The organism is Blautia caccae (assembly GCF_040095955.1).
Classification (GTDB): domain Bacteria; phylum Bacillota; class Clostridia; order Lachnospirales; family Lachnospiraceae; genus Blautia; species Blautia celeris.
In genome coordinates this window covers 1-115343 of record NZ_JBBMFP010000015.1, presented here as the reverse complement: position 1 = coordinate 115343, position 115343 = coordinate 1, and the positions used below count along the sequence as shown (strand labels likewise).

General features: G+C 46.8%; 99 protein-coding genes, 6 tRNA genes and 1 riboswitch (1 of these 106 running past the window's edge). Of the genes, 26 read left to right on the top strand and 79 right to left on the bottom strand.

Annotation, left to right across the window (positions count from 1 at the left end; genetic code table 11):
• The 8 genes from WMO65_RS16650 to WMO65_RS16615 all read right to left on the bottom strand — a co-directional run.
• Positions 1-453, bottom strand: partial view of a TRAP transporter large permease gene (locus WMO65_RS16650; RefSeq protein ID WP_225305228.1) — the 5' portion only. The gene continues 831 nt to the left of window position 1, outside the view; only the first 453 of its 1284 coding nucleotides appear in the window; its start codon is at positions 451-453; its stop codon lies beyond the left edge, outside the window.
• Between the two features lie 6 nt (positions 454-459).
• Entirely contained in the window at positions 460-999 is a 540-nt protein-coding gene (locus tag WMO65_RS16645; protein WP_033144058.1) for a TRAP transporter small permease, read from the bottom strand.
• Between the two features lie 21 nt (positions 1000-1020).
• Entirely contained in the window at positions 1021-2064 is a 1044-nt protein-coding gene (locus WMO65_RS16640) for a DctP family TRAP transporter solute-binding subunit (RefSeq protein ID WP_033144057.1), read from the bottom strand.
• Positions 2065-2082: 18 nt separating this feature from the next.
• Positions 2083-3621 (bottom strand): xylulokinase, encoded by a 1539-nt coding sequence (locus WMO65_RS16635; RefSeq protein ID WP_033144056.1) that lies wholly within the window; start codon positions 3619-3621, stop codon positions 2083-2085.
• A gap of 34 nt (positions 3622-3655) precedes the next feature.
• Positions 3656-4498, bottom strand: a complete 843-nt coding sequence (locus tag WMO65_RS16630; RefSeq protein WP_033144055.1) for a class I fructose-bisphosphate aldolase — start codon at positions 4496-4498, stop codon at positions 3656-3658.
• 71 nt (positions 4499-4569) lie between these two features.
• A complete protein-coding gene (locus WMO65_RS16625) occupies positions 4570-5607 on the bottom strand; it encodes a zinc-dependent dehydrogenase (protein WP_033144054.1) in 1038 nt (345 codons plus the stop codon).
• 376 nt (positions 5608-5983) lie between these two features.
• On the bottom strand, positions 5984-6832 hold the full coding sequence (locus tag WMO65_RS16620; RefSeq protein ID WP_033144053.1) for a MurR/RpiR family transcriptional regulator: 849 nt from the start codon (positions 6830-6832) through the stop codon (positions 5984-5986).
• Positions 6833-6954: 122 nt separating this feature from the next.
• Complete coding sequence (locus WMO65_RS16615) at positions 6955-9321, bottom strand: PAS domain-containing hybrid sensor histidine kinase/response regulator (RefSeq protein WP_148391810.1); 2367 nt, start codon at positions 9319-9321, stop codon at positions 6955-6957.
• Positions 9322-9478: 157 nt separating this feature from the next.
• Between WMO65_RS16615 and WMO65_RS16610 the strand changes: the two genes are divergently transcribed.
• Together WMO65_RS16610 and WMO65_RS16605 are read left to right on the top strand one after the other, a co-directional pair.
• Positions 9479-10033 carry a M15 family metallopeptidase gene (locus WMO65_RS16610; RefSeq protein ID WP_148391809.1) on the top strand — a complete coding sequence of 185 codons (555 nt, stop codon included), beginning with the start codon at positions 9479-9481 and terminating at the stop codon, positions 10031-10033.
• Positions 10034-10345: 312 nt separating this feature from the next.
• Positions 10346-11809, top strand: coding sequence for a nicotinate phosphoribosyltransferase (locus WMO65_RS16605; protein ID WP_033144060.1), 1464 nt, complete (start codon positions 10346-10348; stop codon positions 11807-11809).
• Positions 11810-11887: 78 nt separating this feature from the next.
• On the opposite strand, the gene spoVT is transcribed toward WMO65_RS16605, so the two are convergent.
• The 5 genes from spoVT to WMO65_RS16580 form a co-directional block, all read right to left on the bottom strand.
• Complete coding sequence (gene spoVT, locus WMO65_RS16600; RefSeq protein WP_033144051.1) at positions 11888-12430, bottom strand: stage V sporulation protein T; 543 nt, start codon at positions 12428-12430, stop codon at positions 11888-11890.
• Positions 12431-12566: 136 nt separating this feature from the next.
• A complete protein-coding gene (locus tag WMO65_RS16595) occupies positions 12567-13508 on the bottom strand; it encodes a DMT family transporter (RefSeq protein ID WP_148391808.1) in 942 nt (313 codons plus the stop codon).
• A gap of 56 nt (positions 13509-13564) precedes the next feature.
• On the bottom strand, positions 13565-14461 hold the full coding sequence (locus WMO65_RS16590) for an NTP transferase domain-containing protein (protein WP_148391807.1): 897 nt from the start codon (positions 14459-14461) through the stop codon (positions 13565-13567).
• Position 14462: 1 nt separating this feature from the next.
• Positions 14463-16223, bottom strand: coding sequence for a phosphotransferase (locus WMO65_RS16585; RefSeq protein ID WP_148391806.1), 1761 nt, complete (start codon positions 16221-16223; stop codon positions 14463-14465).
• A 208-nt stretch (positions 16224-16431) separates the two neighbouring features.
• Positions 16432-17277, bottom strand: coding sequence for an HAD family hydrolase (locus tag WMO65_RS16580; RefSeq protein WP_103732252.1), 846 nt, complete (start codon positions 17275-17277; stop codon positions 16432-16434).
• A 206-nt stretch (positions 17278-17483) separates the two neighbouring features.
• On the opposite strand from WMO65_RS16580, the gene WMO65_RS16575 reads away from it, so the two are divergent.
• Positions 17484-18674: a MalY/PatB family protein gene (locus tag WMO65_RS16575; protein WP_148391805.1), complete on the top strand. Its 1191-nt coding sequence runs from the start codon at positions 17484-17486 to the stop codon at positions 18672-18674.
• Positions 18675-18737: 63 nt separating this feature from the next.
• Here the strand turns inward: WMO65_RS16575 and WMO65_RS16570 are convergent, their stop codons facing one another.
• On the bottom strand, positions 18738-18995 hold the full coding sequence (locus tag WMO65_RS16570) for a hypothetical protein (RefSeq protein ID WP_033144189.1): 258 nt from the start codon (positions 18993-18995) through the stop codon (positions 18738-18740).
• Between the two features lie 303 nt (positions 18996-19298).
• Positions 19299-20621 (bottom strand): alpha-glucosidase/alpha-galactosidase, encoded by a 1323-nt coding sequence (locus WMO65_RS16565; RefSeq protein ID WP_033144188.1) that lies wholly within the window; start codon positions 20619-20621, stop codon positions 19299-19301.
• A 139-nt stretch (positions 20622-20760) separates the two neighbouring features.
• Here WMO65_RS16565 and WMO65_RS16560 point away from each other — a divergent pair, with 139 nt between their 5' ends.
• Positions 20761-21582, top strand: coding sequence for an AraC family transcriptional regulator (locus WMO65_RS16560; RefSeq protein WP_103732500.1), 822 nt, complete (start codon positions 20761-20763; stop codon positions 21580-21582).
• A gap of 7 nt (positions 21583-21589) precedes the next feature.
• On the opposite strand, the gene WMO65_RS16555 is transcribed toward WMO65_RS16560, so the two are convergent.
• The 7 genes from WMO65_RS16555 to WMO65_RS16525 form a co-directional block, all read right to left on the bottom strand.
• Positions 21590-22408 carry an AraC family transcriptional regulator gene (locus WMO65_RS16555; RefSeq protein WP_130179757.1) on the bottom strand — a complete coding sequence of 273 codons (819 nt, stop codon included), beginning with the start codon at positions 22406-22408 and terminating at the stop codon, positions 21590-21592.
• Between the two features lie 83 nt (positions 22409-22491).
• Complete coding sequence (locus WMO65_RS16550) at positions 22492-23532, bottom strand: zinc-dependent alcohol dehydrogenase (RefSeq protein ID WP_148391803.1); 1041 nt, start codon at positions 23530-23532, stop codon at positions 22492-22494.
• Positions 23533-23547: 15 nt separating this feature from the next.
• Positions 23548-24546 carry a Gfo/Idh/MocA family protein gene (locus WMO65_RS16545; protein WP_148391802.1) on the bottom strand — a complete coding sequence of 333 codons (999 nt, stop codon included), beginning with the start codon at positions 24544-24546 and terminating at the stop codon, positions 23548-23550.
• Positions 24547-24605: 59 nt separating this feature from the next.
• Positions 24606-25448, bottom strand: a complete 843-nt coding sequence (locus tag WMO65_RS16540) for a carbohydrate ABC transporter permease (protein ID WP_052099779.1) — start codon at positions 25446-25448, stop codon at positions 24606-24608.
• Between the two features lie 13 nt (positions 25449-25461).
• Positions 25462-26352, bottom strand: a complete 891-nt coding sequence (locus WMO65_RS16535) for a carbohydrate ABC transporter permease (RefSeq protein ID WP_148391801.1) — start codon at positions 26350-26352, stop codon at positions 25462-25464.
• Positions 26353-26452: 100 nt separating this feature from the next.
• The gene (locus tag WMO65_RS16530) at positions 26453-27811 is read right to left on the bottom strand and encodes an ABC transporter substrate-binding protein (RefSeq protein ID WP_033144182.1); all 1359 of its coding nucleotides are present in this window, start codon (positions 27809-27811) and stop codon (positions 26453-26455) included.
• Between the two features lie 466 nt (positions 27812-28277).
• Positions 28278-29066: an HAD family hydrolase gene (locus tag WMO65_RS16525; RefSeq protein ID WP_130179760.1), complete on the bottom strand. Its 789-nt coding sequence runs from the start codon at positions 29064-29066 to the stop codon at positions 28278-28280.
• 690 nt (positions 29067-29756) lie between these two features.
• Here WMO65_RS16525 and WMO65_RS16520 point away from each other — a divergent pair.
• The 3 genes from WMO65_RS16520 (at position 29757) to pdaA (ending at position 31955) form a co-directional block, all read left to right on the top strand.
• Positions 29757-30698: a 3-isopropylmalate dehydrogenase gene (locus WMO65_RS16520; RefSeq protein ID WP_148391800.1), complete on the top strand. Its 942-nt coding sequence runs from the start codon at positions 29757-29759 to the stop codon at positions 30696-30698.
• 60 nt (positions 30699-30758) lie between these two features.
• Positions 30759-31004, top strand: a complete 246-nt coding sequence (locus WMO65_RS16515) for a hypothetical protein (protein WP_148391799.1) — start codon at positions 30759-30761, stop codon at positions 31002-31004.
• Positions 31005-31106: 102 nt separating this feature from the next.
• Positions 31107-31955, top strand: coding sequence for a delta-lactam-biosynthetic de-N-acetylase (gene pdaA / locus WMO65_RS16510; RefSeq protein WP_033144178.1), 849 nt, complete (start codon positions 31107-31109; stop codon positions 31953-31955).
• A gap of 177 nt (positions 31956-32132) precedes the next feature.
• Here the strand turns inward: pdaA and WMO65_RS16505 are convergent, their stop codons facing one another.
• Positions 32133-33599, bottom strand: coding sequence for an alpha-glucosidase/alpha-galactosidase (locus WMO65_RS16505; protein ID WP_148391798.1), 1467 nt, complete (start codon positions 33597-33599; stop codon positions 32133-32135).
• Between the two features lie 269 nt (positions 33600-33868).
• Here WMO65_RS16505 and WMO65_RS16500 point away from each other — a divergent pair, with 269 nt between their 5' ends.
• Entirely contained in the window at positions 33869-34819 is a 951-nt protein-coding gene (locus tag WMO65_RS16500; RefSeq protein ID WP_033141710.1) for an AraC family transcriptional regulator, read from the top strand.
• A gap of 122 nt (positions 34820-34941) precedes the next feature.
• Here WMO65_RS16500 and WMO65_RS16495 read toward each other — a convergent pair whose 3' ends face one another.
• Complete coding sequence (locus WMO65_RS16495; RefSeq protein WP_130179764.1) at positions 34942-36198, bottom strand: galactokinase; 1257 nt, start codon at positions 36196-36198, stop codon at positions 34942-34944.
• 136 nt (positions 36199-36334) lie between these two features.
• Here WMO65_RS16495 and WMO65_RS16490 point away from each other — a divergent pair, with 136 nt between their 5' ends.
• On the top strand, positions 36335-37222 hold the full coding sequence (locus WMO65_RS16490) for a helix-turn-helix transcriptional regulator (RefSeq protein WP_187370536.1): 888 nt from the start codon (positions 36335-36337) through the stop codon (positions 37220-37222).
• A 481-nt stretch (positions 37223-37703) separates the two neighbouring features.
• On the opposite strand, the gene WMO65_RS16485 is transcribed toward WMO65_RS16490, so the two are convergent.
• The 6 genes from WMO65_RS16485 to WMO65_RS16460 form a co-directional block, all read right to left on the bottom strand.
• A complete protein-coding gene (locus WMO65_RS16485) occupies positions 37704-38183 on the bottom strand; it encodes a hypothetical protein (protein ID WP_148391796.1) in 480 nt (159 codons plus the stop codon).
• Between the two features lie 25 nt (positions 38184-38208).
• A complete protein-coding gene (locus tag WMO65_RS16480; protein ID WP_148391795.1) occupies positions 38209-39498 on the bottom strand; it encodes a hypothetical protein in 1290 nt (429 codons plus the stop codon).
• 12 nt (positions 39499-39510) lie between these two features.
• A complete protein-coding gene (locus tag WMO65_RS16475; RefSeq protein ID WP_033141705.1) occupies positions 39511-40095 on the bottom strand; it encodes a hypothetical protein in 585 nt (194 codons plus the stop codon).
• 384 nt (positions 40096-40479) lie between these two features.
• Positions 40480-40570: riboswitch (cyclic di-GMP riboswitch) on the bottom strand.
• Positions 40571-40788: 218 nt separating this feature from the next.
• Positions 40789-41589, bottom strand: a complete 801-nt coding sequence (locus tag WMO65_RS16470; protein WP_033141704.1) for an ABC transporter permease — start codon at positions 41587-41589, stop codon at positions 40789-40791.
• Between the two features lie 3 nt (positions 41590-41592).
• Positions 41593-42381 carry an ABC transporter permease gene (locus WMO65_RS16465; protein WP_148391794.1) on the bottom strand — a complete coding sequence of 263 codons (789 nt, stop codon included), beginning with the start codon at positions 42379-42381 and terminating at the stop codon, positions 41593-41595.
• Complete coding sequence (locus WMO65_RS16460) at positions 42378-43175, bottom strand: ABC transporter ATP-binding protein (RefSeq protein ID WP_227210902.1); 798 nt, start codon at positions 43173-43175, stop codon at positions 42378-42380. Before WMO65_RS16460 ends, WMO65_RS16465 begins: the two co-directional genes overlap by 4 nt.
• A 240-nt stretch (positions 43176-43415) precedes the next feature.
• Between WMO65_RS16460 and WMO65_RS16455 the strand changes: the two genes are divergently transcribed.
• Complete coding sequence (locus WMO65_RS16455) at positions 43416-44303, top strand: AraC family transcriptional regulator (RefSeq protein ID WP_033141701.1); 888 nt, start codon at positions 43416-43418, stop codon at positions 44301-44303.
• A gap of 50 nt (positions 44304-44353) precedes the next feature.
• Here the strand turns inward: WMO65_RS16455 and WMO65_RS16450 are convergent, their stop codons facing one another.
• From WMO65_RS16450 to WMO65_RS16430, 5 genes are all read right to left on the bottom strand, one after another.
• Complete coding sequence (locus WMO65_RS16450) at positions 44354-45265, bottom strand: AraC family transcriptional regulator (protein WP_033141700.1); 912 nt, start codon at positions 45263-45265, stop codon at positions 44354-44356.
• Positions 45266-45377: 112 nt separating this feature from the next.
• Entirely contained in the window at positions 45378-47669 is a 2292-nt protein-coding gene (locus WMO65_RS16445; protein WP_033141699.1) for an alpha-galactosidase, read from the bottom strand.
• A gap of 107 nt (positions 47670-47776) precedes the next feature.
• Positions 47777-48616 carry a carbohydrate ABC transporter permease gene (locus tag WMO65_RS16440; protein WP_033141698.1) on the bottom strand — a complete coding sequence of 280 codons (840 nt, stop codon included), beginning with the start codon at positions 48614-48616 and terminating at the stop codon, positions 47777-47779.
• A 15-nt stretch (positions 48617-48631) separates the two neighbouring features.
• On the bottom strand, positions 48632-49510 hold the full coding sequence (locus tag WMO65_RS16435) for a carbohydrate ABC transporter permease (protein ID WP_054351581.1): 879 nt from the start codon (positions 49508-49510) through the stop codon (positions 48632-48634).
• 114 nt (positions 49511-49624) lie between these two features.
• Positions 49625-50965, bottom strand: a complete 1341-nt coding sequence (locus tag WMO65_RS16430; RefSeq protein WP_033141696.1) for an ABC transporter substrate-binding protein — start codon at positions 50963-50965, stop codon at positions 49625-49627.
• Positions 50966-51405: 440 nt separating this feature from the next.
• Between WMO65_RS16430 and WMO65_RS16425 the strand changes: the two genes are divergently transcribed.
• Positions 51406-52071, top strand: coding sequence for a YesL family protein (locus WMO65_RS16425; RefSeq protein WP_148391792.1), 666 nt, complete (start codon positions 51406-51408; stop codon positions 52069-52071).
• Positions 52072-52164: 93 nt separating this feature from the next.
• On the opposite strand, the gene WMO65_RS16420 is transcribed toward WMO65_RS16425, so the two are convergent.
• The 5 genes from WMO65_RS16420 to WMO65_RS16400 all read right to left on the bottom strand — a co-directional run bounded on the left by WMO65_RS16420 (position 52165) and on the right by WMO65_RS16400 (position 57201).
• Positions 52165-52998 carry a sugar phosphate isomerase/epimerase family protein gene (locus WMO65_RS16420; protein ID WP_148391791.1) on the bottom strand — a complete coding sequence of 278 codons (834 nt, stop codon included), beginning with the start codon at positions 52996-52998 and terminating at the stop codon, positions 52165-52167.
• A gap of 24 nt (positions 52999-53022) precedes the next feature.
• Positions 53023-53850 carry a carbohydrate ABC transporter permease gene (locus WMO65_RS16415; RefSeq protein ID WP_054351579.1) on the bottom strand — a complete coding sequence of 276 codons (828 nt, stop codon included), beginning with the start codon at positions 53848-53850 and terminating at the stop codon, positions 53023-53025.
• Positions 53850-54740, bottom strand: a complete 891-nt coding sequence (locus WMO65_RS16410) for a carbohydrate ABC transporter permease (protein WP_033141693.1) — start codon at positions 54738-54740, stop codon at positions 53850-53852. The genes WMO65_RS16415 and WMO65_RS16410 overlap by 1 nt, the downstream gene beginning before the upstream one ends.
• 119 nt (positions 54741-54859) lie before the next feature.
• Positions 54860-56143: an ABC transporter substrate-binding protein gene (locus tag WMO65_RS16405; RefSeq protein ID WP_186971088.1), complete on the bottom strand. Its 1284-nt coding sequence runs from the start codon at positions 56141-56143 to the stop codon at positions 54860-54862.
• Between the two features lie 32 nt (positions 56144-56175).
• A complete protein-coding gene (locus WMO65_RS16400) occupies positions 56176-57201 on the bottom strand; it encodes a Gfo/Idh/MocA family protein (protein WP_033141692.1) in 1026 nt (341 codons plus the stop codon).
• Positions 57202-57710: 509 nt separating this feature from the next.
• Between WMO65_RS16400 and WMO65_RS16395 the strand changes: the two genes are divergently transcribed.
• From WMO65_RS16395 to WMO65_RS16385, 3 genes are all read left to right on the top strand, one after another.
• Positions 57711-58877, top strand: coding sequence for an ROK family transcriptional regulator (locus WMO65_RS16395; RefSeq protein ID WP_052099514.1), 1167 nt, complete (start codon positions 57711-57713; stop codon positions 58875-58877).
• 215 nt (positions 58878-59092) lie between these two features.
• Entirely contained in the window at positions 59093-60289 is a 1197-nt protein-coding gene (locus tag WMO65_RS16390; protein ID WP_148391789.1) for an ROK family transcriptional regulator, read from the top strand.
• Positions 60290-60326: 37 nt separating this feature from the next.
• A complete protein-coding gene (locus WMO65_RS16385) occupies positions 60327-61382 on the top strand; it encodes a Gfo/Idh/MocA family protein (protein ID WP_148391788.1) in 1056 nt (351 codons plus the stop codon).
• A gap of 55 nt (positions 61383-61437) precedes the next feature.
• Here WMO65_RS16385 and WMO65_RS16380 read toward each other — a convergent pair whose 3' ends face one another.
• The 5 genes from WMO65_RS16380 to WMO65_RS16360 all read right to left on the bottom strand — a co-directional run bounded on the left by WMO65_RS16380 (position 61438) and on the right by WMO65_RS16360 (position 67856).
• Positions 61438-62271 carry an Rpn family recombination-promoting nuclease/putative transposase gene (locus WMO65_RS16380; RefSeq protein WP_148391787.1) on the bottom strand — a complete coding sequence of 278 codons (834 nt, stop codon included), beginning with the start codon at positions 62269-62271 and terminating at the stop codon, positions 61438-61440.
• A 342-nt stretch (positions 62272-62613) separates the two neighbouring features.
• Positions 62614-64272, bottom strand: a complete 1659-nt coding sequence (locus WMO65_RS16375; protein ID WP_148391786.1) for a glycoside hydrolase family 13 protein — start codon at positions 64270-64272, stop codon at positions 62614-62616.
• A 23-nt stretch (positions 64273-64295) separates the two neighbouring features.
• Complete coding sequence (locus tag WMO65_RS16370) at positions 64296-65126, bottom strand: carbohydrate ABC transporter permease (RefSeq protein WP_033141687.1); 831 nt, start codon at positions 65124-65126, stop codon at positions 64296-64298.
• 15 nt (positions 65127-65141) lie between these two features.
• The gene (locus WMO65_RS16365) at positions 65142-66371 is read right to left on the bottom strand and encodes a carbohydrate ABC transporter permease (RefSeq protein ID WP_148391785.1); all 1230 of its coding nucleotides are present in this window, start codon (positions 66369-66371) and stop codon (positions 65142-65144) included.
• A gap of 150 nt (positions 66372-66521) precedes the next feature.
• Positions 66522-67856 carry an extracellular solute-binding protein gene (locus WMO65_RS16360; RefSeq protein ID WP_033141686.1) on the bottom strand — a complete coding sequence of 445 codons (1335 nt, stop codon included), beginning with the start codon at positions 67854-67856 and terminating at the stop codon, positions 66522-66524.
• Positions 67857-68252: 396 nt separating this feature from the next.
• Here WMO65_RS16360 and WMO65_RS16355 point away from each other — a divergent pair, with 396 nt between their 5' ends.
• The 8 genes from WMO65_RS16355 to WMO65_RS16320 all read left to right on the top strand — a co-directional run bounded on the left by WMO65_RS16355 (position 68253) and on the right by WMO65_RS16320 (position 78065).
• Positions 68253-69278 (top strand): LacI family DNA-binding transcriptional regulator, encoded by a 1026-nt coding sequence (locus WMO65_RS16355; protein ID WP_148391784.1) that lies wholly within the window; start codon positions 68253-68255, stop codon positions 69276-69278.
• 187 nt (positions 69279-69465) lie between these two features.
• Entirely contained in the window at positions 69466-70284 is an 819-nt protein-coding gene (locus tag WMO65_RS16350) for a methyltetrahydrofolate cobalamin methyltransferase (protein WP_033141685.1), read from the top strand.
• 92 nt (positions 70285-70376) lie between these two features.
• Entirely contained in the window at positions 70377-71009 is a 633-nt protein-coding gene (locus WMO65_RS16345) for a corrinoid protein (RefSeq protein ID WP_033141684.1), read from the top strand.
• A 187-nt stretch (positions 71010-71196) separates the two neighbouring features.
• Positions 71197-73389, top strand: a complete 2193-nt coding sequence (locus WMO65_RS16340; protein WP_148391783.1) for an alpha-galactosidase — start codon at positions 71197-71199, stop codon at positions 73387-73389.
• 110 nt (positions 73390-73499) lie between these two features.
• Positions 73500-75236: an ASKHA domain-containing protein gene (locus WMO65_RS16335; protein ID WP_148391782.1), complete on the top strand. Its 1737-nt coding sequence runs from the start codon at positions 73500-73502 to the stop codon at positions 75234-75236.
• A gap of 38 nt (positions 75237-75274) precedes the next feature.
• Positions 75275-75814, top strand: coding sequence for a DUF2284 domain-containing protein (locus WMO65_RS16330; RefSeq protein ID WP_317430471.1), 540 nt, complete (start codon positions 75275-75277; stop codon positions 75812-75814).
• Between the two features lie 69 nt (positions 75815-75883).
• Positions 75884-76519 (top strand): cobalamin-dependent protein, encoded by a 636-nt coding sequence (locus WMO65_RS16325; protein WP_103731852.1) that lies wholly within the window; start codon positions 75884-75886, stop codon positions 76517-76519.
• Between the two features lie 13 nt (positions 76520-76532).
• On the top strand, positions 76533-78065 hold the full coding sequence (locus tag WMO65_RS16320; RefSeq protein WP_052099504.1) for a PucR family transcriptional regulator: 1533 nt from the start codon (positions 76533-76535) through the stop codon (positions 78063-78065).
• 1 nt (position 78066) lies between these two features.
• Here WMO65_RS16320 and WMO65_RS16315 read toward each other — a convergent pair whose 3' ends face one another.
• The gene (locus tag WMO65_RS16315) at positions 78067-79593 is read right to left on the bottom strand and encodes a PucR family transcriptional regulator (RefSeq protein ID WP_148391780.1); all 1527 of its coding nucleotides are present in this window, start codon (positions 79591-79593) and stop codon (positions 78067-78069) included.
• A gap of 230 nt (positions 79594-79823) precedes the next feature.
• Between WMO65_RS16315 and WMO65_RS16310 the strand changes: the two genes are divergently transcribed.
• Positions 79824-80816, top strand: a complete 993-nt coding sequence (locus WMO65_RS16310; RefSeq protein ID WP_033141671.1) for a uroporphyrinogen decarboxylase family protein — start codon at positions 79824-79826, stop codon at positions 80814-80816.
• 56 nt (positions 80817-80872) lie between these two features.
• Here the strand turns inward: WMO65_RS16310 and WMO65_RS16305 are convergent, their stop codons facing one another.
• The 4 genes from WMO65_RS16305 to WMO65_RS16290 all read right to left on the bottom strand — a co-directional run bounded on the left by WMO65_RS16305 (position 80873) and on the right by WMO65_RS16290 (position 84899).
• Positions 80873-81190, bottom strand: a complete 318-nt coding sequence (locus WMO65_RS16305) for a putative signal transducing protein (protein ID WP_148391779.1) — start codon at positions 81188-81190, stop codon at positions 80873-80875.
• A gap of 16 nt (positions 81191-81206) precedes the next feature.
• Positions 81207-81848, bottom strand: a complete 642-nt coding sequence (locus tag WMO65_RS16300; RefSeq protein WP_033141670.1) for a sugar O-acetyltransferase — start codon at positions 81846-81848, stop codon at positions 81207-81209.
• A gap of 115 nt (positions 81849-81963) precedes the next feature.
• Positions 81964-82602, bottom strand: coding sequence for a beta-phosphoglucomutase (gene pgmB, locus WMO65_RS16295; protein ID WP_033141669.1), 639 nt, complete (start codon positions 82600-82602; stop codon positions 81964-81966).
• An 11-nt stretch (positions 82603-82613) separates the two neighbouring features.
• Positions 82614-84899, bottom strand: coding sequence for a glycoside hydrolase family 65 protein (locus WMO65_RS16290; protein WP_148391778.1), 2286 nt, complete (start codon positions 84897-84899; stop codon positions 82614-82616).
• Between the two features lie 324 nt (positions 84900-85223).
• Between WMO65_RS16290 and WMO65_RS16285 the strand changes: the two genes are divergently transcribed.
• On the top strand, positions 85224-88067 hold the full coding sequence (locus WMO65_RS16285; protein ID WP_148391777.1) for an ATP-binding protein: 2844 nt from the start codon (positions 85224-85226) through the stop codon (positions 88065-88067).
• A 44-nt stretch (positions 88068-88111) separates the two neighbouring features.
• On the opposite strand, the gene trhA is transcribed toward WMO65_RS16285, so the two are convergent.
• The 12 genes from trhA to WMO65_RS16225 all read right to left on the bottom strand — a co-directional run bounded on the left by trhA (position 88112) and on the right by WMO65_RS16225 (position 100884).
• Positions 88112-88774: a PAQR family membrane homeostasis protein TrhA gene (gene trhA, locus WMO65_RS16280; RefSeq protein WP_033141666.1), complete on the bottom strand. Its 663-nt coding sequence runs from the start codon at positions 88772-88774 to the stop codon at positions 88112-88114.
• 202 nt (positions 88775-88976) lie between these two features.
• Positions 88977-90782 (bottom strand): amylosucrase, encoded by a 1806-nt coding sequence (locus tag WMO65_RS16275; RefSeq protein WP_148391776.1) that lies wholly within the window; start codon positions 90780-90782, stop codon positions 88977-88979.
• 46 nt (positions 90783-90828) lie between these two features.
• A complete protein-coding gene (locus WMO65_RS16270; RefSeq protein ID WP_349064496.1) occupies positions 90829-92805 on the bottom strand; it encodes an oxidoreductase in 1977 nt (658 codons plus the stop codon).
• A gap of 170 nt (positions 92806-92975) precedes the next feature.
• Positions 92976-93512, bottom strand: coding sequence for a rubrerythrin (rbr, locus tag WMO65_RS16265; protein ID WP_148391774.1), 537 nt, complete (start codon positions 93510-93512; stop codon positions 92976-92978).
• A gap of 92 nt (positions 93513-93604) precedes the next feature.
• Positions 93605-94147, bottom strand: a complete 543-nt coding sequence (locus WMO65_RS16260; RefSeq protein WP_033141649.1) for an NADH peroxidase — start codon at positions 94145-94147, stop codon at positions 93605-93607.
• A 105-nt stretch (positions 94148-94252) separates the two neighbouring features.
• Complete coding sequence (locus WMO65_RS16255; protein ID WP_148391773.1) at positions 94253-94660, bottom strand: Fur family transcriptional regulator; 408 nt, start codon at positions 94658-94660, stop codon at positions 94253-94255.
• 534 nt (positions 94661-95194) lie between these two features.
• Positions 95195-96010 (bottom strand): MurR/RpiR family transcriptional regulator, encoded by an 816-nt coding sequence (locus WMO65_RS16250; protein ID WP_033141647.1) that lies wholly within the window; start codon positions 96008-96010, stop codon positions 95195-95197.
• 44 nt (positions 96011-96054) lie between these two features.
• Entirely contained in the window at positions 96055-96942 is an 888-nt protein-coding gene (locus WMO65_RS16245; protein WP_033141646.1) for an ROK family protein, read from the bottom strand.
• A 150-nt stretch (positions 96943-97092) separates the two neighbouring features.
• Positions 97093-97545, bottom strand: a complete 453-nt coding sequence (locus tag WMO65_RS16240; protein WP_033141645.1) for a NanQ anomerase/TabA/YiaL family protein — start codon at positions 97543-97545, stop codon at positions 97093-97095.
• A 94-nt stretch (positions 97546-97639) separates the two neighbouring features.
• Positions 97640-99163, bottom strand: a complete 1524-nt coding sequence (locus tag WMO65_RS16235; RefSeq protein WP_033141644.1) for a sodium:solute symporter family protein — start codon at positions 99161-99163, stop codon at positions 97640-97642.
• 61 nt (positions 99164-99224) lie between these two features.
• Entirely contained in the window at positions 99225-100154 is a 930-nt protein-coding gene (locus WMO65_RS16230) for a dihydrodipicolinate synthase family protein (RefSeq protein ID WP_033141643.1), read from the bottom strand.
• Positions 100155-100185: 31 nt separating this feature from the next.
• Positions 100186-100884, bottom strand: coding sequence for an N-acetylmannosamine-6-phosphate 2-epimerase (locus tag WMO65_RS16225; protein ID WP_148391772.1), 699 nt, complete (start codon positions 100882-100884; stop codon positions 100186-100188).
• A 351-nt stretch (positions 100885-101235) separates the two neighbouring features.
• Here WMO65_RS16225 and nagA point away from each other — a divergent pair, with 351 nt between their 5' ends.
• On the top strand, positions 101236-102339 hold the full coding sequence (gene nagA / locus WMO65_RS16220) for an N-acetylglucosamine-6-phosphate deacetylase (RefSeq protein WP_148391771.1): 1104 nt from the start codon (positions 101236-101238) through the stop codon (positions 102337-102339).
• Between the two features lie 47 nt (positions 102340-102386).
• Here the strand turns inward: nagA and WMO65_RS16215 are convergent, their stop codons facing one another.
• The 9 genes from WMO65_RS16215 to WMO65_RS16175 all read right to left on the bottom strand — a co-directional run bounded on the left by WMO65_RS16215 (position 102387) and on the right by WMO65_RS16175 (position 111627).
• Entirely contained in the window at positions 102387-102947 is a 561-nt protein-coding gene (locus tag WMO65_RS16215; RefSeq protein ID WP_148391770.1) for a hypothetical protein, read from the bottom strand.
• A gap of 32 nt (positions 102948-102979) precedes the next feature.
• Positions 102980-103216: a GIY-YIG nuclease family protein gene (locus WMO65_RS16210; protein WP_033141634.1), complete on the bottom strand. Its 237-nt coding sequence runs from the start codon at positions 103214-103216 to the stop codon at positions 102980-102982.
• A gap of 323 nt (positions 103217-103539) precedes the next feature.
• A complete protein-coding gene (locus tag WMO65_RS16205) occupies positions 103540-105684 on the bottom strand; it encodes a C40 family peptidase (protein WP_187370535.1) in 2145 nt (714 codons plus the stop codon).
• A gap of 362 nt (positions 105685-106046) precedes the next feature.
• Positions 106047-106853, bottom strand: coding sequence for a M23 family metallopeptidase (locus WMO65_RS16200; RefSeq protein ID WP_148391769.1), 807 nt, complete (start codon positions 106851-106853; stop codon positions 106047-106049).
• A 109-nt stretch (positions 106854-106962) separates the two neighbouring features.
• Complete coding sequence (locus WMO65_RS16195; protein WP_148391768.1) at positions 106963-107832, bottom strand: SpoIID/LytB domain-containing protein; 870 nt, start codon at positions 107830-107832, stop codon at positions 106963-106965.
• 73 nt (positions 107833-107905) lie between these two features.
• Positions 107906-108469 carry a tRNA 5-(aminomethyl)-2-thiouridylate-methyltransferase MnmM gene (gene mnmM / locus WMO65_RS16190; protein WP_033141630.1) on the bottom strand — a complete coding sequence of 188 codons (564 nt, stop codon included), beginning with the start codon at positions 108467-108469 and terminating at the stop codon, positions 107906-107908.
• 5 nt (positions 108470-108474) lie between these two features.
• Positions 108475-109764, bottom strand: a complete 1290-nt coding sequence (locus tag WMO65_RS16185) for an O-acetylhomoserine aminocarboxypropyltransferase/cysteine synthase family protein (protein WP_033141629.1) — start codon at positions 109762-109764, stop codon at positions 108475-108477.
• Positions 109765-109938: 174 nt separating this feature from the next.
• Positions 109939-110250, bottom strand: coding sequence for a hypothetical protein (locus WMO65_RS16180; protein WP_054351530.1), 312 nt, complete (start codon positions 110248-110250; stop codon positions 109939-109941).
• Between the two features lie 15 nt (positions 110251-110265).
• Positions 110266-111627 carry an MATE family efflux transporter gene (locus WMO65_RS16175; RefSeq protein ID WP_148391767.1) on the bottom strand — a complete coding sequence of 454 codons (1362 nt, stop codon included), beginning with the start codon at positions 111625-111627 and terminating at the stop codon, positions 110266-110268.
• Between the two features lie 306 nt (positions 111628-111933).
• Between WMO65_RS16175 and WMO65_RS16170 the strand changes: the two genes are divergently transcribed.
• Entirely contained in the window at positions 111934-112707 is a 774-nt protein-coding gene (locus tag WMO65_RS16170; protein WP_033141626.1) for a DUF6062 family protein, read from the top strand.
• Positions 112708-112758: 51 nt separating this feature from the next.
• Here the strand turns inward: WMO65_RS16170 and WMO65_RS16165 are convergent, their stop codons facing one another.
• The 8 genes from WMO65_RS16165 to WMO65_RS16130 form a co-directional block, all read right to left on the bottom strand.
• Entirely contained in the window at positions 112759-113787 is a 1029-nt protein-coding gene (locus WMO65_RS16165; RefSeq protein ID WP_033141625.1) for a DUF4179 domain-containing protein, read from the bottom strand.
• Positions 113777-114343 carry a sigma-70 family RNA polymerase sigma factor gene (locus WMO65_RS16160; RefSeq protein WP_148391766.1) on the bottom strand — a complete coding sequence of 189 codons (567 nt, stop codon included), beginning with the start codon at positions 114341-114343 and terminating at the stop codon, positions 113777-113779. The genes WMO65_RS16165 and WMO65_RS16160 overlap by 11 nt, the downstream gene beginning before the upstream one ends.
• 427 nt (positions 114344-114770) lie before the next feature.
• Positions 114771-114843 (bottom strand) — tRNA-Lys (locus tag WMO65_RS16155).
• Positions 114844-114876: 33 nt separating this feature from the next.
• Positions 114877-114949: transfer RNA gene (locus WMO65_RS16150), tRNA-Phe, on the bottom strand.
• Between the two features lie 12 nt (positions 114950-114961).
• Positions 114962-115035 (bottom strand) — tRNA-Met (locus WMO65_RS16145).
• A gap of 38 nt (positions 115036-115073) precedes the next feature.
• Positions 115074-115146, bottom strand: a tRNA-Thr gene (locus WMO65_RS16140).
• Between the two features lie 35 nt (positions 115147-115181).
• A tRNA-Tyr gene (locus WMO65_RS16135) sits at positions 115182-115263 on the bottom strand.
• 5 nt (positions 115264-115268) lie between these two features.
• Positions 115269-115341, bottom strand: a tRNA-Val gene (locus WMO65_RS16130).
• Between the last annotated feature and the right edge of the window lie 2 nt (positions 115342-115343).

Below are 115343 nucleotides of genomic sequence, written 5' to 3'. Positions count from 1 at the left end.
AATCACTGACGCCAGCATGGAACCCGACAGGTTGATGGCTGTGGCATAATCCTTGGGGTAGCCTTTCTTCTCCAAGGCATTGATACTCATCTTACCGATGGATGCGATGGCCGCTACAGAGGAACCGGACATACCCGCAAAAAGCATATTTACCACAACAGATACATGGCCCAGGCCTCCGAAAATCCAGCCAACCATGGACTCAGCCAGATCATAGATCTTATCCGCAACTCCGCCTTCATCCATAAGGGAACCGCACAGAATAAACAGCGGGACCGCAACCATAATAAAGCTGTTCATAGATGTAAACATGGACTGTGCCGCCATGGAAAGAGGCAGAGAAGACATTGTCACAATTGTAAACACAGATGCCGCACCAAGGGAAATCGCAATGGGAACTCCCAGGAACATCAGCAGCATGAAAACCACCAATAACGTAATACTCATTACCATCTGCTGTCACCCCTCCTTCTCTTCTGTTTCTTTATCTTTTTTGCTTTTTCCTGCAATCTCCACATTTCCGTGATATTCCATAAAGCTCTGCAGGACACCGATGATACCCAGTACACCGGCGATCGGCTGGCAAATGCCGATCAGATACATGGGAATCATAAGCGCTGTTCCCATTTCCTTCATCATGATCTGCTGCTGCACGACTTCCCATCCGTAAATGATCATGAAGCCGAAAAACAGAGTCACTATCACCGCATATAATATTTCGCTGAATTTTCTAAGCCATTTGGGTCCCTTTGCCACAAACAGGGTGACACGGGAAGATTCCGCCTGGTTAAAGCCTGCCGCCAGTGCCACGAACATCATCCACAGGAAGAGATACCTGCTGGTCTCCTCTGTCCAGGGAAAAGGATGTCCGATGACACGCCCAATGATCTGCACCAGGATCGTGAATATCATGCCCACCACCATAACGGCAAGGACTGCATTCTCCACTCCGTCGATCACATCAAAGAATCTGGACAGGGCTGTTTTCTTTCGTTCCATAAGAACACCTCCACCATTTTCTTAGTTTTTACCGCAGAATTTTGCCGTAGCGTCGAACAGCTCATCGTCATCGATCAGTTCTTTGAACTTATCGTAGCAGGACTGGGATACTTTAACGAATTCCTCACGACCTTCGTCGGAAATGTCATTGTACTCCATGCCGTTGTCAAGCAGGGTCTGCAGGGCAGTCTCATCTTCTTTTTCCATAAAATCAACATTCCACTGCTGTACTTCCTCACCGGCCTTTGTGATGGCATCCTGCTGTTTCTCGGATAAACCTTTGAAAACTTCGCTGTTGATTCCTACAAGCCATGCGTCTGCCATATGGTCTGTTCCGGAGATGTATTTCTGTACTTCATAGAACTTGTTGGAGAAGGGAACATCCACCGGATTTTCCTGTCCGTCCAGAGTATTTAACTGAAGCGCATTATAAACCTCACTGAAGTTCATGGGTGTTGTCACCGCACCGCAGGCACCAAAGAATTCCACATACAGTGCATTATTGGGTACTCTGAGGACCATACCCTTTAAATCCTCCGGTTTGCTCACAGGGTTTTTGGAATTGGTGATCTTACGGAAGGATCTGGTCCAGCTTCCCACCGTAGTGATTCCCATATCGGAAACACGGTTCATCAGTTCTTTTCCTGTGTCGCTGTTCAAATAATCCAGAAGCTGCTGCTGGTCATCAAACATATAAGGTACGGATATCACATTATAACCCGGTTCAAAGCTGGCATATACGCTGCTTGCCAGGATCAGCATCTGCAGGGAACCTGCTGAGAGCTGTTTGATACCTGCAGCGGTATCGCCGCCGTAGAGGGAACCGTTTCCGGAAACCGTGAATTCCAAAGTTCCGTCAGAATACTCACTGGCCCGGTCTGCGAATTCCTGCGCTGCCTGATATATGTAAGAGGATTCCGGGTCCGGAACAGCGATGGTGATTTTTGTCTTCTTTTCCGCTTTGCCTGAAGCATCTGTGCTTCCGGAAGCGTTTCCTCCGCATCCTGCCAGACCGGTACAGATCATTGCTGCTGTCATTATTGCTGCTAATACTCTTTTCTTCATTTTTCTTCTCCTTTTTTACTAATGTAAATTACTCCCAATCTTATATAATTCCTTAATCTGTGGATATAACTGTATATATACCTGATACCTTTTGTTGTAGATATCATCATGTGCCCGGCTGCTTCGGATAACTTTATATACTTTCTTCTCCACCTTATCAGCAGCTTCATAGACATCTTTGAAAATTCCGGCTCCCACTCCGGCAAGCAGTGCTGCGCCGATGGGGGCCATATCATTCATATCCAGAATCTTGATATCTTTTCCTGTGATATCCGCTTTGATCTGTGCCCAGGTCTCGCTCTTGGCTCCTCCTCCGATGGAGGTGAATTCCTTGATTTCCCGGCCTGTAACACGTTCGGCGATCTCTGAGAGCTGTCTCAGTCCGTATCCGCAGCCCTCCATGACCGCCCGGTTCATTTCTTTTCTGGTGGTCTGCAGGGATATGCCGAAGAAGACGCCCCTGGCGTAAGGGTCCCAGATGGGGCTTCTCTCACCAAGCATGTAGGGAAGGAATACAAGGCCGCCGCTTCCCGGCTCTGCCATGTCGGCTTCCTCATTCATGAACTGAAAGGCTGTCTTATCTGTACCTACTGCCCTGTCCACCAGGTCCTGGCAGAAATTGTCCCGGAACCATTGGTAGGAAGCGCCTGTGTGGGACAGTGCGCCCTGATAGATCCAGGTTCCCTCCACCACATGGCACCTGTTGATAAATCCCTTGTCGAATTTCGGCTGGTCCACGCAGATAGTAAGGACATTGGTGGTACCCACGGACTCACACACCTGCCCGGCTTTGGTCACGCCCGCAGCCAGAGTCGCGCAGGCTGTGTCACCGCCGCCGATAATAACCGGGGTATCTCTGGGAATTCCCATCCGGATCAGGTCGGGATGGATAAGCCCTCCCACAACGTCAGTGGAAGCGTGAAGCGGAGGCAGCTTCTCCATATCGATCCCAATCTTTTCACAGAGAACTTCGGACCACTGAAAGCCGCCTGTTGTCTCGAACAGATCCGTATAGGACGCATTGGAATAATCAATAGCAAAATTACCCGACATCCTCTGGGCCAGCAGTGTGTTTACATGACCGAAATATTTTGTTTTCTCATAAACTTCCGGCAGGTTCCGCTTGATCCACAGCATAGAGGTTCCTGACATGGCACCTGCCATGGCTGTGTTCGCCGTGATCTCAAAAAGTTTTTCGCGGCCCACGGCTTCCAGGATCATCTCCGCCTCCTCGGTGCTGCGCCTGTCTGAATATATGATGGGGTCTGTAAGCACCTCTCCGTTTTCCCCCAGGGCAGCCAGTCCGGGACACAGGCTGGAAATGCTGATTCCTGCCACCCGGGACATGTCAATGTTCTTTCCCTCCTGAAGCAGACGGATACATTTTAAATATGCTCTCCACATATCCTCTGTGTCGATCTGCGCATAATCCTGATTTGGCGTGATCAGCCGGTATGAGCTGCTGCTCATGCCCAAAACCCTGGCCTGTTCGTCTATAATCGCTACTTTGATGCTGGTGGTTCCCACATCCACCCCCAATAAGTATCTATTTCCCATTTCATACACCCGTTTCGTTCTTTATTGGTTTTTCTTAGAATTCGCTGTAGTTTTTGTCGTTTTCAAGCTGAGCTAAAAGCTCTTTTGCTTCTTTTACGCTGTATCCCTCGTGGATAATGTAACGAAGAGCAATCACAAGTGCTGTCACATCTTTGTAATCCCATACGAATCTTCCCATGGTCACGCCGCCGACACCACAGTCCATAGCGTCTCTTGTCATCTGCAGATAGTCATCCAGTGTCTTGCAGGCATCGCCGCCCTGGATAACGATACGGAAGGTGGAAGGTACGGTTGCCACTACTTTTGCCATGCTTTCCGGGTCACCTGTATAGGTTGTCTTGATGATATCCATACCCAGCTCACAGGCACTTCTCACACAGTATGCAATGTTTTCCCAGGCTGTTCTGTCTTCCGGTTTTACGCTCTCTCCCTTGGGATATACATGTCCAATCAGCGGCATTCCTTTTCTCATACATTCCTCTGAAACCCTGCCGATGGCCTCAAACTGCTCGCCCTGGAAATCTCCCAGTGTCATGCATCCCATAGATACAGCGTCAGCGCCCATGCGGATGGCTTCATCTACAGTGCCGAAGATGGTGTCTTTGGTGGGGGCTACCGGGGAATAGTTGGAGATCTTCATGAGCATTGCCACTTCGCCTGCGTGGTTCCACATGCAGTGTTCTGCGATTCCCTTTGTCAGTGTCATGGCATCCGGTCTTCCCAGAATGATCTTATCAATAGTATCCTGTACATGATGCAGTCCTGTCAGAGGTGCGATTCCCCTGGAAGTTGCATGGTCAACTGTGATTGCCATCATTTTGTTGCTCTTCGGGTTAACCAGTCTGCTCATTCTTACTTCTTTACCTAACATTGCCATAATTTTAATCTCCTTTTTTATCATAAAATATTGTAATTTTTCTGCTGCTGTTCACACACTGCTGTGTGATCCTATGGTTCAATGATCACTTTCAGGCCCTGGCCGCTTTTGCACATCTCGTAAGCCTGCTGGAAATCATCAATTTTATATGTATGTGTTGCGATCTTATCCAGATTGATCTTGCCTGACATAACCATATCCGCCGCTTCCAGATAATCAGCACGCTTATAAGCTGTACTGCCGTTGACCGTTATTTCATTATAATGGATGGTATTTACCTCTATGGTGCACTCGCCTGTTCCGGCAAAGCCTGCGAAGAGGTTTACAGTACCGCCTTTTTTACAGAGCTTCAAAGTGGAATTCACAAGTGCCGGTACGCCTATGGCCATAACGATCACATCTGCTCCCATGCCGCCGGTGGCTTCCTTGATGATCTGTTCCAGGTTCTCACTGGTGGGGTCTACCACTCTGTCTGCGCCCAGTTCAAGGGCAACCTGGCGTCTCATCTCGTTGGGTTCGCTGACGATCACCTGCTTTGCTCCGGCAATCCTGGAAAGCTGCATGTGCATCAGTCCGATCGGTCCGGCTCCTACTATCAGCACGGTATCATTGAATCCGGTACCGGCATTTTTAAGACCGCGGATACAGCAGGCCAGAGGTTCTATCAAAGCGCCTGCGGTGAAGGATACATGATCCGGAAGTTTGATGACATTGCCGCTCTTGATGGCGATCTCCGGGATCAGCACATATTCTTCAAAGCCTCCGTCAAACTCATATCCCACTGCCTTACGGTTCATACAGGCGTTTTCCCTTCCCGCCAGACAGGCCGGACAGGAGCCGCAGGGGATCACATTGGCGATGGAAACCTTGTCTCCCGCCTGGAATCCTGAAACATTCTTTCCCACCTCACTGATGACACCGCACATCTCATGGCCGATCACGGACGGATAACGGACACCTTTTGTCTTGGTTCCTGCAAGAATCCGCATATCTGTTCCGCAGATCGCGGCTTTCTTCATCTCCAGAAGTATGTCATTATCTCCGATTTGAGGCTTCGGCAGATCTGTTGGTGCGAAATCATTCGGACCGTTCAAAACAACTGCTCTCATACTTTCTCACTCCTTTTTTTATCTTGATGACATCATAGCATGTTTAAAAATAATTTTCAATAGTAATTTTATTTTTTGTAAATTATTTTCAATTTAGGACTCTATTTTTGTCTATATTGCTGTATTTTCATTGTTTTTCATCTTTGCAAAGGATTAAATAAAAATATTTTTCAAAAAGTATTCCGCTTTATTTTCACATTATTTTTGTCTTTTCTGTAATTTTTTTTCAGTTACAGCCATAAAATCCCCATCTGGCTGACCACCTGACAGCGTGCAGACCTGCGCAGTCATCCTGCTGTCCGGACCGGAGAGCCTGAACAAAAAAACCGCTGCAGATCACAACGACCTGCAGCGGCATTCGATTTGTATTACCTGTTTACAATTTATTTTCTGAAGTGGCTTTTCTGGTTTTCTGGATAGCCATGTAGGAGTTTTCATAATCTTCAAAGGCTACGATTGCTACCAATGTATCTATCATGGCCAATTGTGCGATCCTTGTACTGACAGACTCTGACTGGAATATAGTCTCCTCTGCCGAGGAATACAGAACCGTATCCGCAATTTTGGACAGAGGCGTCTTTCCCTGACTCACCAGAGCCACCGTATCCGCTCCATTCTCTCTGGCGTTCCGCAGACAATTCATTACATTGTAGTTGCTTCCGCTGTGGGAAATGCCGAAGGCAAGCTCACCCTCCTCCATAAGAGACGATACCATAAGCTGCATATCCGCATCATCATAGACAAAAGCCCTGATGCCTATCTTCATAAACTTATGCTGGGCATCCCTTCCCACCAGAAGGCTGCCGCCGCTGCCGAAGAAGATCAGCCGCTTTGCACTGCGTATCTGGTCTGCCACCTTTGTCAGCAAAGGCAGGTCAATACCCGCAAGGGTCCTGTTTAATACATTTACCTCTGAGGCAAAGATTTTCCTGCAGATGGTCTCCGGATCATCTCCCTGCTCCAGGCTGGGATTAAAGTGCTTGTCCCTGGGCAGCACATCTCTGGCTGCATTCACCTTGAAGTCCTGGTACCCTTTATATCCCACACTTTTACAGAACCTCACCACAGACGCATCACTCACGCCTGCCTCTTCCGCAAGCTCTGTTATATTATAGTTCAGCACTTCCTCATAATGCTCCAGTATATAAGATGCCAGTTTCATTTCTGTATTGGTAAGCAAGTGCATTCTCCCCAAAATTTTTTCCTTGCAGCTTCCTCCTACCACAATCCACGCTCCTCTTTGAACTATTTTTACAATTTACAAAAAAATCATATCATATTTGAAAAAAATTTTCAACACCAATTTCTTTTTACACATACGCAGATCAAAACCCTGTGTTCTTTTCTCTATGATTCCCATCCCGTAAGATCCCGTAACGTATTGATGATCTTCTCCATATCGATTGGTTTGGCAATATGGGCGTTCATGCCGGAATCCAGGGACTTCTTCACATCCTCTGAAAAGGCGTTGGCTGTCATGGCAATGATCGGGAGCCGGTCTGTATCCTCTCTCCCCAGGGTACGGATGCGGCGGGCCGCCTCGCATCCGTTCATGACCGGCATGCGGATATCCATAAGGACCGCGTGATATCTCTCCGGATTCTCCCGCACCATATCCACTGCCTCTCTTCCATTCACGGCCTGTTCCACCTGCGCTCCGGCCATACCAAGCAGCTCCCGGGCGATTTCCCGGTTCAGCTCATTGTCCTCGACCAACAGGACCTTCATATCCCTGAGGGGCGTTTTATCCAGGATATCTGTGACCTTTCTGTCTGTATCCGGCTTCTGGGAAACTGCATTCCTGTCCTGTAACTCCAGATACAGCGTCACTGTAAAACGAGTCCCTTTTCCCGGACTGCTGTGAACCTGCACATCACCCTGCATCATGCTGACAAGCCCTTTTACAATGGACATGCCAAGGCCGGTCCCCTGGATGTTCTTCACGCGCTCATCGTCGGCGCGCTCAAAGGGATCATAGACATGCTCCAGAAATCCCTCATCCATTCCGATGCCGTTATCCTCCACAATGAACTCAAATTTACCATAACCGCATATGTCAGACGCCTTCTCTCTGACGGCAATACCGATACATCCGCCGTCCGGGGTATATTTCACCGCATTTGTTATGAGATTCAGCAGAATCTGCCGGATACGGCCGGTGTCCCCCTGCACATTCCCGTGTATGATCTCATCTGTACATACGGTAAGCCTATGGCTCTTTTCCTCTGTCTCATGCCCGATTATAGTGCCGATATCACGCATCAGTTCCTGCAGGCAAATAGATTCCCGGGCAAGGATTATTTTGCCCGTCTCAATCCTGGTCATATCCAGAACTTCATTGAGAAGCTTCAGAAGATGCTCACTGGAAACACTGATCTTATCCAGGCAGTCCTGTATCTTCTCCGAATCCCCCGCATTTGCCTGGGCTATGGCGGTCATCCCCACAATGGCATTCATAGGAGTCCGGATGTCATGGGACATTCTGGCAAGGAAACTGGTTTTGGCCTCATTGGCAGTCCTGGCTGATTCGTAGGCTGTTAAAAGGGCCTGGCGGTTCTTCTCATCCTCCGCACGTCTGGCATCCACGTTCCGCATCAGCAGCAAAAAACCGCCGCCGGTATCCTGCTCTATGAGCGCTGAATAATACGAATAGTAGTGAAGCTGGTGTCTCTTATCCCACATGCGCAGTTCGCCTTCCAGCCACCTTCTGTCCCGGTAGCTCTCCTCCCGGTAGAGGCTTTCCAGGACTTCCCTGTCCTCCTCATAGACACACTTCCTAAGCTGCGCCGTATAGTCCGCAAAACTGCCGTTCCGCCTGAACTCCATACTCTTCTCCGCATAGTGGACACAGTGGTATTCCGTTCTTCCCACATCCACACTGACAGCCAGCGTGTACATTCTGGACACTGCCACCTGGGCGATCATCTGGTCATAATGCTGCTCCATCTCCGCATTCTGGTCGTCAAAGGCCATGATGACAATAGGGCTTTCCACACCGGATACGGCAAAGGGCAGAAGGAGTATCTGCCTCCAGTCACCGGATGCCACACGGTAGGTATATTCCACACGGCTCCCCTGGCCGTTCAGCCGCTCCGGCAGCCTGTTTCCTGATGCCAGCTCCAGAAAATATTTTCTGTACTCCGGAAGCACACTCCCTGAGGCATAGACGCACAGGAACTCCCGAAGGCTGGAACAGCCGCTCACGTATCTGCCGATTTCCTGGTAATCCTTTATGGTCTTGATCTTCTCTGTCTCTATATTGCACAGATAAATCCCTTTGTACCGTTCACTTAACGTCCTGATGACCGCATCGGATTCCTGCTCGGCCCTGATGGTGTCTGTGATATTCTGGTGATAACCCCGCAGCCGGATTCCCTCTTTATAGCTGTCATCCTGTACACCGCCGCAGCGGACATAGATCCTTCCCCATTTCGGATGTCTCCAGGGGTATTGTACCTCCGCACGCCTGTGGCTTATCATCTGCTCCACCACTTCCTGGACCTGCGGATAATATTCCGGCACGATCCTGTCATACCAGGCCCTGTAGCAGACCTCCGGTTCCGGCTCCTCATCCAGACCCAGCAGCCCCAGCATGGCTCTGTCTGCGTACATCCTGGGTTCTTTCCCTTCTTCTATCTCTATGATCCAGAGTCCTGTCTGCGCCTGCTGAAGGACCTCCTGAATCATTGTTATATCCCCGAAATGTTCCAGCATAACTCTATCCCCTTTTCTGAATGCTGCCCGTTCACGCGCTAAAACCTATGTACAGTATACTACAAAATATTTCCCAATACTATCCTGGAGCAGTGTTTTTTTCTCCTCCCTCTGCATAGAATACTGGTTGAATACGAATAATAAGGCTGGTCAATCCATGTCGAAATTTTCCATACTGGTCAATCGGGAGCGCCCCCTGCCAAAAGGCTGCATTCCGCAAAATCTGACTGAACCCGCGATTCCCTTTCAAGCACCTCCCGGTGACGCCAAACGGCTCCTGGTCAGGGAGGCAGCCGCAGCCGCTGAAAAACTGTTTGCCCGTGCCCGGGAGGAGGGCCTCTGTCTGTGCGGTATCTCAGGCTACCGTCCCTACACCCGCCAAAGTGAACTGTACCGGGCAGCTCTTGCGAAAAACACCTCCATGACCGCTGTAGCGCCTCCGGGATGCAGTGAACACCAGACAGGCCTTGCCCTGGATGTATCCTGTCCCTCTGAAAACTACGAGCTGGAGGAGACCTTCGCCCTGACGCCGGAGGGCAAATGGCTCAATACCTATGCCTCCCACTTCGGTTTTATCCTCCGCTACCCAAAAGGAAAGGAGTCGGTCACCGGATTTCCCTATGAGCCCTGGCATATCCGCTATGTAGGGGACCCCCTTGCCCTTTACCTGTCCCTCACCGGTTTGACCCTGGAAGAATACTACTTGTTATAATTAGACGAAAATATGTTACTGTTCACTGCGTGCCCAGCAACACGCTTCGCGATGCACAGATATGGAGCATTTTGCTCCACATCGCGCTGGCTGCCTCGGGATTTTCATGCCTTCGGCCTGAAAACACCTCGCGGGACAGTGGTATGTGAACAGTAACGAAAATACACCAAACAATCCGGCAAAATGCCAGTGTATCCTTGCATTTTGCACAAAAAGTGCTATAATATCACCAAGGCTGACGCAATCCCGGAGAACAGACTGATTTTCAAGGGAAGGCAGACAGATAAAGCTATTGCAAAGGAGCACTATAGTATGAGAGCTTTGAATTTAACATTACTGACCGATTTATATGAGCTGACCATGATGCAGGGCTATTTTAAGAACCCTACTGACCAGGTAGTCGTTTTCGATGCCTTTTACCGAAAAAATCCGTGTGACGGAGGATACGCCATTGCTGCCGGACTTGAACAGATTATCGAATATATTCGCGACCTCCACTTCACCCCGGATGACATCGACTACCTGAAATCTCTGAAGATCTTCGACGCAGATTTCCTGGAATACCTGCGGGGCTTCCATTTTACAGGTGATATCTACGCCATTCCGGAGGGGACCGTAATCTTCCCAAGGGAACCTCTTGTGAAGGTCATTGCCCCTGTTATGGAGGCCCAGCTTATTGAGACAGCTCTGCTGAACATTCTGAACCACCAGAGCCTGATCGCCACAAAGGCCTCACGGGTGGTATATGCTGCCAAAGGGGACGGAATCATGGAATTCGGCCTGCGCCGCGCTCAGGGCCCGGACGCGGGAATCTACGGCGCCAGAGCCGCTATGATCGGCGGCTGTATCGGAACTTCCAATGTGCTGACCGGTCAGATGTTCGACGTGCCCGTAAAAGGAACCCATGCCCATAGCTGGATCATGAGTTTCCCTGACGAGTACACCGCGTTTAAGGCATACGCAAAACAGTACCCCAATGCCTGCATTCTGCTGGTGGATACCTATGACGTGCTGGATTCCGGCGTGCCCAATGCCATCCGTGTATTTAAGGAAATGCAGGAGGAGGGCATAGAGCTGAAAGGCTACGGTATCCGCATTGACAGCGGTGACCTTGCCTACCTCTCCAAACAAGCCTACAAGATGCTGGCTGACGCCGGTTTTGAGGACGCCATTATCTCCGCCTCCAGCGATCTGGACGAGTACCTGATCGACAGCCTGAAGGCCCAGGGAGCCAAGATCAATTCCTGGGGCGTGGGCACCAATCTGATCACCTCCAACGGCCATCCGGCTTTCGGCGGTGTGTACAAGCTGGCTGCCATAAAGGAAAAGGATGACGAGGACTTTGTTCCCAAGATCAAGCTTTCCGAAAATGTAGAAAAGGTGACAAACCCGGGAAACAAGACCGTTTACCGGATATATGACAAGGCCACCGGTAAAATCCGGGCGGACCTGATCTGCCTGGCGGACGAGACCTTTGACACGGAAAAAGACATGATCATTTTTGACCCCATGGCTACCTGGAAGAAGACCAAGATTGCCGGCGGCACCTATACACTGCGCGAACTTCTGGTTCCTGTATTCCTGAAGGGTGAATGTGTCTACACCTCCCCCTCCGTCATGGAGATCCGCGATATATGCGCCAAAGAAAAAGAAACTCTCTGGAGTGAGACCATGCGTCTCGTCAATCCCCAGGAAGTCTACGTGGACTTATCTGACAAGCTGTACGCGATCAAATCCAGACTTCTGGAGGAGATGGGCGAAGCTGCCATCGAATAAAGATTTGTACATGAAAAATGCACCTGTCCCCGAATCCCTCTTACCGATTCCGGGCAGGTGCACTGTTTTTTCTTTTCCCTACTGTTCCATCTGACGTCCCAGAAATCCGGAAGCCGCCTGGGCAAGCTTCAGCTCTGTCTCCGTAAATGCCCTGCCGCCCTCTCTTCCAAGCAGGATCACAATGCCGATGCTGTCCCCGGCGCATGTGATGGTGCTGTATGCCTGTGAACTGTAATCATACCGGTCATCCTCCACCACTTTCAGGAACCCCTTGTCTGTGACAACATCATTTCCCCTGTCAGCGATCACATCCTCCAGCTCAGAATGTATCCTTTTTCCCAAATATTCCTTGGAACCGCTTCCTGCAGCGGCGATCACCTGGTCATGGTCACAGATGCATACCATACATCCGGCTACCTGGGCCAGGCTCTCTGCATACTCCTTTGCAAAATTCCCAAGCTCTCCAATGGGTGAATATTTTTTCAGGATGATCTCCCCTTCCCGGTCCGTAAAAATCTCCAGGGGGTCACTCTCTCTTATACGCAGTGTTCTTCTGATTTCTTTCGGAATTACCACACGCCCCAAATCGTCGATTCTTCTGACTATACCTGTAGCTTTCATAAAAAAATTTCCTCCATTTTACACTATGACATTTATCTTCTTTAACTTCACCTTCGCCTGAACGAATGGTAACTTTGGCAGTTAAATGTAGTATTTGTAAAATAGAGGAAACTATACATTTTTTGTTATTTTTAATCTATGCTGTTTTCGTCTTCATCCCAAAGACTTCCTTTAAATCAGCCGCTGCCGTAAGTGAACCCAGCAGGATCACGATCCCGCAGATGACGCTCTTCACATCCGGCATCTGGCCCAGGAACACAAGTGCCAGCACGATGGACCAGGCAGAGTATGTAATATCCAGAGCCATGCCTCTGGCGGCTCCCAGTGTGTTGATGGCTTTATAGTAGCACAGGTAAGAAGCTGTGCCGAAAAATGCGGATATGAGAATGATCGCCGTAGTTTTTGTAAACGCAATATCCGCGGTGAATCCCCATCCCTTAATGACCGTGAGGATCACAGCCCCATAGAAAACAGCGCTGGTCATCTGACGGATCATCAGGGCATGTTCGTTGTTCACATTCGGGTCCTTCATGCCGTAAGCACAGATCACCACCTCAACAGCCCAGCCCACCACACAGAGTAGCGCGCACGCAAATCCCAGTCCGAAATTGCTGATCTGACTGCCGCCCGGTGTATATCCAAGGGCCACCATACCGCCGATACTCACAATAAATCCCGCGATCTGAACAGGCTTCATCCGCTCTTTCAGGAAAATATAGGATAATACCGCGCCCAATGCCGGAAACATGGCGGAGATCATGGCTGTGTAGGTCGCACCCAGGTACTTGATGGCAAATACATACCCGGTCATACCAATCGGCCCGCCGAACAGAGCACCCAGTATAATGAATTTGCCGCTCCTGGTCTTCAGTGCCCGCACCACGTTTTTCATCTGTTTTCTGACTCCCATATAGAAAAGCATCCATACTGCAGAGCAGAAATCATGCAGAAAGGTACTCACAAAAGGTGCCAGAAAAATTGCCTGTTCCGTGCTCACAAAAGGTGTCATAGCAAGGGCGATTCCCAAAATAATGGTATCTGCCGCCCAGAAGATACCTGCTGCCAAACCTGTAATCATCTTATACTCTCCATTCTTTCAAAACCACACACCGGACTGCCCTGCTGCTTTCAGGCCTATGACCTGCCGCTTCCCTGCATTGCATATCTGGCGATATTTCCTGCTTCGTAATCGTACTGGTAGGCACCGCCCGGTGCCAGAAACTGTATGCCTGATACGGAACCGTCCGCGCGCTTTGCCGGATTGATACTGTGTATCTCACTTTCCCTGCATCCCAGCGTCTCTGCTATGTATTCCATGATGCGGGAACCGGAATGATCCCTGTAGACACTGTCAAATTCCCGCAGCTCCTCCAGGGAATCGAACTCGTAGATATTCCTCTCATCACATTTTTTCAGTTTCATGGGAAGCTTCTCTATGTTCTCCAGATAGATATTCTCCCACAATTTTTCCGCAGTCTCCGGCTTCCCGTACGCCTCATCCAGAATCTCCAGAAACTGCCGGGTGTACTCCTCTGTCCAGAAGGCAGGGCCGTTCATGTACCAGGAATCCCTGCCTCCGATCACCACTGAGGTGATGATTCCCTCCTCATTTTCCTGCATACACCACTCATTCGTCTCGCCCTCCGCGTAAAGAGCGGAGTAAAAGCTGCCGTCCGCCATCTTCTCAAAAGGGTTCTCATTAAAGTAATTATCTGCGCAGCATATATAGGTATTGTGCAGATATTCCCTCACCGCGTAGATGGAGCTGTGGTTGTTCTTCCTGTCATACTCCGGGTTGTGGACCAGAGTGACACCCAGCTTTTCCTTCAGATACTCAAACATTTCTGCCTTGTAGCCCGTCACCACGATCACTTCATCAATACCCGCCTCGCGGAGCTGGCAGATCTGACGTTCGATCAACACTTCACCTCTGACGGGAATCAGAGCTTTGGGCATCTCATATGAGATCGGGGCAAATCTGCTGGACAGACCCGCTGCCAGAATCACTGCATTTTCTGCCTGATAAGACATATCACTGTTCTCCTTCCAATCCCTGCTTTACATACCTGTAATATTCTTTTGCATATCCGTACTGTCTCAGAGAGTATTCCCCGAACTCCACGCCTTCATGCCTCTTGAACTCACACCAGTTGCTCCACAAAAAGCCGCAGACCGCAATGTAGGCGTATATCTTAAGCCTTACCTCTTCCCTGCACCCTTCCGTATAGTAGGCATCTATCAGCTCGTCCACCTTATCCTTCTCGTACAGGGCATAAATGGCGAACATGGCAATATCCACATCCTCATCCTGCATGCCGGCATACTCCCAGTCGATCAGGGATATTTTCTCATTCTCCCCCTCACCCTGCATCAGGAAATTATCCGGAACTGAGTCTATATGGCACAGAATCCAGTTCTTGGGCTGTTCGTCAATATATTTCTTTAATTCATATACCTTTTCCTTGGTCCTGTCGTAGTCGCGGTAACAGGATGGCTCTCCTTTCCACAGACTCTCGTAGAACTCAATCCTCTCAAAGATATCAAAGGTATGTCCCGCCTTAAGGCCGCTGCTGTGGAATTTCCTCAGCACCTTCATGCACTTCTTCACATCCTCAGGGTTTTCCGAGTCGCAGCACCTGGCGCCTTCCAGGTACTCCGTCAGCTTGCAGCCGCTGTCCGGGTCAAAGTAACGGATGGTATCGCTGAGCTTTAAATCCTTTATGACCTGATACACCTCATATTCCTGCCTGCGGTTGATGAGCTGTTCGGTTCCCTCCCCCGGGATTCTCATAATATAGCTCCTGCCCCTGCAGGAAAACCGGAAGGAACGGTTTGTCATGCCCTTCTTCAAAACCTCTATCTGTTCAATCTCTTTCAATTCACAGTCCAGTGCCCCTGCGATCTCCTGCAGAATTCCGGAGTTGAGCTGCTTTGACTCCTCGTCCAGCTCTCTGAGCTGCTCATATGTATTGATCTCATACACTTCCCTGGCCGGAACCACTCTGGCGGAGACTGTCATCTTCTCCCTGTCCATAAGGGCCGCCTCCCAGAACGCATTGTTGAAGGATTTTCTCCCGGTCAACTCCCGGATCCTGGTTCTGAGCCGCTCCGCGTCCCGTTCCAGAATATAGGCAATCCCTATCATGCCGTTTCCGCTCTTCTCCGCATCCACTGCCACCAGCTCCAGCTTCCGGTTCACCCGCACATCGCTCTCGTCATCCACCAGATCGGTGACCATATACCAGGAATACAGTTCTCTGTCGGAAAAAGGATTAAAGCTGCACCACACATCACAGGGAATGATATATGTATTGGAAATCCTGTCTGCCGCCAGCTTCAGGGAGTGGAGATTGTTCTTATCCCCATATTCCCGGTTGACGATCAGATTGACGCCGTACTGGTCAATCAGGTATTCATACTGCTCCTTCATAAATCCCACAACGATATCAATCTTATGTATGCCCGCCTCATGAAGCTGCCGGATCAGGCGCTCTATAAGCGGTTCTCCGCCTACCTCTATGAGTCCCTTGGGAATCTCACGGTTGATGGGGACCATGCGCACCCCGTATCCAGCCGCCAGGATAATGGCGTTCTTTGGCTTCTTCTGCTGTATTTCCTCCACTGCCCTGTCTGTCAGAGTATACTCCTTATTCAGATACCCGTCCTTCACCAGAGCGGCCAGCGACTGATTGACTTTTCCCAGGGAATATCCTGTGCTCTCTGACAGGGTTCTCTGGTTGTGGTAGCCTTTATCTATAATTGCGTTCATTACGTCGTATTCTTGTATATTCATGTAATTATATTTTCTCCTTTTCATGAACATTGTGGTTTTATAATAGCACTCCCTCTGCCCTATTGTCAAGATTTTTCTACCCACAAAGTGCCGCTCTCCCGGCACATATTCTTTTTCCAAGAGCTTTCCACGCAAAAAAAGACCCGCCAGACGGAAAATTTCATCCGAATCTGACAGGTACTTTCTCCATTATTTATCTTCCGGACGGTTATATGTCCAGATTGGCGTAAAATTCTTTTATTTTTGCCTCCTGGTAGGTTCCGGCAAAGGTGCCCTCCAGGAAATGCTGCAGCCCTTTCTCCGCAAATTCCTCCCAGGACTCCGTCTCCTGGTATGCCAGAACAGGGTAAAACAGGACACCTGTGCTCTCTGCCGCCATTTTGTCTGCAGGGGCATCCCCGATCATGAGCACATGGTCTTTCTCATAGCCCCGCTCTGTCAGGGACTGAAGGCATGCCTCCTTTGTGCCGGACTCCTGGGACAGAAGCAGATCTGCGTATTCCATAAGACCGCTGTCCTCCCATTCCCTGCGGATCTCTTTGCCGTTGGAGGCTGTGACGATCACCACATCAGCTTTGCCTTTCATGAGCTTCAGGGCATCCTCCACACCGTCAAAGGGTGACTTTCTGCTGTTGGAGAGCATCACAATGGAATCATTGACCAGTCTTGACCACTCCAATGCTTTCTTCATGCAGATACTGTCTGTTCTCTCATATGCCTCCCTGAGGCTTTCATCTGACAGCTCATCTGTTGTCTGGACCCAGTAGATCAGCTCATCCAGACCGTCCACCCTGGCGTAATTCTCGTTAATCTCCACCAGAATCTTAGCCAGCCCCTTAAACCGGTTGATTCCCCGGCTTCTGCTCAGCAGGTTGATCTTCCTCCAAAGCCGTACAATATCCTCCCTGTAATCCCCCAGATCCCATTCATGCACAAGGCACGGCGCAAAGCAGCGCATATGTTTTACATCCATAGTGTCCATGGCACAGCCATCAGAGTCAATACATATCAAAAAGTCCCTGGATTTTTCAAAATCCTTTGCTACATTTTTCATTCTCCTGCCCTCCATTTACAACATAATAATTATATCTATTATACTATCTTCTTATTCATGCCGCAATAAACATACTTCCGGCACTTTGCAGAAATATTGAAGTTATCTTTGTATAACTTGCAGAATCATGTTTTTCCGGTAGGAATTTTTCAAAAAAAATGTTATACTGTTGCAAGCAAATACCGTTACGCAAAGGAGAACAAGATATGCCAGAATACAATTTCGACGAATATATTGACCGGACCGGGTCCAATTCCATAAAACACGCATTTAAAAAGGAATATCATGTGCCGGAGGACGTTATCCCCCTGTGGGTAGCCGACATGGATTTCCGCTCACCCAAAGAAGTCTGTGACGTGATCGCGGAGGCCGGAAAATTCGGTATCTTCGGCTATGCCGGTGTGCACGATGATTATTTTGAAGCCATCCACGCCTGGATGCTGAAACGCCACGGCTGGGATGTGAAAGAGGAGTGGATGGTCCGCATCCCCGGTGTTGTCTGCGCCATTGCCACGGCTGTGCGCGCTTTGACGAAGGAGGGGGACGGCGTCATGATCATGCAGCCGGTCTATCATCCCTTTAAGAATGTACTTGTGGCCAACAACAGAAAGGTAGTGAAGCACTGCCTGAAAACCGGAGAGGACGGCCGTTTCCATATTGATTTTCAGGAAATGGAGCACCAAATCGCTGAGGAGGACGTCAAAATGCTGGTCCTCTGCACGCCCCACAACCCGGGCGGCCGTATCTGGGATAAGGAAGAGCTTGAGAAGATCGCGGATATCTGTCTGCGCCATCAGGTCTATGTGGTCGCCGATGAAATCCACCACGATTTCATCCTGCCGGGCCACACCTTCACAGAGTGGGCATCTGTAAGTGAGGAGATGAACCAGCACAGCCTTATCTGCACTGCTCCCAGCAAAACCTTCAATATTGCGGGCCTGGGCCTGTCCAACATCTTCATTCCGAATGAAGAGATCCGCAAAGCCTTTGAAAAAGAGATCTCACGCGCCAGCATAGAGGCCGGCAATGTCATCGCCCTGGATGCCTGCAAGGCAGCCTATACTTACGGCGAGAACTGGCTGGATGAGCTGCTGGAATACCTGGAAGGAAATGTTTCACTTGTCCGCAGCTTCCTGAAAGAGAATCTGCCCCAGATCAAACTCATGGAGCCGGACGGCACCTATCTGATCTGGCTGGATTTCTCCGCCCTCGGAATGGACAGTGACGCCCTGGATGAATTTCTTATCCACAAAGCCAAAGTATGGCTGAACAAAGGCTCCATGTTCGGTGACGGGGGCGAGCGCTGCTTCCGGATGAACCTGGGAAGCCCACGCCATGTGATCTTAAAGGCACTGGAACAGATCAAAGAGGCAGTTGATACACTGGAAATCCAATAAAATAATTACGGGCAGTTCCGCCGGAAGCTGTATCTTCCCGGCGGGACTGCCCTTTTTGATTTATCATAGCTCTCTCTCCTGCTGCCGGCCCCGGCTTATGCGCCTGGCATCCTGAAACAGCTCGATATCTTCCCTTGTGACTTTAATATTCGTGATATAATTCTTTCCCTGGGGCGTTGTCACGCTGACTTCCACCACGGTCCCCTCCTGAAGTGCATCCGCGGATACGGATTCCAGAAATCCCCGGACTTTTGGATGGCGTTTTTCAAACTGTGCCATGGCCGATCTGGCCTGCATCATTTTTATCGGATTGAATCCCATACTGTTTTTCTCCTTTATCCGCCTTACACAAGTCTCCCAGACCTGCCCGCCGGCTTTTGCCGTCTGCCGTTTATTCTTCCGGGCATCATGCATTCTGTGTACTTTTGGCATAGTCATTGTTTGATAAAGTATTATATCATGAATTTTCTGCATTAATATGCCATTTCCCTAATTTATTGAAATTTAATATTTACCGGGGAAGAATCCGGCCTGAAAACACCTCGGGGGACAGTGGCATATGAACAGTAACAAAAGGGTACCGCAAATCTGCAGTACCCTTGAATATCCGTATATTTTGATTTTTTATTTGTACATTTTCATGTAGTCGCCGTGTGCGTCAATAAGCTCGTCACACATTTTCACAATATCATCAATGCTCAGCTCTGCACCTGTATGCGGGTCCATCATGGCAGCCTGGTAGATGTATTCTTTCTTCTTGGTCGCTGCTGCTTCAATGGTAAGTAACTGTACATTGATATTGCTCATGTTCATGGCTGCAAGCTGTACCGGCAGTCTTCCGACTCTGCAGGGGTTCACACCTGTTCCGTCAACCAGGCAGGGAACTTCCACACAGGCGTCTGCCGGAAGGTTCTCAATGGAACCGTTGTTGATCACATTGCCGCCGATCTTGTACGGTTGGTTGGTCACAACTGCCTCCATAATATAGGAAGCATATTCCTTGCTTCTGTCATGGGTGATCTTACCGTCCTTGAGGATGCTGTTTCTCTCCTCTTCCCATCCCTTGATCTGCTCAATACATCTTCTCGGATACTCATCCAGCGGAATATTGAATTTCTCGATCAGTTCCGGATATTTGGATTTGATGAAGAACGGATTGTACTCTGCATTGTGCTCACTGGACTCTGTGCAGTAATATCCAAGGTGTTTGATATATTCAAAACGAACCATATCGTCATGTTTCTGTGCTGCATTCATCTCTGCTGCTCTTCTGCGGATCTCCGGATACAGATCATTGCCGTCCTTATCCTTGATGTCCAGCAGCCATGCCATATGGTTGATACCCGCAATGGTCTCCACACGGCCTTCCAGCTTGTCCTTCATATCCAGCTTTTCAAGCAGCTTCTCTGAACATACCTGAACGCTGTGGCACAGACCTACGGTCTTCACGCCTGTGTAACGCTGCATATATCCGGACAGAATGCCCATGGGGTTTGTGTAGTTTAAGAAAAGTGCGTCCGGGCAGACCTCTTCCATATCTCTTGCAAAACCTTCCAGTACCGGAATGGTACGGAGCCCTCTCATGATACCGCCGATTCCCAGTGTATCCGCAATGGTCTGACGAAGGCCGAATTTCTTCGGGATCTCAAAATCTGTGATGGTGCAGGGATCATATCCGCCCACCTGGATAGCATCTACAACAAATGTTGCATCCCGAAGCGCTTCTTTTCTGTTCTCCACGCCCAGATAAGTTTTGATGTGTGCACGTCCCTCGTTTACATTTTTGTTGATTGCATTGAGGATGATCTCGGAATCCTCCAGACGTTTTCTGTCAATATCATATAATGCGATCTCACTGTCACACAGTGCCGGGCTGCACATACAGTCGCCAAGTACATTTCTTGCAAATACGGTGCTTCCTGCACCCATAAAAGTAATCTTAGCCATTTTATTATTTCCTCCGTTTCTGTTGTTTTCTGATGGTTCTTATTATATAATCAGAGCAGAAAAGTTTCTATCTTATTTGTTTCTTATAATTGTAAAAATGTTGCATGTAGGTAATTATTCGGATAAAGGAGTGAGCAAAATGAACCCAGAACCATCCGGTACCCTGTCCATCTATTTCTGCGGCACCGAGCCATGCGCCCCCGGACATGCCTTTGGCCCGGCTGTCCGTCCCCACTATCTCATCCACGTGGTGCTGGACGGAAAGGGGATCTATAAGCGAAACGGGGAGACCTATCATCTGAAAGCAGGGGATGCTTTCCTCATCTCCCCCATGGAGTCCACCTATTACCAGGCTGACGAAAAGGAACCGTGGCGGTACGCCTGGGTGGGATTTGACGGCATGAGTGCGAAAGACCTGCTGGAGAGAACATGTTTCCGGAACTCCTGTGTGTACTTCTGTCCCGATGACGAAAAAAAGAGAGAGGCTGTCATTGCCCATGTTCTGGAACTTCTGGATTCCTTTCTCTCCCGGGGGCAGAACAGCCTGACTCTGTTAGGACATTTTTTCCAGCTCCTGGGCACCATGCAGAGCCCGGAGCCGGCCGGACGGGAAGAATATCCCCGCCAGTATCTGGCAAAAGCCATGGAATATATGAACAACAACTACAGCTACAATATACGAATCTCTGATATTGCATCCTATATCGGTGTGGACCGCTCTTATCTGTACCGCATTTTTATGGAGGAGGAACACATCTCACCCAAACAGTACCTGATGCGTCTGCGGCTTCGCACCGCTGCCAGTATGCTGCGCTCACCCCGGTATACCATCACGGAGATTGCCTACTCCTGCGGGTTTCGGGATGCGGCTGCCTTCTGCAGCCAGTTCCGCAGGGCCATGGGATTTACACCCAGCCAGTTTCGGGAATACCTGAAAGAGGAGACAAAATATACCCAGTAGCTGAGGTTTAAAACCCTGTATTTCTGAACTCCTTTGGGGAGATTCCGGCCTTTTCCGTGAAAAACCTGGTGAACACCGCATGTTCGGAAAATCCCAGCTCCTCGGAAATCTCATTTATATTCATGGCAGAGGACAGCAGATAGTCCTTCGCCTTCTCAAACAACATATTTCTCTGCAGAAAAATAGGGGATATTCCGAAATACTCCTTGAATTTGTTGGAGATATAGGTGGGATTCATGTGGTATTTCTCTGCCAGTGTCTTCAGATTCATGCCTGCTGTGGGTCTCTGGGAGATATCGTCAAAAATATCCATAAACACCGCCGGAATATCCGGTGCAAGCTGGGTTTTTTCTGATTTCAGAAAGCTGTCAAAGATGCATGCCAGGACTTCAAGCGCTTTTGCATTTTTATATATCATATCGGCAATCGTCTCTTCATTCTGTATAGCTTCCATATAGTCAAAGAATTTCTGTTCAAACTCGCTGCTGTTTTCCATATGGACTTTGCAGGGCAGTTTGAGCAGACTCAGCACATCTATGTTGTAAGCTGTCCTGAAGTTAAAATGCCACCACAAAAATTCCGACTCCTCCCTGGACATCTTTACATGGTCATGGATCACATTCGGAGGCACGAAAATGGCATCTCCGTCCCTGCAGCAGTACTCTCTGTCCTGGATGCGCAGAAGGGCCTCTCCTCTTTTCAGATAGGACATTACACAAAACGGCATCTGCCGGTTAAGCTGCACCATTTCTGTTCTGGTCTGGTAATCATACTCCACGATGTCCAGTACTGCACGCTGTATCAAAGGTCTTAAACGTTCACTCATGCTGTCTCCTCTCTCTGCGTCCCGGACCGTGCCCCTGCGGTCACAGTCCCTCCCGGCAGGCCGTTTGAATCTTGCCCCGGAGATTACTGATTTTTAAAAGCAACCCCCATCTTCACACTCTCCTGCGGGTTTTCCACAATATAGTGCAGATAGCTCTCATCACAGGTCTCAAAATCCACCACGGGATCAACGATATTTTCACAGGAGAACATGCCCTTACAGAGCATATCCCATGCCTCTCTGCATATTCTGTCAAAGCTCCATCTCGGGTAATCATTGTTCGGCTCACTGCATGCCCGTGAAAAGTAAAAATGACACTGGTTAAAATGTCCCTCATATCCCAGATTGATGGGAATATGGCATTCTCCCAGCCAGCCCACCATGGCAAAATTTCCTCCATAGGCAAGAGCCCGGATTCCCTGCTCCACTGCCTTATAATTTCCGCTTGTCTCGATCACAACATCCATACCGATTCCGTTTGTCTTATCCCTTAAGATCAGCCCGAAATCCTCCTTCGTCGGGTCAAACGCCATATCCGCGCCATTATCCAGCGCAGCCTGCCGCCTTTTCTCTATGGGGTCTGTTACCACAACAAGGGAAGCCCCCGCCGCTTTTGCAGCCTGGGCAGCCATAAGTCCAATAGCCCCAAGACCGGAGATCAGCACTTTATCGCCCAGACGTACATGGCCGTCCCGCATTCCCCCCAGGGCAAACTGAAGGGGATCATAGCAGACTGCCTCTTTCCAGGTCATACTTTCCGGCATGACCAGGACATCCTCTGCCTTTACTGTGTGGGTGTTTTTCAGATTGCCGTATCCGGCAACCCTCTGCCCTGTCTCCAGGCCCTCTACGCCCTGGCCGATCTCGGTGATTCTGCCCACCCACATATTTCCCAGGCCGGACGTTCCGTCATACACAAGCTCCTTTTCTCTCGGTCTGAAAATGTGTGTATTCTCATCGTAGTAAACCTTTGCAAAGGGGTCTTTCTCATATCCGTGCAGTTCTGTGCCGTGTTTCGGTGCACCGTAATCCGATACCACCCTTACATAACCTGCCTGAAGAGGCATTTCCTGATATTCTTCCAAAACAGGCTTTCCGTTTCGTCCTAAGAGTAATTGTTTCATAATGTGTGTCCTCCTTTATTTATGTAAACCTACTTTTATGCCGTCCATGCCTGCGGATTCCACCACGGTCTCCACATAACAGAGGCTTTTATAACCTTCTTTGATGTCGCATGTTGTCTGTTTCTTTTCTCTGACACATTCCAGGAACTCCCTGACCTCATCCAGATATGCGTCCTCTTCAGAATCTACCGTCTCTGTCCTTAACCCGCCTTCACCCGTGTAAGTAAAGACCGCATGGTTAAAGTCACGAAAATCAGCGGTGACTTTCTCGTATACCACCTTGAATCTGCCGATCCATTCTCCCGGAACCTCACAGTTATTGGCAGTGATAGCGGCCACAGCACCGTTGGTAAATCCGGCAAAGGAGGCACTTACATCCTCTACTGTGTAGTTATGGATATGGTTGTGGCATACATTTCCCATGACACCTGCGGCGTATTTTGGTTCTCCCATCAGGTAACGGCATAAGTCATAGACATGAATTGCCTGCTCATAGATCTGTCCGCCGCACAGATCAACATTGATCCACCAGGGTGTGTGAAGGGAATTGCAGGAATAATGTCCGTGAAACAGCACCGGCCTTCCCGCCTCACCGGACGCGATCAGCTCTTTCATTTTTTTAACCGCAGCCCCCTGTCTCATGTGAAATCCGACTCTGGTGATAATCCCGCTTTTCGCGGCGCTCTCCACCATTCTTTTCCCTGTCTCTGTATTCAGAGCAATCGGTTTCTCTATGAAAATGTGCTTTCCTCTCTCTGCGGCACGCTCAAACTGATGGTCCTGGGCAAAGGGCGGAAGACAGATGAACAATACATCAAAATCACCTTCATCCAGCATTTTGTCAAAGTCATCGTATTCCTGTATATTTTCCTGCGGTATTTCCTCACAGAAAGCCTCTCTGGCTGCCCTGCTCTTGTCGCATACGCAGGATATCTGTGCACCTGATTCCAGGAGCCTTTTGGCATGGCCTTTTCCCATATTTCCGGCCCCCAGTATTGCTGCTTTTACACTCATTAAATTTTTCCTCCTCTATTTTAAATCGTTCTTTGCTCCGGCTGCTGCCTTTTCTGCTGCTATCCCTTCACGGCTCCGGCAGTGATACCGTCAACGAAACTTCTCTGGAATATGGAATATACAATGATGATCGGCACCGTACAAATGGTCACTCCCGCCGCTATCAGCGATGTATTCATGGTATATTCCCCCTGGAAATACATAAGCCCCAGAGGCAGCGTCCTGTATTTATCGTCATACACCATCAGCATGGGCAGAAGATAATCATTCCAGGACCACATAAATTCAAAAATCAGCAGGGAAGTCAGAGCAGGTTTTGTCAGCGGAAGCATAACATACAGCCACGCCTTCCACTTTCCGGCCCCGTCAATGGTGGCCGACTCTATCAGTTCATCCGGCAGTTCCCGGAAAAATGACCGCATCATAAAGCAGGCAAACGGCATGGACAGCCCAAAGTACGGCAATATCATAGCCTGCAGTGTGTTGATCATGCCAAGCTGCTGTACATTATAGTAAAGCGGTATGATCATGGCATTGATCGGTATCATCATACCTATGAGAATAAAATAAAAAATCTGGTTTCTCCCTTTCCATTTCAGTTTGCCAAAGGCATACCCTGCCATGGACGAAAGCAGCAGCACCACAAAAACCCTGGGTACAGCCACTAAAATGCTGTTTTTCATATAGCCGCCCATGCGCCCGGTTGTCCATGCTTCTTTTATGTATTCAAAGGTCACTGAAGTGGGAAATGCAAACGGATCGTTTACGGAAGGGTCAAAGGGCTTTATTGCTGCCATCCACATCCAGAAGATGGGAAGAACGGAGACCAGCACAAATAAGATCAATATGGCATGTGTCAGAATACTGACCAGGTGCCGCCTGGCCGCTGTGTGTTCACTCATATTTTCCCCTCCTCTACTCTTTGTCTGTCAGTTTCATGAAAATTCCGGAGCATACCGCAATGATCACAGCCAGAACCACAGCAAGTGCCGAACCATATCCGTAATCATTCATATTAAAAGCTGAATTATACATGTAGGTGGAAATAACCTCTGACGAGTGATAAGGCCCACCCTTCGTCATAATATAGATCAAGTCAAATACTTTAAACGAACCGATCAGTGAATTGGATACCAAAAGTACGATCGTCCCCTTAATAAGCGGAACAATGACATAGATAAACTTCTGAAAGGCATTGGCCCCCTCCAGTTTTGCCACTTCCAGATAGCTGGTATCAATCCCCTGCAGCGCCGCAAGAAATACCACCATATTAAATCCGTAACAGGTCCAGCTTCCCGCAAGCACCAGGAACCATATGACCATTTTCCCATCCCCGAGAAAATCGATTCCCGCGGCCCCATGCATTCCCAGAGCATTCAGCATCCTTCCCAGGATTCCGAATTCCGGATTGTAGATCCATCCCCATACGATGCCGACTGCAACAAGCGAAACCACATTCGGCATGAAATAGGTAAGCCGGTACAAAAATTTTCCTTTTACATACTTCTGTGTCAGCATCACCGCAAAGATCAGCCCCAGAAGTACAGGAACAAAAATGGTAAACAGTATCCAGATGACATTGTTCCCCAATGCTTTATAAAAAATGGGGTCCTTCAGTACCCTTGCATAATTATCCAGACCCACAAACTTCATGAAAGGAGCCGCGCCGTTCCATTCATGAAAACTGATCCTCACAGTTGAAAAAATAGGTATCACCAGAAACAGGCAGTAGAACAGCAGTGCCGGAAGTGCAAAAGCAAAGCATCCCATCCAGTTTTTCAGCAACATCCTTTTTCTTTTATCCATAAAAACACCCTTCCCGCTGCACGTGACAGGGCTGCAGCAGAATCCTGCAGCCCCTCACAGATTTATAACAATAGAATGTTCACAGGTATGCTTCTGCCGCCTATTCTACTGAGTAGTTTCCTGCCTCGATCTCTTCCTCAAATGCCTTCTGCTTCTGTTCCATACAGGCAGCTCCGTCAATCTTGCCCGCAATAAGCTGCTGCACGTAGTTCTGTGTCACATCATTTACCTTAGGCGGCATAAGCACGTCTATATTCTCGCCAAGGTTCTCGGACGCGTTGATCTCATCCACCACATCTTTGAACAGCTCACTGACTTCGTAGGCGCTGTAATCCACATCTTTTACAGAGGGGATCAGACCTGCTTCATACCAGAGTTCCATGTTGTCAGGCTGGAACATATAGTCCAGAAATTTTACTGTCTCTTCCGGATATTTCGTCTTAGAATTTACAACTACAGCTTCACCAAGTCCCCCCGGAGGGCAGTTGTCCAGATCATCCGATGCTACCGGTACGAAGAAAAATCCCACATTGTCCTTCATATTCTCCACACACGCGGATACCAGCCAGGTACCGGTCACACGCATGGCACCTTCCCCTGCGTAGAATGCTTTATTTGCATCTTCGGATGCCAGGCTCAGAGGCTTCTCTGTGGCATATCCCTTTTCAAACACACTGTAAAGTTCATCAAGAGCTGCCCCGAATCCTTCGCTTGTCCAGGGTATTTTTCCCGCTACCGCTTCTTTTACTCTGTCCGCTCCCACAAAACTGTTCAGCCAGATTGACTCATAGTGAAATCCCGGCCACTGCTCTTTGTCATCCATGATAAGCGGCGTGATGCCTTTGTCTTTGAATTTCTGGCATATCTGCATAAACTCTTCGTAAGTCTCCGGTACTTCAATGCCTTCCTCCTCGAACATTTTCTTGTTGTAATATACGCCCAGCATTTCCAGCTCATTGGCTACACCGTACAGTTTGCCGTCGTATACGGTTTTCTCCAGAGCCCAGTCATGGAACCTGTCATCCCATTTATACTGTTCCCTGTAGTCGCTCAGATCCATTGCCAGACCGGCATTTGCCAGAACGCCCAGATAACCGGCACCGGCGTCATAACTGAAGATATCCGGGCCTTCTCCGCTGTTGATGGCAGGCTTGATGGTATTTCTCAGGTCTGCAACCTTGAAAGCGGTACGCTTGATGGTGACATTGGGATTTTCCTTCTCAAAATTCTCGATGATGGTGTCTATCATTTTCGCTCCGGCACCCTCTGTCCTTAAATCCCACATGTTCAGTTCAATTTTTTCTGTGGAAGCAGCATCATCCCCCGAGTCACCTGCATCCGTTTTTGTCTCTGTCTTGCTTTCAGCCGTATCGCCCTCTTTTGCCGTTCCGGGCGTACATCCTGCCAACATTGTCCCCACAAGCACCAAACCGGTCAATACCTTCCATTTTCTTCCCATAAATACATCTCCTTTGCATAATATTTAATATTTTTGGTATGTTTAATATAGCATTTCTTGTAGAAAATGTACTTACCACTCTTTTTCCTGTTCTTTGCAGTTTTACATATTTCGGTAATATCTTTGCAGATTTACATATTTTTCTTCGATTTCGGCTGTTTGCATGGTGTATTTTTCTGCGTAAATACTGTAGAATTGCAAAGGAATTTGTTATTGATTAATTTTTCTGATAAATACGATTATTTAATTATCAGATACTTTTTCTAAATTAAATACTTTTTGCGCTGAATAGCCAAATAATCATCAAAGGGATTTCCTCTCGGAAAAAGAAATGCAAAAAATAACTGTCCGGCAGTTTTATGCCGGGCAGTTGCTTTTTTGGGTGGGACTCTATTATTATTGATTGTTTAAGAGCGTGTCTTGTGTCTGATAATTGATTTTGATAAGCTGTGCATGACAATGCGCATCATATTATTCCGTAATGTTTCAGCGCATAATGGATACCATCTTCCTCGATTCCCTTTGTCACATAACTGCAGTACGGGAGGATCTCTTCTTTGGCATTTCCCATTGCTATGCTGTTCTTTACTGCTTTCAGCATATCCAGATCATTCTCACTGTCGCCTACAGCAAAGCAGTTCTCCATATCTGCATCCAGATGGCTGCACATAAACCGGATTCCTGTAGCCTTTGTGTAATCTTTCTGCGTCACCTCCCAGACATTGCCGCCCCGGGGGATGCAGTAAAAATGTTCATCCAGAAATACTTTTATCTCCCCGGCCGCTTCTGTGTCCGGAAGGAATATAAGGCATTTATCATAGGTCTGGTTTTCATCGCGAAATAACTCTTCGATATTTCTCCCTTTCGCCGCAAATATCTGTATTGCCTCCTGAAGCCATGGATTGGGGTAACTGAAATCAAAATATATAGCCTTGTCAGCCTCATAAAATACAGGGATCTTGGCATCCCTCAGCATTTTTGCAACTTTCACACACATGTCATGGGGAATTGCGGATTCCAGCAGCTTTTTGCCTCTGTAATAAATGTGGGTGCCGCAGCCACAGACATATCCGTCAAAATCCATGGAACGGATTTCCTCACTGATACTGTAATACGTCCTTCCGGTATTGACAAACACCTGGTGCCCGTTTCTCTTTGCCCCGGCAATGGCGGTCCTGGTACTGTCGGGTATGATCCCGGAGGGCTCCATTGCAAGTGTGCCGTCAATGTCAAAAAATATTAGTTTACTGTCCATAATCTCTCCTTAATGTTAAAGTCCGCTTTTTTAAGTGTCTTACTGCATATAAAAACCACCCTTAAACCTTGGCATGTCAGGGTGGTATCCTTTACTTTCAGAGGTCAGCCGCGCTTGGCTGTTGTGTTCTTTTCCGTCTTCAATTTATCATATTTCTGTTAAGAATTCAAGCGATTATTGCCGGTCGTTATTGACGCTATTATTGCTGCGTTGCTGTCCACACGCCACTGTGCCGCGAGGTGTTTTCAGGCCGAGGGCATGAAAATCCCGAGGCAGCCAGCGCGATATGGAGCATTCTGCTCCATATCTGTGCATCGCGAAGCGTGTTGCCGGGCACGCAGTGAAGAGCAGCATTGCTGCGCCGGCAAGTGGTTACTGACTGCGCTGCGCCCGGCAGTTGCCAATCCATTCTCCTGCTAAACTACACTAAGTTTTACATGTAAACCGGAAATACCTGTTGCCGGCAGAAAAGGCCTGTGCTAAAATTAAAAAAAGCATATTTTCTGGATTATCTTTCTATTTTTGAATCAGTCTTGGGATTCAAAATATCTTATATCATTTCATAATAACGGGTCGACGTATGTCCGGCCTGTCCTTTCAGAAAATTCGTGCTTTTCACCACATTTTTTGCAGGAGTTTTCGGAAAGGTTAGAAACCTCCTGCGTCTATAACTAAAAAAGGAGGTTTTATATGGAAGAACGGAAACAGCAGCCGCATGCCCTGCAGTGGCATCCTGCTTTTTACGCCGGAATTCAAATTGAACTGGAAGCAGAGGCAGATCCGCTGCTCTTTGAAAACGAACATCAATTGGGTACAAAACCAAAGGAAATCGATGTGCTGATCGTAAAAAAAGAAAGAGATATTTCTATCCGAAAAAATATCGGAAGGATTTTCAGAGCACACAACATTGTAGAATATAAAAGTCCTAAGGATTATCTGAGTGTGGATGATTTTTATAAGGTTTATGGTTATACTTGTTTTTATAAGGCAGATACCGCGCAGGCTGACAGCATCGCCATCCATGATATTACCATAACCTTTGTATGCCACCGGTATCCGCGCAGTCTCATGCGGCACTTGACAGAGGAACGGGGCTATGAAATCCACAGAGAAGAGGATGGCATTTATTATATCACCGGAGATAATATCCCAATTCAGCTGATCCTGACAAAGGAACTGTCTAAGGAACAGAATCTATGGCTGAAAAGCCTGACAGATGAACTGGAAGAAACAGAGACGGCAAAACATTTGATTGAGCAGTATGGAAAGCATAAAGGTAATAACCTGTATAAATCCGTTATGGATCTTATTGTCCGTGCAAACAAAGATAAATTCAAGGAGGCGAAGATTATGTGTGAAGCATTAGAAGAATTAATGGAGGATGAACTGGAAGCTAAAAGGACTCAGGGACTGGCAGAAGGATTGGCTTTGGGAGAGGCAAAAGGACTGGCCTTGGGAGAGGCTTTGGGAAAGGCAGAGAGTATTGTGGTTCTGCTGAAGGATCTGGGTGATGTATCTGAGAAACTGCAGCGAAATATTATGGAACAAAATGACACTGAAATTCTGAACCAGTGGCTCAAATACGCGGCCAGGGCCAAGACAATCCGGGACTTTGAACAGAAAATCCAATAAACCCTGACCATAGCCAAAGAAAACTGAAAACACAAAAATAAATTTAAGGGGACGAAGACTATGTGTGAGGCATTGAAAGAATTGATGAAGGATGAACTGGACGCCAAGTGGGCGGAAGGATTTGCAGAGGGACGGGCCTTGGGAAGGGCTTTGGTTATTCTGGATCTGCTGAAGGATTTGGGCGAAGTATCTGAAGAGCTGCAAAGAAAGATTATGGAACAGAGTGACACTGAAGTTCTAAACCAGTGGCTCAGATACGCGGCCAGGGCCGATACAATTCAGGAATTTGAGCAAAAAATTCAATAACGGCTAACCGGAAGCATGCTCCGCATCCGCAAACTTTAAGTCCTGTCATAAAACCTCTGCAAAGGAAATATGATAGAATAAACAACCCTTCCAGGACTTATTATGCTACATAACATTCCAATTAAAAAATTTCTGGCAATCGCTCTTCTCTTTGCCGCAGCCTACTTTGCCGGCTGTTTTATCGCTGAGGCGGTAAACGGCAGGCAGGCAGAATCCGTCTCCACCTCCGCTGACGGCAACTGGGGCCTTAGTTTTCAGGAGGAGGGCAAACCGCCTGTGGCAAACGCCACCTTCGATGAATTGAAACAGTACGATGCCTATTATGCCGAAAATACAGAAGAGAAAGTCATTTACCTCACCTTTGACTGCGGCTATGAAAACGGAAATACAGCCACCATCCTGGACGCACTGAAAAAACACAATGCCCCTGCCACCTTCTTTGTGGTTGGAAATTTCATCTCCACCAGCCCTGATCTGGTAAAACGGATGGTCAAGGAAGGCCACACCGTGGGCAATCATTCCTTCCATCACCCGGATATGTCCAAAATATCCACCATAGATTCCTTCTCCAAGGAACTTCAGGAGTTGGAAGACCTCTACACAGAGACTACCGGTAAGCCCATGACCAAGTTCTATCGCCCGCCCCAGGGCAAATACAGTGAAAGCAACCTGAAAATGGCACAGGAACTGGGCTATAAGACTTTCTTCTGGAGTCTTGCCTATGTAGACTGGTATCAGGATAAGCAGCCTTCAAAAGAGGAGGCCTTCAGTAAACTTATCGGAAGGATCCACCCCGGCGCCGTCGTACTCCTGCACAGCACCTCCAGCACAAATGCCCAGATTCTCGATGAACTGCTGAGCAAATGGGAAGAGATGGGGTATACTTTCCAGTCATTGGATCAGTTGGTGGAAAAGAGCGGGACGGTAAAAAAGACATCTAATATTGTCTGATACAGATTATCTGACATCTCCGGCCAGGATAAACGTATGAAATAAGAATAGCAGACAAACGTCAATAAGCCTGCCCTGTACTTAACCGTCAGGCAGGCTTATTGCTTACTTAAGGTCAGCCGCTTTATGTGCGCCTGTTCCTTTTCTAACTATAATATAGCATTATGGAGGCAATATTTATACCGTAATTTTCCTCTTTTCATGCTCCGCAGCAACTTCCTCAACAGATTTCTCCTGAAGTCTCACTGCTCCTTTATATCCTTCTTTCGTAGGAATCAAATCGCCCTTTGCCAGGTTCTCTTTTGCCTGTGCAATGGCTTCTTTATACTGCGGCAGCCATTGTTCCTGCGCAACCAGCATTTCGTCGATCATCTGCCATACTTCCGGCGGGTTGCAGACTGCACCTGTGAGCGGATCCATTAATGCAGCCTGTTTCAGCAGTTTTGCATCTCCATGCACGGCTGCCTCTACTGCCAATTTCTGAACCCAGATGGACTGTGAACACACTGCTGCGCATCCCAGAGGAAGGTCTCCCACCTTAGGAACACTGATGCCGTTTCCATCTACATAACAGGGAACTTCCACTACGCTTTCATAAGGAAGGTTCGTGATGCAGCCCTCATTCATCATATTGAAATGTCCTCTGTATTTTTTACCCGTTTCAAGTGATTCAATGATGTAAGAACAGTGCTCTTTTCCTCTCTCGGAACCGTCCAGTTTCTTCGGCTCCTCAGCCAGGATCTTCGGATAATCGGTATCAAACCAGTTTCTCTCCTCTCTGGTCACACGCAGATATCCGCCTGTCTCTCCGTTGATCCAGTTGTCCAGATTGATCCAGTCTTTGATCTCATCCGGACGTTTGCGGTACCAGGAAACGTACTCGGAAAGGTGTCCGTTGGATTCTGTGGAATAATAGCCAAAACGCTTCAGCATATCAATACGCACTTTTTCTTCTTCGCTGAATTTTTCATGCGCTTCAAATCCCGGCAGGATTTCCGGCAGCATATCTTCTCCGTGATGTTTCACGGAAATATACCATGTCTGGTGGTTGATACCTGCACAGATAATATCCAGCTCTTCTCTGGGGATTCCAAGAACTTCCGCAATCTGCAGTTCGCCGTGTATCTCACCGTGGCAAAGGCCGATGGTCTTCACGCCGCCGTATTTATTGCAGGCCCAGGTAGCCATTGCATTGGGGTTTGAGTAGTTGAGCATGATTGCTCCCTCCTCAGCCACCTCACGGATATCCTTACAGAAATCCAGCATGGCAGCAATCACTCTCTGTCCGTACATGATTCCGCCTGTGCAGAGTGTATCACCTACACACTGGTCAACACCGTATTTCAGCGGAATCTCAATATCTGTCTCAAAGCCCTCCAGACCGCCGACACGTACACAGTTAATGATGTAGCGGGCATTTCTGAATGCCTCTCTTCTGTCTGTGGTTGCCTGAATCTTCACAGGGATTCCATTGGCATCCAGGTCTCTCTGGCATAATGCTCTTGTTCTCTCCAGGTTCTCCCCATTGATATCTGTAAATGCGATCTCCACATCGCGAAGCTCCGGCACTGACATGATATCTGTGAATAATGTCCTTGCAAATACAAGGCTTCCCGCTCCGATAAATGCTATTTTAAAACTCATAACATAACCTCCCGTTTTTCTTTTGGTTTTTATGATGTTTATTATAAACGGTGGTTTTTATTGATGTGGAAAGTATTGTTGTGCAAATTTGAAAATGCAAGATATTGCCGTATATATTTTTCTTGACAACCGACGGGCCAGCTCTCACAATAAAAGTAACCGAAATGATCCTACCCAAAATGCATAAGCGCCGGAAACCATGTCACCTTATCATCCTCATAGATATTCTGAATACGGATGACCGCGCGATCGCTGAAAGGAGAACTGCCATGAGCATTTTTAATCCCACACATCATTTCATTTCCATAACTGCTTTTTACGCCCTTTCCCTGACAGAATATGATATGCACGCTCATGCCCATGCCAGTTGTGAAATCATGTATGTCACAAAAGGAAATTGTCATATTTATGTAAACCATGAAGCGCACTGTCTGGAAGAAAGACAGTTTATATTTCTGGACGCTGAAGTGCCTCACCGTTTATGGATTCCCAAGGGTTCTCCCTGCTCCCTGCTGAATCTGGAGTTTCGCTGCCAGGAGGAGAAGACTACACTGGACATCTTAGAACCAAGGAGGGAAAGTGCGTCTTTTGACCGTTTCTGCCGTTCCAAAAAGGCTATCTGGATTTCCAATGACACAGGAAATCTGGGGTATTCCCTGAAAGACCTGATTTCTCAGTTAGAGCAGAAGATTCCGTATTCCAAAGATGTACATATGTCCCGCAAATTCACTGCCCCGGACACGGATTACCTTATCCGGCTGCTGTTTTTCCGCACCATGCTGGAGCTGTCCCAGTGTCTTCTGGAAAATAACAAGGCAACAGGTGCCGTATACCTGAAAAAAGCCTTACTGTATATCTCTGCGCATCTGACAGAAGATATACGGATTCCGGAACTGGCTGCTTACGCCGGAATTAACAAATCTTATCTCCAATCCCTGTTTTCCAGACATATGCACTGCACGATTACAGATTATGTCAACCGAAAAAGATTGGAACAGGCTGCTTTTCTGCTGACAAACAGTTCTCTGTCCGTGACAGATATTGCGTTCCATGCAGGATACAACAGCCGCCAGCATTTTGGCAGCACTTTTGAAAAATATTATGGAACAAGCCCCAGGGCTTACCGTCAGCTTCATGAAAAGAAGATAGATACTTCTACCGGACATGGACAGTATACGATTCGGGAGGATGGGACCTGGGATACGGAACCGCTGGAATAAAAAAACAGGGGAGTGAAGTAACCGTTATGGTTATTCGGCAACAGCTCAGCTGTCTGAATTTTGCTGAGCTGTTACGTTATCTTCACTCCCCTGGCTTATTTATGATTCTGCCTTCAGAAATTTTAGAAATCCATATGTACTGCGCCTGTCTGGCGAATCTGCATTACATAAATATTTTCTTTACCCATGTATGGTGTCATGTATTCTACATAATCTGCTGTCATATCTTTAGGAAGCACTGCTGCGATCACACCGGCAAATCCGCCGCCATGTACTCTGCAGTAACCTCTTCCGGCCTCTTCGATGAACATTTCTGTCAGAGCCAGGGCTACCGGAACCGCCTGTTCTGTCTCATCCTTAGTTGCAAAACAGTTCTGCAGCCATTTCCAGGAAGAATTACCGGATTTGGTGATACACTGTAAAAAGGTATCGTAATCCTCTTCTTTGATTGCTTTCACTGCAGCATCCACACGGTTCTGCTCCGCGAAGAAATGCAGTGCGCGCATAACAGCTCTGTCTCCGGCTTCTTTTCTGACTTTGTTCAGATTCTGCATAAACTCTTTTTCATCCACATCGGCGAGCACTTCTTTGCCCATAACCTGTGCTGCTTTTTTCATTTCGATGGGGACAGAAGAATACTCTGCACTTAAATCCGCATGGCCTTTTCCTGTATTTACAATGATCAGGTCATATCCAAGCTGGTCATATCCGAAATCCAGCTTCTCTACTTTCGGCATTTCCTCTTTGAAATCAATGGTGATCACACCGCCCACTGCACACGCCATCTGATCCAGCAGACCGGACTGTTTTTCCCAATATTCATGCTCTGCGTACTGGCCGATCTTAGCGTATTCAACATAATCTATTTTTCCGTCATTGCTGAAATAATCAACGATAGCACAGATAAGCATTTCAAATGATGCGGATGAGCTTACCCCTGCTGCGCCGATAACATCTGTGGACACATATGCGTCAAAGCCTTCCACTTTATATCCCTTTTTCACAAATCCCTCAAACATACCGATTAGCAGGGAAAGTGTTCCCTGGCATTTGCAGGTTGTGTCCATATTGTCTAAATCAACAGTAATGCTCTGGTTATAATTCTCGCTGATCACGTGAACCAGTGAGGTGCCGTTCTTCCTTGCCGCAGCAATCGTATCCATAGCAATACTTCCGGTCAGCACCTTACCATGGTTGTGGTCCGTATGGTTGCCCAGGATCTCTGTTCTTCCTGGTGATGTGAAGAAGTCAGCTTCACCTTCGCCAAATGCTTTCACAAATTCCCGGTACAGATGATTGTAGCGCTCCTGCTCCATCTGCAATTTCTCTTCACCGTAAACTGTTTTCAGAGTTGCAACTGCTTTTTCATTTTCAAACATTGTAAAATACCTCCCGTTTTTCTTGACTCATACTTTACTTGTATTATAATGTAGATATTGGGTGAATTTCTAGGAATATCTTGAAGAATATATGGATGATATTGAGATTTTGGCGTTTTACCGGGGAGGAAAAAGGATGCAGATACAGACAAACAGGAATCAGAGGGAAATTAAGGCGCATGGGGACTTTACATTTCCTGTACTGGTGAGTAAAGAGTGTATTACGGACTATGAATTCGGAACATTTTCCTGGCATTGGCATTCGGAGATTGAGATGACACTGGTGGAGGACGGGGAGATGATCTACCAGGTGAACGGAGCGGATTTTCATCTGCAGGAGGGGGACGTGATGTTCGGCAATGCCAATACACTGCACAGCGGGCATATGGTTGAGGGGAAGGACTGCCATTACTGGAGTATTACCTTTGACCCCAAGATTGTGTATGGGTTCGAGAAGAGTCTGATACAGACAAAATACGTGGACCTGGTGGTAAATGGACATGAGTTCTCGGCGCTTTGGTTTGACGGGAGTGAGGAGTGGCATGGGGATATCAGGGAGAAAATGAAGAAGGTCATAGAGCTGGATTTGGAGAGGCCGGATTTTTATGAGATGGAGGTGCAGATGCTGTTGTCGGAGATTTGGCTGGTTTTGCTGCGCCATCAGGGGGCTTTTAATCAGGAGGCGGAATCGCTGAATCCTAAGGAGCTGGCAAGGCTTAAGACTATATTGGGGTTTATTCATGAGAATTATGATAAGAAAATCACCCTTACAGATATTGCAGATTCCGTGCATATCTGTAAGAGTGAGTGCTGTCGTTTTTTTAAGAAACATATGAATGAGTCTTTGTTTGATTATCTGCTGCGCTATCGGGTGGAACAGAGCATCCCTTATCTGCGGGATGAGGAGTATAGTATCACGGATGCGGCGTTTAGCGCGGGGTTTACGGACGCGGGGTATTATTCTCGGGTGTTTCGGAAATGTACCGGGGTTTCGCCGCGGAAATTCCGGAAGGATACTATATAATACCAAATGCTCTGAGTTTTCTGTAAAATGTAGTACGACAGTTGTATCATGTACACGATATATTATAGAAGGATTGAACCGTCAATACCGGAAAATAACTAAATCAAAAAACAATTAAAATGTTATAAAAAAATGAAGCCAAAGATATCGAATCCGGAAAGACACTACTACCTCATAACAAATGCTCTGGATAACAATCTTTGACTATCGAAAGATTTTTATTTATGATATTTTTACACTCAAGAACTGTTCCAATACCGCTTCCATAATCTCCTGAAGGATATCTAGGGAATTACCTTTCAGGAGAGAATAGTTGTCCACAACGATGTAGATGTCTTTTTCAGATATGTTCTTCCAGATTTATTCCTTTGTTTTTAAGATAAAAATACTCCTTTTTGATAAGAATTTTCATTTCCCGATTCTTATCAAAAAGGAGCTATTTTTTTAATTTAAATCATTTTATAGTTCTCACTAAACTATTTTACACTCCAGTATCCTCACTTACTGTAAAGGTAATCGTCCCTGTATACTCGCCTGCATAATCAACAGTAGATGGCTTCTGAATCTCATACTTAACTGGATTTTTATGATCTTTGTCAAAATAATTTGAGTCTGTATTAGGTTTTGTAACTTCTGCATTAATTGTTGTAGTATTGTCTTTTTCAGTCATTACTAAATTTAGATCCGTATCTACACTAGAAGTTATTCTTAGCTTTTTACCACTTGCTAATTTAAGTGTATCTTGGGCAACTAATATTGAGATATCCTGTTTTGTATCTGCTGATGCCATTGTTATCGTAGCAGGTATTGTAACACTGTATACTTCTGGCTCAGTGTAGGTTATTTTTGCATCACCTGTTCCTTTATCACTTGTGACATCTGTATCTGCCAACACCGGCACACACATCCCAATCGTCATAACCCCTGCCAATCCCATAGCTACTAACCCTTTTTTCTTCATAACCAAATCCTCCTAAATTATAATTTTAATTAATTTCCATTTCAAAATTCTCGACTCTACTCTCATACACCACATGGAACACCAGCACTCCCGAATATTCCCCCGCACACAAATCAATATTATTTTCCGGCAGAATATTCACATCCTGTGCCTCACTCCATCCATCCAGAATCGCGTGATTCTCTTCCGGTGTAATCAAGTTTCCGGCTATCTCCAGCCGGTATTCCCAACTGTTTTCTCCGCAGTACAATGCGAAGTTCTTCCTGTCTCTGCTCTCAGTTCCTTCCACTGTGACTACAAGCTCGCCATCCTCTTCCGGTATCAATTTCTTAGTCTGAATCGTAAAGCTGTCCGTGTCATCTGTCAGTTTTACCTGTGAAGGAATTTCGACTTCATATACAGGTTCATTTGACGGCAGCGGTTCTTTTTCAGCATCCAGGTCTTCCGGGGTATTCTCCATATCTTCCATTCCATCTATGGATTCTCCTTCATCCTTTTCACCGGTATCCGCTGTCTCTTCATCTTCTGCGTCTGTTTCCTCAGAAATATCCTCCTGTCCTTCCGTTTGAGGTGAGGTCACCTCATGGGCCTCTTCATCCATATGGGAAATATTATCCTTCTGGCCCTGATTTGTTATTCCGGACGGTGTATCTTTCTGACTGTCACCGCTTTCTTCTCCTCCGTTCTCATCTTCTTTCTTATTATTTTGTCCGTCTGTTTCCCCGGATTCTTCCGGTTTGGAATCCTTCTGTTCAGGATTTTCACTTTCGGGGTCATCTTCCCCCTGCTGCTCTGAATCCTGGTCTTCCTCCTCCAAATCCTTACTTTCCTGCTGTTCCTCCAGCTCCTGCTGCTTTTTCAGCTCTTCTTCTGCTTTCAGCTTTTCCAGCTCATACTTGCAGGGAACCGCTTCAACTGCAGGCCGGTACGCACATTCCGGACAATGATTTGTAATGCCGTCCCCATCCGTATCCACACACTCATGGTCGCATGGTATTTCCGGCACTGCCTCTCTATAGCCACAGAATTCATCGTGATGATGCACTCTGTTGACTTCATCCTTTTCTTCCTCATTTTCTTCCTGAAGACTATCTTCTGTTTCCTCTTCTTCATCAAAGTCCTGAGGTTCTTCTATATCTGCTAAAATCCAATTTCCGTCCACATCCCGGACAAGCTCCTGTGATACTGCAGGATCTGCTTCCCCGTCTTCATTAAATTGCTCCGCGTCAGCAAAGGCCATCCCCGTATTTCCAACTACAAGTACCGCTGACGTGATTACAGAAATTACAATCCCTCTCCAATTCCTGCTGTCCATGAAACACCACCCTTATCTCACATCGAGCACGGTCTCCATATTTGCTCCGTTCATGGGGGATAAGTCCACAATACTTGCCGTTGTGATTCTCAGTTCAGCCGCATATTCCCCTGCATCCAAAGCCTTGCTCAATGTAGCTGTTGTAATCGCCTCCCCGGGAGGCACCTGTTTTGATTCATAAAGCACTTCCCCGCTGTCCTTGAGCACAAGCTGGAATGTAAAATAACAGGGGTTCCCTTCCGGGTTGGAAAATGCCACATCCACATCTGTCTGTCCTGCAGGAATATATATCTTAGGATATCCCGGTAATTCTATATTCTCCGCATTGGGATCGCCTTTCGGGGCCTCCGGGATAGTTCCGTCCCAGTCCCCTGCATTTGGATCAATATCCGCTGATACCTGCTCCTCCTGTGCCTTGTCATTGTCTCCGCCAAACCATCCGAGCTTATACCCCGCTGCACCGGCACCGCCCACTGCTATAACACCTACAAGGGCTCCGATCATGATTTTCTGTCTCAGTACCGCTTTCTGAAGTTTTAGGGCATTATCAGTGACCATCTCACCGGTGCTCTTTGTTTTCTTCTCTTCTTCACTCAATTCTCTCACCTCTGAAATTTTTGGCCGCACGGAATTATATTTTATGTCTTCAGGATGTTTTTGTTATTATAGGTATAATAACAAAGAGAGTATGCCTAGGCATACTCTCGCGCGGTTCCTGATTTTTTTCAGTTTCGGATGTTTGTGCGGCAAACTCCGGCGCTATGCCTGAACTTTGCACAAACCTAAAGGATTCTGCTGCCTCCGGCAGGGGCGTTCTTTCATTTTTTCGTACAAAAAGAACATACTTATCCTGTGACAAGTATCTACCGGTTTTTTACCTCGGGATACACTTTTCCCCGAAATAAAAACTGCCTGCAGCAATTTGCAGGCAGAAGCGTATCAAAATAAAGCAAGGTATAAAAATCACCTTACAAAAAATAATACGGCAACTGGCTGTCATAGTCATGCTTGTTAGACCTTAGACCCTTTAGCTTTGTGTCACTGCCTTTCGACAGCTTTACTATTATCGAATATTTATCTTAAACTCACCATACTCCATTTCGTGTTAAATGTCAACATGTATTTACAGAATACCAAAATTATACTATTTATGCCAAGAATGTGCAAATATGACTTTGCACATCCAGTATGACAAAAATATTTCTTCACAATATATTCGCAATGTTATACCCTGCATTATTTTAATATTTTTAAATTCATCCGCATTCCCCGAAACAATCCTGTCCCATCTCAATTCCCACTACTCTCATACCTCCCAAGCCCCCTCTTAAGCACAATAACAGCCACCCCCGCCATCACCGCACACACTGCCGGCATAACCATCACCCCGGCACGCATCCCGCTCTTTCCCAGCAGATACCCCACCGGATAGTAACTGACAAACGCATACGGAATCAAATACGCAAATATCCCCTGCAGTACAGGCGGATAAATGATCAGCGGATATTTCGCCATCTCCCCAATGGAAATAGCAAAGAAATTCAAACTGTTCTTCCCTCCCTCCATCCAAAATGAGGCACAGCTTGCAATCCAGATCATACACACACGAATCACACAACATTCCACAAGAAATACCGCCAGACAGACAATTTTCCACAAACTCCACCTGATATTACAGTGACTTGCCCCCAGAGCAAACACAGCCGCCGCAATCCCCATCTTATTCAGCCCGTCAAAATCAATCCTGGCCGTGAGAAGCTGCAGCCCCACGGGAAGCGGCCGCACCAGAAACCGGTCCAGATCCGCCATATTGATCATCTCCGCAATCTTCCAGGTTCCCTGAAAAAAGAAGTTAATACACCCCTCCGAGAACAACAGAAAACTGTACAAAAGCAGTATCTCCCACAGCTTCCAGCCCCCCACCTCAGGGATATTACTGTAAATGATCCCAAGCACCCCCAGATTACAAACCTGAGAAAACCCGGTAAAAAATACCATCATCAGGAAATCCGTCCTGTACTCAGCCAGGGACTTCATATTCTGCATCTGAATCTGCCCATACATCCTCAGATAATGCCTCCATCTCCTCATCTCTCACCCTCCATACAGGGAAATGACCCCTGATGCTTTCTTCCAAAAAAGTGCCCCGCACACCCACAAAATCCCAATCCAAACAGCCTGCACCGCAATCCCCCGAAGACTCTCCTCCATGGAAAAAGTCCCTATAAAAATGCTGCATGGCGTAAATACGATTCCCTGAAAAGGCAGCACCTCCACAACCCTTCTAAGCCCCCCGGGAAACATCACAAGCGGCAGGATCGCCCCGGAAAAAAAGTTGGTCAGCACCTCCCTGGCCTTAGTCACCCCATAAGAATTATCCGTATAAAAACACAGCAGGGAAAACAAATACTGTATCCCAAACTTTATCCCCATTCCCAAAAACAGGGACACCAAAAACAGCAGTACCCTCTCCAAACGGATTCCCGCCGCACCGTTCACCGACAGATACAGACACCCGACAAGTATCAGCGTCACCCCGAATTCCATCCCGGCTGTCCCCAGCATCCTGAAAAAAAGCATTCCCCTGTAAGGCACCGGCTTGAGCAGATCAAGAATGATATCCCCCTTTATGATCCTCTTCGCCGTATTCATCTCAAATCCAAAAGAAAAGGAACAGTTACACAAAAAGGCTACAAACACATACTTTCTCATAATTTCCCAGGTATACCCATTTACCACCCCCTGATACCTGAAAATACTCCTCCATACATAATAGAGCACTGCAGCCTGGATAAAATTAGCCAGCATCCCCGTAATAAAATTGCTCCGGTACGCACATCCCTCCAAAAACCCGCACCGCATATAAGCCATGTACTTCTTCATCCGCAGCTCCTCCTGTTAAAAAGCCCGATCACGATCTGCTCCAGCGTGGTCCCTTCAGGATACTGTTCAAAAATCTTATCCATCCTGTCATCAAATAAAATCTCCCCCTGCTCCAGAATGATCAAACGCCCGCACAGGGATTCCAGGTCATTCAGGTCATGGCTGGTCAGCAGAATCGTCGTATTCTTCTCCTCATTGATTCTTCGCAGAAACGCATAAATCTTCTGCTTCACCGCCACATCAAGTCCAATGGTAGGCTCATCCAGAAAGAGGATTGGCGGCTCATGCAGAAGTGCCGCCGCCATATCTGCCCGCACCCGCTGCCCCAGCGAGAGCTTCCTGGCCGGCTGCCCCAGAAATGCGTCCAAATCCAGAATCTCCCGGAATTCCCGCATATTTTTTTCGTACCTGTCATCCGGTATCTCATAGATATTTTTCAGCAGCCGAAAAGTCTCGATCACCGGAATATCCCACCAAAGCTGTGTCTTCTGTCCAAATACCACACCGATCTTCTTCGCGTTCTCCATCCTGTCACAAAACGGGTTCTTTCCCATAATGGACACCTCACCCCCGCTGGGCTTCAGAATCCCTGTGAGCATCTTGATCGTGGTGGATTTCCCGGCCCCGTTTGCGCCCAAAAACGCCACACTCTCCCCCTGCGCAATGGAAAAAGACACCCCCTTCACAGCCTCCTTTTTCCCATACCTGGGTTTGATAAGATGGCGGATACTCCCCCGGATTCCCTCCTCCTTTTTGACAGTCCTATACTCCTTTTTCAAATCTCTGACTTCCATCACTTCCAATTTGAGCACTTCCTTTCCCCAGTTTATTACCTGTTTGAAGGATAACAGACCCTCCGCAAAATGGACATATGGTTTTCTAAGAAATACCTGTCAAAATCCAACATCTTCGCCACATCCCCTCGAATTTTACTGCCTCCCGTGATAAAATATCACTATTCAAAGTCCTGCGAAACCCAGCACGAAAGCCGGAGCAGACTATCATCCACAATACAAGAGAAAGGAAGTGCTGTTATGCTCGGAAACAGGGACCTTTTGATCCACCGGACTGCCGTCAGTCTCCTGTCCCTGCAGTTCAACCACTGCGGCATCCAGGAGTGCAGTCCCGGCTATCAGTATGGATTTTATATGAAACCCTACCACCTCATCCATTTTGTCCTGAAAGGCAGCGGCACTCTGGAGACTGAGGGAAGAACCTACAACGTCCGCGCCGGACAGGCTTTCTATATCCCCTCCGGCACTTCCGGGCACTATCAGGCCTCCCGCACAGACCCATGGAAATACACCTGGATCGGTTTTTTCTGCGATTCCCGCAGCCCCTTTGTGGAAATGCTGTTCGGCAAAGACAGGGTTACGGATATCTGCCTGCCCCCGGATGAACTGGAGCGCCTGATATTATCTATACTCACTGTCACAGATCCCCGGCTGCAGAATGTCAGGTCCTACAGCAGAAATGAGTATCCCGGCGAACAGTTTTTCCCTGTCTCCCAGCCGGAGAAATGTCTGGAAGTGAACAGCCGTATGCTCCACCTGTTCGCACGCCTGATTGAAACACAGGCCTGCCATTGTCCCTCCTCCATCCGGGAAAAAGATTATGCGCAGGATGCCAGGGCCTTTATTGACTCCTGCTACAGCGAGCCCATCAAAATACAGGATGTGGCGGATGTACTCCATATTCATCCCAATTACCTGTGTTCTGTTTTCAAGGCAGCCTATGGGCAGACTCCCAGGGAATATTTAAAAGCGCTGAGAATGGAACGTGCCTCCACCCTGCTTCTCAGAACAGAACAGCCCGTGTCGACCATTGCCGCGTCAGTGGGCTTTTCCAGCCCCTTTCAGTTCTCTGCCATGTTCAAGAAATACTTCGGCCTCTCACCTGCCGCCTATCGAAAAGAGGGATAATAGGGAAAAAGATACCCGCCGGCATCTCTGCCGGCGGATATCTTTTTCCCTTATAAGGGCGCTCCCTCATAATCACCTTTTTTATTTTTGATCACCAGTTCTTCTTCTTCCTCTCTGTAAGCTCTCGGGCTCATTCCATAATGCTGTTTAAATATTTTGGAAAAAGCCAGCTGATCCACATAGCCCACGGAATTGGCAATGGCATTGATCTGCATATCTGTGTTCTTCAGCAGGGACCTTGCTTTTTCCATACGCAGGTTCACCAGATATTCCTGGGGTGAACATCCTATGGCTTTCTTGAAGCTGCTTGTCAGATAACTCCGGTTCACACCAATGTAATCCGCAAGCTCATTGATCTTGATCTTCTGGTTATAATTAAAGGAAATATACTCCATTGCATGTTTCACATACACAGAACCGGGATACGGATGCGGACTGCCCGAACCCGGAATATTCTTCCTGTGCTCGTCAATCAGCGCGGAAAAAAACAGCATCAGAAGCCCGTTTCTCCTCAGCTCGTCCGTGTAGGAGAGCTGGTGCGCCTCCAGCATTGCATCAATATATTCATTCAGCACCCCCATACACTCAACCTTATGCACAGGCGTCTTCACTGAAAATCCCGCACCGTTGGCACATTCCTCAGCCTTAAACCCGGTAAAGCCCACCCACATATAAGACCACGGGTCATCCTGGTCAGCCTCATACCATGCCTCCGTGCTGGGCGGAATCAGGAACGCGTCCCCTGCGCTCAGGTTATATTTCTTTTTATATATCTCCAGAGTTCCCTTACCTTCCCTCACAATATGCAATACATAAGAAGTCCTCTTATTCGGCCCGAAACGGTGCCCCGGGTCGCAGTATTCCCAGCCGCAGTAAATAAGACATAGCTCCACAGCTTCCCTCTGCAAATCTTCCAGGCATCTGTATCTGGCCGAACTCGTAAATCCGGTTGTGTGTTTCAACGCAATCCCTCCTTCTGCATGCATAGATGACAATGGACAAACACCATTGCCGCAGTTAAAAAACGGCGGAAATGTCCGGGAACACTACCCTGAACATTCCCGCCGCATCATTCTAGTCAGTTACCTTTTTCAGGGTATAGAGCAGGGATGCAAAATCTCCGCCCTTTTTGTTCAAATCTTCCCTGTCAATCGGTATACCCACCTGCATCAGCTCATCGCCGTATGCGCAGTAGGTTTTCACCATATCTTCATCTGTTCGTAATCCATATATTTTCGCTATATTGTCATCATAAGATGCGGAAGGAGCCAGATCACAGCTCACCTCATACAGTGTATCCGCATCCAGTCCCTGGAGCTTCAGCCTGAGCCAGGATGCATTTACCTTGTTCATTCTCTGGTAGAACGCGGCAACTGCCTGGGATTTATCCCGGGCCACTACCATCCATGCCGTGTCATTTCCCTCAAAAGGACTCAGCAGACGGTAGAAATCGCCGTCCACCTGAATCAGCTCCCTGTATTCCTTCATGAACGCAACCTGCTTTTTCACGCTCTCCAGTTCTGCCTCTGACAGCAGGTTCAGATCCAGTTCATAGCCGAATGTTCCGAAGTACGCCACATTCGCCCTTGTCTCGATGGGCGTCATACGGTGCATCTGATGGTTCGGCACTGCTGACACGTGGGAGCCCATGCTGACAACAGGATATACATAAGAAGTACCGTACTGGATCTTGGTCCTCTCACTGGCATCCGTATCATCACTGGTCCAGGTCTGCGGCGCAAAATACAGCATGCCCGGATCAAACCTGGCTCCGCCGCTGGCACAGGATTCAAACAGGATGTCAGGGAACTCTGTGGTCAGGCGGGTATACAGGTCATACACGCCCAAAATGTATTTATGCATCACCTTACCCTGCTGGGAGGCGTCTGCCCCTCTGCTGAAAGGCTCTGTCATATAACGGTTCATATCCCACTTGATGTAGGAGATGGAGGATTCCCGCAGTATCTTAGAGATCATTTCGTAGATATAATCTACCACTTCTTTTCTGGAGAAGTCAAGTACATGCTGATGCCTTGCGTGTGACTCAAAGCGGCCCGGCACACCGATCAGCCAGTCCGGATGTGCCCGGTACAGGTCACTGTCCTTGTTCACCATCTCCAGTTCCACCCAGAGACCAAACTTCAGCCCCAGCTCCTCCACCTTACGTGAAAGACCGGAGATGCCGTCCGGCAGCTTTTCAAGGTTGACGTACCAGTCGCCAAGACCTCTGTAGTCATCATTCCTGGCCCCGAACCATCCATCGTCAAGGACGAACAGCTCCACACCGGCCTCTTTTGCTTTCTTTGCTATGGTTAATATTTTTTCCTCATTAAAATCAAAATATGTGGCTTCCCAGTTGTTGAGCAGGATTGGGCGCGCCTTGTCTCTCCAGGTACCCCTCATGAGACGTTTCCTGTACAGTCTGTGGTATGCCTGGCTCATCTTATTCAGGCCCTGGTCGCTGTATACCATAACCACCTCAGGTGTCTGGAAGCTCTCGCCCTGACCAAGCTCCCATGCAAAATCCTCCGGATTGATACCCAGCATAACCCTTGTCATATCAAACGTGGAGACTTCTGCCTGTGCCAGGAAGTTTCCGCTGTACACCAGGCTGAATCCGTAGACCTCACCCTGGTTCTCTGTGGTGTGGGGGCGTTTCAGTGCGATGAACGGGTTGTGTTCCGCGCCGCTGCATGTGCCGTTTGACCCATGCACAGACTGAATACCCATATCCAGCCTTCTGTTTTTCACATACCGCTCTCTGGACCATGCGCCGGATAACTGCACCAACTCATAATCCATATCCAAAAATTCCACACTGGCACTCATGGCCCGCTCCAGGACAATCTTCTGTGCACCTTTCTGCTCAAAACGGACATTTCGGGTGATCACCGGATAGTCCTCATAGATCGTATAGGAAAGCACCATATCTGTATCTGTCACATCATCGTGAAGTGTGACTTCCAGCGTCTCTGCCTCATCCTCAGACTCCGTATAGGTAGCCGGAAGAGGCGTGATCGCTTTCTTTCCTCTGTAAATCTCATGAGATACATAGGAAAAGTCCACGATTCTGCTGCCGTTTTCCTGCAGAATCGTGAGAGCAGGGCTTCTGTAGTCGCCGGTTCCATACACCGGATATTCCTGCCTTGTATACTGCATGGATAAAATACCCGGCTCCGGAATGCAAACGGACATCTGGGAGCGCATGGCTTCCTCGTGAAGATAGCTGAAGTCCTCCTTATCGCGGACAGCCTTTCCGTAATACAGATTCTCCAACTGTCCATTTTCCATGATCCTCATGAGATAACTTACTTCTCCATTAAAAATATGAAATTCTTTTGTCTTTTCATGAAATCTAATCGCCATATTCTTCTCCTTTTATTTCGATCCGCGCTTAGTTATTTCATTGAGTGCGGCCGGATTTTAAAAACAGGCCGGCGCAATAACACCTTATTACGCCGGCCTTGATTTTCTTAAAGTTTACCACCGCTGGTTGCAATACCTTCGATGAACTGTTTCTGGAAGATCATATAGAGGACGATCATCGGAATACAGGCAATCAGGGAAGCTGCCATCAGTTCCGGGAATTTTGAAGTATACTGTCCCTGCATTTTTGCAAGTGCGGAAGACAGAACCAGCATATCCTTGTCTGTGTTGACGATCATCGGCCACATCAGGTCTTTGAACGCGAACACTGCCGTAAAGATTCCCAGGGCAACCATGCTGGACCGGGTAAGCGGTGCCATGATATAGAGAAATGTCTGTCCGATATTACATCCATCCAGCCTTGCTGCTTCTTCCAGGTCGTTAGGAAGTCCCATGTAGCCCTGGCGGAGCAGGAAGGTACCGAATGCGGTAACCATACCGGGGAATACCAGTGCGAAAATAGTATTCAGCATTCCCATTTTACTTACCATCAGGTACTGGGGAATGATGAAGATCTGAACCGGAACCATCATCTGCAGAAGTACCAGGGAGAAACAGAAGTCTCTTCCTCTAAAATGCAGACGTCCGAAAGCATAACCTGCCAAAGTAGCTGTCAGTACCGCGCAGATAACACGGAACAGGATCAGAAGCAGTGTATTCTTATACAGGATCAGGAAGTTCATGTTCTCCATAACGGAGGTAAATGCATCTGTTCTCCATACCTTCGGGAAGATGACAAAGGGGTTAACGGATGTTGCCTCTGTCACTGATTTAAACGCTGTGAGAATCATCCATACAAACGGTATCAGCATTGTTATTGATACCAGGATCAAGATTATATGAATGAGGATGTTTATCATTTTGCTTTTTCTTTCCATACTATCCATACTGCATCCCCCTTTCTAGTTGTAGAACACCCATTTTTTCTGCCCTATCATCTGGAACACCGTGATGATCATGGTGATGATCAGAAGCAGGATAACGATAGTTGCGCCATAGCCCATGTTCTTGTTGATGAACGCGTATTTGTAGAACAGGTATACCAGGGACTGGGTCTTTTCCAGAGCCGGGTTGGATTTATCCATTACCATGTACATTAAATCGAATACCTGAAGGGAACCGATGACACGTGTTACAAGAACAAAGAAGATTGTGGGGGATAACAGGGGTACTGTAATATGGAAAAAGCTCTTGATGCCTGTTGCTCCGTCAATCTCTGCCGCCTCATAATAGTCATGGGGAATCTCCTGCAGACCGGATATAAACAGTACCATGTTGTAACCAATGATAGACCATATACCGATGACAGCAATGGAGAATACTGCGATCTTGGGATCAGACACCCATTTTACATTTGTGTGGAACACGTTGTTGAGCAGACCGAAATCTGAGTTGAACAGCCATCTCCAAACCATGGCAACCGCTGCAGGAGCTGCAACCATTGGGAGGAAGATGATAGTACGGTATATACCACGTCCCTTCATTTTTCTGTTCAGTAAAACTGCCAGAACCAGGGCTATTATAATAGAGAAAGGAACCTCTACAATTGCATATTTAAATGTGTTGATCAGAGACTGCCATACCTCATGGTCTCCGAAAACCTTTGCATAATTATCAAGTCCAACAAAAATATTTCCTTTTCCGAAGTCTCCTGTTTTAAAGAAACTCTGGTATAAAGTCTGGAAAATCGGGATTATATTTAAAACAACCAGTCCAATCACAGTTGGAAGGATAAACAGCCAGCCCCACAAAAACTCGCTGCGTTCCCTGCTGGTTTTCATTTGCTTCTTTGCATTCCCATTACTAGCCACGCCACTCACTCCTTTTCCAAATACAGGCAGATTCTTACGAACCTGCCTGCAGTTTAATCCTCGGTCAATTCAGCTTCTCTTTGATTACTCCTCGGCTAATTTCTCATTCATCTGCTCTGCCATTTCCTTGCAGGCATCTTCCATGCTCTTTTCACCGGTGTATACGCTCTTTAAGATCTCGTTGTCTTCATTTTCCCAGGTAACTGTTGTTTTGGAGTATGGTCTGATAACCATGTCATCCATCATGTTCAGGTATGCCTGTAAATTAAAGTCAGCGGATTTTGCCCATGCATCAGAAGTACCTGTGTATGCGGACATTGTAACGCCAAGTTCAGCCTGTTTTTCCTGAGCTTCTTTGGATCCCAGGTATTCGATGAGCTGCCAAGCTTCGTCTGTGTGCTCGCCGTTTGCTGATGCTGCCCATCCGAGGCCGTTATAGATAGAAGATCTTCTGCCTGTTTTGGCATTCTTCGGAAGTTCTACAACATCACAGTTTGCTGCTGTGTACTCATTGTCACGATATGCTGCCAGCATCCAGGAACCCTGGAATACCATAGCAACTTTGCCTGACTGGAACAGAACATCTTCACCGTTCTCAGACATGGTCTCGATAGAAGGCATAACGCCTGCTTTGATCCACTCTTCCAGCTGCTGCATAGCTTCGATGGTCTTCGGATCATCCCATCCTGATGTTTTCTTGTCATCGCTGATAACCGTTCCGCCGTTATCATAGATCATGTTATAGTAACCAGCCTGGTTGTTATCGTTTCTCAATGCCATACCATACTGGCTGCCGTCCTCTTTTGTCAGCTTCTTAGCTGCTTCTGTCACGTCATCCCATGTCCACTCTGAAGTAGGATATTCCAGTCCGGCTTCGTCGAACATTGCTTTGTTATACCAGAGAGCAATTGTATCTACGTCCTTAGGAACTGCATAATATTTGTCTTCGTATGTATACAGGCCCCAGATATCGGACGGGTAGTTTTCCGGGTCAATCTTATCACTGTCTTTGATCTTGTCGGTCAGATCAAGAAGCATGTCATTGGACATATATCTCTGGCTCTCGTTTGAGTGCATCCAGAATACATCCGGAAGAGAACCTCCCTGTGCGCCTGCCTCTAACATGGTCCAATACTCGTCCCATTTTACAACGGAGAGTTTTGTCTTGATTCCTGTCTGCTCTGTGAAATCTGCCAGAATCTCTTTGATACCCGGTTCCTGGTTGGTATCCCAGATGGATACGGAAAGTTCTGCGCCGCTGGAGCTGCTGCTTTCTGTCTTTTCGCCGTCAGTTTTCTCACCTTCTGTTTTTGTTTCGGTGTCATCTGTACCTTTGCTGTCTCCGCCGCTGTTTCCTCCACATGCTGCCAGTGAAAGTGCCATTACGCTTGCCAGTGATAATGCTGCTACCTTTCTGAATTTCATACTTGCTCCTCCTTTTGCATTAAAGTTTTCGTCAGAATAACAGTTTTTGCTGTATCTCTGAGTGATAGCCTTATTATAGTTGCACATGGAATAATGTTAAATGGTTATATGTTTTTATAATATGTCATAATGTTATATGTTTGTGCTATTTTTATATTTTTCGTTGATTTCATCGGCTTTTCCTTGCAGTTTAATTATTATATATGCTTTGTTTTCCATATACTTTTGGTAGTTTTCGTCACAATGACGGGTCTATTCTCACATATCAAGAATACATTAAGTCTAAAACATATAACATTATTCCATATTTTTTACATTTTTCCTGTTTTTTCTATTATTTCACTCAAAATTACATACCGCAATTGCATTCTTCACCATTTAATGCTAGAATAGCCCTTAGAATCACATCGAAATTGTTCATATCAGAAAGGGCGGGAATTATGAATCTTTTAAACGAAGACAATGTTGTTCACATTTTTCTCAGCAGGATCGGGGACCTGGTGGTGGCCAATCTCCTTTTCATTGTCTGCTGCATCCCTATTGTCACCATAGGGCCGGCCATAACAGCGCTGTATCACTGCACGCTTCGTATGGTCAAAGGAAATGACAGCAGCACATCCAAAACATTTTTCCGTGCGTTTAAACAAAATTTCCTCCAGTCTCTGGTAATCTGGCTTGGCATTCTGCTGGCGGGCGTCATATTGATCCTGAACCTTCGCTTTCTTATGCAGACACAGGGGGCATCCTCCTACGGCAAAATTCTGCTTTACATGTCAGAGGCACTTATGGGCCTCTTGGTCATTGTGGCTCTATATATATTTCCCGTGATCGCCGCTTTTGCCAACACAGCCGGGAAACTGCTGAAAAATGCATTTCTCTTTGCCTTCATGCATTTTCCGTCTACGCTGGCCATTGCTGTCATTACGATTCTGCCTATGTACATGACCTATCAGGACCTTGAGCTGATGCCGCTTTACGCGTGCTGCTGGTTCTTCTTCGGCTTTGCTCTCACGGCCTATATTGACTCTTTCCTGCTGTACCGCATCTTCCGGCCTTATCTGGAAAAAGAAGAGACGCCCCCGGCAAAAGGGACGCCGCAGAAATGAATCGAAACAAAAAAAGACACCGCCTTTTTGCAGCAGCGCAGTTCCGTATCTTGCGGAAATCATGTAGCCGTGCAGGCGGTGTCTTTTCTTTTTTTATTTCAGCAGTTCATCCAGAACCGCTTTTGCCATAACAATATCTTTTTTCTGTTCCTCACCGGATATCTCACGCTCAATGGTGATATCTCCGGCATATCCGATCTCTTTCAGTTTAGCCACAAACGCGGGGTAGTTTACCTTACCCTGTCCCAGCGGCACTTCTTCTCCCAGCATATGACCGTCTGTTGGATATCTTCCATCCTTGCCATGAATACCCATGACATACTCGCCGAACACCTCCAGAGCATCTACAGGATTGGCTTTACCGTACATTACCAGGTTTGCAGGGTCCAGGTTAATGCCCACATTGCCTTTGCCCAGTTCTTTCTCAATATCCTGGATAGCTCTTTTCAGCGTAACCGGTGTCTCCTGTCCTGTCTCAAAGAGGAAATTCTGTCCGTTTTCCTTACACTGTTTCACCAGTTCCTTCAGGCATGCAAGAACGCCTGCATAATTGGGGTCATAAGGATTTTCAGGCATATATCCCACATGTGTAGCCACATCCTTTACATGGATCATGGAGGCAAATGCAATGCCCTTCTGCAGCATTTTCACCCTCTCGAAACGAAATGCCTCAGGAACCAGGCCCAAGGTAAGCTGACCGTCATAGAAATCCCATACTCTCGGACCTTCCCAGCCGCACCAGAATGCCGTGATATCTACTTTGTGATGCTCAGCAGCTGCATTCACCTTATCTGCAGTCTCCTGATTCATAATTTCCTTATCCCAGCACACAAGCTGGCAGCTCTCCATCCCCATGGAACGCAGCTCCGCGAATTTGGCATCCACATCCGTATCCCGGAAAATCTCTATCAAAACTCCTACTCTCATAAAAAATACCTCTCTTTCTTTTCCTTAACCCTTCACAGCTCCTGCCGTAATTCCCCCCACAATGTGTTTCTGCATGATCACGAAGAAGATCAAACTGGGGATCATGGACATTACGATACCCGGAAGAGCGTGTTCCCAGTCCGCTGTCTGCGCGGAGAACTGCATGTAAAGCGCATTCTGAATGTTCATTGCCTTAGCATTTCCGCCTACGATCAACTGGTTGGTGATGATATCATTCCAGGTTGCCAGAGTATCCAGAACCACAACGGTCGTCAGGATAGGTTTCAGCAGCGGAAGCACGATGTTAAAGTATGTTCTCACCTTGCTGGCTCCGTCGATGCAGGCACACTCCTCCAGCTCGATCGGTACATTTTTTACAAATCCATGGATCATATAAACAGCCAGCGGCATACAGAGTCCTGTACTTACCAGTATATAGCCTATCTTACTTCCTGTCATTCCCATGTTTGCCACCAGTCTTGTCAGGGTGATCATGTAGGACTGGAAGGGCACCATCATCGGGATAATGATCAGGACAAAGCAGACACCTGACAGTTTTCCTTTTGTTCTTGCCAGTTTGTAAGCCGCCATAGGCGCAAGGAGCGCGATGATCAGCACTGTACAGATGGTATACAGAAGGGTGTTGCCGATCAATAACGGGAAATCAAACTTTGTCCATGTCTCTATATACATATTCAGGCTCCAGCTCTTTGGAAGGGCCAGAAATTCCTGCAGCATATCATTATATGGTTTAAATGAGTTGATAAAAATCAGAAGCAGGGGCATCAGCCAGAATATGGAACAAATGAACACAATAATGGAAAGAACGCTGATTTTACTCGCTTTTTTCATTATGCCTCTACCTCCTTACTCTTGGTCACTTTAAGCTGGATCACTGTTACGATCAGTACAAATACCACAAATACAAGGGATTTTGCGGTAGCCATTCCGTACCGATTATTGACAAACGCCTCTTTGTAAATGTTGTACGCCACAGAAATCGTGGAGTTTGCCGGGCCGCCCTTTGTAAATACCATGATCACGTCAAATAACTTGAACGCAAAGGTCAGGGATGTAAGCATACAGATCGATACCGCCGGCATGATCAGGGGCACTGTCACTTTTCTGAGTACCTGGAACTTATTGGCCCCGTCTATCTTGGCAGCCTCAATCAGCTCTTTCGGCACAGCTATGATACCCGCAATATAGTTCACCATATAAAATCCCAGATTCTGCCACACTGTCATGATTACCACGACAAAGAACGCCAGTTTTGCTGTTCCAAGCCAGCTCCAGTTGAACATCTCCCATCCGGTCACCTGATACAGCGCTTCAAATCCCGGACCCAGGATAAATTTCCAGATCAAACTGATGGCAGTCAAACTGATTATGTACGGGATATAATAAAACGCACGTCCCACACTTGAACTCTTCTTCTCTTTCGCCATAACCAGTGCTACCGTAAGAGAGAGCACGTTTACAATCACAACATAGAACACTGAAAATTTTAGTGTAAATGCAGTACTCTTCCAAAACAGTGCATCATTGGTAAATATATTTACAAAGTTCTGAAGTCCCACAAACTCCATATCCTTACTGATTCCATTCCAGTCAAACACAGAATAGTACAGATTCATCAGAAACGGCACATCTGTAGAAAAAAGAACAAATGCCACTGCCGGAAATACAAACAATGCAAAAATCAATAAATCTTTTGTTTTTCCTTTGCCTTTCACTTTCATTCCTCCGAATTTCCCCTTCTAAAGCGGCAGTCCATGCCGTCCGCCTGTTTTAAAAAACGGGGCCGTTGCAGCCGCAACAGCCCCGTCCGGTTATCGTTACCCCGCCGCAGTTTCCAACTTTACTGTACAACCCAGCCGTTCTGGAACTCTTCCGTTACCTGTTCTGCAGTCATGTCGCCTGTCATATAAGCCTGCAGTGCCGGTCCTACAATGTCAGCATATCCATTCGGCTCAATTGTGTGTATCCAACCGTTTGTCTTGCCTTCTTCCACGTATGTGGACGCATCATTAGCAAGAGCACCTTTTACATCCATATCTGTCTTTGCACCCGGTACAGCGCCTACACCGTCACACATCCATTTCTGTCCTTCTTCAGATGTCAGGATATATTCCAGATATTCTTTTGCCAGGTCAAGGTTTTTGGAATCTTTGTTTACAATGTATGTCCAGTTACAGGAGGACAGCAGTGTTACATCGTCTGCATTGTCGCTTACCGGGCAGGGAAGGAATGCCAGGTTCGCATCCGGGTTGAAGGAATCCAGTGTGGACTGGCACCAGTCACCCATATGAATGATAGCTGCCTCGCCGTTTGCAAGCATGTTTTCACATGTCTCCCAGTCAACCTCAAGCGGTTTGTCCGGTCCGTATTTTACAGCCAGATCCAGAAGACGGAATATGTTCTGGAAATTCTTCATATCTTTGAATTTCAGATCTCCGCTGTTCAGTTTCTCCACAACACCCTTGGCATCCAGGGATTTGTCCATCATGAAATGTGTGGAAAGCTGCTGCAGTACCCAGGTCTCTTTTGCAGCAAGAGCAAATGCTGTGATACCTGCTGCGTCCAGCTTTTCACAGGCCGCTTCCAGTTCATCCATAGTCTTGGGAAGTTCTGTGATGCCGGCCTTTTCAAACAGATCTTTGTTGTAGATCAGGCCCATGTTCTCATATGTCCAGGGCAGGGACATGATCTTACCGTCAGCGTCTTTTCCTGTGTCAAGAGCCGCCTCATTAAATTTATCCAGGACGTCTTTCTCATCTGTCCAGTCGTAAGCATATTCATAGTATTTCTGTGCGGAAGTTCCGGACTCCACGTCAAACACATCCGGAATATCCCCTGAGTTGACACGAGACTGCAGCAGTGTATTGCTGTCATTGGCAGCGTGCTGTACCTCAATCTTAACTCCGGGATGTGATTCTTCAAACTTTTTCGCCATTTCTGCATACTCATCCAGGCCGTAAGCATGAGCATCGAATACTTTCAGAGTAATCTCTTCCCCGCTGTCTGCGCTGTCCTTGCCGGAATCGCCCTTGGACTCCTCTGTGCTTCCGCCGCCACCGCAGGCTGTCAGGCAGGATGCTGCCAATGCCGCTGTCATCAGAACCGCCAGTGTTTTCTTCATCATAATTTTTTCCTCCTTGAAATATATATTTGTTTTTATTTCCTGTTCACATATTCCTTTGCCCGTCTCCACTCTTCAATTCCCTGACGAACCGATTTGATGCCTTCTTCCAAAGGCGCAACTTCCACTTCTCTGCCGCTTTGGAGACACTCAATGAAATACTTGATCTCTGTGTAGTACGGCCCCAGATTGGATACGTTGATTCCCGCAGAATCATCCTTCACATCGTATTCCCGCTCAAGCTCGGGATACTCCACCGTGCCGTCATTTTTATAAACTGCCAGAGGTTTCTCATCGCGTCCTCGAAATACTATGCTGGCATCCTCGAAACACGCATGGAAACTTGCTTCAAAAGGAAGCGCTGAACTGATATCCCAGATTCCCTCTGTCACTGCAAATACTTTTCCGAATTCATATGTAGTAAAGATCTGATTGATCATTCCGCTGGAGAATGCCGTTGCCCTCACATCAAAGGAATCCGGTTCTCCCAGCATATATCTGAGAAAATCAAGATCATGCACATGCAGATCCAGTACAACGGAACCGCTTCTGTCCTCTTTGTGGAACCAGTCTTCAAATCCCCATGCGGCGTCACCGCTCACTCTCTGCATGGTAATGGATTTCAGTTCTCCATATCTGCCGGTTTCATAACAGTCTTTCAAATACCGGTATTCATCAAAGGAACGGACCACCTGACCAACCATAACCTGTACGTGGTTCCTCTCCTTGGCATCCAGAAGCTTCTGTGCCTCCTCCTCCGTCAGACATACCGGCTTCTCCACGAACACATTGATCCCTCTGTCCATGGCTGCCACCGCATGTTCTGTGTGGAGATAACTGGGAAGGCAGATATGCACGCTGTCCAACGTCTCCGCTTCCAGAAGTTCCATACCTGTCTTGTACAGTCTGGCATCCGGCCATTGCTCTGCTGCCTTTTCCAGAAATTCAGGTCTGCAGTCCGCCAGAGCTGTTACCTCAACATCCATCTTGGATGACAGTGCTTTCAGCGACAGGTTGTGGGTAGTTCCCATTCCTCCGCATCCTATTAATCCCACTTTCATCTCATCATCCTCTTTTCTTTTTGTTTGTCCAGTGACCTTACTAATAAATTTTAAAATTAAAAGCCTTGTTGCTTTTCAGCTGTTTTCGGCTTTTTACGAATGTAAAATTTATTTATTTGATAGCTATACAATAGCATTTGATGTTGTATATGTCAATATGTTTTTGAATTTTTATTGCTTTGTAATGTAATTTAAGACATATTTAACATTTTATATCAATCTTTTTTGTGCACTTTTCACCTTATATTCATTTATTCCTGCGACATTACAATTTATTTCCACTATTTCCAGGCAAAGTATTCTCCTTACCATCCCCAACCTCCTCTTTTATTCACCATTTTATACAATTTTATCTATCTCAGTCCCTTTTTGTGTAACTTTTCACAAATAATATTGCATATCTCCGCGTTTTATGGTAGCATGCAATTAATAATACCACTTTACAATTAACTCCCAAAGGAGGTGAGCATACGAAACTTCTGACACAACAGGTAATCAAAAACACCAACATGAAGCATCTGTACTCCTCCATATACATTGAGAACGGCATCTCACGTACAGAGCTTGCCAGGCGGACTCATCTAAGCAAGACCACTGTGTCCACACTGGTTGACGAGCTGATCGAGAGGGACTTCATTGCCGACGAAGGTGCCTCCCACTCTGACTGTGTGGGCAGAAAACCCAACTGCCTGAAAGCCCGGACCAACCAGCATTTCGTCATTGTCATAAGCTGGGTAGACAACATTGCCGAGGCACATGTGGTGGACGTGGCAGGCACATCCGTGTACAGTACCAGGCTTACACTGAAAAAAGGGGAGTCTTATATCTCCTTATCCCAGACCTGCGTCTATAAGGACATTTTGTCCAAATACGATCCCCAGCGGATTCTGGGCATTTGTGTGGTGGTATCTGCCATGATAGATGCAGTGCGCAATGAAATATACTCCACTACCCTGAGTCTCGGACCCGGAGGGAGCGGCAATCTGATCCATGATCTGAGCTTTGCTTTCCCTGAATATCCGGTAGCTCTTCTGGAGGACACCGCCTGCTATGCCTACGCCGAAAAAATATATACACAGGTTCGGGAAAAGAACTTTGCTTTTATCAATTTCGGAAGAGGCATCGGTGCCACTATATTTATAGAAGGAAACATGCTGGGCAAGGCCAGCGGTTCTGTCACCCAGTTCGGCCATTATTCCGTCAATCCCAGGGGGCCTTTATGTATATGCGGCAACCATGGCTGTCTGGAGGCCATGTTCTCCGAATCACAGATAAAAGCCCGTCTGGAGGAGTCAGGGAAGACAAGCTGTCTTCTTGGGCGTTCTGCCATCACATTTGAAGATTTAGGAAAGGCAGCACTCTACAAAGACCCTGCTGCCATCCACACTCTGCAGAAAATGTCCCGGGACCTGGCGCTCGCGCTCAGCAACCTGATCTGCATCGTGAACCCCGAGCTGATTATTCTGGGAGGAAAAGGGCAGCACCTGGGCACATTATTTTTGGAGGAGGTGCAGCATTCACTGAGAGATGTGGGATTCCGAAGAATGGTGGATTTCTCAGGGGTGAGATATTCCCAGCTTCAGAGCGACGCCTACTTAAACGGTGCCATGAAATACTTTTTTGACACTTATTATTCCTTCCTGGAACCCAGGCCGCGTGCTTTTTATATCGGCTGAAATACGCCTGCAGCCTATTTGGGCAGGTTTGCACGCCCCGGAAAAATGAATTTATTTGTGCCTTATGCCTTTTTGTGATATGTTTAAAGTAACGAAATTTTAAGGTCCGCAGTACTGCATCGGACATCTCTGCAGACCGCGGCAATGCACGTAACCAAAAGGGTAACGAATCGTTACTGCGATATCATAACAAAGCAAAGGAAAAGCAGGATATTATGAAACTGGTCAATCAACAATTAATCAAAAATACCAATTTAAAACAGTTGTACAATTCCATTTACCAGAATCCGGGCACTTCAAGAGCGCAGCTTTCCAAAGACTCTCATCTGAGCAAAACCGCTGTCTCCTCTCTGGTGGATGAATTAATTGCCCGGAAGTTTGTATATGATTCCGGAACAGGCGGAAGCACGACTGTGGGGCGGAAGCCCAACAGCCTGCTTCTCCGCGCAGAACAATACTATGTGGCAGTCCTCTGTCTGGAGGAGGACAGGCTGAATGCAGCCCTGGTGGATATTACAGGGGTCTCTTCCCTGCCCATGCAGATGGAAGCCTCCTCACCGGAAGCCTACATTCCCCTGTGCCGGGATTACATAGAACAGACTGTGCTCACTCGGATTCGGAAGGAACAGCTCCTTGGAATCTGCATCGTTGTTCCCGCCATGATAGACCCGGACAAACGCGAGATCTTCGCCACTACCCTGAATCTTCCCGAAAAAGATTTTGTAGGCGAAATACAGCGGAATTTCTCAGATTTTTCCGTCAACATCCTGAATGATACAGCCTGCTTTGCTTACGCGGAAAAAGTCTACACACAGATTTCGGAAAAGGATTTTGCTTTTATCAATTTCGGCAAAGGAATCGGTGCCACACTCTTTATCCGAAACGAAATGCTGGGACACGCCTGCGCATCTTACACCCAGTTCGGACACTACTCTATTAACCCCAAAGGAAAATTGTGTTCCTGCGGAAACAGGGGATGCCTGGAGCTGATGATCGGTGAGGGTTCCTTAAAGGACAGAATTGCCCAGACCGGAAGCAGCCCGGCCTTTAAAAAATCAACTGCTGTCACATACGCTGACCTGGGCCAGGCCAGTGTATATGGGGATGTGGTCTCCCGCAAAGTAATACGGGATATCGCAGATGAATTTTCCCTGGCACTGTGCAATCTGATCTGCATGGTGCATCCAAAGCTGATCATCATCGGCGGAAAAGGGAAGGACCTTGGCCCCGTATTTTTACAGGAGATCCAGGAATGTCTGCGCACCACAGGATTCCGCCGCATGGTAGATTCCGTCAGCGTCCGTTACAGCCTTCTGGATTCCAGCGCCCTGTACAACGGTGCTATGAAGTATTTTTTTGATATTCACTATAATTTTACACAGGAGATGGACGGAAGCTTCTTCATCGGATAAAAATCCGCTGTCTTCTCATATAAAACGGAGGTATGAAATGAAAAAACTCAGAGCTGCAATTATGGGCTGCGGCAGAATTTCCGTCTGCTACGAGGACGCCTTTAACCGTCTCTCTGATCAAGTGGAGCTTGTATGCGCCATAGATGTTGACGAGGAAAAAGCAAAGGCTTTTGCAGAGAAATTTAACTGCCATTACTGTACTGACCTGGAGACTGCCCTCCAGTATGATATTGATGTCATCCACCTGTGCCTTCCCCATTATCTGCACCCGGTCATGGCAGTAAAGGCCATGGAGGCCGGACTTCATGTGCTGACAGAAAAGCCGGTGGCTGTCTCCCTGCAGGATGCAGACAGGATGATAGAGGCACAGCAGCGTACCGGCAGAAAGCTCGGCGTTATATTCCAGACCCGGTATACAAAAAGTGTGGAAAAGCTGAAAGCACTCATAGACGCCGGATATTTCGGACGCATCCTCTCTGCCCGCTCCTATCTCACCTGGAACCGCCCGCACACTTATTATGAAGGAAGTGACTGGAAAGGCACCTGGGACAGAGAAGGCGGCGGCGTACTCATAGACCAGGCCATACACAGTATGGACCGGGTGCGCTATATGCTGGGAAGTGACATTGAATGGATTGAGGGCAGCGTACATAACCACTGCCACGATACCGTGCGTGTGGAGGATGCCGCGGAAGCTGCCATACAGTTTAAAAACGGCTGCATCTACAACCTCTATGCCTGCAATTCCTACGCCTCAGACGCCCCCATCACCATTGAATTTCAGGGAGAAAAGGGACGCTGCGGCCTGATTCAGGATATGGGCTTCTATGAGGCTGATGGATGCTACACAGAGATTCGGAACACCTATGAGACAACCAGCGTGGGACCGGATTACTGGGGCAGCAGCCACCACCTGCAGCTCAGGGACTTTTATGATTCCATACTCTATGACCGTCCGGTAGCCATAGACGCCATGGAGGGAAGGAAAACGCTGGAAATGGTAAAAGGAATCTATCTGTCCTCCCTGGAACGGAAACGGATCTATCTTCCGTTTGAAGATGTGTGTTATAAAGATTTGAATACACCAAAATAATTACAATCCGGCAGGCCGGACTCAATTACCGGGGATTTTTACATCCCCGGTAGTATTATCTAATAATTTCCCTGACTTTTTCCACCGGTATTCCGCAGATTTTCGCAATCGCTTCCGGGGTCTCCCCCTGCATATACAGCTTAAACACCTGACGGGTCCTTTCCTCCCCTCTTTCCTCCCCTCTTCTTTCCGCACTGCTTATCTGCGAGTTATAATCCCTCAAAGCCTTATCCCTGGCCTCATACTCCAGCCGCTTCTTTTCATCCGCACTCATAGTCTTCAGTGTATTATATGCTTCATTGAGATATTCGTTTGCTTTTGCCACGCGCTCAAACTCCTCTCTGCTTTTTCCACTGAAGAACTTCATCCACAAAATGACATCCTCCCCTGTACGCACTTCCTTAGGCAGCTTTTTCAGCTCCAGAATCTGAATCTCCATCTTATCCGTATATACTTTTCCCGTCTTATCATCTCGAAAATGAATGGTTCTGTAGCACTCATCATCATCCGGAAAATGTATAAAATCCAGAATACTTACGTGGATACACTTCTGCAGCTTTTTATATGGTTCTCCCTTTTTTATCTGGCTCGTAAACATTCTTCCCATATAAAATAAAACACGCTCGTCCCAGTATTCAAAGTATTTGACCTGCATTTCTATGTTCATCCTGGTCCCGTCCGCAAGCAGCACATGGACATCCAGAATTCCCAGCTTATCATCCGGCCAGTCACCTCCAAGAGATGCCTCAAGAAGTGTTGTCTCCTCTATCTCCTCCGGAGGGATGCCTATAAGCGCAGCGACAAACCCTTTTCGCACTATACAGTTTTTCATCAGTTCTGTAAAACAAAAATCCACAGTGGGCAGCATTATGAAATTGTCAGTTTCCATAGATTCTCCTTTCCTGAACAGAATATACCTGATGCAGGAAAAAATCTCTCTGTGATTTGCCTTTATTGTATCATAACTTATCAGGCTGTAAAAGACAGTAATTCTTTCCCGGACAAAATCAGCCATATCTGCTCTGTCGGCTATATACTTTTAAACAATGGAGTTTCACGGCGAAATGCCGATTAGAAATTAAAGAGCGAACGCTCATTGATATCTTTAATCAGAAGTGTATCACAACCCACCCCAAATAACAATTAGACAATACGACGAAATTCAAATTATAAAAAGAAGGCAGTACAGCCCTGTGCTGCGCCGCCTTCTTTCTCTCACCATTCAAACAGTTTACATAACATACACAGCCGCCTCATACGGCCGCATCATACCCTCCTCCAGCGCTTCCTCTCCCTTATAATTATCAATCACAAGCACAGCCTTACCTGCATCCAGCCCCTCAGGCATATGGAAAGGAACTTCATTTTCCGTGAAATTCAGCACCACAAACATCTTTTTGCCTTCATAATTTCTTTCATATATATAAAGACTCTCATTCTCAGGCTCATATTCCCTGAAATCTCCGTACACAGCAACCTCATTTGCCTTCCGCATCTGAATCAGCCTCTTCATATAATAGAAAATAGAATCCCGGTCTTCCAGCGCTTCCTTCACATTGATATCCTTGTAATTGGGATTCACCTTCAGCCACGGTGTTCCCGTGGTAAATCCGGCATTCTCGCTGTCATCCCACTGCATCGGAGTCCTTGCGTTATCGCGGGAACGGAACCTGATGGCATCCAGCAGAACCTCTGGGTCCGCGCTGCCGTTGATAACACGCTCTTTCCAGAGATTTTTTACCTCTATGTCATTGTAATCCTCAATGGAATCAAAATGCACATTTGTCATTCCGATTTCCTCGCCCTGATAAATATACGGGGTTCCCTGCATGGTCAGAAGCATAGTGTACAGCATTTTTTGGCTTTCTTTGCGGTACTGCCCGTCATTTCCCCTGCGGGACACGGTTCTTGGCTGGTCATGGTTGGTCCAGTACAAACTGTTCCATGCCTTATCCTGGAGAACCGTCTGCCATTTGCTGAAGCATGCCTTTAATTCCGGCAGCGGCACTTTCCGATAACTGTAACGCTCAGGTCCGCAGTCCAGCGTGTTCTGTTCAAACTGGAAAACCATATTAAGCTCTGTACCCTCATTATTGGCATAGCGCAGGGCATGTTCCAGGGGAACATCCGGTGTCTCACCCACTGTCATAATATCATATTTTGATAAAACCTCCCGGTTCATCTCCTGCAGAAATTCATGAATTCTGGGCCCGTCCTGAAAATGCTCTGTTCCGGTGATCTCCGCCGGTTTTCCATCCGGCAGCCCCGGTGTCTTTGAAAACAGACTCACAACATCCATACGGAAGCCGTCACATCCCATATCCAGCCAGAATTTCATCATATCATAAATCTCACCGCGCAGTTTCGGGTTCTCCCAGTTCAGATCCGGCTGCTTCTTTGAAAACAGGTGCAGATAATACTGGTCTGTGGTCTTATCATACTCCCACGCGGGACCGTAGAAATATGAGGTCCAGTTGTTGGGTTCTCTCCCATCCCTGCCGTCTCTCCAGATATAATAATCCCTGTACGGGTTATCCCTGGATTTCCTGGACTCCGCAAACCACTGATGTTCATCTGAAGAATGGTTCACAACAAGATCCATCACCAGCTTCATGCCCCTCTCATGGATGCCCGCGAGCATTTCCTTAAAATCATCCATGGTTCCGAATTCATCCATAATATCCCTGTAATCAGAGATATCATATCCATTGTCATCATTTGGCGATTTGTAACATGGAGACATCCAGATAACATCAATCCCCAGGTCCTTCAGATAATCCAGCCTGCTGATCACGCCCCGCAGGTCCCCGATTCCGTCTCCGTTGGAATCCATAAAACTTCTGGGATATATCTGGTAAACAACCGCCTCTTTCCACCATGCTTTATTCATGCTGTTCTCCTCTCAAAATTCTGTTATTCTTTTACCGCTCCATTTGAGATGCCGGCAACGATCTGCTTCTGGAACAGAAGAACAATCAGAAGTGTCGGTATGACTACCACAACCGTGGCCGCCGCGATCTGGCTCCAGAACACCGTAAACTGGTCCTTCAGATAACTCAGACGTACCGGCACTGTCTGTATATTCTCATTGATATTCAAGGTACAGGACAGCAGATACTCATTCCATGCAGAAATAAAACTCATAATTGCCGTGGTAAATACGCCCGGCGCAGCAATCGGGAAGATGATTCTCCAGAGCATTCCCCATGTGGAGCAGCCGTCAATTTTTGCCGCCTCTTCAAGCGCCAGCGGTACCTGGTTAAAGTGTGCGACCATGATCCACACAGCACTCGGCAGTGTAATTGTGGAATATGCCAGGCAGACCCAGTATGTATTCAAAATCTTCAGTTTATAGAACATATTAAAAATAGGCCCTACAACGATCATCTGCGGGAACATGGCCACTGCCAGTATCAGTCCCATAAGCAGAGCCTTTCCCTTGAACTTAAATCTGGAGATAATGTAAGCTGACATAGATGCCACAATTACAACATAAAACGTAGTAGCTGCCGACATAACAAAGCTGTTGCCAATAGCACGGAGCATTCCTTTTTCTACAATAACCGTCCTGTAATTTTCCAGTGTGGGATTTTCTGCTATAATACGGTAAGCATTTGCTCCGAAAATTTCCGATTCCGGTTTAAAAGAACTGATCAAGATCCAGAAGAAAGGAAATATTGTGATCATCAGAAAAATTACCACGAAAATCCAGCAGACAATATTAAATGTTTTATTTTTACTCATTTTCCTTCCTCCCCTCTAATCATTATTGATGACTTCCGCGCCCAAAACCTTCACGTAAATCACAGCTATAACGGCAACACAGACTGCCATTCCCATAACCACCACAGAACCATATCCATAATTACTCTGGCTGAACATCAGCTTATACGAGTACACGGAAAGGGATTCTGTACCGTTCCCGGGACCGCCTCCTGTTAAAATTGCAATTAAGTCATATACACGGAACGCATCCATAGTACGGAACAAAAGCGCTACCAAAAGACTTGGCTTAATGAGCGGAAGAGTAATACTGAAAAATGTTTTAAAAGGTCCTGCACCATCTATAGATGCGCTCTCATACAAACCTCTGTCAATGATCTGCAGGCCGGCCAGAAGAAGCAGTGCCATATACGGCGCCGTTTTCCATACATCGGATATTACAACAGATGTCATGGCTCCATTTGCCGTCAGAAGCATGGCTGACTGCTTTGGTATCAGCCCGATAACGGAAAATATCTTTGATATAATACCGTAGCTGCCGTCATACATATAACTCCAGATCATGGCAGATACTGCCGTAGGAATCGCCCAAGGAATCAATGCGATCGTTCGAACAGCGCCGATACCCTTGATTGCTTTATCCATAATCAATGCCAGTATCATGCCTATCACCAGCTCAATCGCCACAGATATAACCGTAAACAACAGTGTATGAAGCAGTGCCTTATAAAATCTTGTATCTGTAAATAACTTAGCAAATCCCTTTAAACCGATAAAGTTAGATGCCACCACACAGTTATCCATGTCATCCAAAATCTTCGGCATACCCTCTCTGTTATACATCTCCAGATCCGCATTCCTGTCGTAGATATCGGTGAGTCTTTCCCTGATATCTTTATTGAATGCCTGTATTTCTTTGATCGTATCAGATGAAACCTTCTTTACGCCCTTAGATCCCTCATACGTTGTCAGCAGTTCATCTACCTCTGCCTTTATTTCCTCAAACTCGGCTACATCCTCGCTGCTGAGTCCTTCTGTAGCCATATCCGTCTCTATAAACCAGCTCACATAACCAAGGTCCTGTGCAAACAATTCCTCATTCAGCTGCTCAGACATATAAAAGCTATTGTACTGCTGATCATTGGTACGGTAATCAAACAGTGTATACACCAGAGATGTAACAATAGGATATATGGAAAATATGCCAATAAAAATCAACAGCGGAAGAATGAACAGGAACTGTTTAAACGTCATTCTTTTAATCATAATCTTCCCTCTTTCCCGACAATAAAAGCGGTTGCAAGACCCCTTTTGATTGCTGCGAATAAAACAAGGGTGCCGTATTAAACTACAGATATATACGACACCCATTTACTCAATGAATCCCCCTGCACCCATGCGGGTGCCTGATCACGGTTACTGTTTCAACAGACCTTCCACTTCTGTGGTGGTTCCGTCCAAATCTGATTCTCCTGATAAGAATTTGTGGATGGAAATCTGCAGTGCATCAGATAGTTCCTCATATTTGTCTGAGGAAGGTCTTGCAATTGTATTTTCCAGGGCTTTCATGAAGCCTTCTTTACCGAGAAGCTGATTCGCTGCCTTTACGTCTGCATCTTCCAATGCATCGTTAAATCCGGGCACATATCCACCCTTGCTGCAGAAGATCCTCTGTCCTTCCAGGGATGTAAAGTAATCCAGGAATTCCCACGCACCGTCTTTATGTTCACTCTTTGCATTCATAGCCAGCAGCCATCCGCCGATACAGGAACCGCCCGGAATTGGTGCGATATCTGTCTGATCCTGTGTCACTGCAGCGCCTTCTGCCCCAAGCAGACCCCATACATACGGCCAGTTACGTGAAAATACCGTATCACCGTTTACATAGCTGTTAGCAGCTTCTGATTCCTGATATACCAAAATATCATCCGGAGTTGCATCGGAATCAACAATCTTTTTCATGGATTCCAGTCCGCCTTTTACATCTGTAAAGTTAGCAGTATACTCGTTTGCGTTGCAGACAAGTCCTTCATACTGATTCGCCTGGAAAGTAAATCCGGTCTTGGTTCCGCCCTGGCCTTTGTATGTCTCTGCCATAGCAAGCAGGTCATCCCATGTGAAATCTCCGCTTCTCAATTTGGCTGCATCCTCCTCGGATACAATATCACTTCTGAAATAGATAACGCCAAAGTCAGGGTACAATGGCAGCGCATAAGTCTTTGCATTGTATGTACCTGCCTGAATAGAACCTTTGTTGTAATTCGCCGGACTTCTCTTTGCCTTCATCATGTAGCTGTCCAGAGCTTCGATATAACCTGCTGCAGCCATATCACCAGCCCAGACCGTATCAATGGAAACCAGATCATATTCAGAACTTCCCGCTGAGAACGCTGTGTTCAGCTGGCTTCTTGTCTGGTCTGTGTCGTTGGAGGCGGTCACCCATTTTACTTTATATTTGTCCTGGGATTTCTCAAAACCCTCGATCACCGCTTCCACAGCGCCGTTGCCATCATCAGAACGGAACAGGGTAATCTCTTCACGGTCACCTTCTGCTGTTGATTCCTTTGTCTCGTTCTCGGCGTCACTGCCCGCGTCATCAGCTTTGTCCGCATCATCTGTTTTGTCTGCGGCTTCCTGCTTGTCCTCACTGCCTGCGTCTGTGGTGGCTTCCTTATCATTTCCGCCACCGCACGCTGCCAGACCAAATACCATGGCTGTACTCAGCATTACTGCTACAATTTTTCTTTTCATTCTTTTTTCCTCCTTTTGTTGGTGTTTTACGATACTTACATAAAATGTCGCATCCTGGCTGTTAGTGTTGTGCAACACCTCTATTGATATAATAAACATTAGCACAATGCCCATTATCTGTAAATAGGTTTTATATAAAACCATCACAATATATAATTTAAACATTGTTCATTTATACATTTTGCACACAACCAATCTTTGTACAGTCATCAAATTACACATTCCCATTTTCTTTTTATCTGACAAATAGATGAACTTTCTGACAACCTCTTGCAATTCTGATAATTTCTGCTATCCTATAATAGAAGTAAAATACGATACTTTACTTATGTCACATTCAGACAAAAACTTTCCTGTAACAGACAGCGCAGGCTGTCAGAATTTGGGGGTAACCGTATGATAACGATAAAAGAAATAGCAAATATAATGAATGTCAGCCCAACCACGGTTGCCAACGTGATCCACGGCCGCACCAGCAAGGTGTCAAAAGAGAACGTGGAACGTATCCAGCAGGCTCTGAAAGAGCACAATTACGTGCCCAAGATGGGGCTGGAAGCTCTGACAAAAGGCAAGACCAGGCTGATCATTGTGGTGATCCATACCACAAAACGCTACACCCAGACCACCGTCGGCGATCCGTTCTACAGCCAGACCATCTGTGTGCTGGAGGAAGAGATACGAAGGGCCGGCTACTATATGATGCTGTATATAGACCGGAACCTTGACAATATTTTCAAGACAGCACTTTCCTGGAACGTGGCGGGAATCATTGCTGTGACACTGTCCAAGACCAACTATGACAAGCTGTGTTCCCTGGTGGACTGCCCGGTGGTGGGAATCGACACTTTTATGGAAGATACCGCCTCACTGCCCGACCAGGGGTATCATGTCACCCTGGATGACATCGGCGCGGGGAAGCAGATGGCAAACTACCTCATCAACACAGGTTTTTCCAATATAATTGTAATCTCAGATGCCAAGATAGGCTCCTCTGCTCTGAGAGCCGCAGGCGCCAAAGCCGCTCTGAAAGAACACGGCATAAGCACTGAAAAACAATGGCACATGGTACTTGACACGCAGAAGAGACGCAGAGACAGCCAGTACAATTCCCTCCTGGCGCTGGCAGGAAAAAAATATGTACTGTTCTGTACGGCAGACCAGCTTGCCTTTGAGGTGATTGGCTATCTGAACGAACACGGCTGCCATGTTCCCCGGGATATCTCTGTGTGCGGATTCGATGACAATCCTTACGCGGAGTTCTGTATTCCCAAGCTGACCACCATGCATCAGGACATTGCCAGAAAGGGAGAACTGGCCTCAGAGCTCTTGTTCCGGCTGCTTTCCGGAGAGAAGGTGGCGGAAAAGGCAATCCACCTTCCCGTGGAGCTGGTAGTGCGGAAAAGTGTCCTTCCGCCGGATTGACAATTTTTTAACCATTTTGAATGCGGTAGATTCAGGTATTTTCCTGTTTTACCGCATTTTTTATGGGTTTTCTCTCTTCCTACACTTTGTAGGAAAACCTTTGAAAAATCCCCCCTTTTTGCGGCTTGTACTTTCTGCACATTTTGGTACAATAGAGTTATAAATTTGTACAGGAGGTTTTGCAAAAATGATAATCATTGGGGAAAAAATCAACGGTTCCATACCGGCAGTTGCAAAAGCCATCGCTGAGAGGGATGCGGAATTCATCAAAGACCGTGCCAGAAAGCAGGCCGCTGCCAATGCCACCTACATAGACTGCTGTGCTTCCGTTCCGGAAGAGATTGAAGTTGAAACTTTAAAATGGATGATCGATTGCATCCAGGAAGTTACAGATCTTCCGATTTCCGTGGACAGTCCCAGTACCGCAGTTTTAAAAGAAGCTTATAAGTTCTGTAAGAGACCGGGTATCTTCAACTCCGTATCAGGAGAGGGCGACAAGATTGACACCATCTTCCCGATCATGGCAATGGAAGAGAACAAAGACTGGGAAGTCATTGCACTTTTAAGTGACGATACAGGAATCCCCAAATCCGCAGCTGACCGTCTCCGTGTATTTGACAATATTATGGCAAAGGCAAAAGAATACAACATCAATCCAAACCGTCTTCACATTGACCCGCTGGTAGAGATGCTGTGTACTTCCGAGGACGGTATTGCCATGAATATCGAGGTAATCGAAACTGTACGTAAACAGTACCCGACGATTCATATTACTGCTGCTATCAGCAACATATCCTTCAATCTGCCGGTTCGTAAGCTGATCAACTACGGCTTTATGATCCTGGCTATGAACGCAGGACTTGACAGTGCCATCATGGACCCCACGAACCGAGATATGCTGGGTCTTGTATATGCTACAGAGGCACTTATGGGCGAAGATGATTTCTGTATGGAATACATCGGTGCTTACCGTGAAGGACTGATCGGACCTGCTCCGAAGAATTAACATTTATGGTGTTCGTGTTGAGGAATGGAATTACTGAAAAGGGAAATAAAAAACTATAAAATATATTTTTTAAGAAATGGGAGGAATTTATTATGAGTAAGATTCAGGCTGTTGCAGATGCTGTTGCTGCTGGAAAAGCAAAACTGGTTGGTGGATTAGTTCAGGAAGCACTGGATGACGGATGCCAGGCTGTAGACGTATTAAACGCAATGATCGACGCAATGGGCGTTGTAGGCGAGCGTTTCAAAAACAACGAGATTTTCGTTCCTGAAATGTTAGTTGCAGCACGTGCAATGAAAAAAGGTGTTGAGGTTCTGAAACCACATCTGGCAAGCGGAAGCGCTGGCGTATGCGGCAAGATGGTTATCGGAACTGTTGCCGGTGACCTTCATGATATCGGTAAAAACCTTGTTGCCATGATGATCGAGAGTGCCGGATTTGAAGTTATCGACTTAGGCGTTGATGTACCGACAGAGAAATTCATTGAAACTGTCAAAGCTAACCCGGACGTTAAGATTGTTGGATGTTCTGCTCTTCTGACCACAACTATGCCGGCATTAAAAGCTACTGTTGAAGCTTTAAATGCTCAGGATTTCCGCGGCAATATCAAAGTTATGGTTGGCGGCGCTCCTATTACACAGGAATTCGCTGATGAAATCGGTGCTGATGCTTACACAGCTGACGCTGCATCCGCAGCTCAGAAAGCAAAAGAGCTGGCATCATAATGAAATTAGCTTAAATCCATATCTGTCATGCATACCCTATAAAGAGGGAGGAGGTACCGTAAGGTGCCTCTTCTCTCTTTTTGCTATATTATTGTCACAATGACATATTTACGTGTCCCCTCCGGTCCACTATAATGAAAACAGATGAATTATTATGTCTATTTTATCTTTTGGAGGAGAACAACGAATGGCTATCAAAAAAGATACTACCGGGAAACTATTTACCCTGCTTACCAATAACAGCATGTACCAGATGAAGGTGGACGATCTGGGATTTCTGGTACATACATGGTTTGGAAAAAGGACACCTATATTTGACTACTCATACCTGAATGTGGGAAGAGACCGGGGATTTTCCGGCAATCCCTATATAGCAGGCGACAACCGCGCCTATTCTCTTGACACTCTTCCCCAGGAATTCCCCACATACGGCAACGGGGACTACAGGGAGAGCGCTGTGCGGATACGCTATGCATCCGGTGCTTCCTCCTGTGAATTCCGCTATGAATCCGCTCAGATCCTGGAGGGAAAATATTCCCTTCCCGGCCTTCCTGCTTTCTACGCGCTTAAGGAAGACACTGCTGACACCCTAGTCATCACGCTGAAGGACAGCACACAGAACGTATATGTACATCTCTATTACGGTGTCCTGGAGGAAAAGGACATTATCACCAGAAGCGTGACTGTGGAAAATAAAGGGGAATCCCCCATTTATCTGGAGCGTATCATGAGCACCTGTACGGATTTCCAGTTCGGAGACTTTGATTTTATCAGCTTCTACGGACGTCACGCCATGGAGCGCCTGCTCTCCCGCACACAGGTCCATCACGGCATTCAGTCTGTTGGAAGCACCAGAGGCTCCTCCAGCCATCACTACAATCCATTTGTGATGCTTGCCGCACAGGGCACTACAGAGACCAGGGGGGAATGTTACGGTTTTTCCTTCCTCTACAGCGGTGATTTTCTGGCTGAGGCAGAGAAGGACCAGAGTGGACAGACCCGCTTCCTCATGGGTATCCACCCGGATAATTTCTGCTATAAACTGGATTCCGGAGAAGCATTCCATGCGCCGGAGGCAGCAATGGTCTACAGCGCAGAGGGAATGGAAGCCGTCAGCCACCGCTTCCACCGCGCGATCCGCAATAACCTCTGCAGAGGTGAGTATAAGAAGGCCCGCCGTCCTGTTCTCATCAACAACTGGGAGGGCACCTACTTTGATTTCACCGGAGACAAGCTGGTGGAAATGGCAGAGCAGGCAAAAGATATGGGAGTAGAACTGTTTGTCATGGATGACGGATGGTTCGGAAAACGTGAAAGTGACAATTCCGGTCTGGGTGACTGGATCGTAAATGAAAAGAAACTGGGATGCACCTTAAAGGACCTCTCCGCCCGCATTCATGCCCTTGGCCTCAAATTCGGCATATGGTTTGAGCCGGAATGCATCTCTGAGGACAGCGACTTATACCGGGCACATCCCGACTGGGCATTCAAGGTTCCCGAGAAATCACCTGTGAGAAGCCGTTACCAGCTTGTCCTTGATTTTTCCCGCAAAGAAGTACGCGACCACATCTACAACATGATGTGTAATGTATTGGACAATGCGCAGGTGGAATACCTGAAATGGGATTTTAACCGCAGTATCGGGGATATTTTCACCATCGCCCTCCCCGCAGACCGCCAGGGCGAGACAGCACACAAATACATTCTTGGGCTTTACGAGTTTCTGGAGAACCTAAACAAACGCTACCCCGGCATGCTCATTGAGGGATGCAGCGGCGGCGGCGGAAGATTTGACGCAGGCATGTTATACTACACCCCGCAGATCTGGACCAGCGATGACACCGACTCCATCGAACGGCTGAAGATACAGTACGGCACCTCCTTCTGCTATCCTGTCAGCACCATGGGCGCCCATGTCTCAGCCTCCCCTAACCACCAGACAGGCAGGGCTGCTTCCCTGAGTACAAGAGCAACAGTCGCTATGGCCGGCACCTTTGGTTACGAACTGGACCCTGCAAAACTGACGGAGGAGGAAAAGGCGGAAGTCAGGACACAGATCGAGACATTTAAGAAATATTATTCCCTTATCCAGGACGGCACCTATTACCGTCTGGCAAGTCCTTATGAAAATGAAGAATATACGGTATGGGAATTTGCCGCGGAGGATAAGAGTGAGGCACTGCTGGGCATTGTCTCCACAAAACTCACTGCAAACAACCTCTTTACCTGCATCCGACTGCGCGGGCTGGACCCGAATGCCATGTACCGCATGGGTGACAAGACCTATTTGGGAGCTGCCCTTATGGAGGCAGGACTCCCCATGCCGGTACCCGAAACGGAATATCAGAGCTGGAACCTGCATTTAGTAAAAGAATCCTGATAAATTCCTAATAAATTTCATATAAAATCTCTCATAACTTAACCGCGGCAGTTTACTGCCGCGGTCTTTTCTGTTATACTTACTCTATAGCAAAATTGGGGGAATGAAAATTGAAAACACATGAAGTAACTTTTATCCGTGAAGGCAAAAGTATTCAGGCAGAAGAAGGCACTACCCTGCTGCAGGCGCAGCGTCAGGCAGGCCTTGACCCGGATGCTCCCTGCGGCGGGCAGGGCACCTGCGGAAAATGCATGGTACACGTGACAAAAGGTCCCGTGACCGGCGTTCTGAAAGCCTGTCAGACTAAGATCACAGGGGATATGACAGTTGACACCCTTGTGAGAGAAAAGGAACATGCTATACTGGCAGAAGGCTTCTCCCGCCCGGTACCGCTCCATCCTCTGCTCCGGTTGGGCAGAATACATATCCGCAAGATAAAACCAGGGGATAATCTGTCTGACTGGGACCGCCTGAAACTGGCGCTGGAGGAATCCTTCGGGGAGAGCATGGAACATCTCAGACCGGATCTTCAAACGGCTTCCGGCCTGTATGAAATGCTCAAAGAGACGGATACCTGGTATGCGGCAGTATCCGGGGATACCCTTCTGGATCTGCAGAAAGATCCCATCAAGGGATATCTGGCCGCATTCGACATCGGAACCACTACGGTAGTAGGGTATCTGATGGATGCACGCACAGGCAGGGTTCTGGCCGTTGAGAGCAGCATGAATCCCCAGGCCCAGTACGGGGCTGATGTCATCATGCGTGCCAACTACGCACTTGAGAACGGAACGGAGAATCTGAGCTCCTGCATCCGCCAGACAGTCCAGTCTATTCTGGACATACTGGCAGAGAAGTCAGGGATCAGCACAGATCGTATTTACCAGACCTGTATTGTGGGCAACACCTGCATGCATCATCTGTTTCTGGGTATATCCCCGGGAGCGCTTGTGCACGCCCCCTATAATCCGGCCATCAGCCAGCTTCTCTTTTTGAAAGCTTCAGACTTTGACCTGCATATCCACCCCAAAGGCCAGCTTATCCTGCTGCCCGATGTGGCAGGCTTTGTAGGCGCTGATACCATGGGATGCCTGCTCTGCATCCGACCAGACCAGCAGGATGAAATCTCTCTGATGATCGACATCGGAACCAACGGAGAGATGGTGCTGGGCAGTAAAGAACGCCTGGCAGCCTGCTCCACAGCCGCCGGCCCTGCTTTTGAGGGAGCCAAGATCGAATGCGGCATGAGGGGCGCATCCGGTGCTGTAGACCATGTGGAATACAGCGACGGAAAATGGAGCTACACCACCGTAGGCGGAGAGAAAGCCATCGGGATCTGCGGTTCCGGCCTTATTGACCTGATCGCCTGCCTGAGAAAAGCAGGTATCATTGACGAGTCCGGTAAGCTTTTATCCGAGGACGGCACAGCCTCCTTTACGCTGGTTCCGGCAGACGAGAGCGGAAACGGCAGCGCTGTTTACTTAAGCCAGAAGGATGTGCGGGAGGTACAGCTTGCCAAAGCTGCCATTGCCGCCGGCATCCAGCTTCTGCAGAAAGAGCTTGGCATAACCGTTGACCAGATCGCACACGTATATATTGCGGGAGCTTTCGGCAACTATATGAATCCTGAGAGCGCCTGTGACATCGGCCTGATTCCCATATCTTTGAAAGACAGGATCGTACCCGTGGGAAATGCCGCCGGAGAAGGTTCTAAAATCGCACTCATCAACAGGGAAGAGCTGTTCTACTCGGATATCCTGGCAAAGGAGATATCTTTTGTGGAGCTGGCCGCTTCTCCGGAATTCCAGGACTGCTTTGTGGATGAACTGGAATTTCCGGAACAATAGAGAATGAAATGATTTGAAAAATGATTGGGGGCTTTTACGTGATCAACTATGAAGAACTGGAGAAGCTGGGACTGGATACCGGCTTCTCCCATATCGCACCATTAAAATGCAGCACCATTGAACTGCTTCCCGAGGTCCGCCAGATGTGCGAAGCCAACACCTGCGGCATGTACGGCAAGCGCTGGAGCTGCCCTCCCGGATGCGGAACTCTGGAGGACTGCCGTGCCAAGATCAACCAGTATCAGGCCGGCATCCTGGTACAGACCGTGGGAGAACTGGAAGATTCCATGGACGGGGAAACCATGATGGAGACAGAGGCCCTGCATAAACAGAACTTCTACGCCATGGAAAAACTGCTCCGCGAAACATATCCCGATATGCTGGCTATCGGCGCCGGCTGCTGTACCAAATGTGAGACCTGTACCTATCCTGACGAGCCGTGCCGCTTTCCCAAGAAAGCATTTTCTTCCATGGAAGCCTATGGCATGCTGGTCACCCAAATCTGCAAAGCCAACGATATGACTTATTATTATGGTCCCTGCACCATTGCCTATACCAGTTGTTATCTGCTGGAATAAAGACTATTTCGTAACGGTTCCGCATTCCGGTCCGTTACACCTTTTCTTTCATTGGAACAGGAGGACATCATGACTACTTTAGAAGAACTTCGTCAGGCAATTGAAAACGGGCATCCTCGTGATGCCCAGTTTCTTGTGTTCAGAGCTTTGGAGGAACATATAAATCCTTCCGTCATCGTTGAGCAGGCCATGGTGCCTGCCATGAAGACCGTGGGGGAATATTATAAACAAAATGATGCCGATATCCCCAAAATACTGGCTGCTGCCCGCAGTGTAAGAAAGGGGTTCGACATTCTGGAAGAAAAATACGGAATCATGGAAGAACGGAGTATAGGCACCGTTATCCTGGGCACCGTTGAGGGTGACCTGCACGATGTAGGAAAAAACCTTGTTGCGATCATGTTCCGCAGTGCCGGGTTCAAGGTCATTGACCTGGGTGTCGACATTCCGGAGAAACAATTTCTGAAGGCAGTCCGCGATAATCCGGAGGTTTCCATTGTATGCATCTCCTCCCTGCTCACCACTTCCATACCGGAAATGCAGCAGGTCGTCAAATCCCTGCGCCGACATGACAAGGAACACCGATTGAAGATCATGGTGGGCGGAGGTGCCGTCACACAGGAATTTGCGGACACCATCGGCGCAGATGCCTACACGGAAACAGCAGTGGATGCCGCGGAAAAAGCCAAGACATTTATCATATAAACGGGGGATCATTTTGAAGTTATCAGCAGTGCTTTTATCTGAAATGATTAATAAAGAATTTCATGTTGTCTCACAGGGTAACCTGGAGACAACTGAGAGTTTTCTGCGTCCATTTTTATTTGAGGATGGTTCCGGTTTCTCCACCGGGCATATCTGCCTTGTGAGAACCGGGGACACGGAGTCCCTTTCTTCCCAGCTCACGGGACCGGTCTTTCTGATCATATCGGGAAACCTGGATGAGACCTTTTCACCGCCTCCGCACCCATATCTTGTTCTCGATGCAAGTTATTCCCTGAGCCGTATCTTTAATTTCATACAGGACCTCTATGACACATACGACAGTTGGGATGAACATCTGAGCACGATCCTGCTGAGCAACGGCAGCATCCGGGATCTCTTAAGCGTATCCCTGGAAATTTTCCATAATCCCCTGTCTGTCATCGGCCTGGATTTTGCACCCGTGGCAAGTGCAGGTACAGAACACATTCCGGAGAAATACCATATGTACTCAGAGGACGGACTCAACATTGAGTACGTCAACGCCCTGGCTCAGGATGAGGCTTATACAAAAATGCAGGAGGCCGCTGACCCTGTATTCTACCCGGGATACATCACAGGACTGAACACCCTGAATATGAACGTAAAACAGGACGGGCACACCACACACCGCCTTGTCCTCATCGAATACGAACATCCCCTGGACAAAGGAAACGGATACCTTCTCTCGCATTTGGCAGGCTATGTGGAATATCTGCTCTACCATGAACAGGCTCCCGCTTCACGCCAGTCGGACGCTCTGCACAAGATCCTTATCACTGTGCTGTCCGACCGCACTGCAGACTATCTGGACATCAGCCAGCGTCTGTCTGCCCTTGGGTGGAGCACACAGCACGACTATCTGTGCCTTATTTTCCAGATCACTTACCTGGATCAGAAAAAGATCACCACAAGAGCTATCTGTAATTATCTGGACAAGCAGTTTCCCTATTCCTGCAGTTTTCTCTTCAAAGAGGAGATCGTGGCCTATTTTAATCTGAGCCGTCTGGAGATGGACGCGGACACAGTGGCGGGCAAACTCACCTATTTTATCAGGGACAGTTTCCTGAAAGCCGGATACAGCCGTCCCATGAAGGGCCACATGAACCTGAGGCGCCAGTATATCCAGGCCAGCACAGCTCTGGATGTGGGAAGCAGGAAAAAGCCTTATCTGTGGATCCATCACTTCAACAACGTGGCTCTGACCTACATACTGGAACAGTCCACCCGAAGGCTTCCCGGCTATATGCTCTGCCATGAGAAGCTTCTGGACCTGCAGAGGATGGACCGGGAACAGAACACGGAGTATATGCTCACACTGAGGACCTACCTGGAAGAGAATCTGAATGCCACACAGGCAGCATCCCTGCTCTTTATCCACCGCAGTACCTTCCTGTACCGCCTGGACAAGATCAAGAACATTCTGGACTCCGGACTGGATGACCCGGAAGAGATTTTTTACCTGAACTTATCTTTCCGTCTTCTGGAGCAGGAGGAGGAGAAAAACTGAGCTACTGTTTTCCCTCCTCCAGTATATAAAAGGAGACAGAGAGGTACAGCCTGGAGCGGAAATCCTCCAGATCTGTCTGTATCAGTTCACCTATCCTCTCCAGCCGGTTCAGAAAAGTACTCCTGTGGATAAACAGCTTTTTGGCTGTCACTGCCGCGTTATACCTGCACTGCAGGTAACAGTATAATGTCTTGTAATACTCTGTATGCATCTTCTCATCGTGTTCTATCAGCTTCAGAATCCCCGGCGCGCATATCTGTTCCGGCTCAAACACCCCTCTCCCGTGAATCAGGATATAGTCAAGGGCATAGTCGTCAAACCTGAAATACCAGGGGGTGGCATCCTTTCTCATGCCCAGCTCCAGGGCAATATCCGTCTGCTTAAACGCATTCTGTATCCCGTCAAATCCCCTGAATTTTCTGCTGATCCCTGCTGCCAGGAGATTTTCCCTGAGAAAATAAGCCAGCTCGGGCTGAAAGTCCGTCATATGAAGCCTGCTGCCGTTCAAAAGTACCATGAGGCTGTCATTATGAGCCACGCAGCAGGTATCTTTCCACTGCTGCTCCATCTGCGGGCACAGGTATTTGTCATACAGGGATTTGTCATATCTGTAGCTTGGGCGCATCTGGATCAGATAGTAGGCATCTTCCTCAGACCAGGATAGATTCCCCAGTGCACTCCGCAGCCTCTCCCCCGGCACGGAGCTCCCCTTTAATGTAAGCCTCAGAAGTTCATGCAGGCTGTCAAGGGAGCGGTCAGCCATATGAAAGGCCCCGAAACGCTCATACATCCGCTCCACATATCCGGCTGCCATGAGAAGTAGATCCTTGTGATACTCATTATTCAGAGGTGATGTGCAGGATACCGCCATCAGCTTGCCGATAAATTTCCCCTCAAAGAAGAGATTCCTGCACAGAAATGTCACCTGCTCCAGCGTATAAGTATACACTCCCGCAAGTGTCATGCTCCGCTGATAGGCGGGATCTGATATAAGCTGGCTCACCATCTGCATGGGAAGAGTGCTGCTCTCATTCATAAATCCATTAGCAAACCTCCCCTCCCTGTCAGCCAAAGCCACATAGGAAAAGCTGGCATCCATCAGCGCAAGAGGCGTCTCAAAAATCCTCCCGAAGCACTCCATCAATTCCCCGAAATCCTGATTCTCCATAAACACTTCCGTCACGGAATACTCCATTTCCTCAAAGTATTGGAATATCTCCTGAAGGTCATTGAGCACCTGCTCCCTGGGTATCCTTTCATCCAGAACAAGCAGGTCTGTATCAATCCGACAAAATATATCATCCACTTCCCCAAAGCAGATAAAAATACAGTCCTTCCATAAGGAGGAATCCAGGCCTATTTTCATAAGTTCCTCATTGAAGATCAGCACCATATGTCCTCTGCAGTCCTGTCCATCCCTGTAGTAGACAGGCCTCTCCACCTTTATTTTACAGGGGTTGCAGGAAATCCGCCTGGCGTCGTACCTTTTTTTCAGATGATAATAAATTTGATAAAAAGTCAATTTCATTTAAAATCACCTCCCTCCTACAAAGTGTAGTGTATTCATACAGAAAAGTCAATTATTTCATCGTATTTACCAGACCTGACAATTCTGTTATTATAAATTTAGTGCAGTTGTTCCATGTCAGCACAGGAAATGTGCAGACCTGCTGAACAGTTACGATTTTGTATCAGTCATGGGGGACAGGCCTTTCCATGACACATCGTTGGGGTTTTAGAAAAGGAGGTATTCACTTTATGTTAACCAGAAGACAGAATTTATTAGAAACGATCCGAGGCGGTCATCCGGACCGTTATGTAAACCAGTACGAGGCACTGGGAATGATTTTCGGCAATCCTTATACCGCTGCAAGTCCAAACCCGGAATACGGCAAGCCGCCTATTAAAAACGCATGGGGCGTTACTATGGTATGGCCGGAAGGAACTCCCGGCGGATTCCCGATTCACGACGAAGAACATATTGTCTGCAAAGATATTACACACTGGAGAGATTATGTAAAAGCACCGCGTCTGGATTATTCCGATGCTGAGTGGGAGCCATTCATCGCTGAAGCGGAAAAAGTAGACCGCAATGAATATTTTGTTACACAGTTTATCGCTCCGGGACTTTTTGAACAGTGCCATCATCTGCAGGAAATCCAGAACGCGCTGATCAACTTCTATGAGGAGCCTGAATGCACACATGAACTGATCGAGTATCTCACCGAATGGGAATTGCAGTACGCTGAGAAAATCTGCAAATATATCAAACCGGATGCCATCTTCCACCATGATGACTGGGGAAGCCAGACTTCCACCTTCATCTCCCCGGATATGTTTGAAGAATTCTTCCTTCCGTCCTATAAGAAGATTTACGGCTATTACAGAGACCACGGTGTAGAAGTTGTGATCCACCATGCGGATTCCTACGCAGCAACTTTGGTTCCGTTTATGATCGAGATGGGAATTGATATCTGGCAGGGATGTATGACCTCCAACAATATCGCTGACCTGATCGCAAAATACGGCGAGAAGATTACCTTCATGGGCGGCATTGACAGTGCGTCCGTAGACCGTCCTGACTGGACACCTGAGCTGGTGGAAAAAGAAGTCCGCCGCGCATGTGAAGAATACGGAACAAAATATTACATTCCGTGTATTACCCAGGGTCTTGGAATCAGTACCTTCCCGGGTGTTTATGAGACAGCCAGTGAAGCAATTGAAAAAGTAAGCAAAGAAATGTTCAAATAGTCAATAAAAGACCGTCCGCATCAGCCCTGAAACTGCTGCGGACGGTCCTGTTTTTTTTAAACTTCCGGCGGCTCTCCGGTATTCCATTCTTCCTCCGGAATCTCCGTTTCATTGTCCAATGCATCCCAATTGATGGAATCCATCAGTTCTTTTGCCTTCTCATAGACGTTTTTTCCAACCAGGATATCTGTCCCAAAAGTACCTGAAGTGCCGGCAACAATAGTGAGATATCCGCCTATGCTGTTTCCCTGCGCTATATAAGGAATGTTATTTTCATCCAGCAGTCCGGTCAGCGCTTCTCTCTCATACACACCATAGACTGTTCTGAGATTCACCATCTCAAATTCATCTTCCTGCTTCTTTTTATGAAACATATACCCTCCTGTCAGACTATTCTCTCCAGTCTTTGTTTACAGGTACGCCTTTGCGGAAATATTCCTTATCCTCATCTGTGATCTGCCTTGCAACGCGGCATGGTGTTCCGAAGGCAACCACATTGTCCGGGATATCCTTGGTGACCACGCTGCCAGCGCCGATGACCACGTTATTGCCGATCGTAACACCCGGCATGATAACCACATTTGCCCCAATCCACACGTCATTTCCGATATGCACAGGAAGAGAGAACTGGGTGCCATCTCTTCTGTATTCCCCGTAAACCGGATGTCCGGTCACACAGATGGATACATTCGGTCCGCACATAACATAATCCCCGATAAAAACATCCACATCATCCACAACCACGAGTCCGTAATTGGCATAAAAATAATTGCCTACGTGGGTGTTGCAGCCATAGGAAAAATTCACTGGTGACTCGATCCACACCTCATCCCCCATAGAACCAAGTATCTGCTGCAAAAGCTCCCGTTTCCGTCCGTAGTCAGACGGATTTGTCTGATTGTAGGCAAATGTCAGCTCTTTGCCGTGTTTTCTCTGCCTCTCGATCACTTTCTCATAGGCAATATCTTTTTCATCCTTGTGCCCGTATTCCCGGTATAAAAGACCGCTTTTCATCTGCTGTTCCAATGACATATGTGTAATCCTCCTGTATGTCCGCTTTTTGTAACTGTTCATTCCGGCCTGCGCGTTTGCCGGGCTGACCGTGCATGAATGATTACCATTATTCTATCATTCTTTTTGCATAATGTCACGAAGCAGCTTCCAGTAAATCGGAGAATGTGTTCAGATTATACGTCGCCCTTCCGCATTTGACCGCGTCACCGATGGCTGCACAGTCCATGTGTCCTCCAAACGCCGCTTCCAGTCCTGATTCCGCATCCTCCACCACAAGACAGTCCTGAGGCTGCAGGTTCAGATACTCTGCTGCTTTCAGGAACACCTCCGGGTCCGGTTTGGAGCGGGAAATATTGTTGCCGTCGGAAACCGCATCAAAATATCCGGAAAGTCCCAGACGTTCCAGGATAAATCCCGCATTCCTGCTGGATGAACCGATTGCCAAAAGAAGCCCCCTGCTTCTCAGCGCATCCAGTGTCTCCTTCACCTGCGGGTCCAGGTCAGCAGTTGTCATATTTTTCAGAAGTTCACGGTACAGGTCATTTTTTTCTGAGGCATAGCGGACTTTCTCCTCCTCTGTCATCTCACCATCGTATTTTTCCAGAATGATCTCAAAGCTCTCCATCCGGCTCACACCCCTAAGTCTGTTGTTGATCTCCTCATCAAAATAGATTCCCAGCTTATCCGCCAGCTTCTTCCATGCCTGGTAATGGTATTTGTCTGTGTGGCAAATCACACCGTCCAGGTCAAAAATAATTCCCTTGTATTTCATGGCCTCTCTCCTTATCTCTCAATCTCAATGGTATCTTTCAGAAGGTACTTTGTACCGAATACGGTTATCTCCCTGGGTTCTCCCTTTTCCAGCGTAAACACAGACTTATCCCTGCCCACGCAGACCTGGATATGACTGCCTCTGTAGCTGATCTTAAAGGTATAAGATTCCCATTTGTCAGGAAGTACAGGCGCAAAGCAGATGCCTGTCTCTTTCAGCCGAAGGCCGCCGAATCCGTACACCACAGCCATATAATTTCCACCCATATTTGCTGTATGGATACCGTCCTTTGTGTTGTGGTGCAGGTTGAACAGATCCAGCTTCGCGCTGTCACCGAAATAGTCATAGGCCTTATCCTTCAGTCCCAGCCTGGATGCCACAATACTGAAAATACATGTGGAGAGGGAAGAGTCATGGGTCGTCACATTCTCATAGTACGCAAAGGATTTTCTGATGGTCTCCAGGTCCTGCGCATCCTCATAGATAAAATGCGCCAGCACGGTATCTGCCTGTTTACACACCTGATAACGGTACAGGCAGAGCGGGTGATAATGCAGAAGCAGAGGGAACTTGTCCGCAGGTGTACCCTTGATATCCCACACCTCTTTTTGAAGGAAAGAGTCATCCTGGGGATTGATGCCTGTCTCTTCGTCATACGGCAGATACATCTGTTCCTCCGCTTTCTTAAACTCCCGGATTTCCTCAGGCTTTAACCCTATTTTTTCAGCCACCGGAGCAAGCTTTCCGGCCTCCCCCAGCAGTTCATAAAAACGCACGGCCCAATGAAGATTATACTGGGCGCCTGCATTGGTGTAGTAATTGTTATTTACCAGACACGTGTATTCATCCGGACCTGTCACATCATTGATGTGGAATTTTCCCCTGTGGAAATTCCCCGCATCCATCCACAGCCTTGCCGTCTCAAAAATGATCTCAGCGCCCTTTTCCGCCATCAGGTCCAAATCCCCGGTGGCCAAATAATAAGCCACCACCGCATAGGCAATATCCCCGTTAATATGATACTGCGCAGAACCTGCCGGGAAAAATCCGGAGCACTCAGAACCGGAAATTGTTCTCCACGGATAGAGAGCTCCTTTTCTGTGCCCCATGATTCGGGCATTTTCCCTGGCTGCATCCAGGATACTGTACCTGTACGCGATCAGGCTGGCGGATATCCGGGGATTTGTCAGGGTAAAAAATGGCTGCATATACATTTCTGTATCCCAGAAATAATGCCCCTCATAGCCCTCACCGGAAAGTCCCTTTGCGGCTATATTACTGTGCTCATCCCTGCCCGCTGACTGGAGAAGCTGATAGAGGTTATATCTGACAGCAACCGCCAGGTCATCGTCCCCCTCTATATCCAGCGCTGACTGTGCCCAGAACTCATCCAGGTATTCTCTCTGCTGCCTGTACCATTTTTCAAGGCTGACAGACAGCGCCCTGTTCATAGCATTTTCCGCTTCCTTCCTGCAGTCTTTGTATCTGAGGGAATCCGTAAACACTGTATATTTCACCAGCCGGACTGTCTCACCCTCCCTGATATCTGTTTCCATTTTTCTGGTGACAGAGTGTCCTTCCTGCACGGAATTCTCCCGGCAGACTGCACCGGTTCCGCATGAAAGTACATCCTTTACCGCCGTACACACGGTAAGCCCGGAAGTAACAGTCTCTGTGACAAGATAAGACACCCCGTCCTTCACCTCTGCACTGACCGGGCGCAGATGCTGAAAGCTTTCACCGGCAACCCTCGGATCATTGGGGTTACAGTAATTCTTCACATCCCCGTTATGTACAGAAATAAATTCCAGTGTCCCGCTGAAATTCAATGCCTTTACCTCATAGGATATGGTGAAAAGCGGAAGAAGCAGAAAGGATGTCATTCTCCTGATGGTGATCTCCACTCTGTGCCCCCCCGGAGAGCGCCACACTACCTGTCTCTGCGTGAATCCATTCTGCATATCCAGGCTTCTGCTGCTTTTTTCCACAGTCCCCTCAAACATACAAAAGGTCTCCCCCTCAATCTTCAGAAAGATAGTCTGGGTATCTGCCACATTCAGCATTGTCTGCTTTTCCTCAGCCAGCCCGCAGAGCTTTTCGGCCTGAGACATTTTGGCAATATCATAGAATCCGTTGATATAAGACCCCCGGATCGTATCATACCCCTGAGCATATCCCTCCTCAAAGTCAGAGCGGACCCCAATATAGCCGTTGGCATTGTGAAAGACCGTCTCATTTAAAAGACACTGCTCATTGTCAAGCCCTATGTCCTCAATCTGGTAAACCCATTTATTCATTCTGTTCTTCCTTTCTCTGTAAGATTTATTTCTGTTCTTTTCTTGTCATCATTCTAGCAACAACTTTTTTTATTTTCAATGGTTTTATGCAACACCATTAAATTACATAATAACCTTATTTTTATTTTAGCATAATAACCAAATATTTTTTCCGAAATATACAGTTTCCATAAACATTACACATCTATTTATCACCGGTCTGTCTATTCGTTCCCTTTTCATTGAAAACATTCTTCCAAAGCATTATAAAAATTGATTTTTTCCCTTATATCCTCTATACTTATAATTATATATCTCACCAACAAATAAAATGGGAGGCATACGATGAAAAGACTTTTTGCCTTGATGCTGAGCATTATCATGCTTTTATCCATATCCGTACCCGTTTATGCCAGAGAACCGCGAAAAGTCACGGTAGCCTTTCCCAATCTGGCAGACAATCGTCTCTATGTTGTCAATGAAGACGGAAGTCTTGGCGGCATGATGTACGAATATTTTGAAAATCTGGGAAAATGCGCCGGATGGGACATCCAATATGTAGTGGATGATATGGAAACGCTGTTTGACAGTTTTCTTAACGGGGATATTGATATTATGGGTTCTACCGGCTATTCAGAGGGTATGGATGAGTACGCGGATTACCCCTCATTATCCAGCGGCTTTGACTACACCTGTCTGGTGGTACAGAATGACAATATAGACATTACCTCAGGGGATTTGACCTCCCTTGACAATAAAACCGTGGCGATCAGCAGTACACAGGAAAAAAACGGGAAAGAAAAGGTTCTGGAGGACTTCTGCGACAGCAATCAGATTCATCTGGATATAAAGGTATATGAATCCCACCTCGATTACTTTAACGCCCTGAAAAACGGAGAGACGGATATGATCCTGATAGGCAGTGCAGCCCGTGGATCCGATATGCGGATCGTCACACGTTTTGCCGACTCTCCCTATTACACGGTCGTATCCAAGGACAAACCGGAAATACTGCGTGAGCTCAATGCTGCCCTGTACACCATGCATGCCATGTCCCAGGACTATATGGACCAACTGGAAAACAAATATATGAAAGGCAATGACAGCCTGGCAAATGCCTTTACCGCTGAAGAGAAGACATATCTGAGAGAAAAGGGAACCCTGACGGCTGTTCTTCCGAAAACATCATACGGGGCCTCAGACAAGCTGGGTGTCAATGGGAACTATAGCTGTCTGGACGCTGATATTGCCCAATATTTCTGCAGTGAGATCGGCATTTCCGTCAATTATATCGTTACGGACACCCTGGATCAGGCCATTGAAATGGTAAAAGAAAAAAAGGCAGATTTTCTTCCCCTTATGATCACCCATCCCGGCAGTGAAGACACCTACAGTGAACTGCAGCTCTTTCCCTATAATACACCGGAACAGATGCGTGTCACTGCCAATCCATCTTCCAACAAGCCTGTACTTGTCCTTCCCCAGTATGAACAGAATCTTCCTGAAATGGATGCCCTGCTGGATGATTATGAAAAGGTATTGTACTGCAGCAGCGCCGTAGAATGTCTGGAGTATGTGTCAGAAGGACGTGCCACTGAAACCATACTGGATAATTTTGCTGCCCAGTATCTTCTTATGGAGAGCAGCTACCCGAACCTCTCCATAACCCCCACTGACCTGAAACTCACCACCATGACTCTGGCCGCCCCGGCATCCGCTGATACAAACCTGCTCACCATACTGGAAAAAGCAGTGCTGAATATGAATGCTTCGGAAATTGATGATACGGTTTACCAGCGCATGATCACAGAACAGACAAATGCGTCTGTCACCTTAACCGCTTTCTTTAAAAAGCATGTGATCTCCATATCTGCAGCCCTTCTGGCTGTGATCGTATTTATCCTGTCCTGTATCGCGGTTGTTTTAATATCCCGCGTACGGCAGAAAAGCATGCAGGAGACACTGGCTGAAAGAGAACGCAGTGAGAAGGAGCTCAGCCGTGCCCTGGAACGCGCCAATGTTGCGACTGAGGCTAAGACCAGATTTCTGTCAAATGTATCACATGAGATGCGTACACCCTTAAACGGCATATCAGGAATGCTCACCCTGATGCAGAACGAGGAATCTGCACAAAAGAATAAAGAATACCTGGAAAAAGCCAGAATATCCTGCAGCCAGCTTCTTTCCCTGATCAACTCCGTTCTTGACATGTCACGGATAGAAAGCGGCAGAGAGACACTTTCCCCGGAAAGCTTCCATATGTCCACCATTTTGGAAGAACTGCATGCCATGCTCAGCATACAGGCAGAATCCAGAAATATCCGTATGGACATTAACGGAGCCTCTATCCCGGACAGAACACTTATCGGCGACTGCGTCAAGCTGAAACAGATATTATCCAATGTGATCGTAAATGCCATTAAATTTACACCTGAAGGCGGCCGGATCACCCTCACTGCAGAAGAAAAGGCCCCCAATGGAAAAGGTGAGATCCTCTACCTGTTTGAATGCAGGGATAACGGCATTGGTATGACCAAGGAATTCATGAAAACCATGTTCCAGCCCTTCTCCCGCTCAGTGGAGGCGGACAAAATGCAGATAAGCGGAACGGGTCTTGGCCTGTCCGTGATCAAAGGTCTGGTAGATTTAATGCACGGAACCATAGATGTAGACAGTCAAAAGGGGAAAGGTTCTGTTTTCCGCATCATTCTTCCCTTCCCTGAGGAGCCTGATATAAAGGAGGAATCTTCTGCCGAATCAGAAAGTCAAGAGGAGCCCAAAGATTCAGCTGCTCTTCTGCAGGGAAAACGAGTCCTTGTCACAGAGGACAATGAACTGAATCTGGAAATCACGGAACAGTTCCTCGAGATCATGGGGATAGAATCCAGCCCTGCCCGTGACGGTGCCGAGGCAGTGGATATGTTCTCCTCCTCCCCGTCAGGTACCTTTGATGCCATTCTCATGGATATCCAGATGCCCAAAATGGACGGGTATGAGGCCACAAAAGCCATCCGGAGCCTTCCCAGGGAAGATGCCGCCTCAGTTCCCATTATCGCCATCACAGCGAACGCATTCCGGGAGGACATGGAACGGGCACTTTCCTGCGGTATGAATGACCATCTCTCAAAACCTGTAGATGTGAAAAAACTGCAGGAAATCCTTATAAAATACTGCTGCGGCAGGGAATAAAAAACAGGGTGTGTGAAATCCGAAATTTCACACACCCTGTTTTTTTATACCGACATGGGAAGAACAAAGAAATACATGACAATAAAGTGACATAAACTTCCGCCCATAACAAACAGATGAAATATCTCGTGGGAACCGAAATTCTTATGGTTTGCATTGAAGATCGGAAGCTTCAGCGCATAAATGATACCTCCCACTGTATATATAATGCCGCCTGCCAGAAGCCATCCGAAACCCGCCGGTGACAGCGCCCGGACAATGGGTACAAAGGCGAACACACAGAGCCAGCCCATTGCAATATAGATAACAGAAGAAAACCACTTGGGACAGGTGATCCAGCAGGCTTTGATCAGAATTCCCACAATCGCTACCAGCCACACTGCTGTACAAAGGATCGTCCCCGTCCTGCCGTGAAGCACGATCAGACAGATCGGCGTATAACTTCCTGCTATGAGAATAAAAATCATCATGTGATCCATCTTGCGCAGACGCCGGTTTACCTTTTCCGTGGAATCAACGGTGTGGTAAATAGTACTCGCCGCATATAACAGGATCATGCTCAGCATAAAAACACTCATTGCGATTATATGGATGCTGTCCGGTTCCCTGGCTGACCTGATCAGCAGCGGAGCCGCTGCCAGCACTGCCATCAGCCATCCGATAAAATGTGTAATTGCGCTGCCCGGTTCTTTGATCTTCAGTTTCATAACATCACTCCTCACTTTAATTATACATATAGTATGTACTTCACCTGCATTTGGTATTCTTAAATATTATATGTAGTTTTAATTACTACGTTTTGATATTTATTATACTACTACTCATCTACGCATATTGCAACCCTTTTTTATAAATTTTTTCTAAAAGTACAAAAGGAGCCCGGTATTAAACCGGACTCCAGCACTGAATTTATGCAAGCCATAAATATTCATACGGCCCAAGTACAATATTATCCCACAGAGGGACTGTTTTTCCCTGAATCAGATCGTGCAGTTCCCAGGGAAGCCCGAACCAGTTTACAGCATTGCAGTTTACCACCTGTCTCTCCTCGCTGAAATTGGCAAGGACCAGCATTTTATCCTCCCTGTGGAAAGCAAACACTGCTTTATTCCCTGTATCAATGGGTATGGAGGATATATTGGAGGCGAATATGGGATTTTCCTTCCGCACCCGAATCATTTCCCTGATACTGCTGAAAAGGATTCCCTCCACAGTGCCCATATCATGTCTGTTCCCTGCTTTCTCCCAGTCCATAGGTGCCCGGTGCAGCCAGCGGGAATCATGGGCAATGGTCTCATCCTTCTTGTAATCCCACCAGTTCAGGGTTCCGATCTCATCACCGCTGTACAGAAGAGGGATTCCGGTATAAGAGATGATCACACTGTTTAAAAGCAGGATTCTCTTGACCGCCAGCTCCAGCTTATAGCGGTCTTTCTTCAAAATAGCCTCCTCAAGACCGCACAGAGATGCCATTGTGCCGCTGTTTCTCGCGTCCAGCGTCTCAGGATTGAACTCATAGAGCTCCCCCTTTGCAAAGCTGCCGGGGAATTTTCCTTCCATGAATTGAATGATAAACTGCTTATGAGCCTCGGGGTCCATCCCCAGATCCCTGATGATATCCTTCTCAAATCCCCATCCGATGTCATCATGGCATCTTGCATAATTGATCCACACCCCATCCTTTGGCGTGCCGTAATCAATAGACATGGAACGCTGCATCAGCCGCACATCCCTGGTTGCAAGCGAGTTCCACAGAAGCACCATAAGAGACGCATTGTACATGATATGGCATTCCTTCTCCTCAGGTGTGCCGAAGTATTTTACAATCTCATGAGGCTCTACGATAGCTTCCCCCAAAAAGACAACAGAGGGGCATACCTCCTCTATAATCATCTCATACATTTTCAGAAGTGTGTGCACCTGGGGCAGGTTCATGGATGAGGTTCCCAGCTCCTTCCACATATAAGGGATGGCATCCAGCCTGAATATGTCAATCCCTTTGTTGGCAAGTGTCAAAAGCACCTCAGCGATACGGTTGAACACGTTGGGGTTCTTATAGTTCAGATCCCACTGGAATTCATAGAAACGTGTCATGACAAACTTTCCAATATCCTCATAGTAGGTAAAATTCTTAGGCGCGACGGAAGGGAAGATTTCCGTCAATGTCTTCTCATACTCGGAAGGAATGCCGTAATTGTCGAACATATAATACATATCTTCGTATCCCGGCTCGTTTTTCCTGGATTTCAAGGCCCACTCATGTTCCTTAGCCGTGTGGTTCAGCACAAAATCAATACAGGTGCGGATCCCCTTTTTCTTCAGTCTGTCAACCACGTGCTCAAACTGCTCTGTGGTGCCGAATTTCTTATCCACGTTCAGATAATCGGACACTGCGTATCCACCGTCATTCTGGCCCTCTCTGGACTGCAGGAGCGGCATAAAATGCACATAAGTCACACCCAGGTCTGCCAGATAATCGATCCTCTTTTCAAAGCTGGACAGATTGTCTGAGAACTTGTCCAGATACAGCATCATTCCCACCATTTTCTCTGAAAGATACCAGTCATTCCCCTTTTTATCCTGCTTTTTCAGCGCAGTGCTTCTGCCTGCCCTGGCCTTCTCCATAATTTCCATGAGCTGGTCAAAGAAAAACTGGGTGATCCCGTTCTCCCCATACAGCCCAAAATAGTATGTGCGCAGTTTATCCATAGACATAATATTCTGCTCCTTTCACATGCATTACTGATATGAATTTTTCTCTCTATGCGTTTCTTCCTGCAAAATAACCGCTGGATGTAGCCTCCCGAATCCTTCCTGTCTTTCTGCAGTCTCCCACTGCTATAAACTCTATTCCCAGGTCATAGCAGGTTTCCCGCAGCCTGTTTGTCTCCATATCCTTTGGACGCACACCTGCTGCAATGAGGACAGTATCTGCTTTGAGCATGGTTTCCTCCCCGTCTTTATTTTTTACTGCTGCCCCTTCGTCTGTGATCCTCACACAGGAGTGTCCCGTCAGGACAGGTATCCTGTAAAGTGCTATTTTTTCATCAATCATCTGTTTCAGCCCGCCATCAGCTTCCCCTGCGATAACATCCGTCATCTCCACAATAGTCACATTCTTTCCATCCTGCGCAAGGGCGATAGCCTCCTCACATCCCATAAGTCCCCCGCCGATAATAACCGTATTATTTCCCGGAACAGCTCCCAGCTTATGCATGGATGCGGCAAATATAACATTTCCATGATCAATACCCTCGATCGGCGGAATGAATGGTTCACCGCCCACAGCACTTATAACCAGGTCAGGCTCCAACTCCCGGATAAGTTCAGGTGTCACTGCCGTGTTCATACGGATCTCAGCCTGACTGTTCTGTACGCGGCTGATAAGGGAATCCCTGAACATGCGGATATCATGCTTGAATTCAATATGTTCGGAATAGCTGAGGGTCTTCCCAAGGGAATCACTGGACTCACATAAGACAACACTGTGGCCCCTTTCCAGTCCGCCAAGTGCCGCCTGCATTCCTGCCGGTCCCCCGCCTGCTATTAATATTTTTTTCTTTTCATTTTCGAAAGAATTTTCCCTGGCAATCTCACGAAGCCTTCCCATGACAGGATTTACAGAACAGTAGACCACTCCATTCGGATAGGGTACATAAGGTATAAGTGCCCCGCTGTTGCAGCGCATACAGCGGATACAATGGGCTATTTCACAGCTTTTCCCCTTCATTGCCTTTTTAGGAAGGAATGGATCTGCTATCATCTGGCGTCCCATGGCAACCATATCCACCTGTCCCTCCTCCAGCAGTTTTTCCATATACTCAGGATCTGACAATCCGCCAATACCGGTGACCGGAACACTGACTGCTTTTTTTATAGCTGCCGCATACGGTATATTCACACCATTTGGGAAAAATGGGCCGGGGAACATGCGTACCATAGTAGCGGGATCATGAAAGCTTCCCACTGATACATGGAAGGAATCCACCTTATCCTCGATCATATGAGCAAAGACAGCCATTTCCTCCTCTTCCAGTCCCCCTTCAATCAGCTCTGAACCAGAAATACGGTATTCTATCGGAAAATTCCTTCCGCACCGCTCCCTCACCCTGTCCAGAACCATAATGGGAAAACGGGCACGGTTTTCCAGGCTTCCGCCGTATTTGTCTGTCCTCTTATTATTAAGCGGAGAAAGGAATTGGTCAAGGAGCCAGCCGTGTCCCCCGTGTACCATTACCATATCAACACCTGCGAATTTTGCCATGAAAGCTGCCTCTGCGTAGGCGTCCGCAATTTCATTCATCATATCCTCTGTCATCTCTTTTACCTCTGCCCCGTAATGGTTGACAGAGGGTGATGGCCCCCATACTTCCCCGTCTTCAGGCAGATAGGCCGGATGTGCTCTCCTTCCGGAGTGCACAAGCTCTATGGATACAAAGGTATCATACTGATGCACACTGTCAACCAGCCGTGTCAGGGACGGAAGCAGGCCCGGGTCATCCAGATGGGCCATTCGCGGATGACATGCATCCGTACGCGAATGAACCCCTGTCTCCCCAATGGTAAGGAGAGCCGCACCGCCTCTTGCCAATGTGGTATAAAAATCAATGTTGTCCTGTGCAAAATACCCCTTTTCCTCTCCTCTGCCTGTGATCGTCATCGGAGATACACATATTCTGTTTTTTAATGTCAGCGGCCCTATTTTCACGAGGCTGAATAAATGTGGATAATGCTTCATAATTCCTTCTCCTTTTACTCGGTCTGCTCTGTACAGCAAAGCAGAATGTTATATCTCCATCTTACACCAGAGGGCTTCCAATAACAATAAAGAGTAATATTTCTTCATACAAAAAACAAGAGGCCCATACAGGCCTCCCGCTATAGCAATATGAATTCATTAAGTGAGGATTAATAATTTTCAACTTTTCTTTCAAAGTATGCCTTAGGATGAGCGCATACCGGACAGATTTTCGGAGCCTCCTCTGCTTCATGTACGTAACCGCAGTTTCTGCACTTCCATCCTAAAGGAGCATCTCCCTTGAATGTCTTGTCTGCCTTATAGCTTTCAAGAAGTTTTTTGTAACGTCTCTCGTGCGCAGCTTCCACTTTTGCAACGCCCTCAAATTTCTCTGCCAGATCTTCAAATCCTTCTTCTCTGGCTTCCTGAGCCATACGTGCATACATATCTGTCCATTCAAAGTTTTCACCTGCTGCTGCATCTTCCAGGTTCTGGGCAATATCATGGATACCATGAATCTCTTTGAACCACATCTTTGCGTGTTCTTTTTCCTGGTCTGCTGTCTCCAGATATAAAGCAGCTAACTGCTCATAACCGGCTTTTTTTGCTGCAGATGCGTAATATGTATATTTATTTCTTGCCTGTGATTCACCGGCAAATGCGTCCCATAAGTTTTTCTCTGTTTTTGTTCCTGCGTACTTTGACATATTAAAACCCTCCATAAAATTCTGCAAACAAGCGACTGTTTATTTTTTTTGCAGAACCGGACGTCTGCCGGCTCTGCAAAATAATATTTCAATTAACCGAAGTATCTCTTTAACAGACCTTCAAATGCTTTTCCGTGACGAGCTTCGTCTCTGGCCATCTCATGTACTGTATCATGGATAGCATCCAGGTTAGCAGCTTTTGCACGTTTTGCCAGGTCAAACTTACCTGCTGTTGCACCATTCTCTGCAGCAACACGCATTTCCAGGTTTTTCTTTGTGCTGTCTGTTACAACTTCGCCTAATAACTCTGCGAATTTAGCAGCATGCTCTGCTTCTTCGTAAGCAGCTTTTTCCCAGTATAAACCGATTTCCGGATATCCTTCTCTGTGAGCAACTCTTGCCATAGCCAGGTACATACCAACCTCTGAGCACTCACCTTCAAAGTTAGCTCTTAAATCAGCAATGATGTCTTCGCTTACACCCTGAGCTACACCTACAACGTGCTCTGCTGCCCAGCTCATCTCGCCTGCCTGCTCTGTAAATTTATCAGCACCTACGCCACATACCGGACATTTTTCCGGAGCTGCATCGCCTTCATAAACATATCCACATACACTACATACAAATTTTTTCATAATACTCATTCTCCTTTTTGATTATAATATTTTGTTATTTAATGGTTTCTCTTTTTGATAACAGTAATGATTACTGTTTTAATGTAACATACTTGACAATTTTTGTCAACTAGTTTTTTTAATTTTTTTTGCTTCCAGACATTCTTTACAAATTCCGTAAAAAGTAGTCATATGACCTGTTATTTTTCCGTCAAAACCCTCGGCCACTTTTTCCTTCATACAGTCAAATTCGCTTGCCTCTATGTCTGTGATGTTGTGACACTGGGTGCATATAAAATGACTATGAGGTTTTGTATTACAGTCGAATCTGTCCGGTCCGTCCCCTGTTGTGATCTTGGCGATCTCACCCAGGTCAACCAACAGAGACAGGTTTCGGTATACCGTTCCGAGACTGATATTCGGAAACTCGGCTTTGATCCCTGCATATACAGTATCGGCCGTAGGATGCTCCCTGCTGTTCATCACGAACTCACGGATGGATTCCCGCTGACGGCTGTACTTCAATGTTGCCATCGCACCCTCCTTTCAATAACAATAATTGTTACTGATATAACTATACAATACTTAACTATTTTTGTCAAGAATAAATTTATAAAAATTCCGGCTGTAATAAAAGCCGGTTTTTGTAGAATACTTCTGAATATTATTTTTGTGTACTTTTTATGCTGATATTGCCCATTATATGTCCTATAATGAATATGCTGTCGACCCTTTCCAGCAGGAAGGAGGTGCATGAATGGACTACATAATAAATTTAATAATTTCGGTTATGGCCGGTATTATCACATATTTTATCGGCAAATGGTTGGACCGAAATAAAAAAGACAGCTAACCAAAGCGAACCCCTACGGACCGACACTCCGTGGGGGTTCTTTTGTGCATTTCTTGGACTACATATTTTATTCATCTCAATCATATTCTATTTTTTAAGAAATGTCAATACTATTTGCAACAAAACACTTTGCATCAGCATCATTACCAAATTCTCTCATTCAATACCAAAAAGATTTTGTTAAACACTACCGAATTAACCATTCGCCTATCCCATCATCTGGCATCCAACGCATTCAGCGTATACTCATGTATCGCTTCCCTCCTGAACTTATCAGACTCCAATATATGTGAGAACAGTATATCCACCATAACCAAAATGGGAAACTGTGGGGAAATGGCCTTTCCTTTTTCCAGGTTCTCCTTCACGGCAAACAGCAGAATCTCATCGCAGTAACCCAAAAACGTCTTATCTTTCCTTGACGTCATGAGAATCGTGGTCGCGCCTCTTTCTTTAGCTGCCTTCAGAGAGGTCATTACCTCTTCTGTCCTGCCGCTGACGCTGATTCCAATGACCGCGCATTCCTCATCCAGCAGTACAGAGTTGATCTTCATAATATGTGTATCCGTCACTGCCTCCACATTGACACCTATACGCATAAAACGTATTTTCATTTCCGTTCCCACCAGACCGGAACTTCCCTTACCATATACATATACCCGTTTCTTTTCGGATAATACATTGACAATACGCTTCATCTGTTCTTCATTTACCAGGGAATAACTCTTGTTCAAAAGCTCCTGGTAAGTGTTCAGTACCATTTTTGTCTGGTCATTACTCACGGGATAATTCCGCACAGTACCCTGTTCATAACAGAACAAAAATTCCCGATATCCTTTATAGCCACATTTCTTTGCAAACCGGGACAGGGACGCCTCCGACACGTACAGACGGCTTGATACACTCTTGGATGACAGATCTATCTTCTCTGTGTTGTTGATAAAAAAATCAGCGATTGTCTTCTCCAGAGGTGTAAAGCTGTTATAAATTGATTCTATATGAGGAATGATGTTTTTTTCATACTGCTCCATACGAGCACCTCCATTCTATCTGTCCATGCGGCAGGCTGACCTGTCTAAGAATGTCTTCCGCGGAAATGATAAAATGCCCCGAGCATTCCGGCCTGATTTTTATTTTCCGCAAATGCCAGTCTGGTATGAGACGCCACTGACGGTATCAAATACTTATCCAGGCTGTTTCTTATCCTGTCATACAGATATTCCTTCTGGGCCATGATTCCGCCACCCAGAACCACAACCTCAGGGTTGATAACATAACAGATATTTGCAATACCCATCCCCAGCACATCCACCATCTCATCAATGGCACGGATACAGTCTGCATCCCCCTGTTTCGCATGTTCAAACACATACCTGCCGTCAATGCTGTCAGGGTTCAGATTCTTGTATTCCGCCGTCTTTTTCACCAGGATGCTGCTTGCGCCCATATCCTGGAACTCACCTCCGGGAAGGTGCATATATCCAATCTCACATCCGCTGCCGGAAAATCCGTGGAATACCTGGTCATCCATCACAATCGCACCGCCGATCCCTGTTCCGATGGTAAGGCACAGGCTGATCTTACTGCCCCTGGAAGCGCCTGCAAAATTTTCCGCAAGCCCGGCGCAGTTCACATCATTTTCCACTTCACAGGGGAGATGGAACTTTTCTTCCAGTGTCTTTTTGATCTCTGTTCCCGTATATTCCGGAATCAGCGGGGCGGAATGTGTAATTCTGCCCTCTTCGCAGTCCACCATGCCGGCTGTGGAGATACAGATTCCTGCAGGACTGTAATCCACCAGATAATCTTCAATAATCTTCACTGCCTTTTTCATAATTCCCGGTCCGCCATACTGCATAGCCTCTGTCGGCATCTCGCCAGTCACAAGAAATGCCGCATCTTCCTGTATTATACCATACTTTATAGAAGTACCGCCAATATCTATACAAATATATTGCTTCATATGCATGCTCCTTATCATTATTCTCTCAGCCGCATTCCCTGCAGCATAAAAACGTGACAAAAGGGAACTGTAATGTCACATACCCGCGGCCTTTACAGTTCCCTATATTGTACCATGAGTTCTGCCCCACAGTCTTTAAAGAATCATGGATTATTTGATTTTTATCTTAAATATAGCTTTCTTAATGACAGCCGGACCGTCAACGGCAACTGCTGTCCTGTGGGCATCTTTCGGATAGCAGAGAAGAAAATCACCTTCTGTCAGGACCACATGGCTGTTCGGTTCACCTTCCAGCGGAAGAAAATCATCTTTCTCCACAAATTCTTTCTGCTCCATATTGTCAATAAAATTTACATCGATCTGTTCCGGACCTCTCAGCATAAAATGCAGATCCAGATACTGTCTGTGCGCCTCCCAGAAACGATTTTGGGGCGTTGTTGTCTCATACTCCACAATATTCACAAACAAATCATCCCCGTCAATTTCGTGGCTGCCCTTCTCATATGCCATCAGGTCATGCTCCTGCGCATATTTGAAGCATTTCAGCACTTCCTCTTCCAGCCAGGAATAATCCTTTAAATCCCTGATATTACCAAATACCATATTACTGCCTCCTTATGATCACCGCAGAATGTAACTGTTCAGCGGAGTAAATATGAAACCCCGCTGAATCGTTACCGCAGAACAAACGTTACGATCAGTTTTTGTAAATCGTCGTATACTGTGCAGGTACGGAAGTATCTCCTTTTACCTTTCTGGAAATAATACTTGCCGGCAGACCCACAACCAGGGATACTACGATAGAGATAATGGAGTAGGACCAGATAGAAATTGTTACTTCAGGAGCTACTACCGGAATCACATATTTAATACCAACCATAACTGCGGATGCAGCGATAAATGCGCACACTGCACCGGTTGTATTTGCAACTTTTGTAAATGCGCCCAGAATGAATGTACCGATCAGGATACCGAGTACCAGACCCATGAATCCGTTAAACCATTCGTAAGCGGATTTCACACCGCCGTTAGCCAGAACCATGGCAACTACGATAGAGAAAATACCTACCAGAAGGGATACATACTGTCCAATCTTGGTCTGTTTCTCAAAGCTCAGCTCTTTTTTGGAGAGACGTGCCTGGATATCCAGAGTCCAGCTTGATGCCACGGAGTTCAGTCCGGTGGACAATGTGGACTGCGCTGCTGCATAGATAGCTGCCAGAAGCAGACCGGTAATACCAACAGGAAGCTCAAATGCGATCCAGGATGCGAAGATCTGGTCCTGCTGTGCTGCCGGAGGAAGCTGGTTGCCCTGTACCTGATAGAATACATATAAACCGGTACCGATCAGGTAGAATACAGTTGCAATGAAGATAGACAGACCACCGTTTGTCAGCATCATCTTGTTCAGTTTCTTTGTATCTGTAGTTGTTGTAAAACGCTGTACAATATCCTGGCTGGATACATAGGAGCCCATGGTATTGAATCCGGCACCTACGATCATCAGGAACACACTGTCTTTTAAAATGTTTGCATTGAAGATCGGCTGGTCAACTGCCAGGAACTTATGTCCTGCTGACATCTCATGGAAGATAGCTCCGATACCGCCGTCCAGATGGGCGATCAGGAAGATCAAACCAAAGGTTACACCAACCAGAAGTACGGACCCCTGGATAAAGTCTGTCCAGAGTACGGATTTCAGACCGCCTGTGTAGGAGTAAATAATTGCTATGATACCCATGATGATGATCAGGATATTTACGTTGATTCCCATGAGGCTGGATAATACCATACATGGCAGATACATGATGATGGACATACGGCCAACCTGATAAATGATGAACATGACCGCGCCCAGGACACGCAGCCCTTTGCTGTTAAAGCGCAGCTCCAGATAATGATAAGCCGTATCAATATCCAGCTTGCTGTAAATAGGCAGGAAAAATTTAATCGTAAGCGGAATTGCCAGCAGCATACCTAACTGTGCAAACCACATGATCCATGTTCCCGCATATGAGTTGCCTGCCAGTGACAGGAATGAAATAGGACTCAGCAGTGTTGCGAAAATAGATACGGATGTAACCCACCACGGTACAGTTCCGTCACTCTTAAAGTATTCTTTTCCCTTCATTTCCTTTTTAGCAAAATGAAGACCGGCAAATAAAACGGCTGCCAGGTAAACGATCAAAATAGCCAAATCAATATAAGTAAAACCTTGCATCTGTTACCTCCCTCTAATCTCTTCGTTCTGTATTTCTACTTTTCCCTTTAATATCGTATAGTTATGCCAGGTATCTTTCCTTCGCAGCTTTTACCATCTCAGCAGCCTCATGCGCGATCGCTTTGTCTGCTTCCTGAAGGTTTTCCAGCGGCTCACGGACACCACCGATATTCACGTTGTCGTTTGTGCGCAGGATTTCTTTTGCTACCGCATACATATTTGCACGGCTTGAGCACATTTTGTAGATGATCTCATTGATAGCATACTGTAATTCGCAGGCTTTCTTCTTTTCTCCTGCTTCTACCAGGTCATTCAGTTTCAGGAACAGCTCCGGCATAACACCATAGGTTCCGCCGATACCGCCGTCAGCGCCGATCGCACGTCCTGCTACGAACTGCTCATCCGGACCGTTGAATACAACGAAGTCATCCTTTGCAGCCAGACCTGCTGATTTGAACATCTGGATATCCTGTGTAGGCATGGAAGAGTTCTTTACAGCAATAACTCTCGGGTTCTTCATCATCTCAGCAAACAGGCTCATAGTCAGAGCTGTACCTGCAAGCTGCGGAATATTGTAGATAACAAAATCTGTGTTTGGTGCCGCTTCACTGATCGCATTCCAGTAAGCTGCAATGGAGTATTCCGGCAGACGGAAGTAGATAGGAGGAATGGACGCGATTGCATCTACGCCAACACTCTCTGAGTGTTTTGCAAGCTCCACACTGTCCTTTGTGTTATTACATGCCACATGGTTGATAACTGTCAGTTTTCCCTTTGCAACTGCCATTACGTTTTCAATGATAAGCTTTCTCTCCTCAACGCTCTGGTAGATACACTCTCCTGAAGAACCGTTGACATAGACACCCTTTACGCCTTTGTCAATAAAATGCTGTGTGAGGGCCTGTACACGCTCTCCGCTCACATTGCCTTCCTCATCATAACATGCATAAAATGCCGGGATAATTCCTCTGTACTTATCTAATTTACTCATTGCTGTGACTCCTTTCATCTTCCTCTTAAATTTACTTTTCCAGGGTTGCCATCACATCTGTAAAGGATTTTGTGATTAGTTGGGGACGTGTAATGATAGAACCTACTACCACGCTGTAACATCCCAGTTCAATCACACGTTTTGCCTTTTCCGGTGTGTTTATGTTGCCTTCTGCAATCACATGATGTTTTACTTTGCTCAAAATTGTGCGGATGATCTCAAAATCATTCTCCTCTATCCGGTCACCTTTGCTGTGCTCTGTGTAGCCAACCAGTGTCGTACCAATGAAGTCAAATCCAAGCTCGTCTGCGTGAAGCGCTTCCTCCACGGTGGAGCAGTCTGCCATCAGAAGCTGCTCAGGATACTTCTTTCTGATCTCCGCATAAAATTCATCCAAAGTAACATTTCCCGGCCTCAGATTTTTTGTGGCGTCAATGGCAATGATCTCCGGCTTTACCTCCATCAATTCATCAACTTCCTTCATGGTAGGTGTGATATAAACTTTGCTGTCATCATAGTCCCGTTTCACGATTCCGATAACAGGAAGATCCACATTCTTCTGGATTTCTGCTATATCCTCCTTTGTGTTTGCACGAATTCCCATGGCCCCGCCTTCTTTTGCTGCTCTGGCCATTCTTCCCATGATAAAAGAAGAATGCAGGGGTTCATGAGGGAGTGCCTGGCAGGATACGATCAAATGTCCCTTAAGCTTCTCTAAACGCTGATTCATAACTCTCTCCTTTCCGCATCTCGGCTTCTGAATTGCTGCCTTCGCTTTGATTTCAGTATAGCATTTATGAAATTTTTTTCAATATTTTTTACGATTCAGAAAAACCTTTCATATCAAATATCAACTTGCACAAATTTCAGCGGTATAAAACCCTCAATTTTTATTGATATTGACGTTTTATGAAAGTTCTTTCAGTTTATCCTCCATACATTGAATTAACTTGTAATGGGAATTATAATAGAAGCATGGAAATTGGCTAACATCACATATTTTCCCAAAGAAATGCAAAAAAATACAAGGACAGGGAAGGTATCATGTGATAGAGTAAAAACAGAAAAGGAGTGAAACCAGATGATTATTAAAAATGGATTCGTATTTCAGGAAAACGGTACCTTTGAAAAAAAAGATCTGTATGTAGAGAACGGAAAAATCGTCTCTTCTATAGAAGAAGTGACAGATACTACAGAGATTGACGCCCAGGGCATGAAAGTGCTTCCCGGAGCTGTAGATGTTCACAGTCACGGAGCATTCGGACACGATTTCTCAGATGCGGACGTGGAGGGACTTAAAACGATCCTGCGCTATGAGAGATCCCACGGTGTGACTTCCTACTGCCCCACCTCCATGACACTGCCCAAGGAGCAGCTCCTGGATATCTTCGCTACCGCTGTAAAAGCCGGAGATGACAAGGACCAGGCAAGGATTGTGGGAATCAACATGGAGGGACCGTTCATTGACCCGGATAAAAAAGGAGCACATGTGGAACGGCATATCCGCAAACCCGATATCGGATTTTTCCGTGAATGCAACGAAAAAAGCGGCCGTCTCATAAAACTTGTGACACTTGCACCGAATATGGAAGGCGCCGATGAATTTATAGAAGAACTGAAAGATGAAGTTAAAATATCCATCGGCCACACCATGGCCGGCTATGATACCGCACTGGCTGCAATGAAAAAAGGCGCGAACCATGTAACACATCTGTTCAACGCCATGCCGCCCTTCGCCCACCGCGACCCGGGTGTTGTAGGAGCTGCCGCAGACGCTGAGAACTGCATGGTAGAGCTGATCTGCGATGGTATTCATATCCATCCGAGTGTTGTGAGAAATACTTTCCGCATGTTTGGCAGCGAAAGAGTTATTCTTATCAGTGATTCCATGATGGCAACCGGTATGGATAACGGCACATACGAACTTGGCGGACAGGAAGTCACCATGAACAACAGGAAAGCAACACTGGCCAACGGAACCATTGCAGGCTCCGCCACCAACCTGTTCGACTGCATGAAGATTGCCATGGAATTCGGCATTCCCGAGGCAGACGCCATCTTCGCTGCCACAAGAAACCCGGCTAAGAGCATTGGGGTATATGACAGGGTTGGTTCCCTTACGCCCGGAAAAGAGGCGGATATTCTGCTGGTGGATGATGACTACAATCTGAGAAAAGTATTATAGAAACAGTGCACAGAAGGCAGCGGTTCTCCGCTGCCTTCCTTCTTTTGTCATCCCTGCACCTTTTCCCCGCAGAAATCACACTTTTTCACACTTCCCCTGTTCACTCTATTCAAAGCCCCGCAGTTCCTGCACTCCACAGTGATCATGGAAGTATTTCCCATACTGCTCATATCCTGTCCGTATACGTTCTTCCGGTTCTGGAAAATAAATTTCCCGGAGGAGGCATCATAGTAAGCGCCCTTTATGTAGCCTTTTCTCAGCATCTTCCTCAATCTTTTCGCAACCGCAGGCGCAGGTACTCCTGTTCTGAAAGACAGGTTCTTTACTGAACCCTCCGGATCAGAGGAGAGAATAGGGATATACTCCCTCAGTTCATGGATCAGCTTAAAGCGCAGAATGCCGTTTATAAACGCTGCTGCTGCTATTGCAGCCAATATATACAGTATTATAACAATATCCAGCTCCGTCTGTCCGTCCCCGGTACTGTACAGTGCAGTTGCACCAAAGACAAATCCCCCGGCAAAACCTCCTGCCACCTCCAGAACTCCTACCATCTGATTAAAGATAATTGCCCCTCTGACATATACAATGTCCTGTTTTTCTTCCATCCCCGATCCTCCTGGTATCTGTTTATTATTATCTATCCCAATAATTTGAGCTTGTCCTTCCTCGAAAGCCGTTTTATCTCCCACTCTCTGCGCATGGCCTCCTCCTTCGTCACAAATGACTCGTAGTAGGCCAGCTCAACGGGAAGTCTGGACTTTGTGTATTTTGCCCCTTTTCCGGCGTTGTGGCATTTGATACGTCTCTCCAGGTCATTGGTCCACCCGGTATACAGAGTGCCGTCGCCGCATTTCAGGATGTAAGTATAATTCATGATAATTTCCTGACCTGCCTTCTATGTAATGGCACCGCACCTGCCAATGGCAAATACGGCACCTCTATTTCAAAGCTGCCGATGAAAAAAAGTATTTTTCCCATTTGCGGAAATTCGGATAATTCCGCAGAGGAACAGTGATACACTGTTCTTTTATTAACCCTGTAGAAATATAATCGGCTGCGGATTTTCTTTTCCGCATAGTTTATTATACTCTAAAGCCTCGTAAATGTGAATACAGGGACTGCCAAACCGGCAGTCCCTGTAAAAAGAATGTTACTGTTCACTGTGTGAACAGTGACAAAAGAATCTCTGATATGCTGTTATTTCAAAAGATATACATTAGTGAAATACACACCAAGGTTATTTCCGCGATTATGGTCATTGACAAAGACATCAATATGATTTCCTTTAATCGCACCGCCGCAGTCAGATGCGGTAAATATATGTCCGTTAATAATAACTCTTGTTCCGTAAGGAATAATTGTCGGGTCAACTGCTATGGTATCACCCTCCACGAGAGGTGCCCCTGTGGATGTGACGCCTGCCCACTGATCATTACAGCATGCACCGCCGCAGTAATGTGTAATCTTATAGGTACCCAGGCATTCACCGTACTGGTCTGAAGTTGCATTGATCTCATCAATATCGCTTCCGTAGAATCCGTATGTATCATCCAGAACTCTGGTTGCCCAAACTGCATTCGCAGTATTTACATTACCTACTATGATTCCCACACGGCTGTTGGCTGCTTCCACAGTCATTCCGTCACCTGCATACATAACTACATGGTAAATCTCGCTTCCGTTGGAATAGAAGATCAAATCGCCGGGCTGTGCTTCGTCAACCGGTATCTGTGTACCGTAATAAGCCTGGTCCTCCGCAACTCTCGGAAGGTCATAACCATACTGTGCGTAAATACTCTGAACAAAACCGGAGCAGTCCGCACCGTCTGTGAGGCTGGTACCGCCCCACACATAAGGATTGCCTACGAACTGGGATGCGAATTCCAGAATAGACTGTCTCAGTGCACCACCGGGAACTCCGCCCTTTGTAGACGTGATCGTGTAGTAGCATGCACTGTTTTCTTCCGGTTTTACCAGCTCTGAAGCTGTCTCCAGATTCTCTTCCCCGTGCTCTTCTATAAATTTGTTCGCCTCTTCGTCAAGATAAAGAGAAGTTTTCTTGATAAATCCTCTTACATCTCCGGACTCTACATATACCCAATCCTTGTCTTTGTCGGCAAGAATGTAACATATATTATCCAGATTCAAGTTGCCGATGACGCGGCTCTTATCGTTCTGTGATTCATGAATGGTTCCAAGTAAAGATTTGCATACTGCATAATCTTTTGAAACAACTGTTGTCCTGACAGTTGTCTTTGTATAAAGAAATGCTTTATTTTCCAGCGGCGAAATTAATTCTTTTGCTACTTTAAATTCTTCAACAGTTACCTTTTTCTCAGCTGTCTTATTCTTCTCTTCAGCTTCCTGCTTTTCTTTTGCTTTTGCATCTGCTATATTCTGTGCTTCCTCACCTGTTAAAAGCTTTGATTTCAGCACAAAACCTCTGACTGTTCCTGATTCTATGTATACCCATGTTCCATCGTCTGTGTCAATATTCTGCTCTTCCTCTTCACTTCCAAGATGGAGTTTTAATCCATCATTGCTGAGAAGGTAGCAGACACCATCTTTATCCAGTGTTCCGATCACTCTTGCCTGTTCGGATTTCTCCTCATAGACATTCAGATTCTCCAGAGCAAATGCATAAACTTTTCGGATTGTACGGAAACGGAAATTCTCCTTGATGTCCGGCATAACAAAATTCTGCTGGCTGTCTATTAGATTATCGCTTGCCTCCGCATCCTGTGCCGGTTCTTCTGCAGGTGCCTCAGGCTCCACCGGTGCTTCTGCTGGCGGCTGCTCAGGCTCCGTGGGGGTATCCGGTGTAACAGGAGTATCCGGGGTATTGGGATCGTCCGGGGTATCCGGCGTATCCGGGTCTGGATTGTCCGGGGTATCCGGTTTGTCTGGGTCCGGTTTGTCCGGAGTATCCGGGTTTTCTGGATCGGGATTGTCCGGGGTATCCGGGTTTTCTGGATCGGGATTGTCCGGGGTATCCGGGTTTTCTGGGTCTGGATTGTCCGGAGTATCCGGGTTTTCTGGATCGGGATTGTCCGGGGTATCCGGGTTTTCTGGGTCCGGATTGTCCGGATTATCTGGATTATCCGGGTTCTCTGGGTTCTCAGGATCATTCGGATCTGGATTGTCTGGGTTCTCGGGATTCGCCGGATCTTTCGGTTTTTCAGTTTTTTCCTGATCTTTTATACTTGCAGAATCCACATCCTCAGGCGTTTCAATTGTATTCGTTCCAACCTTTGTCATATCGCTGGCCAAAACAGCGGATGGTGTTACCATTGTCAGCACCACTGTCACTGCCACGACTCTGCTCAATCTTTTTAAATGCATAGAACTCCTTCCATTCCGTCTTATTCCTGCTGCAAAAAAGCATAAATTTCCTTATACTTTGTATTTTCCCACCATTCTTTTCCAATGTCAACAGCAAAATAAAAATTCACTAAAAATTCAAACAAACTGATAAAAAATTTACATTGTATACAAATCTTCTTCTCTTACTTTAAAATATATCATTTTTGAGGTTTCACAAAGCATTACCATATGCCTTTTTTTATTTTTATTTCTATGTAAATGAAATATTTTTCAATCCGCATACCAATTTTTTTCCTCACAGCGCAATCTCTCTTCAAAAAACCCGGAACTAAAAAAACCATTTCAAAACAGATAATATGCTTTGAAATGGTTTTTACTTTTTACGGCAGGTACTGGATAGGATCCAGCGGACTTCCGTCTTTCTTCAGTTCAAAATAAAGGTTCGCACCCTCTTTTGTATAATATTTTGTAGGCTCATTGACATAGCCAAGTGTTGCTCCGGCCTCTACATACTGCTCCGGCTGGAAAGCTACATCTTTTAACTGGCCGTAAACTGCCTGGTATCCATTGCCCAGGTCAACCGTTACGGTTGTTCCTGTCTCAACGCTCTCCTCAACAGAGACTACCTGTCCGTTCGCAACGGATGCAACCGGTGTATCGACCTCTGAGGAGATTGCGATTGCAGGGCTGTATTTATATTCGTTCAGAGTGGGGAAATAAACGGTGTGTTCCATATCATAGTCAATGACTACCTGTCCGCTTACCGGCCACTCCATAAGAGAGCTCTCTGTAAAGTTCACATCCGGAGCCATTGCTGCTGCCTGGTTGTCCACCTCTGCAGATGCATCCTGTGTATCGGCTTCCGGCTGCGTATTCTCTGCTGCGGAAGCGTCTGGGGATTCATTCTGCTCTTCTGCAGGCTCCTGCACTGCTTCTGCCTGTGTATCTGCCTCTTCCGGCACTTCTCTGGTACCCTCAACCTGAGTGGTGTTGGCATCCTGGGATTCCTCCTCAGGTTTCTCCTCTGTTGTCATTGCCTCGTCAGAAGGATTCTCCTCATTCTTGACAAGTTCCTTTTCATTCGGTGTGCTCTTACTCCCGGACTGATATACAGCCGCACATGTTACTACTATGGCCAGCACTAAAAAACTGCTGAGAGCCACGCGGATTTTGTTTCTTTTACTCATATTCTTCACCTCAACCTATAGTGGAGCATCCGCCCCTTTTGTTTTCATCTATAGGATTGCCAGAATATGTGAACTTATACATAATTTTAAAATTCCACGCGGCATCTCTTCAATTCCCTATCTCTTTTAATTTTAATTCAGGGAAAAAATAATTCAGGATTTCTTCATATTTTTTCTTCTTCCCTGCCATCTTCCGGGCTGTATACTGGCTCAGGCCCACTCCGTGTCCAATCCCCTTACAGAGAAAACGCACCTCGTTCTCCAGTGTCTGAACCGTAAAACAGGAGGATGGAAGGTTCAGGATCTCTTTTAGCTTCTCCCCTTGGAATTCCTGGTTTCCCACATTGATTTCCAGTACATATCCCGCGCTGTCTGCATTTTTTATCTCAATCTCTCCTATATTTTCAATGGAAAATCCCGGATATGTCTTCTGTATCTGCTTCTTTAGATCCTCCAGGGAAAAATAGCATCCCTGTATGTAGTTAGAACTGTTGATATCTTCTGAAGTATCCACAGAAGGCGCATAGGAGTAGGCTTCCCCGAGAACCTCTGAGGCATCTCTGGTCTTCCCCTGGCTCAGCTCATGATAGGGAAGTTCCACCACATCCCCATCCTTCATAAGCACCTGATCTCTGGTATCTGCTGCTGCGTCCTGGAACTTCTGGAACTGCTCCAGGAACAAATCATCCATTTTTCTCCTTTTGAGTGCCTGGGACGCATTTTGAATCGTACCGGCTGCCGTTCCCTTTTTCCACTCCAGATAGAGATTATTCCTGGCAATGACTGTCTGGGCCTTTATGGCTTCGCGGGGCGCATCCCAGGATATCTGGGTTGCAGTCACAGCCGGAATATAATCTTCCATATCGGATTCCCTGGATACAGGGCATGCTTTTCTCCCGCATATGATCACTGTCAAAAGATACGGCAGTAAAAACAACATGATAATTCCGGAAATCCCCGGACCTTTTCCTGCTTTCATACAAAACCCGGCTGATTTCTTTCTTTTATTATATGAATCGGCAATCTCGTCCCATGCCTCATTGCCTGATACTCTATTTTTTTATGATCAGCACAGGAATCGGAGGATTATTTTCCCTGTTATAGTATGTGCTCAAAATGACAACATATTTCCTGCTGTCCAAACGTTTCAGCATATCCAGAATCTTATCCCTCTCCTCAAAACCGGTATCACCTCCGCTGTAGATACACAGACTCATGACACCACCTTTTTTCAGCAGCTCCAGACCGCTTAAAATGGCCCTCAGACTGTTTTCCGGCTGTGTGGCAAGCATATGGTCACCGCCCGGCAGATATCCGAAATTAAAGAAGATACCATCAACGGTTTCCTTCTGCTGATAAAGCCCCATATTTGTGTGGCTGTCCAGAATCAGACTCGCCCGCTCTCTGACACCGTTTTCCTCCAGCAGCTTTTCAGTGGCTTCCAGGGCCTGCTGCTGGATATCAAAGGCTGTCACATGTCCGGTCTTACCTGCCATCCTGCACAGAAAAAGTGTGTCATTTCCATTTCCCATGGTGGCATCAATATAGTTACCGCCGGTTACTGCCTGCATTTTAAAGCTCTCATGGCACCATTCCGTAATCTGATAAGATTTCATCTCTTTTACTTTGTGCTGGCTTCCAGAGCCTGTGCCAGGTCTTCGATAATATCATCCACATTTTCAATGCCCACAGACAGGCGGATCATTCCCGGAGAAACGCCTGCTGCCACAAGCTGCTCATCATTTAACTGTCTGTGCGTATGACTTGCAGGATGCAGCACACTTGTTCTTGCATCTGCCACATGTGTCACAATAGCTGCCAGCTTTAGGCTGTCCATGAATTTGACTGCTGCTTCCCTTCCGTCTTTTAATTCAAAGGAGATAACACCGCAGGTGCCCTTCGGCATATATTTTTTAGCCAGCTCATAGTATTTGTCTCCCGGAAGTCCGGCATAATTTACATGCCCCACCAAAGGATGCTCATTTAAAAATTCCGCTACCTTCTGGGCATTATAGCAGTGACGCTCCACGCGCAGCGCCAGGGATTCCAGGCTGGCATTCAGCATAAAACAGTTTGTAGGTGATGGGATGGCTCCCAGATCGCGCATAAGCTGTGCATTGATCTTCATAATATACGCCGCTTTTCCAAACTGCTTTGTATATACAACCCCGTGATAAGATTCATCCGGTCTTGTCAGTCCGTGGAATTTATCACCATATGCGTCCCAGTCGAAATTACCGCTGTCCACAATGGCTCCGCCTACCTGCATTGCATGTCCGTCCATGTATTTTGTTGTGGAATGCGTCACAATATCAGCGCCCCACTCAAAAGGACGGCAGTTTACCGGTGTTGCAAATGTATTGTCTACAATCAGCGGTACTCCATGGGCATGTGCCAGACCGGCAAATTTCTCAATATCCAGCACAACAAGAGCCGGATTGGCAATCGTCTCAGCAAATACAGCCTTGGTGTTGGGTTTAAACGCTTTTTCCAGCTCTTCTTCAGAGGCATCTGCATCCACAAAAGTACATTCGATTCCCATCTTCTTAGCAGTCACGCCCAGCAGATTCAATGTGCCGCCATAGATAGCAGACGCACAGATTACATGGTCCCCTGCCTCGCAGATATTAAATACAGCATAAAATGTAGCTGCCTGCCCTGATGAGGTAAGCACACCTGCCACACCGCCTTCCAAGTCAGCGATCTTAGCTGCCACCAGATCATTGGTGGGATTCTGGCATCTTGTATAGAAATAGCCATTGTCCTTCAGATCAAAGAGACGTCCCATCTCCTCAGTCGTGTCATATTTAAATGTTGTACTCTGATAAATCGGCAGGATTCTCGGCTCACCCTTTTTCGGTTTCCATCCGGACTGCACACATTTGGTTTCAATACGAAATTCTTTATCCATTGTTCTTTCCCCTTTTCATAAAATATAGTAACAGCCCAGGTATCTGAACTGTTACCAAAAATCCATAACCTTTATATGTGGTTCATTTTACCACGATTCTTCCCGTCAGCCAACAGAAACTTTAGAGTGTTGGGGGGTACAAACACGCCCCGGCTGAGCAACTGCTGTTATCCATCATTTCCGGTAATGCTTCTGTCCGTACAGAACAACTGCCAGGAATAAAATAATACCAACAGCCAGAACGATCAGTATCTGTGCCTGTTTCATAGGATATTTCCATGCGCAGATTCCCAATGCCAGCATGTCAAGTCCTATGATACTCACACCGCCTCCGATGGTCACCATGAACTTTCTCTCATTTTCAGGCGACACGCCGCTTGAGAACCGTTCTCTCACCATAGAAGGCTTTCCTTTTACTGCCATAAAGATGCCTGTCAGTATCACAATACAGGCAATAATCACCATCATCAAAGACTGTCTGTCCATATATTACCTCCCTTTTCAGAACTTATCCCTTCCGCTCTTATAATACTTTACAAACACAATGAGGAACCATGCGGGAAGGACCAGGCCTTTCAGCACACAGGAGAGACTCAGAGTCCACCACACACCATTCAGCCCAAGAGCCGTGGCCGAAAGCAGCATAGCGACCGGTATCCTGAGTGTGTTGAAAAGAATCCCTGTGACAGACGGCGGCACAGTCTTTCCAAATCCCTGAAATGCCCCGGCTGTGGTGATCTCCATACACATGAAAAATTCCGAAATACCTATGATTCTCAGATAGTCAACTCCCATCGGAAGGACATCCTTCTCTGTAATAAAAATACGGAAGAAAAATTCCGGGAAAGCGATGAGTATAAAGCTGGTAAATACTCCCCACAAAGCCATGATCCCCATAGCTGTCTTATATCCCTTCTTAATCCTCTCTTTTTTCCCCGCCCCATAGTTCTGGGCCACAAACGCATTTACAGCTGTTGAAAATCCGCCTGCAGCCATCCATGAAATAGATTCGATCTGGCTTCCGACCTTCTGCACCGCCACAGCCGCATCCCCCCATCCCGCGATCAGACGGGCTATCACCATGGAAATTCCGGAAAACAACGCATCCTGTATGGCAGAGGGAAATCCAATTCTCACAATCTCACGCACATGCTGCTTTTCCGCCTTCTGTGTCAAACGAATGTGCCGGAAGATCACCGGCTCATTCCAGACCGTTGCAAGATACAGGATAAACACAATGATCTGTGCCAATACAGTGGCAAGCGCCGCACCTGTCACCTCCATTTTGGGAAGAGGACCAATTCCAAAGATCAAAACAGGGTCCATTACAATATTTATGACCAGACCAATGGTGGTGGCCCTGAAAGTAGCCATGGTATTGCCCATAGCAGCCAAAATACCTGTAAAAACCTGATTCAGGAATGAAAACACGATTGCTCCGCAGGTGATCACAAGATACATTTTGGCGTCATGTATAACATCCGGGCTGTTCAGCTTAAAAAACCCGATCAGCGGTCCTGAAAACAGCACACTGATAATCCCATACAAAATCCCCAGAAGCATTCCCATGCGAATAGAACCTCTGGCATAGTCGATGGCAGCCTCCTTGTCCATAGCCCCAAGGGACTGCCCCACAGTGACCTGTCCGCCCATTCTCGGTATGGTTGTGATACCGTTTGCCAGCCACATATACATACCGGCTGCCCCAACGGCTGCTACCGCGTTACTGCTGACGCGTCCGATCCAGATCATATCGACCAGATTGTACGCCATCTGTATTAATGATGTTCCCATAATAGGGAACGCTAATTTTGCCAGGGAACCTGCGATAGGTCCCTCCAGCAAATCCACATTTCTTTTCATTTTTCTTTTAAATCCCCCAGTTTCAGACTTTAAACTCTATACTAACAGACAATGAAAAAACCTGCAACCTCCTGCAAATACAACGACACATGTTTTCAACAGAAAAATCATTTTCCATACATGTTATCCACAATCTATTCAGATATCCACATATAAATCCTTTATAAATCAACATTACATCATGGTATGCTTCATTACTGATCACAACATTACCATTGTATCGCATAGAAAACCATTTTGCACTCTTTCTTTCTGATTTTTTTTATGTTACTCTTATATAAAATCAGAAAACCGGGGGAACAAAAAATGAAGGAAAAAATATATACCATACCGCTGATGGACGCATTCCGCGCTGACGATGAATGCCCCTTTTGTTTTATTGAAAAGAATCTGGAACAGCACGCCATGGATTTTGTCCTTGGCTCCGGCGCCTCCTATATGGAAGACGATGTGCGGGCGGAGACAGATAAACTTGGATTCTGCCATGAACACTATAAAAAAATGTTTGATTACGGAAACCGCCTCGGCTGCGGACTGATCCTCACCACACACTTTAAGAAAAAAAATGAGGAGTTAAAACAGCAGATCAAAATGTTTTCTCCAGGAAAAGCATCCATGCTGGGACATTTTAAAAAGGCAAAACTGGATGCAGACAATCCCAAGACAAATATCGGAACCTGGGTAAAGGAACAGAATCAAAGCTGCTATATCTGCGACTACTATCAAAATACATATGTCCGCTATCTTGACACCTTCTTTGAACTGTACAGGAAAAATCCTGAATTCACAGATTTGTTCAAAAACAGCAAAGGCTTCTGCCTCTCCCATTTCGGTGACCTTGTGGAGACTGCAGAGTCCCTTCTCTCTGATAAAGAGAAGGCTTCCTTTTATGAAATTCTCTTCCCCCTCATGACTGACAACATGCAGAGGGTCACAGATGACCTTGAATGGTTCTGTGACAAGTTTGACTACCGCAACAAGGATGCGGACTGGAAAAACTCCAGAGATGCCATTCAGCGCGGAATGCAGAAGGCCGGAAGCGGTTATCCCGCTGACCCGCCGTATAAAGCTGACAGATAACGAAAAGGGACAGGCCTATGCGCCTGTCCCTCTGTCATGTTCGGAAAGTAATTATCTGAAGTGTATGGTAAACTCTTCCCCTGCCTGTTTAAAATCATTACTGAGCCTTCCGCTCTGCTCCGGGAATTTGACCGCATATGGTGTCAGATAAAGTTCTGTGGCCTCATCGCTTAGATTTCCATTTTGAATCGTAGAAATATTTAGTCTTCCTACGCCGTCACTCCATCTGGAAAGTGTAAATTCCACAGCGTTTCCACAGTCGTCAAACCCTTTCAGAACAAGATCATAGTCACATTCTCCTGTGGATGTTGAGAAATAGATTTTTTGCCCAAGAGCATTATCTGTCATTTTATTCAGATATACTTCTGTTCCATCCTCCAGTGTAAATGTTTCGTCAAGCTCCACTGTATTTGTACTCTGGGCAAGCTCCTCACCGGAAGATGAAAATTCAAAATCCCATGTTTTGCCCATATTATCATAATCTACAAACTGTATCTCAAAATCAAGTGTCTGAGATAAATCCACATCCTTGCTGATGTCACACTCAGAAATAGATACAATTGTTCTGTCTCCTTCCTGCTTTTCTCCGCCGGAGGCGCCATCAGAGACAGACTTTCCATTGATATATACATGGACTCCTATGATCGATTTGTTCTCATCCGTAATCTTTTCATCATATTCTCTGGTGCTGGATACTACAATCTCATCCTCATTTAGAATGACCTCATTGAGCGTCACTGTTATTCCGTTCGCGGTTACTGACTTTCCAACTACCGTCTTATATGGTTCCAAATTCTTTTTAATTCCAAGAATAGATGCAATATCATAAGAAATAGATTTTACTGCTGCCTGGACAACATAATGCAGCGGAGCACTTCCCACTCCCACTGCCAGGACCACTGCGGCTGCGCAGACTGCAGCAATTGGTTTCCACCTTTTTTTCTTTTTCCCTGTACCCATAATATTTTTTGCAGCAGCTTTTTTCCAGCGCTTGTTTTCCATATCATTAGTTTCTTTTATTTTGTAATTCCCCATATCTGTCTTAACGTCATTTAACAATTCATATATATTACTGCTCATAACTTTTCTCTCCTTTCTGAGTGGAAAACAGTTTCCTGATTTTCCGTCTTCCCCTGGAAACTCTGTTATATATCACATCTTTCTTCATGCCTGTCTGCCGGCTGACCTCCTCCGGTTCCATTTCCTCCACATAGAGCTTCATAAATAACTCTCGGTCCTCAGGACTCAGACAGCTGAGCATCTCTTCCATCTCCTCAGACAGCTCTTCCTCGATCATCTTCATCTGCTCCCTGTCCTCCTCTCCGGCAGTCACATCCTCCAGATTTTCTGTCTGTATCCTTTTCAGATACTTCCGCTTGTAGTCAATGGCTTTATACCTGGCGATACCTGCGATCCAGTTCACAAAACTGCTTCTCATGGGCCTGTAGGACTCTATATTCTCCCACACAGCCAGAAACACATCATTGATACATTCCTCCTGGTAATCCTGCAATGAAAACAAGTTCTTCTTTACAATAGATTTTACAATACGTCCATAATTGTCAATTACATATTCTAGAGCTTTCTCGTTCCGGAACTTTAACTGCTCTACAAAATTATCTTCATTTATTTTCATAAGCTTTCACCCGATTCTCTTTTTACTAACGGCCGTTACACTATATACTTCGTATCCTGCCAACTGATTTCTATCCATATATGAAGAAAAAATAAAAAACTTTTTCACATTTCTTTTACTATTTCATCACAGAATCATCACATTTACAATGTATATTAGTATTTGAACAAAGCCAATAAGACTTTTTTCAAAATCTTTTTCTTTTTCATATGCCGGTATTCCCTTATACCGGCTCTCCTTCTTTTTATATTTTTATAAAAGTAGACATGAAAATAAGAGGCCATAATCTATCCCCCCTCAAGGTTATGGCTTCTTATTTTCTGTGTAAAAATATATTCTGCGCTCAGCGCGTTTTCCATCCGAACTTTTTTTTGTACAATAAAAAACAGCTCAAATACAGAATATCTGAATTTGAACTGTCTCACAGTGAAGCATCGGGGATTCGAACCCCGGACAACTTGATTAAAAGTCAAGTGCTCTACCAACTGAGCTAATGCTCCATATTCAATTATCAAACTAATAGGCAATAAAAATGCCCAGAGCCGGAATCGAACCAGCGACACGAGGATTTTCAGTCCTCTGCTCTACCAACTGAGCTATCTGGGCGTAAAACTTGAGTAGCGGGGACAGGATTTGAACCTGTGACCTTCGGGTTATGAGCCCGACGAGCTTCCAGACTGCTCCACCCCGCGTTATTAATTTATGACAGCAATAAAAATAATTACTGAAAAGCCGATGATCGGACTCGAACCGATAACCTGCTGATTACAAATCAGCTGCTCTGCCAATTGAGCCACATCGGCATATTCACTTTGAAGTCTAATCTTATCAGCTAGAGTGGACGGTGGTGGATTCGAACCACCGAAGCAATTTGCAGCAGATTTACAGTCTGTCCCCTTTGGCCACTCGGGAAACCGTCCAAAAATGGGACCTATAGGGCTCGAACCTATGACCCTCTGCTTGTAAGGCAGATGCTCTCCCAGCTGAGCTAAGATCCCAT

Coding starts and splice junctions, on each gene's coding strand:
- WMO65_RS16410 (WP_033141693.1), bottom strand. CDS start 54,740: ATGAAAGTGAAAGGCAAAGGAAAAACAAAAGATTTATTGATTTTTGCA.
- WMO65_RS16185 (WP_033141629.1), bottom strand. CDS start 109,764: ATGGATAAAGAATTTCGTATTGAAACCAAATGTGTGCAGTCCGGATGG.
- WMO65_RS16425 (WP_148391792.1), top strand. CDS start 51,406: ATGAATCTTTTAAACGAAGACAATGTTGTTCACATTTTTCTCAGCAGG.
- WMO65_RS16640 (WP_033144057.1), bottom strand. CDS start 2,064: ATGAAGAAAAGAGTATTAGCAGCAATAATGACAGCAGCAATGATCTGT.
- WMO65_RS16160 (WP_148391766.1), bottom strand. CDS start 114,343: ATGAAAATAAATGAAGATAATTTTGTAGAGCAGTTAAAGTTCCGGAAC.
- WMO65_RS16255 (WP_148391773.1), bottom strand. CDS start 94,660: ATGGCAACATTGAAGTACAGCCGTCAGCGGGAATCCATCCGTGAGTTC.
- WMO65_RS16490 (WP_187370536.1), top strand. CDS start 36,335: ATGCAGATACAGACAAACAGGAATCAGAGGGAAATTAAGGCGCATGGG.
- WMO65_RS16315 (WP_148391780.1), bottom strand. CDS start 79,593: ATGAAATTGACTTTTTATCAAATTTATTATCATCTGAAAAAAAGGTAC.
- WMO65_RS16200 (WP_148391769.1), bottom strand. CDS start 106,853: ATGAGTAAAAGAAACAAAATCCGCGTGGCTCTCAGCAGTTTTTTAGTG.
- WMO65_RS16235 (WP_033141644.1), bottom strand. CDS start 99,163: ATGCAAGGTTTTACTTATATTGATTTGGCTATTTTGATCGTTTACCTG.
- WMO65_RS16495 (WP_130179764.1), bottom strand. CDS start 36,198: ATGTTTGAAAATGAAAAAGCAGTTGCAACTCTGAAAACAGTTTACGGT.
- WMO65_RS16175 (WP_148391767.1), bottom strand. CDS start 111,627: ATGAAAAGAAATGTGGATTTGCTGGAGGGACCTATCGCAGGTTCCCTG.
- WMO65_RS16300 (WP_033141670.1), bottom strand. CDS start 81,848: ATGTCATTGGAACAGCAGATGAAAAGCGGTCTTTTATACCGGGAATAC.
- WMO65_RS16165 (WP_033141625.1), bottom strand. CDS start 113,787: ATGAGCAGTAATATATATGAATTGTTAAATGACGTTAAGACAGATATG.
- WMO65_RS16210 (WP_033141634.1), bottom strand. CDS start 103,216: ATGAATTATACTTACATCCTGAAATGCGGCGACGGCACTCTGTATACC.
- WMO65_RS16440 (WP_033141698.1), bottom strand. CDS start 48,616: ATGGATAGTATGGAAAGAAAAAGCAAAATGATAAACATCCTCATTCAT.
- WMO65_RS16205 (WP_187370535.1), bottom strand. CDS start 105,684: ATGCATTTAAAAAGATTGAGCAGAGTCGTGGCAGTGACAGTGGTGCTG.
- WMO65_RS16350 (WP_033141685.1), top strand. CDS start 69,466: ATGATAATCATTGGGGAAAAAATCAACGGTTCCATACCGGCAGTTGCA.
- WMO65_RS16215 (WP_148391770.1), bottom strand. CDS start 102,947: ATGGAAGAAAAACAGGACATTGTATATGTCAGAGGGGCAATTATCTTT.
- WMO65_RS16530 (WP_033144182.1), bottom strand. CDS start 27,811: ATGGGAAGAAAATGGAAGGTATTGACCGGTTTGGTGCTTGTGGGGACA.
- WMO65_RS16555 (WP_130179757.1), bottom strand. CDS start 22,408: ATGAGTGAACGTTTAAGACCTTTGATACAGCGTGCAGTACTGGACATC.
- WMO65_RS16465 (WP_148391794.1), bottom strand. CDS start 42,381: ATGAAGAAGTACATGGCTTATATGCGGTGCGGGTTTTTGGAGGGATGT.
- WMO65_RS16225 (WP_148391772.1), bottom strand. CDS start 100,884: ATGAATCAGCGTTTAGAGAAGCTTAAGGGACATTTGATCGTATCCTGC.
- WMO65_RS16380 (WP_148391787.1), bottom strand. CDS start 62,271: ATGGAAACTGACAATTTCATAATGCTGCCCACTGTGGATTTTTGTTTT.
- WMO65_RS16365 (WP_148391785.1), bottom strand. CDS start 66,371: ATGATTAAAAGAATGACGTTTAAACAGTTCCTGTTCATTCTTCCGCTG.
- WMO65_RS16460 (WP_227210902.1), bottom strand. CDS start 43,175: ATGGAAGTCAGAGATTTGAAAAAGGAGTATAGGACTGTCAAAAAGGAG.
- pdaA (WP_033144178.1), top strand. CDS start 31,107: ATGCTACATAACATTCCAATTAAAAAATTTCTGGCAATCGCTCTTCTC.
- WMO65_RS16560 (WP_103732500.1), top strand. CDS start 20,761: ATGAACCCAGAACCATCCGGTACCCTGTCCATCTATTTCTGCGGCACC.
- WMO65_RS16605 (WP_033144060.1), top strand. CDS start 10,346: ATGAGAGCTTTGAATTTAACATTACTGACCGATTTATATGAGCTGACC.
- WMO65_RS16645 (WP_033144058.1), bottom strand. CDS start 999: ATGGAACGAAAGAAAACAGCCCTGTCCAGATTCTTTGATGTGATCGAC.
- WMO65_RS16585 (WP_148391806.1), bottom strand. CDS start 16,223: ATGAATATACAAGAATACGACGTAATGAACGCAATTATAGATAAAGGC.
- WMO65_RS16195 (WP_148391768.1), bottom strand. CDS start 107,832: ATGAAAGCAGGAAAAGGTCCGGGGATTTCCGGAATTATCATGTTGTTT.
- WMO65_RS16540 (WP_052099779.1), bottom strand. CDS start 25,448: ATGAGTGAACACACAGCGGCCAGGCGGCACCTGGTCAGTATTCTGACA.
- WMO65_RS16535 (WP_148391801.1), bottom strand. CDS start 26,352: ATGGATAAAAGAAAAAGGATGTTGCTGAAAAACTGGATGGGATGCTTT.
- WMO65_RS16420 (WP_148391791.1), bottom strand. CDS start 52,998: ATGAGAGTAGGAGTTTTGATAGAGATTTTCCGGGATACGGATGTGGAT.
- WMO65_RS16415 (WP_054351579.1), bottom strand. CDS start 53,850: ATGAAAAAAGCGAGTAAAATCAGCGTTCTTTCCATTATTGTGTTCATT.
- WMO65_RS16405 (WP_186971088.1), bottom strand. CDS start 56,143: ATGATGAAGAAAACACTGGCGGTTCTGATGACAGCGGCATTGGCAGCA.
- WMO65_RS16565 (WP_033144188.1), bottom strand. CDS start 20,621: ATGGCTAAGATTACTTTTATGGGTGCAGGAAGCACCGTATTTGCAAGA.
- WMO65_RS16525 (WP_130179760.1), bottom strand. CDS start 29,066: ATGGACAGTAAACTAATATTTTTTGACATTGACGGCACACTTGCAATG.
- WMO65_RS16445 (WP_033141699.1), bottom strand. CDS start 47,669: ATGGCGATTAGATTTCATGAAAAGACAAAAGAATTTCATATTTTTAAT.
- rbr (WP_148391774.1), bottom strand. CDS start 93,512: ATGTCAAAGTACGCAGGAACAAAAACAGAGAAAAACTTATGGGACGCA.
- WMO65_RS16455 (WP_033141701.1), top strand. CDS start 43,416: ATGCTCGGAAACAGGGACCTTTTGATCCACCGGACTGCCGTCAGTCTC.
- WMO65_RS16630 (WP_033144055.1), bottom strand. CDS start 4,498: ATGGCAATGTTAGGTAAAGAAGTAAGAATGAGCAGACTGGTTAACCCG.
- WMO65_RS16270 (WP_349064496.1), bottom strand. CDS start 92,805: ATGAAGCATTATCCACATTTATTCAGCCTCGTGAAAATAGGGCCGCTG.
- WMO65_RS16580 (WP_103732252.1), bottom strand. CDS start 17,277: ATGAAAAATGTAGCAAAGGATTTTGAAAAATCCAGGGACTTTTTGATA.
- WMO65_RS16575 (WP_148391805.1), top strand. CDS start 17,484: ATGCCAGAATACAATTTCGACGAATATATTGACCGGACCGGGTCCAAT.
- WMO65_RS16520 (WP_148391800.1), top strand. CDS start 29,757: ATGGAAGAACGGAAACAGCAGCCGCATGCCCTGCAGTGGCATCCTGCT.
- WMO65_RS16595 (WP_148391808.1), bottom strand. CDS start 13,508: ATGATTACAGGTTTGGCAGCAGGTATCTTCTGGGCGGCAGATACCATT.
- WMO65_RS16480 (WP_148391795.1), bottom strand. CDS start 39,498: ATGGACAGCAGGAATTGGAGAGGGATTGTAATTTCTGTAATCACGTCA.
- WMO65_RS16260 (WP_033141649.1), bottom strand. CDS start 94,147: ATGAAAAAATTTGTATGTAGTGTATGTGGATATGTTTATGAAGGCGAT.
- WMO65_RS16375 (WP_148391786.1), bottom strand. CDS start 64,272: ATGAATAAAGCATGGTGGAAAGAGGCGGTTGTTTACCAGATATATCCC.
- WMO65_RS16550 (WP_148391803.1), bottom strand. CDS start 23,532: ATGAAACAATTACTCTTAGGACGAAACGGAAAGCCTGTTTTGGAAGAA.
- WMO65_RS16180 (WP_054351530.1), bottom strand. CDS start 110,250: ATGGACAGACAGTCTTTGATGATGGTGATTATTGCCTGTATTGTGATA.
- nagA (WP_148391771.1), top strand. CDS start 101,236: ATGATTATTAAAAATGGATTCGTATTTCAGGAAAACGGTACCTTTGAA.
- WMO65_RS16290 (WP_148391778.1), bottom strand. CDS start 84,899: ATGAATAAATGGGTTTACCAGATTGAGGACATAGGGCTTGACAATGAG.
- WMO65_RS16395 (WP_052099514.1), top strand. CDS start 57,711: ATGAAGCATCTGTACTCCTCCATATACATTGAGAACGGCATCTCACGT.
- WMO65_RS16625 (WP_033144054.1), bottom strand. CDS start 5,607: ATGAGAGCAGTTGTTTTGAACGGTCCGAATGATTTCGCACCAACAGAT.
- WMO65_RS16345 (WP_033141684.1), top strand. CDS start 70,377: ATGAGTAAGATTCAGGCTGTTGCAGATGCTGTTGCTGCTGGAAAAGCA.
- WMO65_RS16430 (WP_033141696.1), bottom strand. CDS start 50,965: ATGAAATTCAGAAAGGTAGCAGCATTATCACTGGCAAGCGTAATGGCA.
- mnmM (WP_033141630.1), bottom strand. CDS start 108,469: ATGAAATCTTATCAGATTACGGAATGGTGCCATGAGAGCTTTAAAATG.
- WMO65_RS16325 (WP_103731852.1), top strand. CDS start 75,884: ATGACTACTTTAGAAGAACTTCGTCAGGCAATTGAAAACGGGCATCCT.
- WMO65_RS16240 (WP_033141645.1), bottom strand. CDS start 97,545: ATGGTATTTGGTAATATCAGGGATTTAAAGGATTATTCCTGGCTGGAA.
- WMO65_RS16515 (WP_148391799.1), top strand. CDS start 30,759: ATGTGTGAGGCATTGAAAGAATTGATGAAGGATGAACTGGACGCCAAG.
- WMO65_RS16340 (WP_148391783.1), top strand. CDS start 71,197: ATGGCTATCAAAAAAGATACTACCGGGAAACTATTTACCCTGCTTACC.
- WMO65_RS16370 (WP_033141687.1), bottom strand. CDS start 65,126: ATGAGTAAAAATAAAACATTTAATATTGTCTGCTGGATTTTCGTGGTA.
- WMO65_RS16485 (WP_148391796.1), bottom strand. CDS start 38,183: ATGAAGAAAAAAGGGTTAGTAGCTATGGGATTGGCAGGGGTTATGACG.
- WMO65_RS16590 (WP_148391807.1), bottom strand. CDS start 14,461: ATGTCTTATCAGGCAGAAAATGCAGTGATTCTGGCAGCGGGTCTGTCC.
- WMO65_RS16305 (WP_148391779.1), bottom strand. CDS start 81,190: ATGTTTCATAAAAAGAAGCAGGAAGATGAATTTGAGATGGTGAATCTC.
- spoVT (WP_033144051.1), bottom strand. CDS start 12,430: ATGAAAGCTACAGGTATAGTCAGAAGAATCGACGATTTGGGGCGTGTG.
- WMO65_RS16385 (WP_148391788.1), top strand. CDS start 60,327: ATGAAAAAACTCAGAGCTGCAATTATGGGCTGCGGCAGAATTTCCGTC.
- WMO65_RS16310 (WP_033141671.1), top strand. CDS start 79,824: ATGTTAACCAGAAGACAGAATTTATTAGAAACGATCCGAGGCGGTCAT.
- WMO65_RS16470 (WP_033141704.1), bottom strand. CDS start 41,589: ATGAGGAGATGGAGGCATTATCTGAGGATGTATGGGCAGATTCAGATG.
- WMO65_RS16230 (WP_033141643.1), bottom strand. CDS start 100,154: ATGAGTAAATTAGATAAGTACAGAGGAATTATCCCGGCATTTTATGCA.
- WMO65_RS16435 (WP_054351581.1), bottom strand. CDS start 49,510: ATGAAAACCAGCAGGGAACGCAGCGAGTTTTTGTGGGGCTGGCTGTTT.
- WMO65_RS16360 (WP_033141686.1), bottom strand. CDS start 67,856: ATGAAAAGAAAAATTGTAGCAGTAATGCTGAGTACAGCCATGGTATTT.
- WMO65_RS16635 (WP_033144056.1), bottom strand. CDS start 3,621: ATGGGAAATAGATACTTATTGGGGGTGGATGTGGGAACCACCAGCATC.
- WMO65_RS16355 (WP_148391784.1), top strand. CDS start 68,253: ATGATAACGATAAAAGAAATAGCAAATATAATGAATGTCAGCCCAACC.
- WMO65_RS16545 (WP_148391802.1), bottom strand. CDS start 24,546: ATGAGTGTAAAAGCAGCAATACTGGGGGCCGGAAATATGGGAAAAGGC.
- WMO65_RS16505 (WP_148391798.1), bottom strand. CDS start 33,599: ATGAGTTTTAAAATAGCATTTATCGGAGCGGGAAGCCTTGTATTTGCA.
- WMO65_RS16245 (WP_033141646.1), bottom strand. CDS start 96,942: ATGAAGCAATATATTTGTATAGATATTGGCGGTACTTCTATAAAGTAT.
- WMO65_RS16285 (WP_148391777.1), top strand. CDS start 85,224: ATGAAAAGACTTTTTGCCTTGATGCTGAGCATTATCATGCTTTTATCC.
- WMO65_RS16250 (WP_033141647.1), bottom strand. CDS start 96,010: ATGGAGCAGTATGAAAAAAACATCATTCCTCATATAGAATCAATTTAT.
- WMO65_RS16615 (WP_148391810.1), bottom strand. CDS start 9,321: ATGCTGGAACATTTCGGGGATATAACAATGATTCAGGAGGTCCTTCAG.
- WMO65_RS16275 (WP_148391776.1), bottom strand. CDS start 90,782: ATGTCTATGGATAAACTGCGCACATACTATTTTGGGCTGTATGGGGAG.
- WMO65_RS16500 (WP_033141710.1), top strand. CDS start 33,869: ATGAGCATTTTTAATCCCACACATCATTTCATTTCCATAACTGCTTTT.
- WMO65_RS16390 (WP_148391789.1), top strand. CDS start 59,093: ATGAAACTGGTCAATCAACAATTAATCAAAAATACCAATTTAAAACAG.
- WMO65_RS16570 (WP_033144189.1), bottom strand. CDS start 18,995: ATGGGATTCAATCCGATAAAAATGATGCAGGCCAGATCGGCCATGGCA.
- WMO65_RS16170 (WP_033141626.1), top strand. CDS start 111,934: ATGAAGGAAAAAATATATACCATACCGCTGATGGACGCATTCCGCGCT.
- pgmB (WP_033141669.1), bottom strand. CDS start 82,602: ATGAAATACAAGGGAATTATTTTTGACCTGGACGGTGTGATTTGCCAC.
- WMO65_RS16400 (WP_033141692.1), bottom strand. CDS start 57,201: ATGAAAGTGGGATTAATAGGATGCGGAGGAATGGGAACTACCCACAAC.
- WMO65_RS16610 (WP_148391809.1), top strand. CDS start 9,479: ATGTCGAAATTTTCCATACTGGTCAATCGGGAGCGCCCCCTGCCAAAA.
- trhA (WP_033141666.1), bottom strand. CDS start 88,774: ATGAAACTGAAGATCAAAGAACCGGGCAGCGCAATTACACATTTTATC.